The sequence below is a fragment of the Streptomyces sp. NPDC059679 genome, from assembly GCF_042734105.1.
Taxonomy (GTDB): Bacteria; Actinomycetota; Actinomycetes; order Streptomycetales; family Streptomycetaceae; genus Streptomyces.
Window position 1 is genome coordinate 202,269 of sequence record NZ_JBHWES010000002.1, and the last position, 98,818, is coordinate 301,086.

Here is a 98,818-nt window from a genome sequence, read left to right on the forward strand (position 1 = left end):
TCGCACGCGCGGCCGCCGGGCCGCACACGACCGCGATGGCCGCACCTCTGCGCCGCGCGGGCGGAGAAGTGAACGGAGAAACGCCGTGAGCGTCGCAGGTATGGGCAGGTGTCAGCGGCGTGGGTGCGGCGGGGCGTACGAGGATGTGGGCGGCGGCCAGCTGTACTGCGATACGTGCGGTATGGCCCCGGTCGTCTCGCGGGACGGAATGGTCAGCTCGTCGCCCACTGGTATCACCGGCGTGGGGGGTGGCGATCGGGGTAGCGGCTCGTCGGGCACCGGCTCCCGTTCCTCCTCGCGCCCGTCGTCGCGGTCCGCCTCGTCCCGGCGTTCGGTGTCCGGGCGGCTGTCCCGTTCGCTGGGGTCGGGGCGGTCGTCCTCGCGTTCGGTGTCGGTGCGCAGCTCCCGTTCCTCCGCCGTGGCCCGCTCCGGGCGCAGCCGCCTGGGCGCGGGCCTGGTCAGCGTGGACGAGGTACCGCGCACCGACCCGCGGATGGCGGTGCTGGCCGATCCGGAGGTACCGGAGCGCAAGCGGTTCTGCAGCCGGAGCGACTGCGGGGCGCCGGTGGGGCGTGCCCGCGGCGATCGGCCGGGCCGCACCGAGGGGTTCTGCACCAAGTGCGGCCATCCGTATTCCTTCGTGCCCAAGCTGAGTCCTGGCGATATCGTGCACGGCCAGTACGAGGTGGCGGGGTGTCTGGCTCACGGCGGTCTCGGCTGGATCTATCTGGCCATCGACCGCGCGGTGTCCGACCGCTGGGTGGTCCTCAAGGGCCTGCTGGACACGGGAGACGAGGAGGCGCTGTCGGTCGCGGTGTCGGAGCGCCGGTTCCTCGCCGAGATCGAGCATTCCAACATCGTCCGCATCTACAACTTCGTCGAGCATCTCGATCAGCGCACCGGCAGCCTCGACGGCTACATCGTGATGGAGTACGTCGGCGGCAAGTCGCTGAAGGACATCGCCAACTCCCGCCGCGCGCCGGACGGCAGGCGCGATCCGCTGCCGGTCGAGCAGGCGTGTGCGTACGGTATCGAGGCACTGGAGGCCCTGGGCCATCTGCACAGCCGCAATCTGCTCTACTGCGACTTCAAGGTCGACAACGCCATCCAGCAGCAGGACCAGCTGAAGCTCATCGACATGGGCGCGGTGCGGCGGATGGACGACGACGACAGCCCGATCTACGGCACGGTCGGCTATCAGGCCCCCGAGGTCTCGGAGCTGGGCCCGACGGTCGCCTCGGATCTGTATACGGTGGCGCGCACGCTGGCCGTGCTGACCTTCGACTTCCAGGGTTATACGAACGTCTTCGCGGACAGCCTGCCCGACCCGGGGAACATCGAGGTCTTCCAGCGTTACGAGTCGTTCTACCGGCTGCTGGTGCGGGCCACCGACCCCGATCCGAACCGCCGGTTCGGCTCGGCGCAGGAGATGGCCGATCAGCTGACGGGTGTGTTGCGGGAGGTCGTGGCGCTGCAGACGGGGCGGCCCCGGCCGGCGCTGTCGACGCTGTTCGGGCCCGAGCCGCGGGTGGTGGACACGCAGTTGTTCGCCGAGCAGGGGCAGGACGCGTCGGCGCTCGGGGCCCGCGCCGGCCGGGGCCGGGCGGCGGCCACCCCGCCCCGGCCCCAGGGCGTGCTCGCCCTGCCGCTGCCCGCGATCGCGCCGCTGGACGCCCGCGCCACGGCCCTGGCGCTGCCGGTGCCGCTGGTGGATCCGGACGACGCCAACGCCGGCTTTCTCGCCGGGCTGCTGGCCTCCGCCCCGACCGAGCTGCACGCGGCGCTGCGGGCGGCCCCCGCCGACTCGCTGGAGCTGCGGCTGCGCCGTATCCGCGCGCAGTTGGAGCTGGGCCACGCACGGGAGGCGGGGATCGCGCTGGACGGTCTGGAGGCCGGCCATCCCGACGACTGGCGGATCGTCTGGTACCGGGGCCTGCACGCGCTGGCGACCGGGGACAACGAGACCGCGGCCCTGTCCTTCGACGCCGTCTACGACGCGTTCCCGGGCGAGCCCGCGCCGAAGCTGGCGCTGGGTGTGTGCGCCGAAGTGCTCGGCCAGTTGGACAATGCGGCGGAGTACTACCGGCTGGTGTGGACGACCGACCCGAACCATGTGAGCGCCGCCTTCGGGCTCGCCCGGGTGCTGTTGTACGCCGGGGACCGCGCGGGGGCGGTGGCCGCTCTCGAGTCCGTACCGGAGTCGTCCATTCACTACACGGCGGCCCGGGTCGCGGCGGTGCGGGCCCGGCTGCGGCAGCGCGCCGCACATGAGCCGCTGCTGGCCGAGCTGACGGCCTCGGCCCAACAGGTCGAGCGGCTGGCCCACTTGGGTCTGGACGCGGTGCGGTACGAGCGGCTGTGCACGGAAGTACTGGGCAGCGCCCTGGATTGGGTACTGTCCGGCAGCAGCGGCGCGCCGCCGGGCGGTGCCCGGCCGTCCCTGCTCAGCAGCAGTCTGGACGAGCGGGGACTGCGCTTCGGCTTGGAACGCTCGTACCGGGTGCTCGCCAGGCTCGCGCAGCGCGGCGAGGAAAGGATCGAACTGGTGGAGCGGGCCAACCGTTTCCGCCCCAGGACGTGGGTGTGATCGATGTCGCAGATGCCGCGGCTGCCTGGAGTGGCAGCCTGCCCGACCTGTGAAGAGCCGCTGGAGTCGGGTGACAACTTCTGCGGCGTGTGCGGGGCCGACCTGGCGTCGGCCGCGCCGGATGCCGCCGTGGCCGCGGACCGCCCGGCGCCTCCGGTGAACGGAGCGGCGCGGGCCAGGCGGCAGGAGCCGGAGGACTATCCGCTCCAGGCCCCCGCCCCGGCGCCTCCGGCGGGCCCGGCAGGCCCGGCAGGCCCGGATGTCCCGGTCGCCTGGGACGTACCGGCCGCGCCGGACGGGCCGGACGTACCGGACGGGCCGACGGCCGACCCCAGGGCCGCGGCTCCTGGGGAGCAACCAACCCCCGATACGCCTGCTGCACCGGGTACGCCCGGTACGCCGGGCATCGGGCCGAACACTGACGCGAGCAGCGGCCGCCGCCTGTGCGCCGCATGCCGGGAGGGCACCATCGACCAGGACGGATACTGCGACTCCTGTGGCCACGCCCAGCCACGGGACCGCGACCACATGGAGCGGGAGTTGGCGGGCGTCGCGGCGGCCAGCGACCGCGGTCTGCGCCACCATCGCAACGAGGACGCGTTCGCCGTGTCCTCCGCCGCGCTGCCCGACGGTTCACCGGCCGTGCTCGCGGTCGTCTGCGACGGGGTGTCCTCGGCGACCCGCCCCGACGACGCGTCCGCGGCCGCCGCCCGCGCCGCGGGCCAGTCGCTGCTCGCCGCGCTCCCCCGTGGCGCCCATCCCCAGACGGCCATGAACGAGGCGATCGTCGCCGCCTCCGAGGCTGTGAACTCCCTCGCGGCGGAGGCGGGCGGGGCGGGTGCGCACGACGAACCCCACCAGCGCCAGCAGAACGCGCCGGCCTGCACCATCGTCAGCGCGGTGGTCACCTCCGGCATCCTGACCGTCGGCTGGATCGGTGACAGCCGTGCCTACTGGGTGCCCGACGACCGTTCGGCGTCGCCCGCCCGGCTCACCGAGGACGACTCGTGGGCGGCCCAGATGGTGGCGGCCGGTCTGATGTCCGAGGCGGAGGCGTACGCGGACGAGCGGGCCCATGCCATCACCGGCTGGCTCGGCGCGGACGCCTATGAACTGGAGCCGCACACCGCGTCCTACAAGCCGGACCAGCCGGGTGTGGTGGTGGTGTGCACCGACGGCCTGTGGAACTACGCGGAATCGGCGCAGGACATGGCCCGCGCGCTGCCGCAGGACGCCCGCGCCCGGCCGATGCACAGCGCGCGCGTCCTGGTCGGCCACGCCCTGGAGGGCGGGGGCCACGACAACGTAACAGTGGCCGTACTGCCGTTCCCCGCGGAGCCGGGCGGGGCAGGCTCCGGCTGATCTCCGGACGGCCTGAGGAGCGGTCTGAGCCCAGGAGCGATTGAAGCCCAAGGAGCGGATCTGATGGCCAACTTCGCCAAGTCCACCGTGCCGCGGTTCTCGGTCGAGGTCTACCAGAACGAGTACCTTCCCGAGGGCGGCCGCGAGGTGAACGCGATCGTCACGGTCACGTCCACCGGCGGCGGCACCACCGGGGGAATGCCCATCCCGGCGATCCCTGCGACCCCGGCGCCCGCCGACCCCCGGGACCTGGGCGGCGCCCAGCCCCGGGACCAGAGCGGCGCGCCGCCCGGGGACCAGAGCGGCGGCGCGGCCGTGGTCATCATGGTCGACTGCTCCGGCTCCATGGACTATCCGCCGGAGAAGATGCGCAACGCGCGGGACGCGACCGCCGCCGCGATCGACGCCATCCGCGACGGCGTCGCCTTCGCGGTGGTCGCCGGCACCCACAAGGCGGAGGAGATCTTCCCGGGCGGGGGCCGGCTGGCGACCGCCGACCCGGCCGCCCGGGCCCGGGCGAAGGACGCGCTGCGCAGGCTGAGCGCCGACGGCGGCACGGCGATCGGCACCTGGCTGCGCCTCGCCGACCGGCTGCTGGCGTCGGCCGATGCGCCGATCCGGCACGGCATCCTGCTGACCGACGGCCGCAACGAGCACGAGGAGCCGGGCGAGCTGCGGGCCGCGCTGGATGCGTGTGCGGGCCGCTTCACCTGCGATGCGCGCGGGGTGGGCACGGACTGGGAGGTCAAGGAGGTCACGGGCATCGCCTCCGCGCTGCTCGGCACGGCCGATATCGTGGCGGACCCCGCCCATCTGACCGCGGACTTCACGCGCATGATGGACGCCGCGATGGGCAAGGAGATCGCGGATGTCGGGCTGCGGGTGTGGACCCCGGTGGGGGCCGAGGTGACGTTCGTCAAGCAGGTGGCGCCCGCGGTCGAGGACCTGACCGACCGGCGTGCCGAGGCCGGAGCGCGGGCCGGCGACTACCCGACGGGCTCCTGGGGCGACGAGTCCCGCGACTACCACCTGTGTGTGCGGGTGCCCGCGGCCGACGTCGGGCAGGAGATGCTGGCCGCCCGCGTCTCCCTCGTACTGCCGCAGCACGATCCGCGGCACGATCCGCAGCACGCCGGGCTCCCGGCCACGCTCGCCCAGGGGTTGGTGCGGGCCGTGTGGACGGAGGACATGGCCGCCTCCACCGCGATGAATCCGCAGGTCGCGCACTATACGGGCCAGGCGGAACTGGCACAGGCCATCCAACAGGGCCTGGATGCCCGCAAAGCGGGCGATATCGACGGAGCAACGGCCAAGCTGGGGCGTGCCGTCCAGCTGGCGAACGCCTCGGGGAACGAGGACACGGCGAAACTGCTTGCGAAGGTGGTGGACGTCGTCGATGTGGCGACAGGTACTGTGCGACTGAAGGCGAAGGTCGCGGAAGCGGATGAGATGACTCTCGAAACGCGCTCCACCAAGACAGTTCGCGTCAAAAGGTAACAAGAAGTAACGCGACAAGCACGCAAAACGGCAGTAAGCGCCAAGAACGGCACAAGAGGGGGAACACCGACATGCCGACCTGCCCTAACGGCCACCAATCAGCGGCCGACGACTGGTGCGAGGTGTGTGGCCACCGGATGTCGGGGACACCCGTGCCCACGGGCGCCGTCCCCCCGCCTCCGCCACCGCCGATGCCCGGCCCGCCCGGGTTCCCGGGAAGCGCTCCGGGCCCCGCAGGCCCGGGAGGTCCCGGCGCCCCGGACGGCATGGGCTTCCCCGGCGGGTCGCCACCGCCGGGCGCCCCGGGGCCCCAGGGCCCGCCCGGGGGCTACGGCTATCCGGCGCCCGCCCCGCAGCCGCCGGACGCCCAGGGATTCCAGGGTCCGCCCGGGGGATACGGCTACCCGGCGCCCGCCCAGCAGCCGCCGGACCCCACCTTCCAGGCGGAGCTGTGCCCTCAGTGCCGTACGCCCCGTGAGGCGCAGGCACCGTTCTGCGAGGAGTGCCGCTACAACTTCCTGACCCAGTCGCCCACCTCGTACGCCCCGCCGCCCCCGCCCGGGTCCGGCGGCTTCCAGCCGCCGCAGCCCCCGCAGCCGCAGACGTTCCCGCCGCAGGGGCCCCACGGAGGTCCGGGCCCGGGCGGCTACCCGGCGGGCCCGCCGCAGCCGGGTCACCCGAGCCCGGGCGAGCCGCTGCTGCCCTCGCCGCCGATGCAGCAGCCCCCGGGCCCGTCCTTCAGCGACGACGACTGGACGCTGCAGCCGCCGAACGCCGCGGGGCCCGCCGCGCCGCCGAACGCTCCCGCGCCCCCGTCGCCGTACGGGCAGCCGCAGCCGCCCCAGGCCCCGGCCCCGCCCGGGCCCGGCTTCGGTGGCGGCGACTACCCGGGCGCCCCGGCGCCCGGACCGCACCAGGGGCCGCCCGCACACTTCACCCAGGGCAGCCCTCCAGGTCCTCCCGGGCCCGCGGCCCCCGCGGGGTGGGTCGCGTTCGTCGGCCCGGACCGTGAGTACTTCATGGCGATGATGCACCGCAGCGGCCCGGAGGCGGCCGGTCTGAACCTGCCGGCCTACTCCCCCGAGCAGCAGCTCCCGCTCACCGGGCCGCAGATCACCATCGGCCGCCGCCGCCACAGCACCGGCGAGTCGCCCGATATCGACCTGGCGCGCCCGCCGGAGGATCCCGGGGTCTCCCACCAGCACGCGGTTCTCGTCCAGCAGCCGGACGGCGGCTGGGCGGTCGTCGACCAGGACTCGACGAACGGCACCACGATCAACGGTGGAGAGGACCCGATCCAGCCGTACGTCCCGATCCCCCTCCAGGACGGCGACCGCGTCCACGTCGGGGCCTGGACGACGATCACCGTACGCCGGGGATAGGGCCCGGCTGACGCGACACAGCCCGGTGGCGGGCGACCGGCCGACTTCTTCGGCCGATAGCCCGCCACCGGAGGCGCACCCTGCATAGATTCGGGGCGGAACATCCGCTCACCGAGATGCGTGGAGGGTGTAATGCCAGTGCTGAAAGGCAAGACCGCGGTCGTCACCGGAGGCTCGCGGGGCATCGGCCGGGCCATCGTGGAGCGGCTGGCCCGCGACGGCGCCGAGGTGGTGTTCAACTACGCGCGCAGCGCCGAGGCCGCCGAGGAGATCGTCCGCGCCGTCGAGGAAGCGGGCGGCAGCGCCCGCGCGGTGCGGCTGGACCTGGCCGAGCCCGGGGCGGCGGAGCAGTTGATGGAGACCGCGTCGCAGGGGCCGTCCGGCGGCGTGGAGATCCTGGTCAACAACGCGGCCGTGAACCTTCCGAGGGCCCCTCTCGCCGAGATCGAGGAGGAGGACTTCGATCATCTGCTGTCGGTCAATCTGAAGGCCGCCTTCCTGACCGTGAGGTACGCGGCCCGGCATATGCCCGACGGCGGGCGGATCATCAACATCTCCACGCTCAACACCGTCCGGGCCGTGCCGGGCGTCGCCCCGTACATGATCAGCAAGGGCGCGCTGGAGCAGCTCACCGCGGCGGCCGCGCAGGAGCTGGGGGAGCGCGGCATCACCGTCAACACGGTCTCCCCGGGGGCGACCGACACCGACATGCTGCACGCCGCGAACCCCGGCGACGTGCTGGACCTGATCGTCAGCATCACTCCGCTGCGCCGGCTCGGGCAGCCGTCCGACGTGGCCGACATCGTGGCGTTTCTGGCGGGCCCGGACGGCCGCTGGCTCACCGGCCAGAACCTCCGGGCCTCGGGCGGCCTCAGCTAGGAGCCCTCGTCAGCCCGCCCGCGTCATTCAACAGCGCTGTCCCGCGGGCCCGTTCAGGGGGCTCGTCCAGTGAGCCCGTTCAGTGAGCCCGTTCGGCGTGGGCGGGCCCCAGCGGCCAGGCGTACGCGCCCTCCGGGTCGTCCAGCCACGCCCACTGCCGCTGCTCGCGCACCGTCACACCGTAGCGCTCCCGCCCCGGCCGGCCCTCGTGCTCCCACAGTGCGAGGGCCTCCAGCGGGTCGAGCCACGCCGTGACCACGTTCAGCAGAAAGCGGAAGGAGTCCTCCAGCAGCGGCTCGGTCGGCAGTCCTTTCGTACGGACCGGAGGCCGGGGCTCGCTGCCGCGCAGCGGGACGAAGTACGCGGGGGTGGTCAGGAAGCGCCCCTCGCCGTGCTCGGCGTCGGCGACCCACAGCGCGATCAGCCCGGTGGCGAGCGGCGCCAGGATCAGCGCGCCGCACCGGCACTGGTCCAGCCAGGCGGGCGGCAGGGCGGTCACGGCGCAGGTGGCGATGATCCGGTCGAAGGGGGCACGCGAGGGGCAGCCGAGCGCCCCGTCCCCGGTGACGACCGCCGGCTGGTATCCGGCCGCGGCCAGGTGGTCGCGGGCGGTGTCGGTGATGTCCGGGTCGATGTCGACGGTCGTGATCCGGTCCTCGCCGAGCCGGTGCGCGAGCAGCGCCGCGTTGTAGCCGGTGCCGGTGCCGATCTCCAGCACGCTGTCCCCGTCCCGCACCGCCAGGGCCTCCAGCATCCGCGCCATCAGCGACGGCTGGCTGCTGGAGGAGACGAGCTCGCCGTCGCGCACCCGTGTCGCCAGGGGCGCGTCGGAGTACACCCCGGCCAGCCAGCGCGCCCGCCGCGCGGGGTCGGGGTCGTGCCGCCCCAGCCGTTCGTAGAGCACCATCCCGCCGGATGTGCTCGGCTCGCCCGCCTCGTAGTAGCGGGGGACGAACACATGGCGCGGCACCTCCTCGAAAGCCTCCCGCCACGCCGGGTCGGTCAGCCCACCGCCCTCGGCGATCTCCCGGACCAGGGCGGCACGCAGCGTCGCAGCCGTCACGGCGTACGGATCGGACTTCCGGTCCGCGCCATCCGCGCCGCGCCTGCCCGTGCGCGTGCTGCCCATGACTCCACTGTCCTGCGCCCGCGCCTCCATCGCGACCTACGTCCGGAGTCCTCCGTCCGGCGGTCTGAGAGCATGGGGGAGTGACAGAGATTCCGCGCGGCACGCTTCAGGAACAGACGTTCTACGAACAGGTCGGCGGCGAGGAGACCTTCCGGCGCCTGGTGCACCGCTTCTACCAGGGCGTAGCCGAGGATCCGCTGCTGCGGCCCATGTATCCCGAGGAGGACCTGGGCCCGGCCGAGGAGCGGCTGCGGCTCTTCCTCATGCAGTACTGGGGCGGTCCGCGCACCTACAGCGAGAACCGCGGCCACCCGCGGCTGCGCATGCGCCACGCGCCCTTCACCGTGAACCGCGACGCTCACGACGCCTGGCTGCGTCATATGCGCGACGCCGTGGACGAGCTGGAGCTGGCGCCCGAGCTCGAGCGGCAGCTGTGGGACTACCTCACCTACGCGGCCGCGTCCATGGTCAACACCGCGGGCTGACCCCGCCGCCCTCCCCCAGCCGCTCACTCGGGCGGCTCAGACGGGACCGGGCGGCGGTCAGGCAGGACTCACCGACAGGCCCGAGAGCCCCGGCAGCCCCGTCTTGCGCACCGCTATCGAGCCGTACGGCGTGCGCAGCCGCAGCCAGCCGCCCGCGGCGAGCAGCGCAAGCTGCTCGGGCTCGGGGGCGAGCGCCGTCGCGCCGCCGCCCGGCGGGCCGGGCGCCACGGCCGCGGCGACCGGCTCCGGGGTGCGGGCCGGGCGCAGAAAGCCCAGTGACTGCGCGGCGTGTACGGCGCGCAGTGGGAGGCCGGTCTCGCCGAGCGTCCGGGACCAGATCTCGCGGCCGATGCGGTCCCGCTCGGCGCGGGTGCGCCGCTCCTCGGGCAGCGCCGCGTCCCGGGCGCGGAACTCGGCGACGGCCGAGGCGACCGCCCCGCGCACCTCGGCCACATCCGGCAGACCGGGCACCCGGCGCCAGCCGCCGCGCGGCGGCAGCAGCCCGGCCCATGGCGGGCCGGTGACCGGGTCGGGTACGGCCACGTCCAGGCCGGCCGGGGCAGCGGCCGGGCCCGGGGGTTCCGCACCGGCGCCGTCCGCCCTACGCCGCGCCGCCGCGTCCAGCGCGTCCGCGAACTGCCCGGCCGAGACCGTCGTGTCCAGCACCGTGTCGGCCGCGAGCCGGGCGGTACGGATGGCGAGCACTTCGAAGGACGGCGGGCGGCCGAAGACGGCGAGCACTCCGCCGCCCGCCTGAAGCCGCACCGCCGCGGCCCGGTCGTAGTGGATCAGCCGGGCCAGGAAGGCGGCGAGGTCCGCCGCCTCCCCCGGGTCGGCGAAGCGCAGCTCCTCCCCCTGCACCGTCATACGGTCACGGCCCCCTCGGGCTGCTCGTCCCGCCCGGTAGCCGCAGCGGCCTCGGGAGCTGCCTCGGCGGCGTCGTCCGCGGCGTCTGCGCCCTCTGCGCCGTCTTCCAGGTATTTCACCAGGAAGCCCTCCTCCTCGGAGGTGAGACGGCGCGGACGGCCGCGCTCCAGGTCATAGGGGACGATCATGGTCGAGGCCCGCGCGTACACGGTCTCCTCGTCCTTGACCTCGTAACCGAGCGTGATGAACGCGGCGCCGATCTCCTTCACCCACAGCTCGACGGTCACCGGGGCGTGCCGGTGGAAGAGCGGCCGGAGGTAACTGATCTCGTGCCGGGCGACCACCACGCCGCCGGTGAACGCGCCGCTGCCGTCCCCCGGCGCCAGCCGCCAGATGAAGTCGACGCGCGCCTCCTCCAGATAGCGGAGGTAGACCACGTTGTTGACGTGGCCGAACGCGTCCATGTCGGACCAGCGCAGGGGGCAGGAGTAGATATGGCGGGCCACACTCAGCCCCGGGTCAGCTTCTTGTAGGTGGCGCGGTGCGGACGGGCCGCGTCCGCACCGAGGCGGTCGACCTTGTTCTTCTCGTACGCCTCGAAGTTGCCCTCGAACCAGAACCACTTGGAGTCGCCCTCGTACGCGAGGATGTGCGTCGCGACGCGGTCGAGGAACCAGCGGTCGTGGGAGACGACCACGGCGCAGCCGGGGAACTCCAGCAGCGCGTTCTCCAGCGAGGAGAGGGTCTCCACGTCGAGGTCGTTGGTCGGCTCGTCGAGGAGCAGCAGGTTGCCGCCCTGCTTGAGGGTCAGCGCGAGGTTCAGGCGGTTGCGCTCACCGCCGGAGAGCACCCCGGCCGGCTTCTGCTGGTCCGGTCCCTTGAAGCCGAACGCGGACACGTACGCGCGGGAGGGCATCTCGACCTGGCCGACGTTGATGTAGTCCAGCTCGTCCGAGACGACGGCCCACAGCGTCTTCTTGGGGTCGATGTTGGCGCGGGTCTGGTCGACGTAGGAGATCTTGACCGTCTCGCCGACCTTGATGGTGCCCGCGTCCGGGATCTCGATGCCCTGGAGCATCTTGAACAGCGTGGTCTTGCCCGCGCCGTTGGGGCCGATGACGCCGACGATGCCGTTGCGCGGCAGGGTGAAGGACAGGTCGTCGATCAGGACCTTCTCGCCGAACGCCTTGGACAGGTTCTCCACCTCGACCACGACATTGCCCAGGCGCGGGCCCGGCGGGATCTGGATCTCCTCGAAGTCCAGCTTCCGGGTCTTCTCGGCCTCGGCTGCCATCTCCTCGTAACGGGCCAGTCGCGCCTTGGACTTGGCCTGGCGGCCCTTGGCGTTGGAGCGGACCCACTCCAGCTCTTCCTTCAGGCGCTTCTGCCGCTTGGCGTCCTTCTGGCCCTCGACCTTCAGCCGGGTCTGCTTGGTCTCCAGGTAGGTGGAGTAGTTGCCCTGGTAGCCGATGGCGCGGCCGCGGTCGAGCTCCAGGATCCACTCGGCGACGTTGTCCAGGAAGTACCGGTCGTGGGTGATGGCGACGACGGTGCCGGCGTACTGGGCGAGGTGCTGCTCCAGCCACTGCACGGACTCGGCGTCCAGGTGGTTGGTGGGCTCGTCGAGCAGCAGCAGGTCGGGCGCCTCGAGCAGCAGCTTGCACAGGGCGACGCGGCGCTTCTCACCACCGGAGAGGTTGGTGACCGGCCAGTCGCCGGGCGGGCAGCCGAGGGCGTCCATCGCCTGCTCCAGCTGGGCGTCCAGGTCCCAGGCGTTGGCGTGGTCCAGCTCCTCCTGGAGCTTGCCCATCTCCTCCAGCAGCGCGTCGGAGTAGTCGGTCGCCATCTGCTCGGCGATCTCGTTGAAGCGGTCGAGCTTGCCCTTGATGACCGCCACGCCGTCCTGGACGTTCTCCAGCACGGTCTTGGTCTCGTCCAGCGGGGGCTCCTGGAGCAGGATGCCGACGCTGTATCCGGGCGAGAGGAAGGCGTCCCCGTTGGACGGCTGCTCCAGGCCGGCCATGATCTTCAGCACCGTCGACTTACCGGCGCCGTTGGGACCCACGACACCGATCTTGGCGCCGGGCAGGAAGCTCAGCGTGACATCGTCGAGGATCACCTTGTCGCCGTGAGCCTTGCGCGTCTTGCGCATGGTGTAGATGTACTCAGCCAAGAGAAACCGTCCGGCAATCGTAGGTATCGAAGTGCGGTCTTACCACGAGGTTCGCCGCCCGTGGATCGGCATGCGGCTGCGCCGCGTCGTCAGATACACCCCATCTTGCCGTACGCCAAGCTCGCGACGGAAACCCATTCCCCACCGCTTACGAGTCGCCCATCACAGTTCCCCATCCCAGTCGCCCATCCCATACGAAAGGGCCGGAGCCTGTTCCGAGGCTCCGGCCCTTTCAGCGATTACTTCGGGTCAGCGATCACTCACCCGCCGGAGCCGCCTTCTTCTTGCGGACGAAGAAGACCGCGCCGCCACCGATCACGACGAGCGCCACGGCGACACCCGCGATGATCGGGGTGTTGCTGCTGCTGCCGGTCTCGGCGAGGTCGCCGCCGCTGCTGTCCGCGCTGCTGCCGCCGGCCGACGCCGGGCTCGGCTGCGAGGACGGGGTCTCGTCACCGCTGCCGCCGCCGGTGCTCGCGGTCTTGCAGTCCAGCACGCCGGAGAAGGTCTTCTCGAAGCCGTTCGGACCGGTGATCGTGAACTTGTAGGCCTGGTCCTCCTTCACCGGAGCGGTGACGGTCTCGGACTTGCCGGCCTCGATGGTGTGCTTCTCGCCGAGGAGCTCGAAGGTGAACGCCTCGTCGCCCTTGTTCGTCGCGGTGATGTCCACGCCGCCCTTGGCACAGTTCTTCTCGGCGGACAGCGCCGGGATCGGGCCCTTCTTCGCCCAGTCCGCGGTGGCGGTGGCGGAGACGGTGGACTCACTGGAGCCGGCCAGGATCTGGGTCTGGCTCTTGGTGGCGCTGGCGAACGCGCGGCCGACCGGGACCTTGGTGGCGGCCTGGGCGGTCAGCGTGGCGCTGCCGTCGGCAGCACCGGCCGGCACGTCGAAGTAGAGCTCGCTGCCGTCGGCGGCGCTGGTGACCGTCTTGCCGTCCTTGTCGACGACCTTGACGCCGGAGGCGGCGGTGTCACCCGGGGTGACCGTGACGCTGTCCCCGTTGGTGTGGACCTTGATCGGGCCCAGGCGCTCACCGGACTTGCCGGAGACCGCGGGCGGGTCCAGGGTCAGCGACGCCTTGGGCTCCTCGAGGCTCTGCGCGCTCTTCTCGAGGTAGTCGGCCAGCTTCTCGGCCGCGGGGTCGGCCGCGTCGACGTCAGCGCCGTCCGAGAAGCGCCAGATGGCGACCTGGGTGCCGGCGGCCGCGGTCTTCTCCGTCAGGGGGCCGGAGTCCGCCTTGGCCGCAAGCGCGGAGAGGTCATTGACCTGCGGGTAGGAGTTCTGCAGGATCCAGTTGATCTTGCCCGCGTTGGTGTTGTGCGCCAGCGATGTGGCGCTCCAGGACTTCTCCTCGTACTTCGCCTTGCTCTGCGTCGGGTTGTGGAGGTCGATGCAGTAGGTCTGGATGGTGCCGCCGTTGTCGACCGCCATCTCGAACAGGCCGGCGCCGACCTTCTGGTCCTTGCCCTTGTCGTGGATGACGGCCTGGTCAAAGGTCTTGAGACCGCTGAGCGTGGCGGTGGCGCCGCCCTGACTCGGAGGCGCGTCGTCCGCTGCGGCGGTGCCGGCCGTGACTATCGCACCCGCCGCGACCAGGCCCGAGGCCAGGACAGCGGCGGCAAGGCGAGCAACGCCCCGCCTCTTTACAGAAATCATGGTTTCCCCTTCGGGCGAGCGCCAGTCTGTGGGTGCGCCTCGCCAGCGAACTCAAAACTCAGAAGCCCCCGTTGGCACCAGGGATCCTAGGGAGAACCCTCGTCCCGTTCCCCGGGAATACCAAGGCCCAACCGATCCGAATCGAAATCGTTATCTCATCACACCATCGCCTCTGACCTGGCTTTATCGATAAATCCCCGTGAATCACGGGGTTGTTGTCCCAGTCGGTACGTTTAAAAGAGGTTTAGCCCGCGAGACCCGGCGAAACGCGGATGTACCCCGCACCAGATCGTGTCCGACCGCCACCGCGTCGATATCCGCGGTGATCCACCGCCTGGCCCCGCCGCCGTCCTCCCGCTGCCACTCCCCCGGTTGGCCCGCCCCCTGCCGATCAGCCCCCGGTTGCCCCGTCCCCGGTCGCTCCGTCGGCCGCTCGCCCGGCCACCCGCCGCGCGGCTCTCCCCGCCGGTCCCCCGGCCGCTCTTCCGTCCGCTCCCGCACCCGTAACGTGCCGTGCACGACCAGCGGTTCGCCGAGCGAGACCGACGCCGCCACATTGACCGCGAGCCCCCGCCAGGCCCAGACCGTGTAGAAGCTCGTGTACGCGTCCATCCACGCTTCCCGCGCCCGGTCCCAGCGCCGCGCCGTCACCGCCAGCCGGAACCGGGCCACCGCGACACCGGCCGCCGTCTCCCAATAGTCCGGCCGCGTCGCGGTATTGCCCATCACCGTCAGCCATGTCTCGTTCAACCGAGCCGCCTCCCCCGTCACTTCTCCGCGCTCGCGTCCCCTTCCGCCCTCATGCTGCACCCGATCGCGCAAGCCCGCCGGGGCCTGTGGGCTACTCCCCGGTTGTGGACAACTCGGCCCCCCGGCCGGGTGAACCGAGCCCGCCCGCCACGGCCCCGCCCGCCGCGATCACATACTGCTTCCGCACCTCCCGGTAGCGCGCCAGCTCCGCCGTCACCGGCTCCAGCACCCTCGTCCGCCCGCACTCGGCGGCCACCTCCCGAAGCCGCTGCTCCGCCGCCAGCCCGTACCGCCGCGCGGGCCCCCGGGCCGCCAGCCCGCACCCCCAGGCCAGCGCCGGACCGCCGACTGCAGCCGCCGTGGCCGGCAGCGTGGGCAGCCACCACGCCACACCGCCGAACACCCCGGCCACCACCGCCAGCAGACCCGCCACCCCCACCAACAACACCGCCGCCAGCGCGACTTGTGCCGCCGCCACCACCGACCACCACAAGGGCCGGGACAGCCGACGCTCCGCCGTCGCGGCCACCGCCTCGTCCACCGCGTCCGGCAGCCCCTTGCCGCCCCACGCCGCCGCCTCCCGTACGGCCTGCGCCCAGGGCGCGGGCAGCCCCGCCGTCGCCTCGTCCGCCAAGGCCCGTACCGCCTCCTCCACCGCGGGCCGGGCGGTGATCGCGGCCACCGCCGCCGCCTTCGCCCTCGCCCCCGGGATCTCCAGCGCCATTCCGGCCCGTCCCCCGCCCGCGCCACCGCTCCCCCCGCCCACACCTCTGCTCCCCCCGCCCACGCCACTGCTCCCCCCGCCCGCACCTCTGCTCCCCCCGCCCGCACCTCTGCTCCCCCCGCCCACCCCGTCTTGCTCCCACGACCACACAACCCCCGCCCGCCTCCGCTGCCCCAGCCGCCCCCAGGGCGTCCCGCACGCCCACCGCGCGTCGCGCAGCCAGGCGCGCTCCGCCGCCTGCCCGGCCGCCACCGCGCCCGCCGCGTCCGCCAGCCGCTCCTCGAACTCCGCCCGGGCCCGCGCGGAGAAGCCGACCGGCGCCCCGTCCGCCACGTACTGCGGGCGCAGCCGCTCCATCGCGCCGTCCACGTCCGCCGCCAGCCGCCGCTCCGCCGCCCCGCATTCGGCGGTGAGCCGGCCCAGGGCCTCCCGCAGCTCCCCGATGCCCGCGCCGGTCACCGCGGACAGCGCGAGGACGGTCGCCCCCGGCTCCCCGTGCTCGCCCAGCGCGAGCCCGTCCTCGTCCAGCAGTCGCCGCAGATCGTCCAGCACCTGGTCGGCGGCCTCGCCGGGCAGCCGGTCCACCTGGTTGAGCACGACGAAGGTCACCTCGGCGTATCCGGCCAGCGGGCGCAGATAGCGCTCGTGCAGCACCGCGTCCGCGTACTTCTCCGGATCCACCACCCACACCACCGCGTCGACCAGCCCGAGCAGCCGCTCCACCCGTTCGCGGTGCCCCGGGGCCGCCGAGTCGTGGTCGGGCAGATCGATCAGGACGAGCCCGCGCAGCGTCGGGTCGTACGGATAGGCGGGGCGGCGGCGGTCCCGGTGCGGGATGTCCAGCCGGTCGAGCAGGCCGTCGGCGTGGTCGGTCCAGGCGCAGGCGAGGGGCGTGGCGGTGGTGGGGCGGCGGATGCCGGCCTCGGACACATACGCCCCGGCCAGGGCGTTGAAGAGGGTGGACTTGCCGCTTCCGGTGGCCCCGGCGAGGGCCACGACGGTGTGTCCGAGCGGATGCCGCCCCCGCGCGACGGCCTCGTCGAGCACCCGTCCCGCCTCGCCGAGAGTGCGCCCGTCCAGCCGGGTGCGGGACAGCCCGACCAGCTCGCGCAGCGCGTCGAGGCGCGGCCGCAGGGCGCCGGTGACAAAGCCGCGGCCGCCGTGCTCGTACGCCGGCGTGTACGGCTCGCGCGCCACGCCGCCGCGCGCCCCGGCGTACCCGCCGTCCCGCGCGCCGTCCCCCTCGCCACACCTCTCGCCGTACGCGGCGCCGTACGCCTGGCCGCCCCGTTCGCCGTACGCCCCGCCATGCCCTCCGCCGTACGTCCCTTCGCGCCCCTGGCCGTACCCTTCGCCGCGGTTCGCCTCCCCCGCCGACCCACTCCCCCGCCCCTCCGCCGCGACGGGCGGTCCGGGCGGCCGGCCCACCACCCGCCGTGCGATCAGGCCGTCGTCCCATGTCTGCCGGGGCGGTGCGGGCTTACGGGCGACGCTCTCCTGAGGGGGCGCGCTTTCCGGCTCGGACGTCGCAGTGGCCGTCACGACCGTCACCTCTCCTTCTGCAGTACGGACAGCGCGGCGATGAGCCGGACCTGGTGGTCCGGGGTGATGTCGAGGGCGTCGAGCGGGGCCAGCCGCCGGTCGCGCTCCGCCGCCAGGACCCGTCCGACGCAGTCGTCGAGCAGCCGCCGACCGCGGTCGCCCAGGCGCAGCGCGCCGTGCGCGCCCAGCGTCTCGGCCAGCCGCTCACCCGCCGTACGGGTGCGGCGCCCGCCGATGAGGGATGCCACCAGCAGCGCGGCGGCCTCGTCGGGGGCGCAGCCGGCGCCGCCCTCGGTGGCCCGGGCGGCCACCTCCTCCTCGGCCAGCTCTTCGACACAGCGCCGCCAGCGCCGTACGGCCACGCCGATCCGCTCCCCGGCGCCGCGCGCGTCGCACGGCGCGAGCCCGGCACGCGCGGCGGGGTCGCGCCGCCCCGCCTCCGCGACCCGTTCGTCGGCGGCGGCGGTGACGCTGCGCAGCAGGGTGGCGAGGGAGTCGGCGAGGGCGGTGAGGAGTTCTTCGGGCGTGCTGTCGTACGGCCTGCCGTGCCAGTGGGTGAGCGCGCCCCCCGCGAGCGCCGCCCCCCCGGCCAGCTCGCGCCGCACCCGCTCGGCCGCCTCCTCGTACGCGCCCCCCACGTGCTGCACCAGCCGCACCGCCGCCGCGTGCTGGGCAGCCGCCGCCCCGGCAAGGGCGGGCATCCGGGCGCGCAGCGAGGCGATCACCCCGGCGGCGGTCCGCTCGGCGGCGGCGTGGCGGGCGACCGGGTCCTGGGCGTGCCGGGTGAGCCAGTCGCGCAGCGCCGCGACGGCCGTGCCGGGCAGCAGCCCGCTGCCGCCGCCCGCGGACTCGGGGAGCTCGGGGATGGTGAACCGGGGCACGTCCCCAAGACCGGCGGCCGTGAGCAGCGCCGCGTACTGGTGGGAGACCTCGGCGGCGACCTGGTGGGGCACCCGGTCCAGGACGGTGACGAGGGTGACGTCGTACTCCTTGGCGGTGCGCAGCAGATGCCAGGGCACGGCGTCGGCGTAGCGGGTGGCGGTGGTCACCAGCACCCAGACGTCGGCGGCGCAGATCAGCTCGGCGGCGAGGTCGCGATTGCGGGCGACGAGGGAGTCGATGTCGGGCGCGTCGAGGAGCGCGAGCCCGCGCGCGAGCCCGGGGTCGGTCTCGACGCGCAGCGCCCCGGCCGCCGTGCACGCCCCCTTGTCCAGCTCGTCGCGCGCCGCGCCCGCGTACGCCGCACCGTCGTACGCCCCCTGTTCGTATGCCGCCCCTTCGTACGCCTCCTCCTCGTACCCGCCCTCGGCCCGCTCGCCCTGCGCGGGCACCCACACCCGGGTCAGCTGCGGCAGCACCCGCTGTCCGGTGAACCACTGGCGGTCCTCCGGATGGCAGACGAGCACCGGCGTGCGCGTGGTCGGGCGCAGCACCCCGGCCTCGGTGACGCGGCGGCCGACGAGCGAGTTGACGAGCGTGGATTTCCCGGCGCCGGTGGATCCGCCGATGACCGCCAGCAAGGGCGCTTGGGGGGCACGCAGCCGGGGCACGAGGTAGTCATCCAGTTGGGCGAGCAGTTCGGCGCGGCCACGGCGAGCGCGGTCGGCGCCGGGAAGGGGGAGCGGAAACCGTGCGGCATCGACGCGATCGCGCAGTGCGGTCAGAGCGTCGAGCAGTCGGGGCCGTACGTCCAAGATCGCCACGGGTGAAGAATGCCCGCTTTTGAGGTCTTTTTGAAGCGTATGCCCACTCACGCGCGTCAAACAGACCCACCCGGATTACCCCAGATTGACCAAGGGGCGGGCGTGGCGACTGGGGCGCGGGCATAACGAGTAGACAACACCCGCCCTCTGAGGCGTGAAAAACGATGCGGGATTCGCACCTGCCTGCGATTATCTAACCGCTTCACCGAACCTCCACAACGTGCCACGGAGGTGAAGCAACCGGGGCGAGGCGCACGGAGCCCTATCCTTGTCCCCGGCAAGGTCACGGATCCGCCGAGCCCGGCCACCGGCACCACGGCCCCGCACCGTCGGAACCGCAGGCACCCGGGGGCTCAGCAGTTGCGTGATCCACCGTCCGGCCCCCGTAGCTCAGTGGATAGAGCAGGTGCCTTCTAAGCACTTGGCCGCAGGTTCGAGTCCTGCCGGGGGCGCTCTCCACCTCTCCCTCTACGCACGTAGAGGCTCGGACGCCGGTGAAGCCGGCGGCCGCGGCGCCCGGCGCGCTCAGTCCGCCGAGCCGGAGACCTCATGCTCGTAGGTCTCGATCGTCCGGACGAACACGGCGCGCTGCTCGGGAGTGAGCGGGTCGAAGGCCGCGCGCCAGGCGTTCGCGCCGTGGGCCAGCCAGGTGTCGATGGCCGAGCGGGTCTCCTCGTCCTCCGTGATGGCGACGATGGTGCGCCTGCGGTCGGCCGGGTCGGTGTGGCGCTCCAGGACGCCCTGGCGGCTGAGGTCGCTGACCATCAGGCTGACCGTCGTGGGGGCGATCTCCAGGCGGGCGGCGAGCTCGTTGACCGGCATCGGGCCGTCGAAGAGCAGATAGGACAGCAGCGACAGATGCCTGGGGGCCAGGTTGAAGGAGCTCAGCCGCTCCGGGATCTTGGTGCGCTTGAGCCGGGCGGCGACGCGCGGCATCAGCAGCAGCATGGCCCGGATCGCCTGGTCCGAGCTCAGGGCGGACTCCGGACCGGACCGCGGCTCATGCTCCGCCGACATGTCTCGTACCCCCTCATAGCTTGCGCCGTCACCTTCCCGGCAAAGCTATCCCGGCGCGCGCCGCCGCTCACGGCAGGGTCGTTACGACGGGAGGGGCACCTCCAGGGCGGGCAGCAGATGCTGCTCCTCATAGGCGAAGTGCTCCTCCAGGCCGGAGACCAACCGGTCCAGCTCGGCGCGGATCTTCTTCACATCGGCGGGGTCGGCGGGCAGTCCCCCGTTCAGCAGGGCGGCGAACTCCTCCAGGGCCCGCTCCACCACTTCGTGCTCCTGGCGCAGCCGTGTGAGGGCCGGGAGCAGGTGCGGGAACTGCTGCTCGAAGGCGGTGAACGTGCCGTTCTCCCGGATGTGGTGCGTCTGCAGGGCGTAGCAGAACGTCAGGCAGTGGCGACGCAGTTGGCCCACGAGGTCGGCCCCTGAGCCGGCGTCGGCCGCTGAACCGGCGTCGGCCTCCGCGGACTCCCCCGCCGGCGCCCGGTCGAACGCGGCGCGGACGCGGTGGAGCTCGGAGCGCAGATCGTTGTGGTGCTGGATCAGTTGTCGGCCGATCATCTGATTGCGCTCTTGATTGTTCGCGCCGAGGTCCAGGAGGTGGAGGGCGATGACCGGAATGGTCCGCTCGGTCTGCTCCGGGTACGTACGGAAGGCCGGTGAGCATGAGCACCGCAGCTCCCAGCAGCGATCGCGCTCCTCGCCCTCCAGCACCACCGCGCGCGCCGCGAACGGCTTGACGGCCCCCTCCTCGGTGCCGAGTTCCACCGTGAGATGCGGGTTGGCCAGCAGATTGTGGTACCAGTGCGGGTCCTTGGGGCCGCCGGGCCTCCCCGGCCGCCGGCCGACCGGGGCGTTGGAGCCGAAGACCAGATAGCGGTGCCCGTCGCGCAGATACACGGCGGGGGTCGTATGCGGTTTGCCGGTCCTGGCGCCGACCGTGGTCAGCAGGATCAGCTGGGCGCCTTCGAACATGCCGCCCACTTGTCCGTTGTTCGCCCGGAATTCGTCGATGACGTTCTTATTGAGGTCCATAGGAGCCCTCCATCCTCAGCACCGCGACCCCCCGCACCCGGTCGGCCGCCAGGTCGTCCAGCGCGGCGTCCGCCCGCTCGAACGGATACGGCGTCACGGTGACCCGGAGCCGGTGGGCGGCCGCCGCGTTCAGGAACTCCCGGCCGTCCTCCCGGGTGTTGGCCGTGACGCTGCGCAGGGTGCGTTCGTGGAAGAGATGCCGCTCATAGTCGAGGGGCGGGATGTCCGAGAGATGGATCCCGGCGACGCTCAGGGTGCCGCCGCCGTCCAGCGCCTCCAGGGCCACCGGCGCCAGATCCCCCACCGGCGCGAAGAGGATCGCCGCGTCCAGCGGCTCCGGCGGCTGGTCGTACGCCTCGCGCGCGGACGCCGCGCCGAGCTCCAGCGCGAGCGCGCGCGCCGCCGCCGAGCGGGTCAGGACGTGGACCACCGCGCCCCGGCCGATCGCGACCTGGGCGGTGAGATGCGCCGATCCGCCGAAGCCGTAGATGCCGAGCCGGCCGCCCGGCGGCAGCTCGGCGCGGCGCAGCGCGCGATAGCCGATGATTCCGGCGCACAGCAGCGGGGCGAGTTCCTCGTCGGCGTAGCCGCCGGGCAGTTCGTACGCATAGGCGGCGGGGACCGTGGCGTACTCGGCGTAGCCGCCGTCCGCGTCCCAGCCGGTGTACTCCGACGACGGGCACAGGTTCTCCTGGCCCCTCCGGCAGTAGCGGCAGCGGCCGCAGGTCCGGCGCAGCCAGGGGATCCCCACCCGGGTGCCGACCGGTGGCCCCTCCGCCCCCGGGCCCGCCGCGACCACCTCCCCCACCGCCTCGTGGCCGGGGACGACGGGGGTCTTGTGCGGCGGCAGGTCGCCGTCGCGTACGTGCAGATCGGTACGGCACACCCCGCAGGCCCGGACCCGCACCAGCAGCTCGTCCGCCGCAGGCCGCGGAACCGGCAGCTCCACCTGTTCGATCCGGCCCGGGCGACCTGGGCTGCCCGGGGTTCGCACCACCCATGCCCGCATTTTCCCTGGAATATCCGAGGTGTCTGCATTCGCCTGCGCCACCGGGGCAACGTACTGCCGCGGCGGTACGAGGATGCGGAGGTGCGCGTTCCGGGCGCGTCAGCGGGCCCCCGGGCAGCGCCCGTAGGCTGAGACCCATGGGCAGCTCACGGTCTCCGCTGGCGGAGCAGGCCACCGACCCCGGCGCCACCGCGCCCGCGCACCGCGGCGCTTGGCGCGGACAGGGTCCGGTGGTCTGCGCGGTGGCGGCCGGCGGCGGGGCGGGGGCGGTCGCGCGGTACGGGGCGGCGCTGCTGTGGCCGACCGCGGCGGGCACCTTCCCCTGGACGACGTTCGCGGTCAACGCCGTCGGCTGTGCGCTCATCGGCGTTCTCCTGGTGCTGATCACCGAGGTGTGGGCCGCGCACCGGCTGGTGCGGCCGTTCTTCGGGACGGGGGTGCTGGGCGGGTTCACCACCTTCTCGACGTACGCCGTGGACATCCAGCGCCTGGTCGACGGGGGCAGCCCGGCCACCGGGCTGATCTGTCTGGCGGCCACCCCGCTGGCGGCGCTGACGGCGGTATGGGCGGCGGTGGCGGTGACGCGGCGCGCCATGGGGGTGTCCGGGGCGGGCCGCGCGAGCGGTGCGAGCAGTAGGGGCAGCGCGGACGGCACGACCGGCGGGGGTGCGCGATGAGCAGTCTGCGGCTGACCGTCTTCGTCAGCGAGAACGACACCTGGCACCGCCGGCCCCTGTTCGCGGAGATCGTCCACCGCGCCCACCGTGCGGGGCTCGCGGGCGCGAGCGTCTTCCGCGGGGTCGAGGGGTTCGGCTCGACGTCGGTCGTCCACACCTCGCGGCTGCTGTCGCTGAGCGAGGATTTGCCCGTCGCGATTGTGATCGTGGATGCGGAGGAGCGGGTACGGGCGTTCCTGCCCGAGCTTGAGGAGATCGTCGGCGAGGGCCTGGCCGTCCTCGATCCGGTCGAGGTGATCCGCTTCCCCCGCCGCGACGACAAGGACTCGGGCAAGGGCGAGGAGGCCCGGTGAGCTGGCTGCTGGTGGTGGTCGGCGCCATGGTGGGCGCGCCGCTGCGCTATCTGACCGACCGGGCCGTGCAGACCAGGCACGATTCGGTGTTTCCCTGGGGCACCTTCACCGTCAATGTCGTGGGCTGTCTGGTGCTGGGCCTGCTGACCGGCGCGGCCACCGCCGGGGCCGCCTCCTCGCAGCTCCAGCTACTGCTGGGCACCGGTCTTTGCGGGGCGCTGACGACGTACTCGACGTTCTCGTACGAGACGCTGCGGCTGGCCGAGGACGGCGCGCGGATATTCGCGGTCGCGAATGTGGTGGTGAGTGTGGCGGCCGGCCTCGGCGCCGCCTTCGCCGGTGCGGCGCTGGCCCGGGCCATCTGGGGCTGAGCGCTACCGGAGATCCACCGCTCGCCCAGAACCAGGCCGGAGACCCACCGCTCAGCCAGAACCAGGCCGCAGACCCACCGCTCACCCAGAATCAGCGTCGGGAACCGGCGGCAGCAGCCTCGTGCCCGGCGTCAGCTCCTCCCCCGCCCTCCCCGACCGCAGATGTTCCCGCAGCACCCGGCTGAGCTCCCGCGCCGCCCGGGGCGGCGCGACGTCCTTGCGGTGCGCGAGGGAGATGGTGCGCTGCATGCCGTGGCCCGCGAAGGGCGTGGCCCGCAGCCCGGACCTGGCGGCCACCATCCCCGGGATCACGGCGATCCCGAGCCCCGCCCGTACGAAGCCCAGCACCGCGTCCATCTCCCCGCCCTCGACGGAGTACGAGGGCTCGAAGCCGGCCGCCCGGCAGGCCGAGGTGGTGAACTCCCGCAGGTCATAGCCGCGCCGGAACATGACAAGCGGCTGGTCCCGCAGATCTTCGACGCGGATGTGGCGGCGCCTGACGGGCGGCGGTGACGCGGGCGAGGAGGCCACGACCAGCTCCTCGCGCAGCAGCTCGGTGGTGGCCAGCGCCGGGGCCTGCCCGGCCAGCGGGGTGATGACCAGCGCGAGGTCCAGCTCGCCCGCGGCCAGGGTGCGCACCAGGTCCTGCGAGCCGCCCTCGTCCACGATCAGCTCGATACCGGGGAACTCGTCGTGGAAGCGGCGCAGCACATCCGGGACGAGGCTGGCGCACAGGCTCGGCGGGGCGCCGAGCCGCACCCGGCCGCGCCGCAGCTGGGCGACCTCCTGCACCTCGCGGCGCGCGGTCTCGGTGTCGGCGAGGATCTGCCGGGCCAGCGGGAGCAGGGCCTCCCCCGCATCCGTGAGGGCGATGTTGCCGTGGGCGCGGTGAAAGAGCTCGGCGCCCAGCTCCCGTTCCAGGGTGCGGATCTGCTGGGACAGCGACGGCTGGGCGACATGCAGGATCTCCGCCGCGCGCGTGAAATGGCGAGTATCGGCCACAGTGGCGAAATAACGCAGCTGCTGCAGTCTCACGCAGGCATGATAGCCATCGCCTATGGAATCGAGCCATTCCATGTCTTGGACGAATCGCAAGGCGGTCCTTAGCGTCTTGTCACATGGCACTGGCGACGCGGACGGACCCTGAGGGGCCCGCCCAGAAGGGGCCGCGACAGCGGCCGGAACCGCCGCGGGAGCCCGCGCGGAGCCCGTCCCTCATCGGCTCCGTGTGGCGCTCGACCGTCGGCAAGAAAGCGGTGATGGCCGTCACCGGGCTGGTCATGCTGGCCTATCTGGCGGTCCATATGCTCGGCAACCTCAAGATCTTCTTCGGGCCCGGGGACTTCAACGGCTATGCGCACTGGCTGCGCACCCTCGGCGAGCCCGCGCTGCACTACGAGTGGTTCCTGTGGCTGGTCCGGGTGGCGCTGGTGGCCTCGGTGGTGCTGCACGCCGTGGCCGCGTACCAGCTCAGCCGCCGCGATCTGGCCGCGCGGCCGCAGAAGTACGCGCACGGCAACGCGCGCCGCAGGCGGAAGGCGAGCTACGCCACGCGGACCATGCGCTGGGGCGGGGTGATCCTCGGCCTGTTCATCGTCTGGCACATCCTGGACCTGACCACGCTCACCGTGAACGAGCACGCCGAGCCCGGCCATCCGTACCAGAACGTGGTGGCGACCTTCTCCACCTGGTACGGCAACACCATCTACATCGTGGCGATGCTGGCCCTCGGTCTGCACATCCGGCACGGCCTGTGGAGCGCCGCCCAGACCCTCGGCACGGGCCGCCCGCACCGCGACCGCGCCCTCAAGATCGTCTCGACGGCCGTGGCGGCCGTTCTGGCCGGCGGATTCATCGCCGTGCCCATCGGGGTCATGACCGGAGTAGTGAGCTGATATGAGCACCTATGCGGAGTACACGACCGGCGAGCCGATCACCGACGCCAAGGCCCCGGACGGCCCCATCGAGGAGCGCTGGAACCGCCGCCGCTTCGAGGCGAAGCTGGTCAACCCCGCCAACCGCCGCAAGCACACCGTGATCGTGGTCGGCACCGGCCTGGCAGGTGGCGCGGCCGGGGCGACGCTGGCCGAACAGGGCTACCAGGTGGTGCAGTTCTGCTACCAGGACTCGCCCCGCCGGGCCCATTCGATCGCGGCCCAGGGCGGTATCAACGCGGCCAAGAACTACCGCAACGACGGCGACTCCATCCGCCGGCTGTTCTACGACACCGTCAAGGGCGGCGACTTCCGCGCCCGCGAGTCCAATGTGCACCGCCTCGCCGAGGTCTCGGTGGAGATCATCGACCAGTGCGTGGCCCAGGGCGTGCCGTTCGCCCGCGAGTACGGCGGTCTGCTGGACACCCGCTCCTTCGGCGGCGTCCAGGTCTCCCGCACCTTCTACGCCCGCGGCCAGACCGGCCAGCAGCTGCTGCTCGGCGCGTACCAGGCGCTGACCCGGCAGATCGCCGCGGGCAACGTCGAGATGCACCCCCGTACCGAAATGCTCGACCTGATCGTCATCGACGGCCGGGCCCGCGGCATCGTGGCCCGTGATCTGATCAGCGGCGAGGTCTCCACGTACTTCGCGGACGCCGTCGTCCTGGCCTCCGGCGGCTACGGCAACGTCTTCTATCTGTCGACGAACGCCAAGAACAGCAACGCCACGGCCATCTGGCGGGCGCACCGGCGCGGCGCGTACTTCGCCAACCCCTGCTTCACCCAGATCCACCCCACCTGCATCCCGCGCTCGGGCGACCACCAGTCCAAGCTGACCCTGATGAGCGAGTCGCTGCGCAACGACGGCCGCATCTGGGTGCCCAAGGCGAAGGGCGACACCCGCCCGCCCGCCGAGATACCCGAGGACGAGCGCGACTACTACCTGGAGCGGATCTACCCGTCGTTCGGCAATCTGGTGCCCCGCGACATCGCCTCCCGCGCCGCGAAGAACGTATGCGACGAGGGGCGCGGGGTGGGCCCCGGCGGCCAGGGCGTCTATCTGGACTTCGCCGACGCGATCGCCCGGATGGGCCGCAAGGCGGTGTCCGAGAAGTACGGCAACCTCTTCGAGATGTACGAGCGGATCACCGCCGAGGACCCGTACCAGGTGCCGATGCGCATCTACCCCGCCATCCACTACACGATGGGCGGCCTGTGGGTCGACTACGACCTGCAGACCACCGTGCCCGGTCTGTTCGCGATCGGCGAGGCCAACTTCTCCGACCACGGCGCCAACCGGCTCGGCGCCTCCGCGCTGATGCAGGGCCTGGCCGACGGCTACTTCGTCCTCCCCTCCACCATCAACGACTACCTGGCCCGGCATCCGCACGGCGAGGTCGACCCCGGCCACCCGGCGGTCACCGAGGCGGTCTCCGAGGTGACGGACCGGCTGGCGCGGCTGCTGGCGAACGACGGCGACCGCACCCCCGACTCCTTCCACCGCGAGCTCGGCGAACTGCTGTGGGACGAATGCGGGATGGCCCGCACCGAAACCGGGCTGCGCAAGGCGCTCGACCGGATCCCGGCGCTCCGCGAGGAGTTCTGGCGGCGGATCAAGGTGCCGGGCACCGGCGAAGAGCTCAACCAGTCGCTGGAGAAGGCCAACCGCATCGTCGACTACCTGGAGCTCGCCGAGCTGATGTGCCTGGACGCGCTGCACCGCGCCGAGTCGTGCGGCGGCCACTTCCGCGAGGAGAGCCAGACGCCCGACGGCGAGGCGGCCCGCGACGACGAGTCCTTCTCGTACGCGGCGGCCTGGGAGTTCACAGGGAGCGGCAGCGCGCCCGTCCTGCACCGCGAAGACCTGGTCTTCGAGTACGTCCACCCCACGCAGCGGAGTTACGCATGAGGCTCACCCTGCGGATCTGGCGCCAGCACGGCCCGAACGAGCCGGGCGCCATGACCGTGTACGAAGTCGACGGCATCTCGCCCGAGATGTCCTTCCTGGAGATGCTGGACACCCTCAACGAGGAGCTGATCCTGCGCGGCGAGGAGCCGGTGGCCTTCGACCACGACTGCCGCGAGGGCATCTGCGGGGCGTGCGGCATGGTCATCAACGGCCAGGCGCACGGCCCCGAGCGCACCACCACCTGCCAGCTGCATATGCGGCACTTCTCCGACGGTGACACGATCGACGTCGAGCCGTGGCGCGCCGCCGCCTTCCCCGTGGTCAAGGACCTGGTCGTGGACCGCTCGGCCTTCGACCGGATCATCGGCTCCGGCGGCTATATCTCCGCACCGACCGGCAGCGCCCCGGACGCGCACGCCACGCCCGTGCCCAAGCCGGTCGCCGACACGGCCTTCGAGCACGCGGAATGCATCGGCTGCGGGGCCTGCGTGGCGGCCTGCCCCAACGGCTCGGCGATGCTCTTCACCTCGGCCAAGGTCGTCCACCTGAACGTGCTGCCGCAGGGGCAGCCCGAGCGTGAGTCGCGGGTGCTGGACATGGTGGGCGCGATGGACGAGGAGGGCTTCGGCGGCTGCACCAACACCGGGGAGTGCGCGGTGGCCTGCCCCAAGGGGATCCCGCTGCAGAGCATTTCCATGATGAACCGGGAATTTCTGCGGGCGAGCATAAAGGGCGGCCGCAGCTGACGGTACGAGAGTTCTCGTACCGTCAGCAGGGCGAGGTGGCGGCGGTGCTCAGACCGCCGCCGCCACCGGGGGCTCGCGTCGCGCCTCGCGCCGGCGCAGGGTGGTCGCCAGGCCGAGCGCGGCCAGCGCGACGAGCATCATCAGCGCGCTGGTCCACACCGGCGAGCGGAAACCGAGGCCCGCGTCGATGGCGAGCCCGCCGAACCACGGACCCGCCGTGTTGCCGACGTTGAACGCCGCCGTGGTGAACCCGCCCGCGAGGGTGGGCGCGCCATCGGCCAGATAGAAGGTGCGCGAGGTCAGGACCGGCGCGATGCCGAACGCGAGCAGGCCCTGGACGAAGACCAGCACGAACACGGCCACCGCGACCCCGGCGCTCAGGGCCAGCACGGCCCAGCCGAGCGTCAGCGCGCTCATGCCGGTCAGCAGGATCAGATACGGCCGGGCGTCGGCGATCCGGCCGCCGACGGTGATGCCGACGAACGCGCCCACACCGAACAGCACCAGCATCGCGGGCACCCACCCGGCGCCGTAGCCGCTGACCTCGGTGAGCAGCGGGGCGAGATAGGTGAAGGTGCAGAAGGTCGCGCCCTGGACCAGGGCGTTCATGGCGTAGGCGGTCAGCAGCTGAGCACCGACCAGCGAGCGCAGCTCGGCGCGCAGCCCGGCCGAGGGCGCATCGGGGCGACCGGCCGGGATCGAGGCCAGGACGGCGGCGACACCGGCGACGGACAGCACGGCCACCGCCCAGAACGCCGACCGCCAGCCCCACAGCTGACCCAGCACAGCCCCGCCGGGCACACCCGCCACACAGGCCACCGTGACCCCGCCCACGACCACGGACATCGCACGAGCCTTTTTGTCCGGCTCGACCATGCTGACCGCGGCCCCGGCGGCCACCGCCCAGAAACCGGCGTTGGCGAGCGCGCCGACGATCCGGGTCGCCAGCAGTACCCCGTAGTCGTCCGTGACCGCCCCGACGACATGGGCGGCGGCGAACGCCACCAGGAACGCCACCAGCGCGGTCCGCCGCGGCCAGCGCCGGGTGAACATCGCGAGCAGCGGCCCGCCGACGACCATTCCGATGGCGAACGCCGAGGTCAGAAAGCCGGCCTGGGGGATGGAGACCCCGAGGTCGGCGGCGATGTCCGGCACCAGACCGGACAGCATGAACTCGGAAGTGGCCTGGGCGAATACGGCCAGGCCAAGCATGTAGACGGCAAAGGGCATACGGGAACTCCCCGAGTGGAAGTGACGGAATCTGCGAACGGGCAGCGTTCGCCAACGGGAGAGTTCGCCGAGGTGCGCTCGCCAGGACGCGTCACCGCACGCGAGAAAGGCATGGGTGACTGGCGGGAACGCGAGGGAGATGAGTGGGAATCGACGTCCGGTCGGAGTCGTCCGCTGCCCGTGATGCGGAGATCCGGCCGCCGGGGCGGCGCCATGGCTGCCGCACGGCCTCAAGAGGGCCGGTGTGCGCGGCTCATCGGCGGTACTGCCACCGGACGCGGCCGGTGGCTAGGGTCTGTCGGACTCCGGGCTGCTCATGATTCCGCACCGTAGCAGCCCCGTCGATACCCGTGCCACGGGTTTGCCGGTGTACGGGGGTGCTGGTGGGGGTGCTGATGGGGCCGCCGCCGGGGAGGCCCCACCGGTCACTTCACAAGGAACTCGTCGAGGATCCCCGGAGCCGCCGCGTCCGCGAATCCCGCCGCATCCACGGCCGCCATGTCGGGGATGCGGTAGCCGTCCTCGCCCGCAGCGACGGCCGCCGTCACGGTCGTGACCCCGGCCCGGCGCGACATCGGGCTGTCGGTGAACGTCCAGGCCAGCACGGCCCGGCGGTCCAGAGCGACCGTGTCGCGGCTGAAGGTGCCGGAGCGGATGAGCAGATAGCCGTCGTGGCCACCCGCCAGGCCGTGGCCGAGCGCGCGATACGCGTCGCGCGCCAGGGCGTACACGACGGGGGTCGCGACGAGGAGGAAGCCCCCGGCGCAGTACAGCAGTACGGGCGTCAACAGCGCCCCGAGCACGGCGAGGGCGACCGTCGCCGGAGCCACGACCCACACCATGCCGCGCATGACCCGACGGCGGAGCGCGGCGCGCGGATGCCGGGTCAGCTCGGGCCGGTCGAAGAGCGCTTCACCGATGGGCGCGTGGGCAGGCCGGGTGGGCGAGACGGACCGGGCGTGCCGGCCGCGTGGCGCGCCGGGGCGCGCGAGTACACCGGTCAGCACCCGCAGGGCCTCCGCGCGCGGGGCGGGCGGGAGCACCGCGCTGCGCGTACGGTTCTCCTCACGGTTGCCCAGGCCGCTCGCCACCGCCCGTACGGCCGCGCCCCCGGCCGCGCGCAGCAGCATCGGTTCGCGCAGCACCGCGCCGCGCAGCCGGGCGCGTTCGATGGAGACCGAGCGGGTGGTGAGCAGTCCGCGCCGCACCTGGAGGGTGCCCGCGTCGGCCCACTCCAGGCGGTACCGCCACCAGTTCTCGGTGTAGACGGCGACCGCGCCGACGCCGCCCACGGCGGCCACGGCCAGCAGGGCGAGCGGGATGGTCACCCACAGCACGCTGTTGCCGAAGTCCTCGAAGGCGTGGCGGACGGGGCCGATGCGCCACGGCTCCACGCCAACGCCGTCCAGTACCCGCCACACCGCGCCCACGGCCGCGAACACCCCTCCGAAGACCCAGAACGTGAACGGGGCGTAGCGCAGCCAGCGCGGGTCCCCGGTGGACAGGACCGGCTCGGCGGCGGTGTCGCCGGTGCCCGCGCGGGCCAGCAGTTCGGCGCGCAGCCGCTCGGCGGCGGGGCGGGTGAGGGCTTCGAGGGTGAGCCCGTCGCGGCTGCCGTTCGCGCCGGTGGTGCCCGCGCGCAGCACGACGAGGCCGAAGAGCCGCTGTACGGGGTTGGCGGTCAGGTCGACGTTGCGCACGCGGTGCAGCGGGATGGCGCGCTGCCGGCGGGTGAACAGGCCGCTGCGCAGCTCGAAGGAGTCGGCGGTGACGCGGTAGCGGGTGCGGGACCAGCCGATCAGTCCGGCGATGGTGACGACGGCGAAGGAGGCCGCGACGATGGCGAGGGTGATCCAGGCCCGGTTGCCCAGGCGGCCGCCGGTGGCCAGCGCGGTGAGCGCGAGCGAGCCGAGCGGGGCAGCCATCCAGCTGCAGTGGACGGCGATGGTGCGGGGGTCGAGCGAACGCCACCCGGCCCCCGGCGAGTCGGCGGCCGGGTGGCCGGCGCCCATGAGGTGAGCGGTCACGCGGCATCACCCGGCACCAGCTGTGCCGCGTCGCCGATGCGCCGCGCCAGCTCCTCCGCGTCGGCGTCGGAGAGCCCGGCGATACGGATGTCGCCCGCAGTGGAGGCGGTGGTGACGGTGACGGTGGCCAGCCCGAAGGCCTGCTGGAGCGGGCCGCGCGCGGTGTCGACGGTCTGCACCCGCGACAGCGGGGCGATCCGCCGCTTGCGCCAGAGCCAGCCGCTCGCCGCGTAGACCGCGCGCTCCCCCAGCTCCCAGGCGTGTGTGCGGTACCGCCACCGCGGCATGGCCCAGACGTATCCGAGGGCCGGCAGCACCAGCGTGACCAGCAGCAGCGGGCCGAGCCAGGGCAGCGCGCCGGAGAAGAAGAGCAGCGAGAGGACGAGCAGGGTGACGGCGGTCAGCAGCATGGGCCCGCTGACGACGAGCAGCGCCTGCACGGTCCACCAGCGGTGGGCGCGCGGGTCGACGCCGTGGAGCGGTGCCCTGAGCTGGGGCCTGAGTTGGGGCCTGGGGACGGGCATGGACATGGGAGATTCCCCCCGAGGGTTTTTCAAGTCAACTGTATTGGCACGCGTCCGCCACGGTATAGCAATACGATTGACTTGCAAAAGCGGGAAGGGAGAACGGCATGCCCAAACGGGTGGACCACGAGGAACGGCGCAGACAGATCGCCCAGGCGCTGTGGCGAATCGCCGCCGCGCGCGGCCTCGAAGGCGCGAGCCTGCGCGATGTCGCCGCGGAGGCGGGCATCTCGCTCGGGCAGCTCCAGCACTACTTCACCAGCAAGGACGACATGATCGTCTTCGCGCTCGGCCATATCGAGCAGCTGGCCCAGCGGCGCATCCGGGCCCGCATCGAGGCGCTGCCGGGCGCCCCCACGCCCCGGGTCGTCCTCCGCGAGACGCTCGCCGAGATGCTGCCGCTGGACGAGGCGAGCCGCACCGGCTATCTGGTGCAGGTCTCCTACTTCATACGCGCCGTCAACGACGAGCGGCTGCGCACCCACGCCCAGGAGGGCATCGCGGCCCTACGGGCCTTCTTCGCCGACCAGTTGAAGGCGGCCATCGCCCAGGGGGAGGTGTCCGCGGACCGGGATCCCGACCGCGAGGCGGCGCTGCTGATCGCGCTGACGGACGGGCTCTCCGCCGCCGTCCTGATGGAGTACGACAGCGCGCAGGGGGCCCTGGCCCTGGTCGATCAGCATCTGGCGCGCCTCTTCAGCGGCCCCGAAAGCGCCTGAGGCCGCGTCCGCCCTCCCCCTGCGCCGTCCTACGTGTGGCCGCCCCGTCCGGGCTTGACCGCGAGCGCCTGCGGCAGGTCGTCCAGCGCCTCCACCAGCAGTTCGGCGCCGCGCACCGCCACCCCCGGCCGCTCCGCCTCCTCGTCCTGCCACCGCTCCAGTGCCTCCTGCACCGGGCCCCAGTCGGGCGCCCGGCGCTCCCGTACGGCCGCCACCGCCCCCGGCAGCGCCCCCTGGAGCGCCGCCGCGAACTCCTCGGCCCCCTTGGACGGGGGCGCGTCCTGGGCGGGCAGATGCGCCTCGAGCAGCATGGTGACCCGCCCCGTGGTGGACAGCGCCGTCTGCGCTGCGCGGGCCGCGCCGCGGGACAGCCCGCGGTGGCGGACCGGCTCATGGTGGGCCCGCGCCTCGCTCTGTTCCCAGGCCGACCGCGCGGCCCGCGCGTCCAGCAGCGCCTCCCGCACCTGGCGGGGGCGGCGGTCGGCCGGGCGGGCGTGCACATCGAAGACGGCGACGGCGTAACGGCCGTTGGTCTCCAGCCAGTCGGCCAGCCGGTCCCGTAGCAGCGGCGTCTCCCAGGCGGGGAAGACGACATAGGCGGCCATCGCCAGCACCCCGCCCAGCAGGGTCAGCGCCACCCGCGCCGCCACCGTCTGCGACCAGCCCTCGCCGACGATGCCCAGCAGGAAGACGACATACCCGGTCACACAGGCGGAGGCGACGATGAAGCCGGTGCGCATCAGGAGGTAGAGCGCGGCGGCGCAGACCACGGCTAGCGCCGCGCTCACATACGGACCGGGGTGGGCCAGTGCCATCACCGCGCCGCCGAGCACCACGCCGCCCAGGGTGCCCATGAAGCGCGCGACACCGCGTGAGAAGGTCTGGCCGAAGTCAGGACGCATCACCATCACCGAGGTGAGCGGCGCCCAGTAGCCATGGCCCCACGGCAGCATGCTCCCCAGCAGATAACCGCAGGAGGCGACCGCGGACACCCGGACCGCGTGCCGCAGCACGGGCGAGGACCAGCGCGCCTCGCGCCGCAGGGCGCGCAGCGCCACCGGCACCATGCCGGGGACGGTGGGCCGGGGCAGATACCGGCGGTCCTTGGCCCCCTCGGCCGTCACGGCCTCCACCGGCTCGTCCGAGGACTCCACCACATCGGCCACCAGCGCCATCAGCCGCAGCGCGGCCCGGCGGGCCGCGCCGCTGAGCATCGGCCCGGTCGGGGGCACCTCCAGCACCGCCATGGCGTCCGGCGGCAGCCGCACCGGTTTGCCCCAGCGGATCGCATGCGCCACGGCGTCCAGCACGGTGGCCGTCGCGCCCAGCAGATCGCGCACCCGGTCGCGCTCGGGCCCCTCGGGCGCGGCACCGACCACCGGGTCGGCGAGCGAGGCCAGCACCGGCCGGATCCGCTCGGCGAGCAGCCGGTAGCCGCGCAGCTGGCGCGGGCGCCGCCGGGCCTGGCGGGGGGTCAGGGCGGCGGCGCTCCTGGCCTCCATCAGCGGCTGCGGGTCGAACGGCGCCACCGGGTCGTGGCGCAGCCGGCGCGCGTAGTCGGCCACCGCGGCGAGCGCGTCCGCGAGGGCGTCGCGCTGCACCCCCCACGGCCGGACCGGGAATAGCACGATGAGCGCGGCCTGCACCACCCCGCCGAGCCCGATCAGGGCGGTGTGCTGGAGCGCGCCCAGCACCGAGGTCGGGAGGGTGACGGTGACCAGCATGACCGCGACCATCTGGGTGGAGACCAGCCCGGACACCGGGCCGACCGCCCACGCCATCCCGGTCAGCAGCGTCCAGACGGCGACCATGACCACGAAGGTCGCGGTGTGGGCGGCGGCCAGATAGCCGAGGAACGTGGACACCGCGAGCCCGCCCGCCGCGGCCAGCGCCAGCGCGGGGCGCGGCCGCCAGCTGCGCTGGAAGGTCGCGATCCCCGAGGAGAAGGCACCGAACGCGGAGGAGACGGCGAGCGCCGGCGAGCCGAGCCACATGGTCACGCCGATGACCAGCGCGACCCCGCACGCGCCGCGCAGCGCGACCAGCGGCTCCATCCTGGTGCGCTCGATCGCAAGCCCGGCGCGTGCGGTCGCCTTCAAGGCGTGTGACCAGGTCATACGGTGAGACTACGGCGCTGATCCAGGGAAACTGAACCGGCCGTTCCGCACTGGTTCATCACACCCGCTTCATCACACCCGGTGTTTCAACCGTCGGTGCCGCAGTAGACGTCGAGCAGCTTCATCGGCTTGCTGCCGTCGAGGTCCACGTACGCGGTGAAGGACGCGGTCTGCGGCGAGCCGTCCCATGTGGTGGTGATCGTCGCCCAGCCCACCCCCGCCGACTGGGCCGTGGTGACCTCGCCGACCTCGATGTCGCGCGGCGTGTTCTGCGCGCACAGCAGCACATCGAAGTCGGGGTTCTCGGCGGCCTTCTCCTTGAGCTGGTCCGAGACCAGGTGCTTCCGCTCCCAGTCGGTCGGGCCGTGGTTACCGTAGAAGCCCTCCAGGAAGTGGTGGATCTCCTCCGCGGTGTAGCGGCCGTTTGGGTCGGTCTGTACTGAGGTCCGTACGGAGGTCTGCGCGGCAGCGGTCGCGGGCGAGCCGGCGGCGAGGACGAGGCCGAGGCCGAGCGCGGCCACGCAGCCACCGGCGAGGGCCGTCGAGCGGCGAAGAGAACGAAGCATCGAAAATCCCCCTGTGCAGTGCTGTATAGGTTTGTGTGCGGTCTTGTGACCATTGATCGGTCGAGCACCAAGAGAGACCCGCGCGCGGATCGGATGGTTGCCCCCTCGCTCGGCAACGGGCGTGTAACGGCGATTAGCCTGTAGCGGTCATCGACCTGGAACCACCACAGGGGACTCGTAAACATGCGCCACCACATATCCGGATCCGGGCGAGCGGTTGTATCCGCAGTCGCACTCGCCGTCGTCCTCACCGCCTGCTCCGGATCCGACGGTGGAGCGGACTCTTCCGACAAGAGCGGCAAAGACAGCAAGACCGCCTCGGACACATCGTCTTCGCCGACCGGTGTCATCTCCCTCAAGGCGGCGCAGGACGTCCTGCTCAACTACACGAAGATCAACAACGAGGCCAACGCCGCACAAAATCCGAAGAAGATAGCCGAGGTCGAAGACGGCGCGCTGCGGCAGCAGAGTCAGGCGACGTTCACCCAGTTCAAGACTCTGCCGAAGAAGGAACAGGATTCCTACCGGGTCCCCTTCTACTATCCGGTCAAGGGCGCCCACTTCTACATTCCCCCCAAGGGCTCCGAGAACGTCTTCTTCGTCGACACCCGGATCACCGGCAAGAACATCGACGAGGGCCGCCGCCGGCTGATCGCCTTCAAACAGACGAAGGGCAACGAGGGTGCCGTCTGGAAGGCGGTGGGCGTCGGCAACCTCGACAGCAAGACCAAAATGCCGAAGATCCGGCTGGACGGCGATGGATTCGCCTCGGTGCTCAAGGATTCGGACCAGGTGGGCGGTACAAAGCTCGCCGAGCTGCACGGGCTGTCCCAGGACTTCTATCTGACCGGCGGCAAGAGCGCGGACCGCACGTTCGCTCAGAACGCGTTCGTGAAGAGCTGGAAGAAGGACTACGCGGACCGCGCCGACTTCCCCGACGGCTGCGTCAACGGCAAATACAAGGCCGCCCCCACCGCGGACGACACGGTGTACGGGCTCAAGACCAACGACGGTGGCGCAGTGACCCTGTACGGCTTCGGCATCGACTACCTGAACTGGCCGAAGTCCGACGGCATGAACTGCACCTCCGTCATGCAGATCGGCAACATGCCCACGGTCACGGACGTCTACCTTGACGGCAGGGACACCTCCACCTTCCTGACCCGCACCGATTCCTCGCTCACCATGGCCGTCGTACCGCCCTCCGGCAAGCGGGTCCAGATCACCGGATACAGCTTCCAACTCATCGACGCCAAGGGCTGATCAATCGCTGCCCCACGGCCGCCGCGCACGCCGCGCCCGTCGAGAACCGCGTCCGTGGTTCAGCCGTCCTTCGGGCAGGCGAACTCGCCGTTCGGCCCCCAGCGTTCGACCCGGCCCGTGTTCTGCGCGAACGCGCCGCAGAACAGGACCGGTTCGGAGCCCTTGGCCGTATGGTGCAGGATCACCAGCGGCTTGTCGCGTGAGACCCTGGCGCCCCGCCCGAAGTCCAGATAGCCGCTGGCGCCTTCCTTGCTGATGCCGTTGTCGAGGCTGATCTGCACATTGGACCGCTCCACGTCACCGGTGCTCGCAAACGCCTCGTTGGCCGCGGCGGCCATCAACTGCATCGCGTCATGGGCCAGCGCCGCCCGGCCGTCGTTGCGCCACAGGTCCTTGGCGCCGAACGCCGCGGCGTATTCGGCGTTGAACTCCTTGGTGATGTCGCTGCCGCGCGGATGCCCGGCCGGCAGCACATGGGCCGTGTGGTAGAGCCGCAGCCAGGGACGGTCCTCGTATTCGCCGGAGAGGGCGGCGGTGGTCAGTTCATTGCCGCCCAGGACCGTCAGCTTCCGCCCCTCGCAGGAGGTGTCGTCCCCGAAGACATCGAGGAACGCGGTGAACTCACGCGCCCGGGACGCCCAGTACAGGACCGTACGAGGCTGCTCCTTGATCCGCTCGCAGACCGCGTCCGCCACGTCCTCGATACTGTCCTGCCGCGTGACGCGGCCCCCGCCCGGCTCCGGGGCGCCGCCGGACCGGCCGCCGGGTGAGTACTCCAGCTTGGACCAGTCCCCGCCGAACTGCTCGGCGAAGAGATCTCCAATCTCGTTGCTGTACAGATCCTGGGGGTCCTGGACCACCACCGCGGCCTCGGCCGGGGAACACCCGCCCGAGCCGCTGTCCGTGATGTTTCCCCGGTGGGCGAAGTCGGCCTCGATCCGCGCCTCGCGGCTGTTGGTCGGCGCCACCCGGCGGTAGTAGCGGCTCCCGTCCATCGCATCGGCCGTGGCCGTGGTGCCGACCACGGGAATCTTCGCCCGGCCCAGCTCGCGGATGGCTCCCTGGGTCTGCTTCAGGCTCTTCGAGAAGCCCACCACGCCGATGATGTCGGAGCCCTTCCGCCCCGCCTCGTCGACCACCTGCCGCGCACGGCTCTCGGCGTCCTTGAACTCCTCGCCCGCGTTGAGCATCCGCACGCGCAGCCATACTTTCCGCTCGTCGTTGCGCGCTTCGTCGTTGAGGGCCCGCTGGGCCAGTGCGATACCGCGCAGCTCCGGTACGGCGCCGTTGTACCGCTGGCCCTCCTGGTCCCTGGCGACCTCCGCCCCGATGTGCACGACCGTACGGGCCTCGACTCCGCGCCGCCGCACCGCCTCGTCGACCCGCCCGTTCTCCTCCTCGATCATGCGCGCCGCGGCCTCGTACTGCTGACGGGGCGGGGCCGCACTCAGCTCCGCCCGGCCCGAGAGCGGGCCGCCGGCCGGGCCGCCGAGACAGGTGTCGTCCGCACCGCCCGACAGCTTGGGAACCAGCCACACCGCCAACACGCCCAACACGGCCACCAACGCCACCCCCTCCAGCACCACCTCGGCGACCGGGCCCATCCGGAAGTCCGGCGGCGAGACCGGGCCGGAACGGGGCCCGGAGCGCGGCCGGGCACCCGGCGGCAGCGGCACCAACGGCGCGAGCAGGGGCTCGAGGTCACCCTCGGGCGCCCCGGTGGCGTGGTCCAGCGCCGCGGCGGCGTCCGACAGCCTGGCGCAGCGCTCCCCCGGGACCATCGCCCCGGCCGGGCCCGCGGCCACCACGACCACGGCCGCGCACGACAGCTCCTCGGCCGCGGGCCCGTACTCCCGCAGAAAGCGTGCCGCCGGATCGCCGCTTCCGCCGTCCGCCAGCTCCAGCAGCACGGTGAAGCGGGTGGCCCTCCGGCGCCGCCATGGCGAGATCCGCCCGGGACCGGCCGCGGCCTTCAGATCCGCCAGCAGGGCGCGCAGCAGCAGCTGCTCCAGCCCGTCCGGCGCCTCGTCCCCCGTCCCATTCCCTGCCCCGTCCCCCGTCCTGTCCCCTGCCCCATCCGCTGTCCCGTCCTGCGGCGCGGCCGAGGCCGAGTCGACCAGCCGCGCGACGCTGTCGAAGAACTCCTCGGCGCGCCGCCCATGGCCGATGTCCCGCCAGTCGGCGAACCAGCCGGTCGAGCGCGACCACAGCAGCCGACGGGTGCAGCGGCGCGCCCACCACCAGCGCGGAAGGCCCTGCAGCACGGGGCGGGCGACGGCGCCCAGCACCAGCCCGATCCAGCCAGGGCTCTGCGCCGCGCTCTGCGCGGTCGGCGGATCACCCCCGCCCAGTCGCCATAACGTCCGCAGCACCGGGCCCCGTCCGCGACGCCCCTCGTAACAGCGGTCACGCAGCTGCTCGCCGGTGAGCGGCGGAGCCTCGGGCCCCTGCTCCAGTGCGTATTCGACGACGTCACGCATCAGCTCGAAGTCCCGCAGGCGCAGCCGCCCGGTCCTGGGCGGAACGTCCTCGCACAGCCGCTGCCCGACGGCCAGCGTCAATGGGCGGCGACCCCGCGCGGCACGGGCCGCCTCGGCCGCCCCCAGCGCGGCGTACGGCACCAGCTTGCCGCCCCGCTCGCGGCGCAGACACCGCTCCAGACCGCGCACAGCCCCGTGCGCCCGCGCCTCCGGGCCCTCGACCCCGTCCTCACCCCCACCGTCGCCTTCGCCGCCCTCCGCGAGCAGCACCACAGGCGGCAGCACATCGCGCGCCGCGGCCCGCCGGTCGTCCGGCACCACGGCCCGCTTGAACGCCGCCATGAACTCGTCGGCGCCGTCCCCCTCCAAAAGCCTCGCGCCCTCCTGACGCCCTCTCCTCGCCACCGCCATCGCCCCCAAATCCCTCCACGCGCCCGTCCCCCGTGCGCGATGTCCGTTTGCGATCCCCACCTCTCATACACACGAAACCTCCCGCAGGATCCATACCGGCGGGAGGCTTCACTCGAACGAACGAACTAACCAACGAGCGATCGATCAGAAACTGACGTCACCTCAGTGGTTCTTCGGGAACCCGAGGTTGATGCCGACCTCCTCCGACGGCGCCGGCCAGCGGGTGGTGATGACCTTGCCGCGGGTGTAGAACTGCACGCCGTCGTTGCCGTAGATGTGCTGGTCGCCGAAGAGCGAGTCCTTCCAGCCGCCGAAGGAGTGGTAGCCGACGGGGACCGGGATCGGCACGTTGATGCCGACCATGCCCGCCTCCACCTCCAGCTGGAAGCGGCGGGCGGCGCCGCCGTCGCGGGTGAAGATGGCCGTGCCGTTGCCCCACTTCGAGCTGTTGATCAGCTCGATGGCCTCGTCGTACGTCTCGGCGCGGACCACGCACAGCACCGGGCCGAAGATCTCGTCGCGGTAGGCGTCGGCGGTGGTGGGGACCTTGTCCAGCAGCGAGACGCCGATGAAGAAGCCGTCTTCATGGCCCTCGACCGAGTATCCCGTCCCGTCGACCACGACCTCGGCGCCCTGAGCCGCGGCGCCGTGCACATACGAGGCGACCTTGTCGCGGTGCTCCTTGGTGATGAGCGGGCCCATCTCGGAGGCCGGGTCGTCGCCGGGGCCGATGCGGAGCCTGGCGGCGCGGTCGGCGATCTTCTTGACCAGTTCGTCGCCGACGTCGCCCACCGCGACCACGACGGACACGGCCATGCAGCGCTCGCCGGCCGAACCGTACGCCGCGTTGATGGCGTTGTCCGCGGCGAAGTCCAGGTCGGCGTCGGGCAGTACCAGCATGTGGTTCTTGGCGCCGCCGAGCGCCTGCACCCGCTTGCCGTGCTCGATGGCCTTCGCCTGGATGTACCGGGCGATGGGCGTGGAGCCGACGAAGCTGACCGCGGCGATGTCCGGGTGTTCCAGGAGCCGGTCGACGGCCACCTTGTTGCCGTTGACGACGTTGAGCACGCCGTCCGGCAGGCCCGCCTCGGCGGCCAGTTCGGCCAGCCGCCGGGAGGCCGAGGGGTCCTTCTCACTGGGCTTGAGCACGAAGGTGTTGCCGCAGGCGATGGCCACCGGGAACATCCACATCGGCACCATGGCCGGGAAGTTGAACGGCGTGATGCCGGCGACGACGCCGAGCGGCTGGCGGATCGAGGCGACGTCGACCCCGGTGGAGACCTGGGTGGACAGCTCGCCCTTCAGCTTCTCCGCGATGGAGCACGCGAGCTCGACGATCTCCAGGCCGCGGGCCACCTCGCCGAGGGCGTCGGAGTGCACCTTGCCGTGCTCGGCGGTGATCAACTGGGCGATCTCGTCGCGGTGGGCGTCCAGCAGCTCGCGGTACTTGTAGAGGATCGCGGTGCGCTTGGCCAGCGAGACGGTGCCCCAGGTGGCGAATGCCTCCTTGGCGGCGGCGACGGCCGCGTCCACCTCGGCCACGGAGGCGAACGCCACCCGGGTGTCCTGAGCGCCGGTCGCCGGGTTGTAGACCGGGCCGTACTCGCCCGACGCGCCCTCGACGGGCTTGCCACCGATCCAGTGGTTGACGGTCTTCATGGGTGCGGAGCCTTTCTCTTCGTAAACCGGACGATGACCGATCAGGGAGGCGATCAGAGGTGGCGGCGGCGGGTCGCGGCCTGCCGGTCGTAGGTTTCGCGGGCCTTGACGGCCGCGGGGCGGGTCGCGGTCTGGGCGACGGGCACATCCCACCACGCCTGGGCGGCGGGCGCGCCGGGCACCGGGGCGGCCGTTTCGGTCTCCACATAGACACAGGTGGGCCGGTCCGAGGCGCGCGCGGCGGCCAGCGCCGCGCGCAGCCCGGCCACGCTCCCGGCGCGGATCACCTCCATACCGAGCGAGGCGGCGTTGGTCGCCAGGTCGACCGGGAGCGGGTCGCCGGTGTACGTGCCGTCGGCGGCGCGGAAGCGGTAGGCGGTGCCGAAGCGCTCACCACCAGTCTCCTCCGACAGCCCGCCGATGGAGGCGTAGCCGTGGTTCTGGATCAGCACGATGTTGATGTTGATGCCTTCCTGGACCGCGGTGACGATCTCGGTCGGCATCATCAGATACGTACCGTCCCCGACCAGCGCCCACACCGGGCGGTCGGGCGCCGCGAGCCGGACGCCGATGGCGGCCGGGATCTCGTAGCCCATGCAGGAGTAGCCGTATTCGAGGTGGTACTGGCGCGGCGAGCGGGCCCGCCACAGCTTGTGCAGATCGCCGGGGAGCGAACCGGCGGCGTTGATGACGACGTCGTCGTCGCCGACGGTCTGGTCCAGGGCGCCCAGGACCTGGGTCTGGGAGGGCCGGGCGGACTCGTCGTCCGCGGCGTACGCGGCGTCGACCCGCTGCTCCCAGCGCGCCTTCCCGGCGGCGTACTCGGCCTCGTACCCCTCCTCGACGCGGTGCCCGGCCAGCGCCTGGGTCAGCGCCTCAAGACCGGCGCGGGCGTCGGCGACCAGGGTCGTCGCGCTCAGCTTGTGGGCGTCGAACGGCGCGATGTTGAGGTTCAGGAAGCGGACCCCGGGGTCGGCGAAGAGGGTCGCGGAGGCGGTGGTGAAGTCGCTGTAGCGGGTGCCCACGCCGATGACCAGGTCGGCGGTGCGGGCGAGGTCGTCCGCGACGGAGGTGCCGGTGTGCCCGATGCCGCCGATGTCGGCGGGGTGGTCATGGCGCAGCGAGCCCTTGCCCGCCTGGGTGGAGGCGACGGGGATGCCGGTGGCGTCGACGAGCGCGCGCAAGGCGTCCTCGGCCTCGCTGTGATGGATGCCGCCGCCCGCGACGATCAGCGGCCGCCGGGCCGCGCGCACGGCCTGCGCGGCCGCGGCGAGCTCGGCCGGCTCGGGCGCGGGGCGGCGTACATGCCAGACGCGGTCGGCGAAGAACTCCTCGGGCCAGTCGTACGCCTCGGCCTGGACGTCCTGCGGGAAGGCGAGGGTGACGGCGCCGGTGTCGGCCGGGTCGGCGAGCACCCGCATGGCCTGGAGCGCGGCCGGGATCAGCGACTCGGGGCGGACGATCCGGTCGAAGTAGCGGGAGACCGGCCGCAGACAGTCGTTGACCGACACATCCCCCGCGAAGGGAACCTCCAGCTGCTGGAGCACCGGGTCGGCGGGGCGGGTCGCGAAGGTGTCGCCGGGCAGCAGCAGCACGGGCAGCCGGTTGACGGTGGCCAGGGCGGCGCCGGTGACCAGGTTGGTGGCCCCGGGGCCGATGGAGGTGGTGACGGCCTGGGCGGCGAGCCGGTTGGACTGGCGGGCGTAGCCGACGGCCGCGTGCACCATGGCCTGTTCATTGCGGCCCTGGAGGTACGGCATGGCGTCCTGGCCGGTCTCCAGCAGCGCCTGGCCGAGGCCCGCCACATTGCCGTGGCCGAAGATGCCCCAGCAGGCGTTGATGAGGCGCCGGCGCGTCCCGTCGCGCTCGGTGTACTGGTGGGCCAGGAACTCCACCAGGGCTTGGGCCGTGGTGAGCCTGCGGGTGGCTCCACTCATCGTGTTTCTCCCGTGGGGGCGTCGGGGGCGGCAGGTGCGTCGGGGGCGTCATAGAGGGGCAGGCGGGCATCGACGGGCTGGTCCGGCCAGGTGGCGCGGATCCAGGCGTGGTCGGGGTGGTCGCAGATCAGCCAGTCGCGCTCCTGGCCGGGGCCCGCCATGACGTTGAGGTAGTACATGTCGTGGCCGGGGGCGGCGATGGACGGGCCGTGCCAGCCGTCGGGGATCAGGACCACGTCGCCGGAGCGGACCTCGGCGAGCACATCCGTGCCGCGGCCGCGGCCGGAGGGCGAGACCCGCTGGTAGCCGACGCCCTCGCTGCCGTGTGCCTCGGCGATCTCGAAGTAGTAGATCTCCTCCAGCTCGGACTCCTCGCCCGGACGGCACTCGTCGTGCTTGTGCGGCGGGTAGGAGGACCAGTTGCCACCGGGGGTCAGCACCTCGACCGCGATCAGCTTGTCACACTCGAAGACCCCAGCCGCCCCGAAGTTGTTGACCTGGCGGGAGCAGTTGCCGGTGCCGCGCAGCTCGACAGGGACGGCGGAGGCCGGTCCGTAGCGGGCGGGCAGTCGGCGCTCGCAGCGGGCGCCGGTCAGCGCGAACCGCCCGCCGGCCGCGCCGGCGATCCGCGCGTGCGCGTCGCGCGGCAGATACGCGAAGTCGGTGACGCCGCTGAACACGCTGTCCCGGCCGTGCAGTTCGAAGGTCCGGCCCTCGGTCTCCACGGTGCAGCCGCCGCTCAGCGGCAGCACGATCCACTCGCTGTCGCCGGTGGCCAGCTGATGCGAGCCGCCGGCCGGCAGATCGAGGACGCGCAGCGAGGAGTGGCCCCATCCGGCCCGCGCGGGGTCGATGTCCACGGCGTACGGTCCGCCGGCCGCCTTGCCGGCCTGCAGATGGAAGCCGGTGGAACCGGTGTAAGGGTCGCTAGTGGTCATGTCGTCAGTCTCCGCCTCGTTCCCTGGTCCTGGCGCCGCCACAGCCGTCGCAGCCATCACAGCCGCCACAGCCATCACAGCAGTCCGACGGCCGTGTCGACGGCCTGCTCGACGCTGCCCTCCGCCGGGTAGAGCAGCGCCCGGCCCACCACCAGGCCCTGGACGGTGGGCAGGCTCAGCGCCTTGCGCCACTTCTCGTACGCGCCCTCCTGGTCCCGCGGGCTCTTGCCGACGTCCCCGCCGAGCAGCACCGCGGGCAGCATGGAGGTCTCCATGACGGCGGCCATGTCGTCGGCGTCCTCGGTGACCGGCACCTTCAGCCAGGTGTAGGCGGAGGTCCCGGCGAGCCCGGAGGTGATGGCGATGGACTTGGTGACGGCCTCGGCGCTCAGATCGTTGGTGACCTTGCCGTCGATCCGGCGGGAGATGAAGGGCTCGACGAAGACGGGCAGCCGGCGCTCGGCCATCTCGTCGATGGCTCTGGCCGTCGACACCATGGTGGCCAGCGAGCCCTCGTCGGAGTAGTCGATGCGCAGCAGCAGCTTGCCGGCGTCGAAGCCGAGCCGGGCGATGTCCTGGGGGCGGTGGCCGGTGAAGCGGTCGTCGAGCTCGAAGGAGGCGCCGGCCAGGCCGCCGCGGTTCATCGAGCCCATGACGACCTTGTTGTCGAGGGCGCCGAGCAGCAGCAGGTCCTCGAGGATGTCGGCGGTGGCGAGCACGCCGTCGACGCCGGGGCGGGACAGCGCCACGCACAGCCGCTCCAGCAGTTCGGTGCGGTTGGCCATGGCCAGCTTGTGGCCTCCGACGGCGAGGGCGCCGCGCGCGGGGTGGTCGGCGGCCACGATCATCAGACGGCCGCTGTCGCCGACGAGGGGGCGCCGGACGCGGCGGGCGGCCGCCTCGGCGATCGCCTCCGGGTGCCGGGTCCGCACCTTGACCAGGTCGGAAATGCTGATGTCGCTCAACGGGGGCTCCTCGCAGTCGCGTTCATGAGATCACGCCGTCCGCTGGTCGCACGGCCTGGTGGCGGCCGGAGGGCGCGGGGCAGGTGATCAAGAGAAGGGGTGGCTGGTCACCTGTGGTCAGTCCCCGGCGAGCAGGGCCTCGACCTCGGCTTCGGTGGGCATCGCGGAGGAGCAGGCGAGGCGGGACGCCACAATGGCGCCCGCGGCGTTGGCGTACCGCATGATGCGCTCCAAGTCCCAGCCGGACAGCAGGCCGTGGCACAGGGATCCGCCGAACGAGTCGCCCGCGCCCAGGCCGTTGACGACCTCGACGGGGACCGGCGGCACCTCGGCCGTGGTGCCGTCGCGGTGTACGGCGAGTACGCCCTTGGGGCCCTGTTTGACGACGGCCAGCTCCACCCCCGCCTCCAGCAGGCGCTCGGCGCAGGCCGCGGGCTCCCGCACCCCCGTGGCGACCTCGCATTCGTCGAGGTTGCCGACGGCGACGGTGGCGTGGCGCAGCGCCTGGGCGTAGTACGGGCGGGCCTCGGCCGGGTCCGGCCAGAACATCGGCCGCCAGTCCAGGTCGAAGACCGTCGGGCCGGCCTTGGCGCGGGCCTCCAGGGCGGCCAGGGTGGCGGCGCGGCTGGGCTCTTCGCTGAGGCCGGTGCCGGTCATCCAGAAGATCCGGGCGGCGCGTACGGCGTCGAGGTCCAGCTCACCGGGGTGGATCTCCAGGTCGGGAGCTTTGGGCCGACGGTAGAAGTACAGCGGGAAGTCGTCAGGCGGGAAGATCTCGCAGAAGGTGACGGGGGTGGGGTAGGCGTCTACGGGGGTGACCCAGCGGTCGTCCACGCCGAACTCGCGCAGCGCCTGGTGGATGTACTCGCCGAAGGGGTCGGCCCCGGTGCGGCTGATCACCGCCGTGCGGCGGCCGAGCCGGGCGGCGGCCACCGCGACATTGGTCGCGGAGCCGCCGAGGAATTTGCCGAACGTCTCGACCTGCGGCAGGGGGATACCGATCTGCAGGGGATAGATGTCCACCCCGATCCGGCCCATCGTGATCAGGTCGTACGGCTCACTCATGCGTACCCCTTCAGGAAAGACGCAGCTCAGGCGGCAGCTCAGGCTCACGGTCCGCGCAATGTGCGGGCGGCTGTGGCCCTTCAGGTCTAAGGGTGTCTCCCATCCCGTGTCAAGAATTTGTCCTTACATTCGGACCTATCAAGGGCGTCGACGGGCGACGTTATCCCCTCGTTACGTCCAGATGAAATGTTGTCATGACAAACCCTTGACAGTCGACGGCCCCGGGGAGTTGGCTCCCCTTCGCAACGGCCGTGTCAACAACGGTCCCGGCTTGAGAGGTGCTGGAACAGATGGACCTCAGAATCAACCGAACCCGCAGAGCTTCGGCCCTGGCTGCTCTCGTCACGGCAGGCGTCCTCATCGCCACCGGCTGCAGCAGCAGCGGCGGCAAGAAGGCCCAGGAAGCCTCGGACGACATCTCCGCCGGCAAGGCGAACACCCCCCGGCTGAAGATCGCGATGATCACCCACGCGGCACCGGGCGACACCTTCTGGGACACCATCCGCAAGGGCGCCAAGGCGGCGGCGGCCAAGGACAACGTGGACCTGGTCTACTCCAGCAACCCCAACGCGGCCGACCAGGCGAACCTCATCCAGAACGCCATCGACCAGCACGTCGACGGCATCGCGGTCACCCTCGCCAAGCCCGACGCCATGAAGGGCGTCATAGCCAAGGCCGAGAAGGCCGGCATCCCTGTCGTCGGGTTCAACGCCGGACTCGACAACTGGAAGGACATGGGCCTGCTCGAGTACTTCGGCCAGGACGAGAACATCGCCGGCCAGGCCTTCGGCAAGCGGCTGAACGAGATCGGCGCCAAGCACAACATCTGTGTGATCCAGGAGCAGGGCCATGTCGCCCTCGAGGCCCGCTGCGCCGGTGTGAAGAAGACCTTCAAGGGCAAGACGGAGAACCTTTACGTCAACGGCACCGATATGCCGTCGGTCAAGTCGACGATCACCGCAAAGCTCAGGCAGGACTCCAGCATCGACTACGTCGTCACCCTCGGCGCCCCCTTCGCCCTCACCGCCGTCCAGTCCGCCGACGAGGCCGGGGGCAAGGCCAAGGTCGCCACCTTCGACCTCAACAAGGACCTTGTCAACGCGGTCAAGAGCGGCGACGTGCAGTTCGCCGTCGACCAGCAGCCGTATCTCCAGGGCTATCTGTCGATCGACTCGCTGTGGCTCTACAAGGTCAACGGCAACTTCAGCGGCGGTGGCGAGAAGCCCGTCCTGACCGGGCCCGCCTTCGTCTCCAAGGACAACGTCGAGACCATCGCCAAGTTCGCCGCGAAGGGCACCCGGTGATCGTCCGATGACCCAGACCACGACGCCGGCGGCGGCGACGCCGCCGGCCTCCCCCACCGCCCACAAGGCCCGCACCACCGAGCGCTCGCTGCTCCGCCGGACGCTGGCCCGCCCCGAGATCGGCGCGCTGGTCGCGGCCATCGGCGTCTACGTCTTCTTCTTCGCCGCCGCCCCGACCTTCCGCCAGGCCGACTCCTTCGCCACGGTCCTCTACCAGGGGTCCACCATCGGCATCATGGCCCTGGCCGTCTCCCTGCTGATGATCGGCGGCGAGTTCGACCTGTCGGCCGGTGTCGCCGTCACCTCCTCCGCGCTGACCGCGAGCATGCTCAGCTTCCAGCTCACCACCAATGTGTGGGTGGGAGTCCTGGTCGCCCTGGCCGTCTCGCTCACCGTGGGCCTGATCAACGGCATCCTGCTGATCAAGACCGGACTGCCCAGCTTCCTGGTCACCCTCGCCAGCTTCCTGATGCTCCAGGGCGCCAACCTGGCCGTCACCAAGCTGCTGACCGACAATGTCGCCACCGACACGATCAATGACATGGACGGCTTCGACCAGGCCAAGTCGGTCTTCGCCTCCGAGATCTCGATCGGCGGCATGGATGTGAAGATCACCGTGCTGTGGTGGCTGTTCTTCGCGGCCATCGCCACCTGGGTGCTGCTGCGCACCAAGTTCGGCAACTGGATCTTCGCGGTGGGCGGCTCCAAGGAGAGCGCCCGGGCCGTGGGTGTCCCGGTGACCTTCACCAAGATCGCGCTGTTTATGACCGTGGGCTTCGCGGCCTGGTTCGTCGGGATGCACCTGCTGTTCGAGTACAACACCGTGCAGGCCGGCGAGGGCGTGGGCAACGAGTTCTACTACATCATCGCGGCGGTGATCGGCGGCTGTCTGCTCACCGGCGGCTATGGCTCGGCGATCGGCGCGGTCCTGGGCGCCTTCATCTTCGGCATGGTCAACCAGGGCATCGTCTACGCCAACTGGAACCCCGACTGGTTCAAGTTCTTCGTCGGCGTGATGCTGCTGCTCGCGACGCTGGTCAATCTGTGGGTGCGCCGCCAGGCGACCAGGAGGTGATGGCAATGGCCACGAACGTGACCAAGGAAGCCGCCGCGGGCCGGAGCCCGGAGCCGGTGGTCCGGCTGGGCGGCGTCGGCAAGCTCTACGGCAACGTCCGCGCGCTGCACGGAATCGACCTGGCCGTACGGCCGGGCCAGGTGACCTGCGTACTGGGCGACAATGGCGCCGGCAAGTCCACCCTCATCAAGATCGTGTCCGGGCTGCATCAGCACGACGAGGGGGAATTCCTCGTCGACGGCAATCCGGTGCGCCTGTCCAATCCGCGCGACGCCCTCAACCTCGGCATCGCCACCGTGTACCAGGACCTGGCCACCGTGCCGCTGATGCCGGTGTGGCGGAACTTCTTCCTCGGCTCCGAGCTGACCCGCGGCCCCTGGCCCGTGCGACGCCTGGACATCGAGCGGATGAAGCGGATCACCGACGAGGAGCTGTCCGCCATGGGCATCCACCTCGACGACCTGGACCAGCCCATCGGCACCCTCTCCGGCGGCCAGCGCCAGTCGGTGGCCATCGCCCGGGCCGTGTACTTCGGCGCCCGGGTGCTGATCCTGGACGAGCCGACGGCGGCGCTCGGCGTCAAGCAGTCCGGAGTGGTGCTCAAGTACATCGCCGCCGCGCGCGAGCGCGGGCTCGGCGTCATCTTCATCACCCACAACCCCCACCACGCCTATATGGTGGGCGACCATTTCTCGGTGCTCCGGCTCGGTGCGCTGGAGCTGAACGCCGCCCGTGCGGACGTCACCCTGGAAGAGCTCACCAACCACATGGCGGGCGGGGCCGAACTGGCCGCGCTCAAGCATGAGCTCGCGCAGGTCCGCGGGGTCGATGTGGAGGAGCTGCCGGAAACTGTGCAGACCCCCTCCGCCTGACCCCCCTCCGCCTGACCCCCGCCCCGCCGGCTCGCCCCGCCTCCGTGCGACCCCGCCTCCGTACGGCCGCGTGCCGACGGTACGTTCACCCTGGCATCCTGACCTTACGTCCGAATGTCCTGACGAAACCTTGACGGATGGCCACCCGGCCCATGAAGCTGCCCAAAACAGCATCACCCGGGCACGACAGTCCCACCCGCACCACAGCCCCACCCGCACCGCACGCCCCCTTCCCCGGTCGCCGACGACCGGTGAGAGGAGTTCCCCTTCATGACTGCCGCCTCCCCCGTACCCGCCCTGGACCGCATCCGGGTCGGTTCGGCCCCCGACTCCTGGGGCGTGTGGTTCCCCGACGACCCGCAGCAGGTCCCCTGGCAGCGCTTTCTCGACGAGGTCGCCGAGGCGGGCTACGAGTGGATCGAGCTGGGCCCGTACGGCTATCTGCCGAGCGACCCGGCGCGGCTCGCCGAGGAGGTCGGCCGGCGGAATCTGAAGGTCTCGGCCGGCACGGTCTTCACCGCCCTGCACCGCGGCCCCGGCGTCTGGGACGCCACCTGGGAGCATGTCTCCCAGGTGGCCGGGCTCACCCAGGCCATGGGCGCCCGCCATCTGGTCGTCATCCCGTCCTTCTGGCGGGACGACAAGACCGCCGAGCTGATCGAGCCCCCGCAGCTGACCGCCGAGCAGTGGCGCCATCTGTCCACCGGTATGGAGCGGCTGGGCCGCCAGGTGCGCGAGCGCTTCGGACTCGACATCGTGGTCCACCCGCACGCCGACACCCACATCGACGGCGAGGAGAACGTCGCCCGCTTCCTCGACTCCACCGACTCCGACGTGGTCAACCTCTGTCTGGACACCGGGCACTACGCCTACTGCGGCGGCGACAGCGTCAAACTCATCGAGACCTACGGCGAGCGCATCGGCTATCTCCACCTCAAGCAGGTCGATCCGGAGATCCTGGCCGACGTCGTCAAGAACGAGGTGCCCTTCGGGCCCGCCGTCCAGCGCGGGGTCATGTGCGAACCGCCGAATGGCGTCCCCGCCCTCGGACCCGTGCTGACCGCGGCCCAGCAGCTGAACGTGGATCTGTTCGCCATCGTCGAGCAGGACATGTACCCCTGCCCGCCCGACAAGCCGTTCCCGATCGCCCAGCGCACCCGCCGCTTCCTGCGCTCCTGCGGCGCCTGACGCTTTCACCCGCCACACCGGAACAGGGAGAGAAGACACACCATGACGCAGCAGGGGACGCTCGGGGTCGCCGTCATCGGGACCGGCATGATGGGCGCCGATCATGTCCGTCGGATCAACGACGTGATCAGCGGGGCGCGGGTGGCCGCCGTCGTCGATATCGACGAGACGCGCGCCAAGCATGTCGCCGACGGTGTCGAGGGCGCCGCGGCCTACACCGACCCGGCCGCAGCCATGGCCGCGCCGGACGTGGACGCCGTACTGATCGCCTCGCCGGGACCGGCCCACGAGGCCGCGCTGCTGACCGCCTTCGAGCACGATCTGCCGGTGCTGTGCGAGAAGCCGCTCACCCCGGACCCGGAGTCCGCGCTGCGGGTGCTGGAGGCCGAGCAGCGGCTGGGCCACCGCCGGGTGCAGGTCGGCTTCATGCGGCGCTACGACAGCGAGTTCATGAAGCTCAAGGCGCTGCTCGCGGGCGGCGAGCTCGGGCGCCCCCTGCTGCTGCACTGCCGCCACCGCAACGCCTCCGTGCACTCCTACTTCACCAGCGACATGCTCATCACCGACTCGGTGGTGCACGAGATGGACCAGTCCCGCTGGCTGCTGGAGCAGGAGATCACCGCGGTGACCGTGCTGCGCCCGGCCCCCAGCGCACACGCCCCCGAAGGGCTCAGCGACCCGCAGTTGGTGATTTTCGAGACCGACGGCGGCTCGCTCGTCAATGTCGAGATCTTCGCGACCTGCGGCTTCGGCTACCAGGTGCAGGCCGAGGCGGTCTGCGAGCGCGGCACCGCGCGCGTCGGCGACGCCCACGGCATGCTGATCAACCGCACGGGCGGCTGGGGCGGCGAGATCGCCCCGGACTTCGTGGCCCGCTTCGAGGAGGCGTACGACCGCGAGGTGCAGGCGTGGGTGAACGCCACCCGGCGCGGCGAGGTGGAGGGCCCCAGCACCTGGGACGGCTATGCCGCGGCCGCCGTCAGCGCGGCGGGGGTCCGGGCGCAGACCACGGGCGAGCGCACGGCGGTCGAGATGATCGAGCGCCCCGCGTTCTACGCCTGAGCCAACCTCCCGTACTGCCGCCGGGTGGCCCAGTGTTCCCACACTGGGTCACCCGGCTGTCACGGCCGTCACATCTCCGCGATCCTTCCGTCACAGACGTTCAACAACGCCTATCCGGGCGTCACTCACCGTCGTTGACCGGGCACAGGCTGAGTGATCACAAGCGGTCGCCCCGCAGCTCCCCCCAACGGCCCTTGGCGGACCGTTGACTGCGGCGCCCGCAGGAAGGCGCGAGAGATGACCGACCGGAGGCTTTGGTCGTACAAGGAGATCGCCGCGCACATCGGTGTGCGGACGGACACCGTACGGTCATATCGCAAGCACGGCCTGCTGCCGCCCCCCGATCATGTGGAGGGCGGCAAGCCGTATTGGTACGCGGACACCATCCGGACCTGGGTGACCCTCAGACCCGGCAACCGCTCCCGGCGTGAGCCCAGGGACTAGGCCCCCGGGTGGACGCCGTCAGGCGGAGCGGTGGAACACCGCCGCGACCTCGGGGATGCGGTCGATGTAGCCGTCCAGCAGCTTCCGGCCGACCGCGACCGAGTCGACCAGCGGGTGCAGCGAGAACGCCTTGACCGCGTCCGCCCGGGACCCCGTCAGCGCGGCGCTGATGGTCAGCCGCTCCACCGCCTTGACCTGCTGCATCAGCCCTGCCTGAGACAGGTCGGGCGGTGTCGTGGCCAGCGGGTGCACGCCGTTGGCGTCGACCGTCACGGGCACCTCGACCACCGCGTCGGCGGGCAGCGCGGCGATCGTGGTGCCGTTGCGCACGTTGAGGATCATCGTGGCGCGCTCATTGCGGCTGACCGCCGCCATGACGGAGAGCGCCACCCCCGCGTACCCCTGGTGGGCGGGGTCGGGGCTGAACGCCTCATCGGGCGGTGTCTCGCCCTGCACCGTGCCCTTGGCCTCGGCCATGTAGTTGGCGCTGCGGTTGGCGACCGTCTCGCGCCACAGCTCCACCGGCGACGCGCCCGCCGCCTGCGTCACCCGCTGGTAGAACTCGCCCTGCTGGCGGGACAGGAACTCACCGCGGGTGCGCGGGGCGTCGAGGATGGACCGCACCGCGTCCCGGTTGAAGTAGTAGTAGTACAGGTACTCGTTGGGGATCAGCCCCAGGTCGCGCAGCCATTCGCGGCCGAAGACCACGCCCTCCTCGAAGTCGCCGAGCAGGTCGTCGTCGGCGAGCAGCCGGGGCAGTACGTCCTCGCCGTCCACCAGCACCCGGCGCATCCAGCCCAGGTGGTTGAGGCCGACGTAGTCGAACTGGGCCCGGGAGGCGTCGAGTCCGAGCGCGGTGGAGACCCGGCGGCCCAGGCCGGACGGCGTATCGCAGATGCCGAGCACCCGGTCGCCGAGCACGCTCTGCATCGCCTCGGTGATCATCCCCGCGGGGTTGGTGAAGTTGATGACGTACGCCTTGGGCGCCAACTCCCGCACCCGCCGGGCGATGTCCATCATCACCGGGATGGTCCGCAGCCCGTAGGCGAGACCGCCGGGCCCGGTGGTCTCCTGGCCGAGTACGTTCAGGTCGAGCGCCACCCGCTCATCGCACACCCGGCCCGCGAGACCGCCCACCCGGATGGCGGCGAAGACGAAGTCGCTGCCCTCCAGGGCGGAGTCGAGTGAGGTGGTGGCGGTGACCTTGGGGGCGTCGGGGAACTCGTCGGCGAACCGGGCGAGCACGTCGGTCATCGCCTTCAGCCGTTCGGCGTCGGTGTCGTACAGCCAGACGTCGTCGATACGCGGCGAGCCCTGGTCACGCAGCAGGGCCTGGTAGACGTACGGCACCCGGAAGCCGCCACCGCCGAGGATGGACAGTTTCATGCGGAGATCACCTTTCCGCCCGCCTCGCGGCAGAGCTGGACGGTCTGAGGATCGGCGCCCTGCGTGGTGATCAGGACGTCGACGTCGGAGAGGGAGCACAGGCGCAGCGAGCCCGAACCGGGGAACTTCGCCTCGGAGGCGAGCAGCACCACCTGGTCGGCGGCCTCGATCAGGGCCTGCTTGATCGGCGCCTCCACCGCCATGTTGTCCACCACATGGCCGTTTGCGCGCACCCCTGTGCAGCTGAGGAACACCAGGTCGGCGCTGACCTGGCGCATCGCGGTCTCGGTGAGCGAGCCGACGAACGAACGGAAGTTGCGCCGCAGCACACCGCCCAGCAGGACCAGCCGCACGGTGTCGTCGTCGCGCAGTTCGTCCAGCACCGCCAGGCTGCTGGTGATGACGGTGACCGGACGGCCACGCAGCCGGCGGGCGATCAGCGGGGTGGTGGTGCCGATGTCGAGCACCACCACGCTGTCGTCCTGGACGAGTGCGGCGGCGTGCTCCGCGATGCGTTGCTTCATCGCCTGGTCGTGCGACGCCGAGACGTCGAACGGCGGCTCCTCCTGGGACTGACGCGCGGTCAAGGCCGCGCCGCCATAGGTGCGTACCAGCTCTCCGTCCTGATCCAGTTGCTTGAGATCACGCCGGATGGTGGACTCGCTCACCTGGAGGCTCTCGGCCAGGTCGCGCACCGACGCGACGCCGGTCGCCCGCAGCGACTCCACGATTCTCGCATGCCGATTTCTCGAAGTCACGCATTGACCGTAGCACCGATGACTGACTTCGGTCATCGCGGCAAGAAACAATCACTTTACTGACTGAATCTTGTCATCAGCGGATCTCATTGCTCATAGTTGAGCACCCACCGGACACAGCCGCCGTGTCATCGGCACATGGATGGCGTATGGACGGCGCATGGAAAGGTGCTCCCTTGCTTGACGCTCTCTTCGCGGGCGGGGTCTTCTGCGACCTCGTCTTCGGCGGTATCCCGCACCTCCCCTCGCCCGGCAGCGAGGTCTACGCCGACCGGTTCGCGGTGGCCGCCGGCGGGACCGCCACCCGCTGCGTCGCCGCCGCCCGGCAGGGCCTTGAGACCGGGCTGTTCGCCGTCATCGGCACCGACCTGTTCGGCGACCACCTCGCCGCCGTTCTCGGCACCCAGCCGGGCCTGGACCTGCGCTGGCTGCGCCGCGACCCCTCCGTGCACACCCCGATCACGGTGGCCGTCGCCAACGAACACGACCGCGCCTTCATCACCTACGAGGAGGACGGCGCCCGCCGCCCGGACACCTGGGACGGCGAACTGCCTCGCGTACGCGTCCTGCACCTGGGCATCGCCGACCCGCTGCCCGGCTGGGCCACGGAGCTGCGCGCCCGCGGCACGCTGGTGGTCGGCGGAGTCGGCTGGGACCCGACCGGAACGTGGTCACCCGATCTGCTCACCCGGCTCGGCGACGTCGACGTGTTCGTCCCCAACGCCACCGAGGCGATGAACTACACCCGCACCGACTCCGTCGACGAGGCCGTCAAGGTGCTGGCCGACCACGTCCCGCTGGTCGTCGTCACCGACGGCCCCCGCGGCGCCGTCAGCCTCGACCCGGCCACCGGCGGCCTGGTCCGCGTCCCCTCCCCACGGGTCACCGTCGCCGACCCCACCGGAGCCGGCGACGTTTTCACCGCCTCCTTGATGACCGCCCTGCTCCAGGACGGCTGGCCGCTGACCAGCCGGCTCAGATACGCCGCGATCTGCGCCTCGATGTCCGTACGGACGCTCGGCGGAGCCGCCGGAGCCCCCACCCCCGCCGCCATCCGCGCCTTCCTCGGCCGGATGCCCGGCAGTGACCTTCCCGACCAGGACCGCGCCCTCTTCCAGGCCGCCCTTCAGAACGCCGCCCCCAGGGCTACCCCGACATGAGCACGTTCGTGAAGGCCCGGCTGCTCCATCCGGGCCACCGCTACACCCAAGGCGTACCGCTGGGACACCGCCTACCGTTCCGTGCTGTTCACCGCGGGCATCGGCCAGATACCCCGCGAGCTGTACGAGGCCGCGAAGGTCGACGGCGCCGGGGCTGTCCGGGAGTTCTTCGCCGTCACCCTTCCCGGTCTGCGCGGCCAGATCACGGGGCCCTCACCCTCCCGCACTGCGCACCTTCGACCTGGTGCACCACCCCGGCAACTCCACCAGCGTCTCTAATCGGCTTGGGTTTCCTGGGTGATCCCGGGTGTTCGGGACCGCTCGGGAGGATGGTGACTCGGCTGTCCCCGGGTGGGGGTGGTGTGGGCGTGGCGGTGGAAGCCTGCCCCGAGTCTGGCCCCGTCCGGCCGGTGTGGCCGGGCGGGGGCACTGCCGATCGTGTTCGGTCCCTGCTGCCGTGGACACCGCTGGCTGCGGTGGGTCGGGTGCGTGGGGGTCCGCCCCGCCGGACGCTTGCCACCCGGCCGCGCCCTGGCTGGGGCACGAGTGTCGGGTGGGGCGGGGACCCTGCGCCGCTTCCCGGGCACAGGGCGTTTGTTCGTGGGGCCGCTCTTGGTGCGGTCCCTGGTCTGCTGCTGGACCGTGCTCGCCCGGTCCAGGGCCTCGACCACGCTGCGGATGACGAAGGTTTTGCTGGTGCGGTCGAAGTTGGTCTTGTGCTGGTGGGTCAGGCCACGGGCGCCGATCCTCTGCCAGGCGGCGTTGTCCCGGCCAGTGCTGTAGCCGCAGGCGGCGTTCGGGCACGACGCCCACGCCCAGCCCGCTGCTCGGTCATTGGGGGCCTTGTGGTGGCGGAAGGCGGTCAGACACCGGGGGCAGTACTTCGACGTGCCCCGGGGCGGGACGATGACCACCGCGATGCCGTGAGCGGCGGCCCGGTGGCGCAGGTGGGTGACGATCGCGCCGCGCACGGTCTGGGACAGGCGGGTGTTGAGTGTGCGGCCCTTGCCGCGCGCCTGCATATCGCGGAGGTCTTCGAGGTAGATGACCCGCGCTCCGGCGGCGGTCGCGTAGTCGGTCATGAAGCGGGCGGCGGCCTTGGCGAGCGCCGCGTTCAGCCGGGCACGCCGCCTTGCGACGCGCTCCCGCTCGGTTTCCAGGACAGTGAGCTTGGTCACCAGCAGCGGGCCCGGGCGCATCCCGCGCTCCTGTCGTGAGGTGATCAGGCGGCTCAGGTGGTCGATGCGGACGCTGATGTACTCGCCCAGGATCCGCAGCCGGTCGGCCTTGGCCAGCACCCCGGCCGCACGGAAGTACACCGGCCTTCCGTCGGTCAGCACACGGGGCTGCGCCTCGTCGGTGAGGTGCAGAGTGCCGCCGGTAAGCAGGGTGTTCAGCCCCCAGTCGAAAGCCACCGCCGTGCGGTGTCCGGCCCGCTCCGGTTTCGGGACGGCGAGCGCGTAGGGCACATCGAGAAGCAGTCGACCCCGGCGGATGCGCAGGGTCGGCGGGCACAGCACCGCTGTCGCGGGCACATGCGGCGGCAGCCGGAACCGGATACGCACCGGACGCCAGTCCGCCCGGCAGCCGGGCGCGGGCCGGGTCGGCAGCCGCACCGTCAGCACGCCGTAGCGGAACGGGTCTTCCGGGCAGCGTTCGATGGTGGCGAGCTGCTTGTCGACCGCCGCGAGCACCACCTGCCCACCCGCGCCCGGCGCCTGTTCGCACTCTGTCATATCCACTGGCAGCCGCCGGTGGCGGGCCTGGAAGGCGGCGATCTGTCGGGTCCGGGCCAGCAGCACACCCGTCGCCACCACCGGGCCGTCGGGCAGCGCGGCGCGCAGCGCCTCCCACTCCGCCACGGTGCGCCGGGCGGGGATGGCGGGCCAGGTCGCCAGGAGCGCGGTAGTGATCTCGGCGCGCCACCAGGCCGAACGCAGCACCCGCCCCGCCTGCTCCTGCGCGATCCGCACCACCCGGTCCGGCACGTACACGCTCTCCGGCACGTACACGCTCTCCGGGACGGTCACCGACCAGCCGAGCCGCCGCAGTGCCATCCACCCCTGGGACGGCAGCGACGCGCCCGACCGGTCGACACCGGAGGCAAGCCGGCCCAGATCGGGTTCGTTCCAGTGTTCCTGGACCACGCCTGCCGCCAGCGACCCGACGAGAGCGGTCAGCCACCCGGCCCGTTCCACCAAAGCCGCCTCGCCGAGTTGCTGGCCGGTCACCGCATCCGCACCACGCAGCGCGCGGGCGCAGGCCGCTGCGACCTGCTGCACCTCCCCCTCACCCACCACAATCCTGCGCCGCACCCCACCCACCCCCTCACGCGCCTCGCCCCATTCCCGGGCCCGACGATCACATCAACGACCAAACTCCTGTACGGGTTACGCACTCCCATCCACCCCACCCGCGACGCCCAGGAAACCCAGGCCAATCCCTCAACTGTTAAACGCCCTGGACTGGGGGAACTTCTCCGCCGCCTGGTCCCAGGGCCACTTCGGCACATATCTGGGCTCCAGCGTGCTGGTCGCGGTCAGCGTGGTGCTGCTGACGAGCCTGCTGGCGATCCTCGCGGGCTACTCCTTCGCCCATTTCCAGTACCGGGGCCGGTCCACGCTGTTCTACCTCACCCTGGTCGGGCTGATGGTCCCGCCCGAGGCGTTCGTCATCCCGCTCTACTTCGATCTGCGTGATGCGGGGCTGAGCGACACCTACTGGTCGCTGATCCTGCCGCAGACCGCCCAGTCGCTCGCCTTTGGCGTCTTCTGGATGCGGAACTTCTTCCGCTCGGTGCCGCGCAGCGTGATCGAGGCGGCCCGGCTCGACGGCGCCTCGGACTTCTGGGGAATCCTGGTGCCCGCCGGCCGACCGGCCCTGCTGACCATGGCGATGCTGGTGTTCATGTGGACCTGGAACGAGTTTCTGCTTCCGCTGGTCATGATCACCGACGAGGCCAAGCGGACCGTGCCGCTGGGGCTGGCCTTCTTCCAGGGCCAGCACACCACCCAGTTCTCGCTGCTGGCCGCCGCCTCGGTGATCGTCGCCCTGCCCGTGGTGCTCCTGTACGTCTTTCTGCAGCGTCACTTCATCTCCGGCATGCTCTCGGGCGCGGTCAAGGGATAGCGGGTCAAGGGATGGTCACCCGCTCGGCGCGGAGCTCGGCGCCGCCGACCTCCTCCACGGGGGCGGCGCCGGTCGCCGGGCCGGCCGATTCCCCCTCGCTGAGGCCGATACGGGAGTGCAGCCGGCGCAGCGGGCCCGGGGCCCACCAGGTCGCCCGCCCGGTCAGCCGCATCACCGCGGGCACCAGCAGGCTGCGCACCACCATGGCGTCCATCAGGACGGCCAGGGCGATACCGAGGCCGAGCATCTTGGTGTTGGTCACCCGCGAGGTGCCGATGGCGACCATGACGACGGCGAGGATCACCGCGGCGGCGGTGATCAGCCCGCCCGTGCGCCGCACGCCGAACTCGACGGCCGCGCGGTGGTCGCCCGTACGGTCGTACTCCTCCTTGATCCGGGAGAGCAGAAAGACGCCGTAGTCCATGGAAAGACCGAAGGCCACACAGAACATCAGCACCGGCAGCGTGGTCTCGATGTCCCCGGTGCTGGTGAAGGACAGCGGGCCGGAGAGGTGCCCCTCCTGGAAGACCCAGACCACCGCCCCGAACATCGCGGTGAGGCTGAGGGCGTTGAGCAGCACCGCCTGGAGGGGGATCAGCACGCTTCCGGTGAGCAGGAAGACCAGCAGCAGGGTGACGACGACGATGATGGCCAGGGCCCAGGGCAGCCGGTCGGCTATGGAGTCCTTGCTGTCCACCAGCACCGCGGCGACGCCGGTGACCGAGGCGGTGAACGGCGGGTGCTGGGCGCGGATGTCGCGCACCAGCTGCTGGCTCGTCTGGTCCACGATCTCGCCCTTGGACAGCACGGTGACATACGCCGCCCCGTCGGCTGCGCGCGCCGCCTCCACCGGGCCGGGCTCCGCCACCAGCCGACCGCCCGCGAACTGGCCTGCCGGGCTGTCCACGCGCGCCACTCCGGGCAGGGCCGAGATCTTGCCGCTGTAGTCGGCGAGGTCTGCCTGTTCGGGCCGGGAGCCGGGCCGGGAGTCGATCAGGATGTCGATCGCCCCGCCGGGGCTGCCGGGGAAGTTCTCCCTGATGTGCTGCTGGACGACATGGGACTCGGCGCTCGCGGGCAGCTGACGGTCGTCGGCGGTGCCGAACTCCACCCGCAGGAAGGGCAGTCCGAGGACCACCAGACCGGCGACGGTGGCCAGCGCGAACAGCGGCGCCCGGCGCATCACCAGCCGGGCCACCCGGCCCCAGCCCGCTCCCGGCTCGCCCCGCTCCGAGCGGCGGCGGAACACCCGGGTCAGGTCCAGCGCGTTCACCCGCTCGCCGAGCAGGGCGAGCGTGGCGGGCAGCACCACCAGCGCGGCCGCCGCGGCGATCACCACCACCGCGATGCCCGCATAGGCGAACGAGCGCAGGAAGTACTGCGGGAAGACCAGCATGGCGGCGAGCGAGACGGCGACGGTCATCGCGGAGAACAGCACCGTGCGCCCCGCGGTGCGCAGCGTGGTGGCGATGGCGGGCAGCGTTTCCGCGCCCTGGCCCAGCTCCTCCCGGAAGCGCCGCACGATGAACAGGGCGTAGTCGATGGCGAGCCCGAGGCCGAGGGCGGTGGTCAGGTTCTGCGCGAACACCGAGACATCGGTGAACTCGGTGAGGCCGCGCAGCACGGCGTCGGTCCCCAGGATCGCGATGATGCCGACGCCCAGCGGGAGCAGGGCCGCGACGGCGCTGCCGAAGACCATGACGAGCAGCAGCAGGGTGATGGGCAGGGCGATCATCTCGGCCCGCAGCAGATCCTCCTGGATGGTGGTCTGCAGCTCATGGCGCACCGCGACCGGGCCGCCGATCGTGACCTTCACCGGCCCGTGGTCGCCCCGGTAGGCGGGGGCTATGCGGTCCAGCACCTTCGCGGCGGCGCTTTCGTCGCCCACGATCCGCGCGGCGATCAGCGCCTCGCGCCCGTCCCGGTCCCGCAGGGCGGCGGCCCCGTCCCAGTAGGAGGTGACGCCGGTGACCGACTCCTCGCCCGCGAGCTTCTTGGCGAGAGCCCGGCCCTCGGCGGCGACCGCCGGGGCGTCGACCGTCGCCTTGCCGCTGTCGACCATCAGCAGCAGATTCGGCTGGGAGGCCGGGAAGTGCTTCTCGAGCGCCTTGGTGGCGTACGCCGACTCGGCGGCAGGGTCCTGCCAACCGCCGCTGCCCAGCCGGTCGGCCACCCCGCTTCCGGCCACGACGGCCAGCGCCGTGAACAGCAGGACGACCAGCAGGGTCAGCCGCGGGCGGGCGGTCACCACTCCCGTCCAGCCTCGCGTCCGGCCCCTGTGCGGCCGGTTGACAACGGTCATAACGGGGTGTCCCCTTCACCTGTGTCCATGCGGGCCTCACCGGTGCGGCGGCAGGCAGGCAGCATGGGTCGACGATTGCCCAAGGAGCGGCAAACACGAGCGACCGCTCGCATTTCTCAAGAATGCGAGCGGGTACTCGCGTTTGTCAATGAACCACCGAGAGCTGGGGATAACCGCGTGACCGAGACCAAGGCAGGACAGCCCGCCGGCGAGGCGAAGCCGCGCCGCAGGCAGGCGCGCGGCGAGCGCCGTATCCAGCAGCTGCTCGAAGCCGCGGCCAACGTGTTCTGCAGGACGGGCTACGCCTCGGCGAGCACCAACGCCATCGCCCGCGAGGCCGGCGTATCCCCCGGCACGCTGTACCAGTTCTTCCCGAACAAGGAGGCCATCGCCGTCGAACTCGGCGAGCGCCTGACCCACCAGATGCGCGAGGCCCACGGCGCGCTCTTCACCCCCGAGTACGCCTCGCTCCCGCTCGGCGACATGCTGGACGCGGTCGTCGACCCGCTGGTCGAGTTCAACTGCCAGAACCCCGTCTTCCTGACGCTCATCCATTCGGGCGACATCCCCGGCGTCATGACCGAGGACCATGACGCGCTGCATGTGGCCCTGCAGGCCCGCCTGGAGGAGCTGATCGGGTTCATCCAGCCCGAGCTGCCCGCCGAGCGCAGGACCCGCACCGCCACGATGGTGTTCTCCCTGTTCAAGGCCGGTCTCGAGCTCGTACTCAGCCATGAGGGCGAGGAGCAGGCCGCCTACATCGAGGAGCTGAAGGCATCCCTCCACGGCTACCTGGCCCCGATCATCGGCACCGAGACCCCGTCCCGCACTCCCTGACCACTGCCCGGTGACCGGAGCCCGTTGAATCACACCCGGTGGGCGACACCCCCTCCCGTCATACCCCCTAGGGGTATTATGCTGTCATTGTCAGGGGACACAGGAGGATCCCGCGCCCCCTGGACACCGATGAACACAGCCGCAGTCCACTCGCTCACCGCACAGGAGAAGACATGAGCTCCGAGGCCACCACCGCGTCCGGCACCACCACCGTCTACCAGGTGACCGGCATGACCTGCGGCCACTGCGAGGGCGCCGTCTCCGAGGAGATCTCCGCCATCGCCGGCGTCAGCTCCGTCAAGGCCGTCGCCGCCACCGGCCAGGTCACCGTCGTCTCCGCCGCCCCGCTCGACGACGAGGCCGTGCGCGCCGCCGTCGACGAGGCCGGTTACGAACTCACCGGCCGGGCCTGACCACCCGAGGACACACCCCCTATCGGGCCGCGCGGCGGCGCCCCGCACGGCCCGGCCCTCCTCCCAGGAGACCCAGCATGACCAGCACGGCCCCCGAAGCCGCGAGGGAGATGACGCGGGCGCTGTCGGCGGAGCAGGCCCCGCCGGCAGCGGCCGCGAACTCCCAGGTGGAGCTCGCCATCGGCGGCATGACCTGCGCCTCCTGCGCGGCGCGGGTCGAGAAGAAGCTCAACCGCATGGACGGCGTCACCGCCACGGTCAACTACGCCACCGAAAAGGCCAAGGTGACCTACGGCGGCGAGATCGAGATCGCCGATCTGATCGCCACCGTCGTCAAAACCGGCTACACCGCCGAGCCGCCGAAACCCGCAGACCCCGAGCCCGAGCGCGAACCTGAGCCGGGGCCCGAGCCCGAACCCGCGCCCGACCGTGCCACGGCGGAAGCCGGAGCGGCCGCACAGGGCGAAGCAGCCGCCCCCGCCGTCGCGGAGACCAGCGCGCGCACCAAGGCAAAGACCGAAGCGAAGACCGACGCGCCGCGCCACCGCCTCCTGGTCTCGTTCATCCTCTCCATGCCCGTCGTCCTCCTCGCGATGGTGCCGTCGCTGCAGTTCACGTACTGGCAGTGGCTGTCCCTCGCCCTCGCCACGCCCGTCGTGGTCTGGGGCGGTCTGCCCTTCCACAAGGCCGCCTGGACGAACGCCCGGCACGGCGCGGCCACCATGGACACCCTGGTCTCCCTCGGCACCCTCGCCGCCTTCGGCTGGTCGCTGTGGGCCCTGTTCTTCGGCGACGCGGGCATGCCGGGCATGCGCCACGGCTTCGACCTCACCGTCGCGCGTACGGACGGGTCGTCCTCGATCTACCTGGAAGCCGCCGCGGGGGTGACCGTCTTCATCCTCCTCGGCCGCTACCTGGAGGCGAAGGCCAAGCGCCGGGCGGGCGCCGCGCTGCGGGCACTGATGGAGCTGGGCGCCAAGGACGTGGCCGTCCTGCGCGAGGGCAGGGAGGTCCGTATCCCGGTCTCCCGGCTGGCCGTCGGCGACCGCTTCGTGGTGCGCCCCGGCGAGAAGATCGCCACGGACGGCACGGTGGTCGAGGGCGCCTCGGCCGTGGACGCCTCCATGCTGACCGGCGAGTCGGTGCCGGTGGACGTCGCGGTGGGCGACAGCGTGGCGGGCGCGACCGTGAACGCCGCGGGCCGCCTGGTCGTCGAGGCCACCCGCGTCGGCGCCGACACCCAGCTGTCCCGGATGGCCGCGCTGGTGGAGGACGCCCAGAACGGCAAGGCGGAGGTGCAGCGCCTCGCGGACCGCGTTTCCGGGGTCTTTGTGCCGGTCGTCGTCCTCATCGCCGTCGGCACCCTGCTGGTCTGGCTGCTGCTGACCGGCGACGCGACCGCCGCGTTCACCGCCGCCGTGGCCGTACTGATCATCGCCTGCCCCTGCGCCCTGGGCCTGGCCACCCCGACCGCCCTCATGGTCGGCACCGGGCGCGGCGCCCAGCTCGGCATCCTGATCAAGGGCCCCGAGGTCCTGGAGTCGACCCGTCGCGTGGACACCGTCGTCCTCGACAAGACCGGCACGGTGACGACGGGCCGGATGCGGCTCTACGGCGTGCACACCGCCCCCGGCGTGACCGAGGACGAGCTCCTGCGGCTCGCCGGGGCCCTGGAGCACGCCTCCGAGCACCCCGTGGCCCGCGCCATCGCCGAGGGGGCCACCGCCCGCACCGGCGCCCTGCCGGCCGCCCACGGCTTCGAGAACATCCCCGGGCTCGGCGTCCAGGGCACCGTGGACGGACACACCGTCCTCGTCGGCCGGGAGAAGCTGCTCGCGGCCCATGGGACCGAACTGACCGAGGAACTGGCGGCCGCGAAGGCCGCGGCCGAGTCGGAGGGGCGTACGGCCGCCGCCGTGGCCTGGGACGGCCGGGCGCGGGGCGTGCTGGTGGTCGCCGACGCCATCAAGGAGACCAGCGCCGAGGCCGTGGCCCGGCTGCGCGGGCTCGGTCTGACCCCGGTGCTCCTGACCGGCGACAACCGGCTGGTGGCCGAGTCGGTGGCCCGGGAGGTGGGCATCGAGCAGGTCATCGCCGAGGTGCTGCCGCAGGACAAGGTGGACGTGGTCCGGCGGCTGCGCGAGGAGGGCCGTACGGTCGCGATGGTCGGCGACGGCGTCAACGACGCGGCCGCCCTGGCCACCGCCGACCTGGGCCTGGCGATGGGCACGGGGACGGACGCGGCCATCGAGGCCGGGGATCTGACGCTGGTACGGGGCGATCTGCGGGTGGCCGCGGACGCGATCCGGCTGGCGCGCCGGACCCTGGCCGTCATCAAGGGCAATCTCTTCTGGGCCTTCGGCTACAACGTCGCCGCGCTGCCGCTCGCCGCGGCGGGGATGCTCAACCCGATGATCGCGGGCGCCGCGATGGCGTTCTCCTCGGTTTTCGTGGTCACCAACAGCCTGCGGCTGCGGACCTTCACCGAATCTCCATAGATTCACCAAGTCCCCATAAGCCGCACAACACCCATACACCGGAGCCGTGATCTTCAGAACGAGGCTCTTGCCCTTTTACGCCCCCATATGGCAAGAGACGCAGATCACAGGCGACCGAACGTAACCATCGCGGGGGGTGGGGAGTCTAATGGGGCGGTGAGGGTTCGTCTTGGGGGACGGATCCCACTACGCGTGGCCGGGGCGACGTACCCGGGGAGCTTTGAGCGGCCCTCCCGTAACGTACGCGTCCCGGCAGCTCGCGTTGTGCGTGACGAGACTGTGGGCTTCTGTGGGCTTGCGCGGCCAACAGACCCCCGGCCGGATCCCGTGGGGGGAATCCGTAACCGGGAATGGAAAGCGCCCCGCTCCGACCCGTGGGGGGATCGGCAGCGGGGCGCTTTCTGCACCTCTTCAGGGCTCGGCTCTCCGGGCCCGGGTGGCACCCGGTGTCAGCGCTGCTCCACCGGGACGAAGTCGCGCTCGACGACGCCCGTGTAGATCTGGCGCGGACGGCCGATACGGGAGCCCGGCTCCTTGATCATCTCGTGCCACTGGGCGATCCAGCCCGGCAGCCGGCCGAGCGCGAACAGGACCGTGAACATCTCGGTCGGGAAGCCCATCGCCCGGTAGATCAGACCGGTGTAGAAGTCCACGTTCGGGTAGAGCTTGCGCGAGACGAAGTAGTCGTCGGCGAGCGCGTGCTCTTCGAGCTTGAGCGCGATGTCGAGCAGCTCGTCGGACTTGCCGAGGGCCGAGAGGACGTCGTGCGCCGCCGACTTGATGATCTTCGCCCGGGGGTCGAAGTTCTTGTAGACGCGGTGCCCGAAGCCCATGAGCTTCACGCCGTCTTCCTTGTTCTTCACCTTGCGGATGAAGGTGTCGACGTCGCCGCCGGACGCCTGGATGCCCTCCAGCATCTCCAGCACGGACTGGTTGGCGCCGCCGTGCAGCGGACCCCACAGCGCGTTGATGCCCGCCGAGATGGAGGCGAACATATTGGCCTGCGAGGAGCCGACGAGGCGGACCGTGGAGGTCGAACAGTTCTGCTCGTGGTCGGCGTGCAGAATCAGCAGCTTGTCCAGGGCGCTGACCACGATCGGGTCGAGCTCGTACTCCTGCGCCGGGACCGAGAAGGTCATCCGCAGGAAGTTCTCGACGTAGCCCAGGTCGTTACGCGGGTAGACGAACGGGTGGCCGACGGACTTCTTGTACGCGTACGCCGCGATCGTGGGCAGCTTGGCCAGCAGCCGGATCGTGGAGAGGTAGCGCTGCTTCTCGTCGTGCGGGTTGTGGCTGTCCTGATAGAACGTCGACAGCGCGCTGACCACGGAGGACAGCATCGCCATCGGGTGGGCGTCACGCGGGAAGCCGTCGTAGAACCGCTTGACGTCCTCGTGCAGCAGCGTGTGCGTGGTGATCTGGTCGCGGAATTCGGCCAGCTCGTCGACGGTCGGCAGCTCCCCGTTGATCAGCAGGAAGGCCGTCTCGAGGAACGTGGCGCGCTCCGCCAGCTGCTCAATGGGGTAGCCGCGGTAGCGCAGGATCCCCTGCTCACCGTCGAGATAGGTGATCGCGGATTTGTACGCGGCGGTATTGCCGTAACCGGAGTCCAGGGTCACCAGACCGGTCTGGGCGCGAAGCTTGCCGATGTCGAAGCCCTCGTCGCCGACAGTGCTGTCGACCACCGGGTAGGTGTATTCGCCGTCCCCGTACCGCAGTACTACAGAGTTGTCACTCACGTCATCCCTCACCGACGTCTGGTTCTCTTCTTCGAGGTGCCCTGACTCCCCCCACCTTCCCCCATTCGGACGATGAACGTGCACTCGGGGTCGGCCGAAGGGCCTTTTGGCGGCACTGAGTGCCGCGCCCACGGCCATCCTGCCCCGTTCGTGACGGTCCGGAAACCCTCCCGACACGTTCGCTCCGAACCTCACGCATGAACTTCATGACCGAATCCACCGAATCCACCGCAGCTCACCGAAGCTCACCGAACCTCAGGTGCCGAACGAGCCGAGCCGGTGGTCCAGTGCGGTGCACCTCCTGCCCGCCGACACCGTGCGCACCGCCTGTCCCAGGGCGCGGCGCGAGCCGACGAGCACCACCAGGCGCTTGGCGCGGGTCACCGCCGTATACAGCAGATTGCGCTGCAGCATCATCCAGGCGCCGGTGGTCACCGGGATGACCACGGCCGGGTACTCGCTGCCCTGTGAGCGGTGGATGGTCACCGCATAGGCGTGTGCCAGCTCGTCCAGCTCGTCGAAGTCGTACGCCACCTCCTCGTCCTCGTCGGTCAGCACGGTCAGGCGCTGCTCATCGCTGTCGAGGGAGGTGACGACGCCCACCGTGCCGTTGAAGACCCCATTGGCCCCTTTCTCATAATTGTTGCGGATCTGGGTCACCTTGTCGCCGACGCGGAAGGTCCGGCCGCCGAAGCGCCGCTCGGGCAGATCCGGCCGGGCCGGGGTGATGGACTGCTGGAGGAGGCCATTGAGCGTCCCGGCGCCCGCCGGACCGCGGTGCATCGGGGCCAGGACCTGCACATCTCGGCGCGGGTCGAGGCCGAACTTGGCGGGGATCCGACGGGCCGCCACATCCACCGTGAGCTTCCCGGCGGCCTCGGTGTCCTCCTCGGCGAACAGGAAGAAGTCGGGCATGCCGTGGGTGATCGGCGGCACGCCGGAGTTGATCCGGTGGGCGTTGGTGACCACGCCGGACTGCTGGGCCTGGCGGAAGATCCTGGTCAGCCGCACCGCCGGGACGGGGCTGCCGTCGGCCAGCAGATCGCGCAGCACCTCGCCCGCGCCGACGCTCGGCAGCTGGTCCACATCCCCGACGAAGAGCAGATGGGCGCCCGGCGGGACCGCCTTGACCAGCTTGTTGGCCAGCAGCAGATCGAGCATGGACGCCTCGTCCACCACCACCAGATCGGCGTCCAGCGGCCGGTCCCGGTCGTATGCCGCGTCCCCGCCGGGCTTGAGCTCCAGCAGCCGATGGACCGTGGACGCCTCGGCGCCGGTCAGCTCGGCCAGCCGCTTGGCGGCCCGGCCGGTGGGGGCCGCGAGCACCACCTTGGCCTTCTTGGCGCGCGCCAGCTCCACCACGGACCGCACGGTGAAGGACTTGCCGCAGCCCGGCCCGCCGGTCAGCACCGCGACCTTCTCGGTCAGCGCGAGCCGGACCGCCTGGCTCTGCTCAGGGGCCAGATCGGCCCCGGTGCGCTGAGCGAGCCAGGCGAGCGCCTTGTCCCAGTCCACGTCCTGGAAGCCGGGCATACGGTCCTCCCCGCCGCGCAGCAGCCGCAGCACCTGGCCGGCGAGGGAGATCTCGGCGCGGTGGAACGGCACCAGATACACGGCCGTGACCGGCTCGCCGCCGTCCGGGCCCGGCACGCTCTCGCGCACCACGCCCTCCTCGTCGGCCAGCTCGGCCAGGCACTCGATGACCAGGCCGGTGTCGACCTGGAGCAACTTGACCGAGTCCGCGATCAGTTGCTCCTCGGGGAGGAAGCAGTGGCCGTTGTCCGTCGACTGGGACAGCGCGTACTGCAATCCGGCCTTGACCCGCTCGGGGCTGTCGTGCGGGATGCCGACGGACTGGGCGATCTTGTCGGCGGTCAGAAAGCCGATGCCCCAGACATCGGCGGCCAGCCGGTACGGCTCGTTCTTCACGACCGAGATCGAGGCGTCGCCGTACTTCTTGTAGATCCGCACGGCGATGGACGTGGACACCTCCACCGTCTGGAGGAAGAGCATGACCTCCTTGATCGCCTTCTGCTCCTCCCAGGCATCGGCGATCTTCTTCGTGCGCTTCGGGCCGAGGCCGGGGACCTCGATCAGCCGCTTCGGCTCCTCCTCGATGATCTGCAGGGTGTCCAGGCCGAAGTGCTCGGTGATGCGGTCGGCGAAGACGGGCCCGATGCCCTTGATCAGGCCGGAGCCCAGATAGCGCCGGATGCCCTGGACGGTGGCGGGCAGCACGGTGGTGTAGTTCTCGACGGTGAACTGCTTGCCGTACTGCGGGTGGGAGCCCCAGCGGCCCTCCATCCGCAGCGACTCGCCGGGCTGCGCGCCCAGCAGCGAGCCGACGACGGTCAGCAGATCGCCGGAGCCGCGGCCGGTGTCGACCCGGGCGACCGTATAGCCGTTCTCCTCATTGGCGTAGGTGATCCGCTCCAGGACCCCTTCGACCACCGCGAGTTTGAGCATGTCCCGACGGTACCGCCGGACGCCGACACGCCCCCCGGCCCTGTGCATAACCCTGTGCATAACCCCCATAGGCCCCCAGTGACCGGAATATTACGATCCGGTTTCAGCCACCCCCGGACCCTTGCCCGGTCTCGTGTAATCGATTCCAATCCTCCTTGTAATCGATTCCACGAGGAGGTGGAATGGCGAGCATCAAGGACGTGGCGCACCACGCCGGAGTGTCCGTGGCAACGGTCTCCCGCGTGCTCAACGACCATCCGTCCGTCCGCGCGGACACCCGTGACCGGGTGCTCACCGCCGTCGCCGAGCTCGGCTACCGCCCCAACGCCGTGGCCCGCTCGCTGCGCACCGACCAGACCCGGACCCTCGGGCTGGTGATCAGCGACGTACTCAACCCGTTCTTCACCGAGCTCGCCCGCTCGGTCGAGGACGAGGCCCGCGCGCTGGGCTACAGCGTGGTGATCGGGAATGCCGATGAGCGCCCCGACCTTCAGGACCACCATGTACGCACCCTCATGGACCGCCGCATCGACGGCCTGCTGGTCAGCCCCACCGACGGCGGCTCCCCGCTGATGCTGGACGCCGCCCGTTCGGGCATCCCTATGGTCTTCGTCGACCGCTGGATCAAGGGCGTGGACGTCCCCGTGGTCCGTACGGACGGCACGGGCGCGGTACGCGACCTGGTGGCCCATCTGCACGCGCTCGGCCACCGTCGGCTCGCCATCGTCGCCGGACCGGCCGCCACCACCACCGGACGCGAGCGCGTGGAGGCCTTCCGGTCCGCGCTGCACGAGTTCGGTCTTGCCCTGCCGGCCGACTTCGTAGGCCAGGGCGACTTCCAGGCGGACAGCGGACGGCGGGTGACCGCCCGCTTCCTCGATCTGCCCGAACCCCCGGACGTCATCTTCGCCGCGGACAACCTCATGGCGCTCGGCGCGATGGACGAGATCCGCGCGCGCGGCCTGCGGGTGCCCGGCGACGTGGCGCTCGCCGCGTTCGACGACGTCCCGTGGTTCGTCCACACCGATCCCCCGATCACCGCCATCGCCCAGCCGACGGGCGAACTGGGCCGCGCCGCCGTGCGCGCGCTGATCGACCGCGTCGAGGGGCGGCCCACCGACTCGGTGATCCTGTCCGCCCGCCTTATCACTCGCCGCTCGTGCGGCGAGCCCGAAGGGAGCAAGCCATGAGCACGCCGAGCGCCATACAGCCGCCGCAGGGCGTGCCGCCGAGTGCGGGGGGCGCGGCCGAGCTGCTGCGCATGGAGGGCGTCCGCAAGACCTTCCCCGGAGTGGTCGCGCTCGACGGTGTCGACTTCGATCTGCGCCGCGGCGAGGTGCACGTCCTGCTGGGCGAGAACGGCGCGGGCAAGAGCACGCTGATCAAGATGCTCTCCGGCGCCTACCGTCCCGACGGCGGCCGCATCCTCGTTGACGGCTCCCCGGCGCGCATCCACGGCGCCCAGGACGCCGAGCGGCTCGGGATCGCCACCATTTACCAGGAGTTCAACCTCGTCCCCGACCTCAGCGTCGCCGAGAACATCTTCCTGGGCCGCCAGCCGCGCCGACTGGGGCTGATCGACCGCAGGACCATGCACGAGCGGGCCGCCGAGCTGCTGGCCCGCGTCGGGGTCGATGTCTCCCCCAGCGACCGGGTGCGCGACCTGGGCATCGCCCGGCTCCAGATGGTCGAGATCGCCAAGGCGCTGTCCCTGGACGCCCGCGTCCTGATCATGGACGAGCCGACCGCGGTGCTCACCACCGAGGAGGTCGACAAGCTCTTCCGGATCGTCCGCGCCCTGCGCGCGGACGGCGTCGGCGTCGTCTTCATCACCCACCACCTGGAGGAGATAGCGGCCCTCGGCGACCGCGTCACCGTCCTGCGCGACGGTCGCAGCGTCACCCAGGTCCCGGCCACCACCGAAGAGGACGAACTGGTCCGGCTGATGGTGGGCCGCTCCATCGAACAGCAGTACCCGCGGCGGCCGGCCGAAGCCGGGGCGCCCCTGCTCAAGGTCCAGGGCCTGACCCGGAACGGCGTCTTCCACGACGTCGCCTTCGAGGTGCGGGCCGGGGAGGTGGTGGGGCTCGCCGGACTCGTCGGCGCGGGCCGCACCGAGGTCGTACGGGCCGTCTTCGGCGCCGATCCGTACGACGACGGCACCGTCGAAGTCCTCGGCGAGCGGCTGCCCCGGCACGACGTGGGCGCCGCCATGGCCGCCGGCGTCGGGCTCGTGCCCGAGGACCGCAAGGGCCAGGGCCTGGTCCTGGACGCCTCCGTCCAGGAGAACCTGGGCCTGGTCACGCTGCGCTCCGCCACCCGCGCCGGGCTCGTCGACCGGGCCGGGCAGCGCCGCGCGGCGGCCCGGATCTCCGAGCAGCTGGCGGTCCGCATGGCCGGTCTCGAGCAGCGCGTGCGCACCCTGTCCGGCGGCAACCAGCAGAAGGTCGTCATCGGCAAGTGGCTGCTGGCCGACAGCAAGGTGCTCATCCTCGACGAGCCCACCCGCGGTATCGACGTGGGCGCCAAGGTCGAGATCTACCAGCTCATCAACGAACTCACCGCCTCCGGGCACGCGGTGCTGATGATCTCCAGCGACCTCCCCGAGGTGCTGGGCATGAGCGACCGGGTCCTGGTCATGGCACAGGGCCGGATCACCGGCGAACTCAACCGCGAAGAAGCGACCCAGGACGCCGTGATGGCCCTGGCCGTGAAGGACGTCAAGGTCGTCGAGGCGCTCGACGACACCGAGGAAAAGGAGGGCTCCCGTGGCCACTGACACGATGAAGCCCGGTCAGGCACAGCAGGGCTCCGGCGGCCCGGCGGTGTTGCGCCGGGTGCTGCTCGACAACGGCGCGCTGAGCGCCCTGGTGCTGCTTCTCGCGGCCATGTCGCTGCTGTCCGGCGACTTCCTCACCACCGACAACCTGCTCAACGTCGGCGTCCAGGCAGCGGTCACCGCGATCCTCGCCTTCGGCGTCACCTTCGTCATCGTCTCGGCCGGGATCGACCTGTCGGTCGGCTCGGTGGCCGCGCTGTCCGCCACCGTGCTGGCCTGGTCGGCGACCTCGCAGGGCCTTCCGGTGTGGCTCGCGGTGATCCTCGCGCTCGCCACCGGTCTGGCCTGCGGCCTCGTCAGCGGCGCGCTGATCTCCTTCGGCAAGCTGCCGCCGTTCATCGCCACCCTCGCCATGCTGTCGGTCGGCCGCGGTCTGTCCCTGGTCATCTCCCAGGGCAGCCCGATCCCCTTCCCCGACTCGGTCTCGCACCTCGGCGACACCATCGGCGGCTGGCTGCCGGTCCCGGTGATCATCATGGTCGTGATGGGCCTGATCACCGCGGGCATCCTGGCCCGTACGTACGTCGGCCGCACCATGTACGCGATCGGCGGCAACGAGGAGGCCGCCCGGCTCTCCGGTATCCGCGTCAACCGCCAGAAGCTGGCCATCTACGCCCTGTCCGGCGCCTTCGCGGCCGTCGCGGGCATCGTGCTCGCCTCCCGCCTGTCCTCCGCGCAGCCCCAGGCCGCGGTCGGCTACGAACTCGACGCCATCGCCGCGGTCGTCATCGGCGGCGCCAGCCTCTCCGGCGGCGTCGGCAAGGCGTCCGGCACGCTCATCGGCGCGCTGATCCTCGCCGTCCTGCGCAACGGGCTCAACCTGCTGGAAGTCTCCGCCTTCTGGCAGCAGGTCGTCATCGGCGTCGTCATCGCGCTGGCCGTGCTGCTCGACACCGTGCGCCGCCGCGCCGGTTCCCGCCCGGGCGCGCCCGGCGGAGCCGCGGGCGGAGCCGGCGGCCCCGGGGGCAGGCTGACGCCCGCCCAGATCGGGAAGTACGCGGTCGCGGCCGTCGCCGTGGTGGCGGTCGTGGTCGGCGCCTCGGTGTGGCGTTCCGACTCCTCCGGGAGCGGGGGCAAGATCAAGGTGGCCCTGTCGGTCTCCACCCTCAACAACCCCTTCTTCGTCCAGCTGAAGCAGGGCGCGCAGGCCGAGGCCAAGGCCCAGGGCATCAGCCTCTCCGTCACCGACGCCCAGAACGACGCCTCCCAGCAGGCCAACCAGATACAGAACTTCACCAGCCAGAACGTGAAGACGATCATCATCAACCCGGTGGACTCCGACGCCTCAGGACCGTCCGTCCGGGCGGCCAACAAGGCCGGCATCCCCGTACTCGCCGCCGACCGCACCGTCAACAAGGCGGACATCGCCACCCTCGTCGCCTCCGACAACATCGCGGGCGGCAAGCTCGCCGCCAAGACGCTGGCCGAACAGCTCGGCGGCAAGGGCCGGATCCTGGTCCTCCAGGGCACCGCCGGCACCTCGGCCTCGCGCGAGCGCGGCCAGGGCTTCGCGGAGGGCCTGAAGTCCTACCCGGGCATCCAGGTCGTCGCCAAGCAGCCCGCGGACTTCGACCGCACCAAGGGCCTGGACGTGACCACCAACCTGCTGCAGGCCCACTCGGGCATCGACGGGATCTTCGCCGAGAACGACGAGATGGCGCTCGGCGCGGTCAAGGCGCTCGGCTCCAAGGCGGGCAAGTCCGTCAAGGTCGTCGGCTTCGACGGCACCCCGGACGGCCTCAAGGCGGTCCAGAACGGCACGCTCGCGGCGACCGTCGCCCAGCAGCCCAAGGAGCTGGGCAAGATGGCCGTGCAGAACGCGATCAGGGTCGCGAAGGGGCAGAAGGTCGACCAGATGGTGAAGGTGCCGGTGAAGGTCGTCGCCGCGAAGTGAAGCGGGACCGGCCGGCCCCGCCCCGGGGCCGGCCGGAGCACCTGAACCCCTCAGGCACACACAGCGAAACGAAAGGACGTACAGGATGCCCGACTACGACCTGCTGGTCGTAGGGTCGGCCAACGCCGACCTGGTGATCGGAGTCGAACGCCGCCCGGCCGCCGGGGAGACCGTCCTCGGTTCCGACCTCGCCGTCCACCCGGGCGGCAAGGGCGCCAACCAGGCCGTCGCCGCCGCCCGACTGGGCGCCCGTACGGCCCTGCTGGCGCGCGTCGGCGACGACGGACACGGCCGTCTGCTGCTGGAGTCGCAGCGGGACGCGGGCGTGGACACCGCGGGCGTCCTGGTCGGCGGCGCGCCCACCGGCGTGGCGCTGATCACCGTGGACCCGTCCGGCGACAACAGCATCGTGGTCTCCCCCGGCGCCAACGCCCGGCTGAGCCCAGAGGACGTACGGGCCGCGGCCGGTCTGCTGGCCTCGGCCGGTGTGGTCTCGCTGCAGCTGGAGATACCGCTGGAGACGGTCGCGACGGTCGTGGAGGTGGTCCGTACGGCGGGCGAGGGACCTCAGGGCGTCGGCCCGCGTATCGTCCTGAACCCCTCGCCCCCCGCCCCGCTCCCCGCCGAGGTGCTGGCCGCCTGCGATCCGCTCGTGGTCAACGAGCACGAGGCGCGCTTCCTGCTGGGCGACGACCCGGCGGGCCGGGAGGAGGCCCCCGAAGCCTGGGCGGCCGCCCTGCTGGCGCGCGGCCCGCGCTCGGTGGTGATCACCCTGGGCGCCGCGGGCGCGCTCGTCGCCGACCGCGACCGTACGGTCCTGGTCCCCAGCCTCCCGGTCAAGGCGGTGGACACCACCGGCGCCGGGGACGCCTTCACCGGCGCGCTGTCCTGGCGCCTGGGCGTCGGCGACGACCTCGAGACGGCGGTCCGGTTCGCCGTACGGGTCGGCGCTGCCGCCGTGACCCGCGCCGGCGCGCAGGAGTCCTTCCCCACGGCCGAGGAGGTCGCGGCGCGATGAAACGATCCGGGATCTTCAACCGCCGGCTGAGCGGGGCGATAGCCGAGTTGGGCCACACCGACATGGTGATGGTCTGCGACGCCGGACTCCCCATCCCCGCCGGACCGGGCGGCCCGGCCGTGGTCGACCTCGCCCTCGTGGCGGGGGTGCCGTCCTTCGAGCAGGTGCTGACGGTGCTGCTCGACGAGCTGGTGATCGAGGGGGCCACGGCGGCCCTGGAGGTACGGGAGCACAACCCGTCCGCGACCACGCTGCTGGACGGCCTCTTCCCCGGGCCGGCGCTGGAGCTGGTGCCGCACGAGGACCTGAAGGCACGGACGGCTACGGCGCGGCTGGTGGTACGGACGGGGGAGGCGCGGCCGTACGCGAATGTGCTGCTGAGGTGCGGCGTTCCGTTCTGATCAGCGGCCCTTCCTCCTGCTCGACGTACGGGCGGGCGCGCAGCGGGAACGGGCTCCCGGGGGAAGGGACAGACATGTTTCGAGGGGCCCGGTCCATGGACCGGGCCCCTCGCTTCCCCCTCCGCAAGGCTTCCTCTTCTTCCCTGGATTCCCCCCCGGAATCCTCCCCCAGGAAGCCTGACGCCACATACGACCCGCGTGAAGCCGGAAGGGTTGCACGATTTTCTGGAGTTATCAATCCGTGACGTCTCGTCAATCACGCGATCCACGGCCGGGGTCCGCACACTGACCGGAACGACCCCCTCCAGTGACCGGAAACCGTCCATGACCTGGCCCGCAGGACAACGCGCTGCGAATATTTCACCAGATGGGGATTTATTGCCCCGGGCCGCGAACCGGACCGGGCGCGGCCCCGCCCTTCGTCCCGCTGTCAGGCAACGGGCCCACCCCGCGCGTCCCCCTTGTTGGCGGCCGGAACGGGAGGGTGTCCGATGACGACGATCGACACGCGCACGACCCATGTTGTCCCCCTGGTTCATCCCCTCGCGCGGCAGCCCGCCGCCGCGGGCTCCAAGGCCGCGCATCTGGCCCGCGCGGCCGGTGCGGGACTCCCCGCCCTGCCCGGTTTTGTGATCCTTCACGGCTCCGAGTCCGAGACACCGGACGAGGACGGGTTGACCACACACCAGGCGTGGCGCGAGCTGTCCGCCGACGGGGCCCGCCCTCTGGTCGTACGGTCCTCCTCGCCGCAGGAGGACACCCATGATTCCTCCATGGCCGGGCAGTTCGCATCGGTCCTCGACGTACGCGGCCGGGACGCCTTCCGCGCGGCCGTACGGACCGTCCTGGACTCGGCGCGCCGCACCCGGTCCGGCACCGACTGCCACCTCACGCGGCGCGGCAGGCTGCTGCGTACGGAACCGCCGGGCGGCCCGGCCGACCCCGCGGTGGCGCGGCCGCCGACCAGAGCCGCCCCATCACCGGGCTAGCCGCCCGCCCGGCGCGCGGCGCCGGCCTGCTCGGGCCCGCCCCGCCCCCTGCTGCTGTGGGCCACCGGCGCCCTCGGCATCCTGCTCCTGTCCCATCTCGTAGGCGAGCGCACCCCCGAGCCCCCGCACACCGTCGCCGTCCGTGGCATCCACCACTTCCAGCCGGTGGACCGGGCCGGGCGATTGTGGCGGGGCTCGGCCCCCTCCCCCGAGGGCTACCGGCGGCTGGCGCGGCTGCGCTTCACCACCGTCGTCGACCTGCGCGCCGAGGACCTGACGGCCCGGCAGCTCGCGTTGCCGGAGCGGGCCGGGCTGCGGGTGGTCCGGCTTCCGATCCGGGACGGTCAGACGCCCGAGCCCGGCAAGGTCGACCGCTTCCTGGACGTCGTCCGCACCGCGCCCGGCCGGGTGTTCGTCCACTGTGGCGCGGGGGTGGGCCGTACGGGCACGATGTCCGCCGCGTATCTGGTCCGTACGGGCGAGCAGACCGGCCCCGCGGCCGCGCGCCGCAATCTGGCCGTCGGCCCGCCCTCCCTGGAGCAGATCTACTACGCGCTCACCCTGACCCCCGACCGGGCCGCCCAGCCGCCGCTGCCGGTCGTGGCGCTCAGCCGTTTGATCGACGCCCCGCGCCGCATCTGGTCGAGATTGTGATGATCGCACCCGGAAGGTGATCACCACACGCGGCGAATGGGAAGGTGGGAGCGGCGGTATGCGCGTGATGACGTGGAATGTGTGGTGGCGGTTCGGCCCGTGGGAGCGGCGCCGCGAAGCCATCCTCGCCGTCCTGCGCTCGGTGCGGCCGGACGTGCTCGGGCTGCAGGAGGTGTGGGCGGACGGCGACGAGAACCTCGCGGGCTGGCTCGCACAGGAGCTCGGCATGCACTGGACCTGGGCCGCCTCCGACTCCCCCCAGAAGTGGCAGCGCCGTATCGGGGACCCGACCATCAACTTCGGCAACGCGGTGCTCAGCCGCTGGCCCATCGCCGAGCGGGACGTGGCGCGGCTGCCGGCCGCGGGCGGCCCGGACGACGGGCGGCTGGCCCTGTACGCCCTGGTGGACGCGCCCGGCCACCCCGCGCCGTTCTTCACCACCCACCTCAACGCCGACCCGCACGAGTCCGCGGTCCGCTGCGCCCAGGTCACCGCCCTGGCCCGCTTCATCGCCGAGCACCGCGGCGCAGGTCCCTTCCCGCCGGTGGTCACCGGGGACTACAACGCCTGGCCGGACTCCGACGAGATGCGGCTGCTCGGCGGATACCGTACGGCCCCGGCCGTCCCCGGGCAGGTCCTCCTGGACGTCTGGGAGTACGCCGACCCGGCGGCGCCGTGGGCCACCTGGGACCCCGCCAACCCGTACGTCGCCCGGACCTTCGAGCCGAGCGCGCGCATCGACTACATCCACGTCGGCCCGCCGGGACCCGACGGGCTCGGCCACGTCCGCTCCGTACGCCGCGCGGGCGACGGACCCGTCGACGAGGTCGGCGTCTGGCCCTCCGACCACGCGGCGGTCGTGGCGGAGCTGGCGACGGGCAACTGGTAGCCCACCCGCCGCCTCCGGCCACACGGCCTACTGCTCCGCCACCGGCTTGCCGCCCTCGAGGAGCGTCTTCAGGGACGAGAGGATCATCACCCAGCCGCCGCTCACACCCTCCAGCATCTTGCTGTCCGGGCTGTCGAACCCGTCGTGCGTGATGGTGAGCTTCACACCCATCCCCGGCTCCTCCGCCGGTTCGATGTCGAAGGCGACCCTGGACTTCTCCTTGCGGGCCTCCTCGTATTCCTCGTCCGAGCCGAACAGCTCCCGGTGCATCGGGAAGATCCGGTGCCAGCTGTACGCGAGCCGCTTGCCCGGCTCAGCCTCCAGCACCTGCTGGTCCAGGTCCTCGTAATCCCCGTCGGGGCCCATTTTCCACAGCACCGGCGACCCGACCTTCCAGTCGGACTTGGGCCCCCAGCCGCCGAAGTACCGCTGGGCGAACTCGGCGTCGGTCAGCGCCTCGTACAGCCGCTCCGGTGTGGTCTGGATGTACATCACGTAGACGAATTCGGGCTTGCTCACAGTCGTTCCTTCCAGGGTCCGCTTGAGATGGCCGAGGGCGCTCAGCCGCCCGCGCTCGTATTTGCCGATCCATCGATCCGATATCTCCTGGATGGGCACCGGATTCAGATAGTGCAGCTTCTCCCGCCCCCGCCGGACGGCCGTGACCAGACCGGCCGCCTCCAGCACCGCCAGGTGCTTGCTCACGGCCTGCCGACTCATTTCCAGGCCCTCGCACAGCTCCCGCAGGGTCTGCCCGTTCCGCGTATGAAGCCGGTCAAGCAGACGCCTGCGACTGGCGTCGGCGAGCGCCCGGAACACGTCGTCCATGTGGTCATCCCTCCGCCGACCCAGAATGGCAACCATCCGGTTGCCTGTCAACCCGCGGCGGATCCGTCCGGGACGTGCATGACGACCGCCGCGCACCTCTGTGACCAGGCAGGACGGGGCCGGACAGGGGTCGGACGGCAGCGGACTGTCCGGGACGCCGTCCATCCGTTGTTCCGCCCGGGCCGCGTTGGTAGGCATTGATTGCCGGCATTCACGCGGCATCACGGTCTGCTCGATCTCGACGAGCTGGAAAACGGGGAGAAGAGAGTTGACGGCCATCAAGACAGCCATGAAAAGCGAGGGGGAAACGGCGGCCCTCTCGACCATCGACCGGGACCCACGGGCGGCGGAATCGCTCATGCTCTTCAGAGTTCTCGGCCCCATGAAAGTCATCAACGGAGACGAACCGTCCTCGCCACTCCGGCGAGCCATTCTCACCGCCCTTCTGCTCCGCGCCGGACAGGCCATCACCATCGCCGAGTTCACCGAATTGCTGTGGGATGAGCCGCCCGCCTCCGCCGCGGCCAACATCCGCAGTCACCTCACGGCGCTGCGCCGCGACCTCGACGACGTCGAACCGGGCCTGAGCCGACGGGTGCGGACCTGCCGCGGCAGCCTCAGCGGCTACGCCCTGGACGTCGCCCCCGAGGAATTCGACGTACCGATGTTCATGGTGTCCGCCCGGCACGGCCGCAACCTGCTGCTGCGCGGCGACGCGGAGCGTTCGGTGGCCGCGCTGGAGAAGACGGTGGCGCTGTGGCGCGGCCCGTTCGGCCCGAGCCTGCCCCCGACCCGCTGGTTCGGCGCGCATGTCGCCGGGCTCAACAGCGCGCGCTTCGACGCGTACCAGGACCTGTTCACCGCCGCCATCCTGGCCGACCGCACCGAAACGCTCTCCTATCGGATCGAGAGCGCCATCGCCGAGGCGCCCTATCGGCAGCGCTTCTGGGAGCTGCTGTCCGCGGTGCACTGCATCAACGGCGACGCCGTCGGCGCCCTGGACGTCATCGGGCGGTGTCAGCGCCTGTTCGCCGACGACCTGGGGCTCGGCCTGCCGCCGAACGTCGCGGCGATGCGGACCGCGGCGCTGAACTGGGACCGCGCGGAGGCCCAGCGTCTCGTGGCGACTCTGGCGCCGGCTGCCTGACGCTCAACGCCGATCGCCGACCGCCGACCGCCCGGCGCATGTGCGGGCCGTATGCACGGCCTGTGCGCGAACCTCGCTCTTCGCCATGCGGCCATTCAACAACGGCCTCGCAGAATGAATTCACGGGCCGCCGGAAGAGCGGGGCGCTCGGCGCCCGTAATCAGTCCGACGAAGGAGACAGAAAATGCATCAGGAATTCGAGGGAGACATCTCCCTCGTGGAAGAGCTCGCGGAACAGGACTTGCACGACGCCGCACAGCACGGCGGCACCATCACCCCGGGGCAACTGATCCCCATCTACCTTCGCGTCAGCGCGCACTACGGGGGGAACGGCGGGTTCGGATTGTTCTGCACCCTGTCCAAGGAATGCCAGCCCAACTGCAACTGACGAACAAACAGAGGAGGGAATTGCCATGCAGAAAGACACAGATGTCCTCGGCGCATGGGACGAGGCCGAGCTCGTCGAATTGAGCGAGGCAGACGTCCACGGGGGCACCGATCCCGCCGTCACCGGCTTGATCATCGGCATCATTGGAATCCAGGCCGCTGTCGCCACCGCGGTCTCCAACGCCGTCTGCCCCACCACCAAGTGCACCAGCAGGTGCTGAGCGCTGGGCGTCCGGTTCGGTGAGTACGTAGCGCATCGCGGCGGAACGGGGGCCTTCGGACGGGCCCCCGGTTCCGCCCCGTCCGCCGAATTCCGACGCGTCCACCTGGATATGGAGTATTACGAGTCGTGGAAACCACAGCCCCGTACTATCCGGAACTGAGCGAAGCTCAGATCTCGGATTCCATTGCGCCGCTGGCGCAATTCGACGCACAGACCCTCGAAGTATTCCGAGACATCGAAAGCCGCCGGGCCGCCGTATCCCCGAGCGCCGCCACTCGCGACGCTGTGGCACGGTGGTGCGCGGCCCCCGAGCGTTACCCGTTCCAGAAAATCATCAGGGACGCCACCGCCTCACTCGCGGACCCCGACCCCGTCACCCCGTTCGCGCCGCTGTTCGCCGATCCCCCAGCTGTGCTGCAGGACCTGCTGGAACGTGCCGAGGCCCGGCTGCGCTTGGTGTACACCAGGCCGTTGGTCGCCGCCATCAACCACGCACGCCGCCACGGTCGGCTCGTGGGCGCGGACCCGGCCCTGCGGTACCGGTATTTCGTCGACCAGTCGACCCGCGGTTCCTTCGAGGAACTGAGCGGCCTGTCGTTCCCCGTGCTGCGGGATGTCACGCGCGTCGTGCTGGCCTACGAGGCGCACAACTTCCGGGAGCTCTGCCTGCGGCTCACGGCCGACCAGGACACGATCGCCGCCACCTTCGGCATCGGCCCGGCGGACCGGATCGTCTCCTGCGGGTTCGCCGACGGCGACGCCCACCACCATGGCCGCAGCGTGTCCGTCCTGGAGTTCCGGTCCGGCAGGAAGCTGGCCTACAAACCGCGCGACGTGTCCTGCGAGGCCGCGTACGCCGTCATCGCCCGCGAGGCCAACGCCTGGCTGGGCACCTCCCTGGTCGCCGCCGAGGTCCTGGAGCGGGCCGGCTATGGATATGTGGAGTACGTGGCGGCGGAGGACGTCTCCGACATCTCCGCACGGTTCATGGCGGCCAGCGGCGAGCTCGCCGCCGTGATGTATCTGCTCAACGCGCAGGACATGCATCTCGAGAATGTCGTCGCCACCCGCCGCGGCCCAGTGCCGATCGACCTGGAGACGATCCTCCAGCCCGTCCGGCTCCACCTCGGTACGCCCGAGGAGACACCGGACAACGCCCATCACAGGATCGCGCAGTCGGTCTACGGCATCGGGATCCTGCCCCTGCTCATGGCCGGCCGGGACGAGGACTCCGGCTATGTCGACCTCGGCTTCCTCGGCGAACAGGGCAGCGGCGAGTCGCCGTTCAAGGCCCTCCAGTTCGAGGCCCCGTTCACCGACCAGGTGCGACTGACGCTGAGCAGGCAGGCGGCGGAGGAACGGCAGACGGTCGTGGGAACGCTGAGCCAGGACGAGGTCCACGCGCTGGGCGAGCGGATGGCGGCCGGATTCTTCCGGGTGTGCCGCGCGGTGCTGTCGGACAAGGAACGCTGGACGGCGCTGGTGCGCAAGGCCGCTGCCGACGTGCGCGTGCGCTACCTCCACAATCCGACGATGTTGTACGCGCAGACGCTGCGCACGGCGTCGAGCGCCCGGACCATGAGTGACCCCGCGTCCTATCTGGCGGTGCTGAAACGGGTGGCCATCGTCAGCGAGCCCTCCGCGCGCGCGATCGTCCGCTCCGAGTTGCGGCAGCTCGCGGGGCGCGACATCCCCTACTTCACTGTTGCCGCGACGGACGTGGCCCTCACGGACGGCGAGGGCACCGAGGTCGGGGCGGCGCTGACCGCATCGCCGCTGGATCTGGCCGCGGCCAAGGTCGCCGCCCTGACCGAGTTCGAGGTGAGCGAGCAGCTGAGGCTCATTCACTCCGCCTTCTCCTGCCGCTTTCCCGACAACCATCTGACCTCGGCCGACGACTTCGGCCCCCCGCTGCCCGGCGTTACGGCGGGCGAGCGGCCGAAGGGGGCTCCGGGCGACGGGCTCGCCGGGGTCGTAACCCGGCTGTGCGACACCATGGTCGCCTCGGCCCTGCCCGACCGGTTCGCCGATCTTCCCCACACCTGGATCGGCCCGCTCGCCTCCGCGCAGTCCAATCGGCCATGGCCGCCCGCGGTGCTCGGATACGACCTGTACACGGGGAGGGTCGGCCCCGCGCTGGCCCTGGCGGCGGCCGGCCGCGTCCTGGACCACCCCGCCTACCGCGGCCTCGCCACACAGATCTTCTCGGCCATCGCGGAGGGCCTGTCCGATCCCCTGCCCGATCTACCGCCCGAGACATCGGGCACCAGGCAGACGGCGCCCTACTCGGCCTACACCGGATCGGCCGGCATGCTGTTCGCGCTGGTGGCGGCGGGCAGGCTGCTCGAACAGCCCGATTGGGTCCGCGCCGCGCAGCGGGCGGTGCCGGACGTGCTCGACCTCGTGGCCGCCGCACCCGCGGCTGACCGGCCGCTGGACATGATCAGCGGGCTGGCGGGCGTCCTGTCCAGCGTGACGGCCATCGGCGGACCGAACGCCGGCGAGTCGGCCGCCACACTGACGGCCATGCTCACGGACGCCCTGGCGCCGGACGCCCTGCGGCCGGACGCACATCTCCCCGTACTCGACCAGTCCGGCTTCGGACACGGGGTCAGCGGTGTCATCCACGCGCTGAGCCGGGCCTACCCGCGTCTGCCCGAGCAGCAGCGAAAGGGCGTCGAGGCGACGCTGTCGCGCCTGATCGACCGGCTATGGAACTTCTACGACCCCGCCGAGGACGACTGGCACTCCAACATGGCCGCCCCCGGGTCCTTCTCGACCGGCTGGTGCCATGGCTCGGCCGGCATCGCGCTCGCCCTCACGACGTACACCGCGATGACCGGCGACGAGTCGGTGGAGCGCATGCGGAAGGTGGCCGTGGGCAACATGGTCCGCAGCGGCTTCGGGCGCAACCTGACCTGGTGCCACGGAGATCTCGGCAACCACGACATCCTCTCCGCCGTGGCGCACGACCGGGACCCTTCGCTGCGCACCGCGGTCGCGGACGTCGAGCGGACATGGCTGCGCCCCGAGGTGTTCACCCGCAAGGCCGGTGACACCCGGAGCCGGTACGCGCACACCAACAGCCTCCTCGTAGGGACCGCCGGGATGGTGATCCATCTCGTCAACCGCCTCGATCCGTCCGTGCGTCTGTCCCCCGTCGAGCTGAGCGTCGATCTGAGCACGGAGGGCCGATGACATGACGTGGAACACCATCGTCCGCCGGTCCGGCCCGGCCCGACGCGTACCGACGATCACGCAGGTGGCCCAGACCGAATGCGGCCTGTGCTGCTGCGTCGCGGTGCTGCGCTACCACGGGCGCGCGGAGGAGATATCCAGCGCGCGGCAGGTCATGGAGGCCGGCCGGGACGGACTCAGCGCCACCCAGCTGGCCCGCTTCCTCCGGGAGCGCGGCATGGACGCGAAGCTCTTCCGCGTCAAGGATGTGTCGGCGCTCGCGAAGTTCACTTCGCCGGTGATCCTCTACTGGGAGGACCACCACTTCGTGGTCCTCGAGCGGTTCGACGGCCGCAGAGCGGTCATCATGGACCCGGCGCTCGGGCGGCGGCGCCTCAGCAGGAAGGAGCTGGAGGCAGCCTTCAGCGGTATCGCGGTGTCCGCCGAGCCGGGCCCTGACTTCGAACCGACGCCGCGGAAGTTCATGGCGGAGTGGCGCGGGGTCTCGCTCTTCGCGAAGGGTTCGCGCAGGCGGATCGCGCTGGTGGGGTTTCTCTCGCTCGGTGGATACGCGGGAACCCTCGGCATACCGATGCTGACGGAATGGGCGGTCGACCGGTACGCCCGCTGGGGAGGACTGGACGACCTGGCCACGGTCCTTTCGGTCATCATCGCCGTAGCCGTCGGGTATTTCGCGCTGTATCTGCTCAGAGTCGCCGTTCTCTCGTCCGTGGTGGCGATGATGGGCGAGCATCTGATGATCCAGACGTTCTCCAAGCTGCTCTCCCTTCCGTACAAGTTCTTCACGACGCGACAACCCGGTGAACTTCTGTTCCGGCTCAACAGCGTGAATGTGATCAGGGATCTGCTCTCCTCACGCGTGGCCCAGGGCGTGCTGGATGTCGGGACCCTGGTGTGCGTCAGCGGCTATCTGCTGATCGCCGAATGGCGGCTCGGCCTGGTGGCGGCGGGACTGTCCCTGGTCAATGCCCTGTATCTGATGAAGACTCGGGTCCGGGTGCTGGAGTCCGTGGACACGGAGATGACCCAGCTGAGCAAGAGCCAGTCGGCCCAGCTGGACGCGATCGTCTCGGTGCCCACCATCAAAATGGGCGGCTATGCCGCCGAGTTCCTGGCCGGCTGGAGCAAGGTCTATTCCTCGTCCCTCCAGGCGATGAAGGACCGCATGCGCCTGCAACAGGGCCGGATCTCGGGCCTGACCTCCACCACCCAGATGTTCGGCCCGCTGATCCTGCTGCTGTCGAGCCTGTACCTCGTCGGCCATGGGCAGATCTCCCTGGGCCAGGCCATGGCGGTGCAGACGGTGTCCGGCACCTACTTCGCACTGTCGACTTCGGTGTTCCAGACCTGCACCGAGTTCGCCGAGGCGTCCCGCTACATGGCGCGGCTCAACGACATCGCCGAGACGCCCTCGGAGGATCGTGGCGGCGACCTCAAGCGGCTGCCCTCGACCTCCATCCGCCTGACCGACATCGGCTTTCAGTACACGCCCCACAGCGACCCGGTCCTGACCGATGTCTCGATCGACATTCCGGCCGGGGCCAAGGTCGCCCTCGTCGGCCCCTCGGGATCCGGTAAGAGCACCCTGGGGCGGATCATCTGCGGGCTCTACGAACCGACGTGCGGCACCATCGAGTTCGGCGGGCGGGACATGAGCGAATACGACAAGGATTCGCTGCGCCGCTCCATCGGATACATCCCCCAGGAAGTGCATCTGCACAATCGCTCGATCCTGGAGAACCTGACGATGGGGCAGGACATCCCCGAGGAACACGTCCGAGAATTCTGCGAGAGCGTCGGAATCCTCGACTTCCTCCAGGACCTTCCCATGGGGCTCAACACGCTGATCTCGGAAATGGGCGCGAACTTCTCCGGCGGTCAGCGGCAGCGGCTCGCCATCGTACGGACCCTGCTCCAGCGGCCCGCGATCCTGGTCCTCGACGAGGCGACGGCCTCGCTGGACACCATCAACGAGCGACGCGTCACGGACATCATCCAGGACCTGGGCGCGACGCAGATCATCATCGCCCACCGGCTGGCGACCATCAAAGCGGCCGACCGCATTTACGTGCTCGACCGCGGACGCGTCATCGAACAGGGCACACACGAGGAATTGCTGAACGGAGGACCGGTCTACATGAATCTCTACGCGGAAAGTGACCCCGATGTCCAGGTATCGGGGCGGGAAGTATCGGGACCGGAAAGCATGACCGGCCCGGAAGGACCGATCCCCGACCCGGACGTCTCGATCCCCGCCTTCCTGCCGTTCTATCAGCACCTCGTGCCCAGGAGCTCCGTGGTCGCGGCGCTGCGCGAGGTCATGACCCCGGTCACCCGCCCCGAACGGCGAGACGCGGTGGTGGACACCATCTGGGGGGAGCTGCTGACGGCCGTCGAGGGCCACTCCTTCCGTACGCTGATCGGCGAGTTCCACACCTTCCGCGAGGGCCTTGGGCTGCCCATGACGGCCGACGTCGACGAGGCACTGCAGCGGTTCCGCAGGCATCTCGGCGCGCCCGGCACCTGCCGGCGCATCGCCGACACCTACCCGGTGCTGCGGCAGCGGCTGGCGACCCTGGCGGACAACTCGCTCGACGCGTACACCGATATGTTCGCCGCGTACACGGCGGACCAGGAGGCGCTGCGGGCCGAGGGCCTGACGCCCCGTACGACGGCGGCCGGGGAACTGATCGAGGACATCTTCCTCACCGGGTCCGATCCGCACAACGACAACCGCCAGGTGATCGGGGTGCGGCTGACCAGCGGCACACGGCTGATCTTCAAACCGCGCGCCCTGGCGACGGACAGTTTCGTACGGGACCTGTACGCCGCCGCCGACCCCTACCTCACCTTCTCGCTGCGCGACTGCCTGCCCATGTCGCTGACGTCCGGCTCCCACGGCTGGCAGCAGTTCATCCCTTCGGAGCCGATGACCTCGCCCGATCAACCGGCCCGGTACTTCTACCGGTTCGGCGCGCTGTGCGCGATCCTCTCCGCCATCGGGGCGTCCGATCTGCACGACGAGAATCTGCTGGCCCACGGCGAGAACCCCTGCGTGATCGACACCGAGACCATCCTGCGGCCGGACGCGGGCGTCGAGAACGACACGCTTCCGCACCTGCTGATCAATCACATGAAGCTGTCGGTCGCCTCCACGATGCTCGTCCCCTCGATGAGCCCCGCCTCCCCCGTCGACTTCCTCATGGCGGGGGTGGGTGTGGCCGGCGATCAGCCCTCCAAGATGACCAGGACGGTGATCCGCGACATCGGCACCGACGGCATGTCCGTCGGGCGTGACCCCATCACCTACCGCCAGGACGCCAACGTGCCACGGCTGGGGGACGCACCGCTGTCCGCGACCGACCACTTCTCCGATGTGCTGGCCGGCTACTCCGACGCCCTCGAATTCGTGCGCGGCGGTGCGATCCCGGCGCTTCTCGACGCCCACCGGGACATGCCCGTCCGGTATGTGCTGCGGGCGACGCTGGTCTACGCCCGGTTCATGGACGCCTCGACGCACCCCTCCTACCTCGCCCGGCCCGAGGAGGCCGAGCGGCTGTTCGGACTGCTCGGGAACTCCGGCCAGTTCACGGCCGAGTTGGCCAGTCGCGTCGGCGACGAAGAGCGCGCCGGTATGCACACGGGGAACGTGCCCTATTTCAGCTCGCGGGCGGACTCCACCGACCTGGCGACGTCGCGGGTGCGCTTCCCCGAGGTGTTCAAGACCTCGTCGGTGGACCACGCCCGGCGTGGCGTCACCCTCAACGCAGCCCGGCCGGACGGCTATCACCACTATCTGCTCGAGGAGTGCTTCGGCGAGGTGTTCGGCGAGGACAGCCCGGCCGGGCTGTCCCGGCACAGCGTGTTCGCTGCGCCCCTGCGGCACGCCCGCCCGGGCACCTGGTGGCCGGAGATCGCGCGTCGGATCGCCGACCTCGGCGTAACCCTCCACACCCCGGACGGCCCGCGGACCGGCTGGCTGGGCGGCATCGGCCCCGGGCGGGCCGCGGCCACCATCACCCCGGGCAACTTCATCTCGTTCCACGACATGGGCGGCATCATCGCCTTCCTCAACCGGGCGACCAGCCTGGACGACGGCTTCCGGACCATTCACCACCGCGCCGACCAGGGACTCGACGAACTGCTCACGGCGTACGGCGAGACGCTGAACCAGACGCCGGAATCCGTGTTCAGCGGCGCCTCCTCCCTGCTGCTCACCCGGCCGCAGACGGCGCCGTCCGACTGGCTCGGATCCCTTCTCGACAAGATCGACGCGCGGTCCGCGTCGAATGACCTGGAGACCGACCTCAGCAACGGCCCGGCCGGTCTGCTGATGGTCCTGCTGTCCCGCCTGGAGGCCGGCGACGACCCGGCCGCCCTGTGCGGCGAAGACCGGCTCGCGCGCCTGCGCGATCTGGTCCTCGGCCACCTCCAGGCCCCCAGGACCGCGCCCTGGTTCGACCTGGCGCACGGCGAGCTGGGGCTCCAGTGGGCCCGCGCCCGTATCGGAAGGGTCCTCGGCGACGAGGCGCCGGCCCGGGAGTCCGCGGACTGGCTGACCGCACGGACCGGGTCCGGTACGGGAACGTCGCTCGCGGGGTGGTGCAACGGCGCGGCCGGTCTGCTGCTGGCCTCCGCCGAGATCCTGTTCTCCGCCGGCCGGGCGGACGAACTGTCCGGCCGTCGGCTGACGACCCTGGTCGACGCGGCGACACGGCTGCCCGCCCGCCGCCCGGTCGACCTGTCCGTCTGCCACGGCAGCAGCGGCGTCGTCCAGTCGCTGATCGCCACGGGGCGCGTGCTCGGCGACGACTCGCTGCTGACCCGAGCGCGCGAATACCAGGAGCTCGTCCTGACCAGGGCCCGCGAGAACGGGTTCTACACGGGGTCGCCCGGCCGGACCTCGCTGCTCGGCTACATGCTCGGCTGGGCCGGCATCGGCGACACCGACGCCCTGCTGCATGCCGCGGAGCAGAACCACGACGACGGCTTCTTCCGCGTCCCGGTGGCGATGACCTCGGAATTCGCGCGGCCGGGCCAGCCGGTGGGGTGAGTACGGGGCAGGTGAGTACGGGACAGCGACACGCCGTCGTCACGGCGTGTCGCCGTCCCACATCGACCGCAGAATTACTTGGCCTTGCGCATCAGCAGACGCCCGTGGCCGAACCGCTCCCCCTCGCACGGCTCACGCTGCATCCGGGCGGCCTCGACGAACCCGGCCTTGCCGGCCAGCCCCGCGAGCTCGTCGATCGGCCACCGGTAGGCCGTCGTCACCCTGTGGTCGAACTCCGTGACCGGGTCACCCTCCGACTCGAAGAACGCGAGCAGGAGATGGCCTTCAGGCGCGAGCACCCGGTGGAACTCCGCGAAGAACGAGGGCACGTTCTCCGGCGGGGTGTGAATGAGCGAATACCAGGACACGACGCCGTTCAGCTCGCCGTCGGCCAGGTCCAGGGCGTCCATGGAGCCGACCTCGAACCGCAGGTCCGGGTATGCCTCGCGGGCGATATCGATCATCACCGGCGACAGATCGACACCGAACACCTCCAGCCCCAGGTCCCGCAGGTGCGCGGTCAGATAACCGGGGCCGCAGCCAAGCTCGGCGACGGGCCCGGCAGCGGCGGTGGTCCGCACGAGTTCGGCGAACGCGGCGAGCATCGCGCGATCCAGCGGACGAGCGTCAAGCGAATTGCGGGCGAGTTCGGTGTAGAGGACGGCCACGGCGTCGTAGGCATCCGCTGTCGTACTGAGGTGGGAGGAGAGGTCGGTCACAAGCGAGGACCCTAGGGCCTCCCCTGGCGCGCTGACGAGTGGCAGAAATCCGCCTTGATCACGTTCCTGGCGGGTTCGTCGTCGTTCCAGTTGTCGTTCGTGTTCAGCGACAGCACATGGCTGCCGTCCTCGGTCGAAACGGCGTAGGTGACCGATCCCAGGATGTCTCCGTCGTGCCCCCACACCGTCACGCCGCACGTCAGGGGGTAGCTCCGCACACCGAGCCCGTACGCGTATCCGCGCCCGGTGTCGACGCCGGTCAGCAACTCGTCCTGCTGACGCGCGGGAAGGACGCGCCCGCCGAGGAGCGCCCCGAAGAAGCGGTTCAGATCGTGGGTGGTGGAGATGATCTCCCCGGCCGCCCCGGCCATGGAGGGGTTGAACTCGGTGACGTCGTAGACCTTCGCCTCCGGCGAGTCGACGAACAGACGGGAGTACGCCCGCGCATGGGGCTCCGGCAGGGTCGGGGAGAGCCCCGGTACGACGGTCTCGTCGAGACGCAGCGGGCGGAGCAGCCGGCTCTCCACCACGTCGGCGTAGCTCTGCCCGGTGGCGGCCTCGATGACCATCCCCGCGAGGAGATAGTCGGTGTTGGAGTAACGCCACTCGTCCCCCGGCTCGAACACGGGCGGGTGGGAGGTGGCGATCTTGACGAGTTGGTCCGGTGTCCAGCTGTCGTAGCGGTGCTCCAGAAACGCCGCTCCGGTGTAGCGGGAGACGAAGTCCTGGTCCTTGAGGATGTCGAAGACACCGCTGGTGTGGTTGAGGAGTTGGCGAAGGGTGATGCTCCGACCGTCGTAGTCGCTGTGGACGAACACTCCGGGAAGCCACTTCTCGACGCTGTCGTCCAGACTCAGGCTCCCCTCCGCCTCGAGCTTCAATAACGTGACCGCGGTGAAGGTCTTGGTGATGCTGCCGATACGGAAGTGATCCGCCCGCGTCCGTGGCCGGGGCCGCTCCAGATCCGCGACCCCGGCCGTGCCGTACCAGGACCGCCCCCGGCCTGAGTCGACTCCGGCAATGGCGCCGGGAGTACCGCTTGCGACCAGGTCCTCCAGCGCGGCCTGGGTGGCCGGGCGCCCCGGGCCGGTGGGCTGCGGCGGCCGGTGCTGCTGGGCGCTTGCGGTGGACATCGGCGCGAGGGCCAACGCGACGACGGCTGCTGCGACAAGACCGGTGAGCGTGCGGGGTCGGCGCAGATGATGTCGATTCATGTTCGCGAAATTACGGGCGATTCGCGGCGCCGCCATCAGGGATCACCCTTGCTCTGCCCTTGACCTACCCCGAGACCGGTGGGGCTCAGCGGTTGACCTTGACACTGATGTGAGACTTTAGCCTTCCTTCGCCGGGATCTCAGACGACGAGATCTCCGACGACGAAGGAGCAATGATGCCGGGAGCAGTGATCATCGGAGCGGGACCGGGGCTCGGCCAGTCGGTCGCCCGCCGCTTCGCACGCGAGGGTCTGCCGATCACCCTCGTGGCACGGTCCGAGAAAACACTGACGGCGGCGGCGGAAGCCCTGTCCGCCACCGGGGTGCCGATACGCCCCCTGGTCGCCGACAGCACCGACGAACGCGCCCTGCGCACCGCCCTGGACACCGCGATCGAGGAATTCGGCCTGCCCGACGTCGTGGTGTACAACGCGGCGATCATCCAGGCAGACTCGCTCGGCGAGCTGTCCGTATCCGCGCACCTGGACGCCTGGGCCGTCAACGTGGTCGGGGCGATCAACGCCGCCGCGCGCGTCGTCCCGGCGATGGCGGAGCGTGGCAGCGGTTCGTTTCTCATCACCGGCGGAATGCCCGAACCGAAGCCGCAGTACCTCAGCCTCTCCCTCGGCAAGGCCGGTGTGCGGTCGTTGGTGGCGCTTCTCGACCAGCAGTACGGCGCCTCCGGTGTGCATGTGGCCACGGTGACCGTTGGCGGCCCGGTCGCCCCCGGCACGGATTTCGACCCGGATGTCATCGCCGAACACTACTGGCGGCTGCACACCCAACCGCGGCACGAGTGGGAGCGGGAGGTCCTGCACAGCGGGCGCAGCGGCGCCTGACCGAAGCCGTCGGCGGTGGGGCCGCGAGACGGTTGAACACGGGACGAACACTTGATGAGACTTCAGTCGCATCGGCCCCGCATCCACATCAGAGTCGTACATTCACCCTCTCAGGGCTCATGACCTGACGGGGGGAAAGATCATGGGATGGCTGACGGAGCTGGTGGCTCCGGAGAATCTGCTGGCTCTGCTCGGTGTGGTCGTCACGGTCGGGGGGCTGTCGTACGAGCGGCTGATCCCGGGCCGGAAGCGCATCGGATACCGCGTCCAGATGGACACGCTCATAGACGACAGCCCGGACGACGGCCACATCCACCATCGGCTGCGCATGTTGGAGAACACGCCCGATCTCGCCGGGGCCTCGCTGGTGCTGCTGCGGATCGAGAACGACGGCTTCCGCAGCGTCGACATCGACGACTACATCACCGCGCCCTCGACGGAACACCGCGGGCTCACCGCCATCTTCCCCAATCGCACGGTCATGGACGTGGCCGTCACCGAGCCCAGCCACCCGGATCTGCTGCGGTACCTGCCGCAGCGCGGGACGGAGACAAGTCCTGGGCTCATCTGCCATGACAATGAGATCTCCCTGCCGAGAGTGCCGCTGAACAAGGGCGACCACTTCAAACTGCTGGTGTTGCTGACCGGCGCCGGGACCGACAAGGAGCCGCACGTCGTCGGCCGCATCAGGGAGGGCAGGATCCGCAACAACGAGAATTTCCGGCGCCCGAGCAATCGCGTCCTGGGGCTCATCGGCAGCCTGGTGATCCTCATGCTCCTCCAGCCCATCGGCTTCCAACTCCTGGAACCGGACCCGCTGCGTCAAGGCTGCGCCAAGGGGACGCTCAGCGTCGTCGGCTCCACCGCGTTCGAACCGGTGATGAACGACCTGGGCAAGGCGTACGAGGAGGACTGCGACGGCGCCGCCCACATCACCGTCGACGCCCAGGGCAGCGGTCGCGGCACGGACACGCTGCGGGACGTCGGGGAGGGCGCGAAGGGCTTTCCGGCGTATCTGTCGTTCTCCGACGGGCGGGAGGGGAGCGGGGATCCAGGACTCAAGGAGCATCTGACCGCGCTGTCCGTGTTCACGATGGTGGTGAACACGGAGGTCCGGATATCGAATCTGACCCTCGATGATGTGCGGAAGGTCTACTCGGGCGAGATCACCAACTGGAAGCAGCTCGTCGGCGGGCCCGATCTGCCGATCAGGCTGGTGAGCCGCGACGGGAAGTCGGGCACGCGCGGGGTGTTCGAGAACCGGGTGCTGGGCAGCACGACCGAGCCCGCGCGTACGTCGGACAACTGCCGAACGCCGAAGTTCGGCAACACGCACATCGTGCGCTGCGAGCTCGACGGCACGGAAGAGGTGCTGAAGACCGTGGCGCGGACGCCGGGCGCGATCGGCTACACCGAGCTGAAGGCGGCCAACGACCGCGCCGAGGAGCGGAAGGATGTGCGGCTGCTGGGCCTGGGCGGGCACCGGCCCTCGATCGACACCGTCAGGGACGAGACATATCCGTTCTGGGAGCCCGAGTACGCGTACACCTACCGGACCCCGCCGCCCAACTCCCTCACTTCAAAGTTCCTGGACTTCCTGGCCGGCGACACCGGACGGAATCTCATCGAGCGCCACGGCCATCTGCCCTGCTCGGCCCCGGAGAACGTCCAGGCGTGCCAGCGGGCGCATCGCGCGTGAGGCGCACCGCGCCGGGTCAGCCTCCGGACGGGGCAACGGACATCAGCGGATAGTCGGTGTAGCCCTCGGGGCCGTGCGAGTAAAGGTGCCGCTCGTCGATGGTGTTCAACGGCGCCCCGGCCGCGAACCGCAGGGGCAGGTCGGGGTTGGCGATGAACGCACGGCCGTAGGAGACGAGGTCCGCGCGGCCGTCCGCCAGCACCTTCTCTCCGGCCTCCCAGGTCGTCGCCTCCCCGTTCTCGCCGACGTTGGCGATGAGTCGGCCGGACCAGCGGGGACGGAGGTCGTCCAGCGCCGGATAGCGGGCGTTGTCCGTGAGGTGGAGGTACACCAGTCCCGCACTGTCGATCGCGTCGACCAGGGCCCGGTAGACCGGGGCGGGATCGGCCTCGGCCATCCCGAACTGCGGATTCCCCGGCGAGATGCGCAGCGCCGTACGCTCCGCCCCGATAGCCCCGGCGACCGCCTCGACCGCCTCGACGGCGAACCTGATCCGACCCGCCACCGAGTCTCCGTAGGCGTCCCGGCGCAGGTTGGTGTTGTCCGCGAGGAACTGGTGAATGAGGTAGCTGTTGGCGCCGTGCAGTTCCACGCCGTCGAAGCCCCCCTCGATCGCGTGACGAGCGGCCTCGGCGTAGTCGTCGAGGGCGGTGCGGATGTCGGTGAGACTCATGGTGCGGGGCACGACAGCATCGGCTTTGCGCCCGCCCGGTAGGTGCACGGGGCCCGGTTCGGGAACGGCGGAGGGTCCGGCGGGGACGGAGCCGTCGATGCGGGCCAGCGGATGCCCCTTGCGGCCGCCGTGCATCAGCTGCGCGAAGATCCGGCCGCCCGCGGTGTGCACCGCTTCGGTGACCTTCCGCCAGCCGGCCACATGCGCTTGCGTCTCCAGACCGGGGACGCGCCAGTCGCTCTGGCCGCGCCGGCTCGGCCAGATCCCCTCGGTGATGAGAAGACCGGCGCTCGCGCGCTGCGCGTAGTAGTCGGCGACGAGCGGGAGCGGAGTGCCGTCCTCGTGGGCGCGGAAGCGGGTCATCGGCGCCATGACGATGCGGTTGGGCAGGTGGAGCGGCCCCAGGGAATGAGGGGTGAGAAGGTCTGCGTTGCTCATGCCGAGACATTAGAGGCTCACATCGGTGTCAGATTCAAGTGGAGGCGGCGAGTGCGCATCGGTGAACTGGCACGCCGTACGGCAGTCAGCGTGCGTTCGCTGCGCTACTACGAGCAGCAGGGGCTGCTCGCCTCACACCGCACGCCCGGCGGCCACCGCGCCTACGACGAGGGCGCGGTGGACCGGGTGATCCGTATCCAGGAGCTCTACGCCGCCGGGCTGTGCAGCTCGAAGATCGCCGCGTTGCTGCCCTGCATGCGGGACGCGGACGGCGGTCCTTCGCCGGCGGCCACCCCGCTGCTGGTCACCGAGTTGTGCGAGCAGCGGGAGCGGCTGGACCGGATGATCGCGGAACTGGCCCGCGCGCGCGAGGTCCTCGACGGCGTGATCGAGGCGGCTTCGGGTGAGCCGGTGGACGGCCCGCTCGCCCGGGCAGGTGAGGATCAGAACCCGTGAACGCCCGTCCGGCGGGCTCAGACCCGAGGCCCCACCGGAGAGCAGGCAGCCGATCCCGGCGATTCAGCCCTCCGCCGCCCCGGCCCCCGAGGCCGTGTCGATGACCTCGTTCAGGACGGCGCGCGAGCGCTGGAGGTCCTGGATCATGCGGTCGATCCGGTCCCGCTCCGCCGTGAGGTCCATGACCAGGTGTGCGTCGGCGATCTCGGACGGTCCGCCGTCGGCGTCCCGCATACAGGGCAGCAACTGCCCGATCTTCGTGCTGGACAGCCCCGCGGCATACAGCTCCTGGATGCGCAGCACACGGTCGACGGCGGCGTCCACGTAGTCGCGATGGCCACCGGGGGTGCGCTGCGCCGTCAGCAGCCCCTGCTGCTCGTAGTAGCGCAGGGACCGCTCGCTCACCCCCGTACGCCGGGCCAGCTCACCGATCCGCATGACGCACCTCACACCGTACGAGCTTGAATCTGACATCAATGGCAAGTTCTACGGTACCCGCATGACGAACACCGCGACCACATCCCGCCTCCTCACTGCCACCCGACTCGGCCCCCTGGACCTGGCGAACCGCCTGGTCATGGCACCCATGACACGTAACCGCGCCGACGCCGACGGCAGCCCGACGCCGCTCATGGCCGACTACTACGCCCAGCGCGCCTCCGCGGGGCTGATCATCGCCGAAGCGGCCACCCCCAACGCGGTCGGCCAGACCTACCCCAACATCACCGCCATCCACACCGACGCCCATGTGTCCGGCTGGCGGCAGGTCACCGAGGCCGTGGCCGCCGCGGGCGGCGGGCCGATGTTTCTGCAGCTCCAGCACGGCGGCCGGGTCGGACACCCCGACAACAGCGGGCTGATCCCCGTCGCCCCCTCCCCGATCCCGCTCCCGGAGCCCATCCACACCCCCACCGGCCGCCAGGACGCGGTCACCCCCCGCGAGATGACGCGCGACGACATCCGGGCCACCGTGAACGACTTCGCCGCCGCGGCCCGCCGCGCGCTCGACGCCGGGTTCGCCGGTGTCGAGGTGCACGCCGCCAACGGCTATCTCCTCCACCAATTCCTCGCCCCCAACACCAACCGGCGCGACGACGCCTACGGCGGCACCGTGGAGAACCGCATCCGGTTCGTGGCCGAGGTCGCGGGCGCGGTCGCCGAGGCGATCGGCCCCGACCGGGTGGGCCTGCGCATCTCACCCGGCAACCCCGTCAACGGCATCGCCGACACCGACGCCGACATCCTGTACCCGGCGCTCCTCGCCCGCGTGGCCGACAAGAACCTGGCCTACCTCCACATCGTCCTCGCCGACCCCGATCAGCCCCTCTTCCAGCGCATCCGCGAGGACTGGCCCGGCACGCTGATCGCCAACCCGGTCCTCCGCCGGGGCCCCCTCCCCGCCGACGGCGGACGGCAGGCGGCCGAACGGCTCCTGGCCGCGGGAGCCGACCTGATCTCCCTCGGCCGCCCCTTCCTGGCCAACCCCGATCTCGTCGAACGGCTGCGCACCGGGGCGCCCATGAACCAGATCCGCGACAAGTACCTGATGTACGTGGGCGGCCCGACCGGCTACACCGACTACCCCACCCTCGACGCCGTACGCTGATGGCCCGGATACGTCCCGTACGCTCGCGGCCCGAAGGGATGCCAACACGATGCCGGCCACGTACGAAAACGGGACCGCCGAGAACGGGACCGCCGAAGACCCGGGCGCCGCGGCGACCCGCCTCACCGGCCGCCCGGTGACCGGCCTCCGCCCCCTGTCGGGGACGCTGGCCGAAGTCGTGCTCGGCGGCGGGCAGGTGGTGATGGTCAAGCGCGGCTCCGCCCCCGGAGCCGCCCTCGCCGAGGCCGCGGGGCTGCGCTGGCTGGCCGAGGCCGGGACGGTCCGCGTCCCGGCGGTGCACGGCCACGACCCGCACTGGCTGGTGACCGAGCGGGTACCGACCGGCCGCCCGAGCCCCGAGGCGGCGACCCGGTTCGGCCACGACCTGGCCGCCCTGCACGCCGCTGGCGCCCCCGCGTTCGGCGCCCCGCCGCCCGGCGGGTCCGAGGACGCGTACATCGGGCTCGCCCCGATGCGCAACGTCCCCGGCGCCGACTGGCCGACCTGGTACGCCGACCACCGGGTACTGCCCTATCTGCGCCGCGCCGTGGACGAGGGCACCATGCGCCCCGCCGAGGCAGCCGTGGTCGAGCGAGTCTGCGAGCGGCTGCCCGACCTGGCGGGCCCGGCCGAGCCGCCCGCCCGGCTGCACGGCGACCTGTGGAACGGCAATGTGCTGTGGGGCGCCGACGGCCACGCCTGGCTGATCGACCCGGCCGCGCACGGCGGCCACCGCGAGACCGACCTGGCGATGCTCCACCTCTTCGGCTGCCCGCACCTGGACCACCTACTCGACGGCTACCAGCAGACCGCCCCACTCGCCGAAGGCTGGCGAGACCGCATCGCCCTGCACCAGCTCTTCCCCCTGCTGGTCCACGCGGTGCTCTTCGGCCGCGGCTACGCCGAACAGGCCCTCACGGCGGCCCGGTCGGCCCTCACGGCCTGACCCGCCCACCAACTCCCTTACGTCCAGCCCCTAGAGGGGCCATCGAGACCCCGCGACCGGATCCCGGCACCACACATACTGCTGGTCCGGCTCGACGGTCATGCCGAAGTCATACAGTTCCGGTCCGCCCTCGCTCACCCACCAGCCCCAGGCCCGCTCCAACTCCTCGACGAGGCGGCGCGGCCCACCCTGATGCGCAATGGCAGCGCCTTCGTTGCCGGACGCGGACAGCACGGCCCACGACGAGACACCGTCGTGCGCCCAGACCGCCGTGCCGTCGCCTGCGTTCATGATGACCACCACGTCGGGCAGGATGACGCGCACCGCGAACAACAGGTGCGCGTCATCCCGGAGCGACAGCAGCTCCCGTGCGACCGGCCGCTCATCTTGCGGCGGCCCATCCCCGCGTACCTCGCTCCAGCCCAGTCCCGCCTCACTCCCCCGACTGGGCATGAACATCGCCAGCCCCTGCACCCAGCCCGTTGCCGAGCCACCGCCCTCGGCCACCGTGAGAGCCACATGCCCCAGCCGCCCCCACGGGGTGACGATCCGCCCGCCCCCGCGCGTCTGGGCCACCCACTCCCAGGGCACCCGGTCCACGGCGTAAGTCGAGATCACCCGGTCGTACGGCGCGCCGGCCAGCCATCCGAGGCTGCCGTCGCCGACCTGCACGTCGACATCCGCCCCCACCGCCGCCAGGCGCCCCCGCGCCCCTGCCGCGAGCCCGGGATCCACCTCGACACTCACCACCCGCCCCGGCCCGGCCCGCCACCCCAACAGCGAGGCATTCCATCCCGCGCCGGTGCCGAGCTCCAGCACGCGATGCCCCTCTTGCAGCATCAGAGCATCCAGCATGTCCGCCACGACGGCCTGGCAGGAGAGACTGGACGACGCCCGGCCGCCGATGACCTGAGTGACGGCCGGGTCGCTCGGCCCCGCGTACACCTCGGCGGCCCACCGCTCAGGATCCTCGGCGCGATCCACCGGCTCGTAGCGGAAGCCGTCCCAGCGCCAGAGCCGGTCCGGGGCGAAAAGATGCCGGGGCAGGGCGGCGACGGCGTCCCGGATCCACGGGGAGCGGTCGGGCCAGTCGCCACCGGCCTCCATGGCCTCCGCCAACCGCATCCGCCGCTCTTCGAACTGGGTCAATGGAGACTACTTCCTGTGCGTGCCCGACGGCGGTGGCGGTTTGGGCACTTGTCCGTCCGTGTTCCCTGGCGGCGGCGTGCCCTGTCCGGGATCGGGATCCGGCTTGTTGTGCTTTCCCATAACGCGCTCCTCGGCAACTGACCCTTGATCAACCCTCCGTGGGTGCAGGGTGGTTGACCTATTCACCATGAAGAAGAATAATTCAGAAGGAGACTGAATAGTCAAGGGGGCCTGAGTGAAGCTCATCCGCGTACGCGGCAACTGCAACGACGAGAAGACCCGTCCGACGCTGTACAGGACCGACCGCCACACGGCAGTGATCCAGGGCTGGACCGTGGCCTCCCGGCAAACGTCGAGTGGGACTCTCTCGCGTCCGACGAAACGGCCGTGGAGATCCCCGCCGAACTGGTGGCCGAAGCCCTGGCGACCAACGGGGCGAGCGACCTTCTCCGACCAACGGATCAGGGCACCGTGGTGATTCACGGTCCGGCCGTCACCGACCCGGAGGCCCTGGAGCAACTGGAACTCCCCGCCGAAGAGTCGGCCATCGAAGTCCCCGTCCATCTCCTGTCCGAGGTGTTCGCACATGTTGAGTAGCGACGAGATGAACGCGTACTTCGACCAAGCACGCTTCGAATGGTTCCGCCTCGAAGCGCTCCGCTCCTACCGCACAGCGGTGGAGCAGCCACGTTTCCGCGCCTACATGGCCGGAGAGCCCTACGACCCGAACGCCGAGCCGAAAGGGTGGTACGAGGAGATCGAGCGCCGGACCGGGGAGGGCATCGCCTACCGCAAGGTCCGTATCGCGAACGGCCCGCTGAGCGACTATGAGCGGTGGGAGTTCGAGTGGTCGTACGCGCCCACCGAGCGCCGAGGGCAGCGCACTTTCGTTCTCGATCGGGCGGAAACCCCCAACACGCCAGACCTGCCCCACTACGACTACTGGATGATCGACGAGCATGTGGTGCTGCGTATGCACTACGACGACCACGGGCAGTTCACCGGGGCTCAGCGGATCGACGCACCAGACGAAATCGCCGCGCATGTGCGCTACAGAGACGCCGCTCTGGCGGCCTCGGTCCCGTTTCCCGACTACTGGAACGCCCACCCCCAATACTGGCGGCAGAATTGGCAGGACACGGCCATGTCCTGATCCACGACCCGAAAGTGCCGCTTCGCATGAACCCCGAGCGTTATGCCACTGACCGCCAGCGGCTGGCTGCCGCCTTGCGCCAGCTGCGCAAGGC

79 protein-coding genes, 1 tRNA gene and 2 pseudogenes are annotated in these 98,818 nt (G+C 71.2%); 47 read left to right on the forward strand and 35 right to left on the reverse strand.

Annotated elements, in window-relative coordinates; all coding sequences use genetic code 11:
- The first annotated feature begins 100 nt into the window (after window positions 1-100).
- The 5 genes from ACFV2X_RS03455 (at window position 101) to ACFV2X_RS03475 (ending at window position 7,707) form a co-directional block, all read left to right on the forward strand.
- Window positions 101-2,587 carry a tetratricopeptide repeat protein gene (locus ACFV2X_RS03455; RefSeq protein ID WP_385611469.1) on the forward strand — a complete coding sequence of 829 codons (2,487 nt, stop codon included), beginning with the start codon at window positions 101-103 and terminating at the stop codon, window positions 2,585-2,587.
- A 3-nt stretch (window positions 2,588-2,590) separates the two neighbouring features.
- Window positions 2,591-3,949 carry a PP2C family serine/threonine-protein phosphatase gene (locus ACFV2X_RS03460; protein WP_385610838.1) on the forward strand — a complete coding sequence of 453 codons (1,359 nt, stop codon included), beginning with the start codon at window positions 2,591-2,593 and terminating at the stop codon, window positions 3,947-3,949.
- A gap of 63 nt (window positions 3,950-4,012) precedes the next feature.
- Window positions 4,013-5,446 carry a VWA domain-containing protein gene (locus ACFV2X_RS03465; RefSeq protein WP_385610840.1) on the forward strand — a complete coding sequence of 478 codons (1,434 nt, stop codon included), beginning with the start codon at window positions 4,013-4,015 and terminating at the stop codon, window positions 5,444-5,446.
- 71 nt (window positions 5,447-5,517) lie between these two features.
- On the forward strand, window positions 5,518-6,828 hold the full coding sequence (locus ACFV2X_RS03470; protein WP_385610843.1) for an FHA domain-containing protein: 1,311 nt from the start codon (window positions 5,518-5,520) through the stop codon (window positions 6,826-6,828).
- Between the two features lie 132 nt (window positions 6,829-6,960).
- Window positions 6,961-7,707, forward strand: coding sequence for an SDR family oxidoreductase (locus tag ACFV2X_RS03475; protein WP_385610846.1), 747 nt, complete (start codon window positions 6,961-6,963; stop codon window positions 7,705-7,707).
- 79 nt (window positions 7,708-7,786) lie between these two features.
- On the opposite strand, the gene ACFV2X_RS03480 is transcribed toward ACFV2X_RS03475, so the two are convergent.
- On the reverse strand, window positions 7,787-8,836 hold the full coding sequence (locus ACFV2X_RS03480; protein WP_385610849.1) for a methyltransferase domain-containing protein: 1,050 nt from the start codon (window positions 8,834-8,836) through the stop codon (window positions 7,787-7,789).
- An 80-nt stretch (window positions 8,837-8,916) separates the two neighbouring features.
- Between ACFV2X_RS03480 and ACFV2X_RS03485 the strand changes: the two genes are divergently transcribed.
- Window positions 8,917-9,321, forward strand: a complete 405-nt coding sequence (locus ACFV2X_RS03485; RefSeq protein WP_385610852.1) for a globin — start codon at window positions 8,917-8,919, stop codon at window positions 9,319-9,321.
- A 57-nt stretch (window positions 9,322-9,378) separates the two neighbouring features.
- Here the strand turns inward: ACFV2X_RS03485 and ACFV2X_RS03490 are convergent, their stop codons facing one another.
- From ACFV2X_RS03490 to ACFV2X_RS03520, 7 genes are all read right to left on the reverse strand, one after another.
- Entirely contained in the window at window positions 9,379-10,188 is an 810-nt protein-coding gene (locus tag ACFV2X_RS03490) for a hypothetical protein (RefSeq protein WP_385610854.1), read from the reverse strand.
- Window positions 10,185-10,694: an acyl-CoA thioesterase gene (locus ACFV2X_RS03495; RefSeq protein ID WP_385610856.1), complete on the reverse strand. Its 510-nt coding sequence runs from the start codon at window positions 10,692-10,694 to the stop codon at window positions 10,185-10,187. Before ACFV2X_RS03495 ends, ACFV2X_RS03490 begins: the two co-directional genes overlap by 4 nt.
- Before the next feature lie 2 nt (window positions 10,695-10,696).
- A complete protein-coding gene (ettA, locus tag ACFV2X_RS03500) occupies window positions 10,697-12,361 on the reverse strand; it encodes an energy-dependent translational throttle protein EttA (RefSeq protein ID WP_385610859.1) in 1,665 nt (554 codons plus the stop codon).
- A 256-nt stretch (window positions 12,362-12,617) separates the two neighbouring features.
- Window positions 12,618-14,018 (reverse strand): Cys-Gln thioester bond-forming surface protein, encoded by a 1,401-nt coding sequence (locus tag ACFV2X_RS03505; protein WP_385610861.1) that lies wholly within the window; start codon window positions 14,016-14,018, stop codon window positions 12,618-12,620.
- A 204-nt stretch (window positions 14,019-14,222) separates the two neighbouring features.
- Window positions 14,223-14,768 carry a single-stranded DNA-binding protein gene (locus ACFV2X_RS03510; RefSeq protein ID WP_385610863.1) on the reverse strand — a complete coding sequence of 182 codons (546 nt, stop codon included), beginning with the start codon at window positions 14,766-14,768 and terminating at the stop codon, window positions 14,223-14,225.
- Window positions 14,769-14,859: 91 nt separating this feature from the next.
- The gene (locus tag ACFV2X_RS03515; protein WP_385610865.1) at window positions 14,860-17,043 is read right to left on the reverse strand and encodes a GTPase; all 2,184 of its coding nucleotides are present in this window, start codon (window positions 17,041-17,043) and stop codon (window positions 14,860-14,862) included.
- Complete coding sequence (locus ACFV2X_RS03520; RefSeq protein ID WP_385611472.1) at window positions 17,040-18,728, reverse strand: dynamin family protein; 1,689 nt, start codon at window positions 18,726-18,728, stop codon at window positions 17,040-17,042. The genes ACFV2X_RS03515 and ACFV2X_RS03520 overlap by 4 nt, the downstream gene beginning before the upstream one ends.
- 388 nt (window positions 18,729-19,116) lie before the next feature.
- Here ACFV2X_RS03520 and ACFV2X_RS03525 point away from each other — a divergent pair.
- Window positions 19,117-19,189 (forward strand) — tRNA-Arg (locus ACFV2X_RS03525).
- 73 nt (window positions 19,190-19,262) lie between these two features.
- Here the strand turns inward: ACFV2X_RS03525 and ACFV2X_RS03530 are convergent.
- The 3 genes from ACFV2X_RS03530 to ACFV2X_RS03540 all read right to left on the reverse strand — a co-directional run bounded on the left by ACFV2X_RS03530 (window position 19,263) and on the right by ACFV2X_RS03540 (window position 21,789).
- Window positions 19,263-19,754 carry a MarR family winged helix-turn-helix transcriptional regulator gene (locus ACFV2X_RS03530; protein ID WP_385610868.1) on the reverse strand — a complete coding sequence of 164 codons (492 nt, stop codon included), beginning with the start codon at window positions 19,752-19,754 and terminating at the stop codon, window positions 19,263-19,265.
- 81 nt (window positions 19,755-19,835) lie between these two features.
- On the reverse strand, window positions 19,836-20,780 hold the full coding sequence (locus ACFV2X_RS03535; RefSeq protein ID WP_385610871.1) for a nitroreductase/quinone reductase family protein: 945 nt from the start codon (window positions 20,778-20,780) through the stop codon (window positions 19,836-19,838).
- The gene (locus ACFV2X_RS03540; RefSeq protein ID WP_385610874.1) at window positions 20,767-21,789 is read right to left on the reverse strand and encodes a zinc-binding alcohol dehydrogenase family protein; all 1,023 of its coding nucleotides are present in this window, start codon (window positions 21,787-21,789) and stop codon (window positions 20,767-20,769) included. Before ACFV2X_RS03540 ends, ACFV2X_RS03535 begins: the two co-directional genes overlap by 14 nt.
- A gap of 137 nt (window positions 21,790-21,926) precedes the next feature.
- Between ACFV2X_RS03540 and ACFV2X_RS03545 the strand changes: the two genes are divergently transcribed.
- Genes ACFV2X_RS03545 through crcB form a run of 3 tightly spaced genes read left to right on the forward strand, consistent with a single transcriptional unit; the run spans window position 21,927 to window position 23,190 of the window.
- The gene (locus tag ACFV2X_RS03545) at window positions 21,927-22,466 is read left to right on the forward strand and encodes a fluoride efflux transporter FluC (RefSeq protein WP_385610877.1); all 540 of its coding nucleotides are present in this window, start codon (window positions 21,927-21,929) and stop codon (window positions 22,464-22,466) included.
- Entirely contained in the window at window positions 22,463-22,819 is a 357-nt protein-coding gene (locus tag ACFV2X_RS03550; RefSeq protein WP_385610879.1) for a DUF190 domain-containing protein, read from the forward strand. Before ACFV2X_RS03545 ends, ACFV2X_RS03550 begins: the two co-directional genes overlap by 4 nt.
- A complete protein-coding gene (crcB, locus tag ACFV2X_RS03555; protein WP_385610882.1) occupies window positions 22,816-23,190 on the forward strand; it encodes a fluoride efflux transporter CrcB in 375 nt (124 codons plus the stop codon). The genes ACFV2X_RS03550 and crcB overlap by 4 nt, the downstream gene beginning before the upstream one ends.
- A gap of 81 nt (window positions 23,191-23,271) precedes the next feature.
- Here the strand turns inward: crcB and ACFV2X_RS03560 are convergent, their stop codons facing one another.
- Entirely contained in the window at window positions 23,272-24,225 is a 954-nt protein-coding gene (locus ACFV2X_RS03560; protein ID WP_385610885.1) for a LysR family transcriptional regulator, read from the reverse strand.
- 83 nt (window positions 24,226-24,308) lie between these two features.
- Between ACFV2X_RS03560 and ACFV2X_RS03565 the strand changes: the two genes are divergently transcribed.
- Genes ACFV2X_RS03565 through ACFV2X_RS03575 form a run of 3 tightly spaced genes read left to right on the forward strand, consistent with a single transcriptional unit; the run spans window position 24,309 to window position 27,779 of the window.
- Window positions 24,309-25,085 (forward strand): succinate dehydrogenase cytochrome b subunit, encoded by a 777-nt coding sequence (locus tag ACFV2X_RS03565; protein ID WP_385610887.1) that lies wholly within the window; start codon window positions 24,309-24,311, stop codon window positions 25,083-25,085.
- 1 nt (window position 25,086) lies between these two features.
- A complete protein-coding gene (locus ACFV2X_RS03570) occupies window positions 25,087-27,033 on the forward strand; it encodes a fumarate reductase/succinate dehydrogenase flavoprotein subunit (RefSeq protein ID WP_385610889.1) in 1,947 nt (648 codons plus the stop codon).
- Entirely contained in the window at window positions 27,030-27,779 is a 750-nt protein-coding gene (locus tag ACFV2X_RS03575) for a succinate dehydrogenase/fumarate reductase iron-sulfur subunit (protein WP_385610891.1), read from the forward strand. The genes ACFV2X_RS03570 and ACFV2X_RS03575 overlap by 4 nt, the downstream gene beginning before the upstream one ends.
- 48 nt (window positions 27,780-27,827) lie before the next feature.
- Here the strand turns inward: ACFV2X_RS03575 and ACFV2X_RS03580 are convergent, their stop codons facing one another.
- The 3 genes from ACFV2X_RS03580 to ACFV2X_RS03590 form a co-directional block, all read right to left on the reverse strand.
- The gene (locus ACFV2X_RS03580) at window positions 27,828-29,009 is read right to left on the reverse strand and encodes a Cmx/CmrA family chloramphenicol efflux MFS transporter (RefSeq protein WP_385610893.1); all 1,182 of its coding nucleotides are present in this window, start codon (window positions 29,007-29,009) and stop codon (window positions 27,828-27,830) included.
- A 425-nt stretch (window positions 29,010-29,434) separates the two neighbouring features.
- On the reverse strand, window positions 29,435-31,021 hold the full coding sequence (locus tag ACFV2X_RS03585; RefSeq protein WP_385611474.1) for a PH domain-containing protein: 1,587 nt from the start codon (window positions 31,019-31,021) through the stop codon (window positions 29,435-29,437).
- Window positions 31,022-31,032: 11 nt separating this feature from the next.
- Complete coding sequence (locus ACFV2X_RS03590; RefSeq protein WP_385610895.1) at window positions 31,033-31,566, reverse strand: PH domain-containing protein; 534 nt, start codon at window positions 31,564-31,566, stop codon at window positions 31,033-31,035.
- 101 nt (window positions 31,567-31,667) lie between these two features.
- Between ACFV2X_RS03590 and ACFV2X_RS03595 the strand changes: the two genes are divergently transcribed.
- Window positions 31,668-32,279 carry a TetR/AcrR family transcriptional regulator gene (locus ACFV2X_RS03595; protein WP_385610898.1) on the forward strand — a complete coding sequence of 204 codons (612 nt, stop codon included), beginning with the start codon at window positions 31,668-31,670 and terminating at the stop codon, window positions 32,277-32,279.
- A gap of 29 nt (window positions 32,280-32,308) precedes the next feature.
- On the opposite strand, the gene ACFV2X_RS03600 is transcribed toward ACFV2X_RS03595, so the two are convergent.
- Both ACFV2X_RS03600 and ACFV2X_RS03605 read right to left on the reverse strand, forming a co-directional pair.
- Complete coding sequence (locus ACFV2X_RS03600) at window positions 32,309-34,396, reverse strand: FUSC family protein (RefSeq protein ID WP_385610900.1); 2,088 nt, start codon at window positions 34,394-34,396, stop codon at window positions 32,309-32,311.
- Between the two features lie 86 nt (window positions 34,397-34,482).
- Window positions 34,483-34,962, reverse strand: a complete 480-nt coding sequence (locus ACFV2X_RS03605; protein WP_385610903.1) for a hypothetical protein — start codon at window positions 34,960-34,962, stop codon at window positions 34,483-34,485.
- Between the two features lie 183 nt (window positions 34,963-35,145).
- On the opposite strand from ACFV2X_RS03605, the gene ACFV2X_RS03610 reads away from it, so the two are divergent.
- Window positions 35,146-36,225, forward strand: a complete 1,080-nt coding sequence (locus ACFV2X_RS03610; protein WP_385610906.1) for a hypothetical protein — start codon at window positions 35,146-35,148, stop codon at window positions 36,223-36,225.
- A gap of 59 nt (window positions 36,226-36,284) precedes the next feature.
- Here the strand turns inward: ACFV2X_RS03610 and ACFV2X_RS03615 are convergent, their stop codons facing one another.
- The 6 genes from ACFV2X_RS03615 to iolC all read right to left on the reverse strand — a co-directional run bounded on the left by ACFV2X_RS03615 (window position 36,285) and on the right by iolC (window position 45,680).
- Window positions 36,285-39,074, reverse strand: coding sequence for a hypothetical protein (locus ACFV2X_RS03615; RefSeq protein WP_385610909.1), 2,790 nt, complete (start codon window positions 39,072-39,074; stop codon window positions 36,285-36,287).
- Window positions 39,075-39,278: 204 nt separating this feature from the next.
- A complete protein-coding gene (locus ACFV2X_RS03620) occupies window positions 39,279-40,775 on the reverse strand; it encodes a CoA-acylating methylmalonate-semialdehyde dehydrogenase (protein WP_385610910.1) in 1,497 nt (498 codons plus the stop codon).
- A 53-nt stretch (window positions 40,776-40,828) separates the two neighbouring features.
- Window positions 40,829-42,712: a 3D-(3,5/4)-trihydroxycyclohexane-1,2-dione acylhydrolase (decyclizing) gene (iolD, locus tag ACFV2X_RS03625; RefSeq protein WP_385610913.1), complete on the reverse strand. Its 1,884-nt coding sequence runs from the start codon at window positions 42,710-42,712 to the stop codon at window positions 40,829-40,831.
- Entirely contained in the window at window positions 42,709-43,650 is a 942-nt protein-coding gene (gene iolB / locus ACFV2X_RS03630) for a 5-deoxy-glucuronate isomerase (RefSeq protein ID WP_385610915.1), read from the reverse strand. The genes iolD and iolB overlap by 4 nt, the downstream gene beginning before the upstream one ends.
- A 74-nt stretch (window positions 43,651-43,724) precedes the next feature.
- Complete coding sequence (locus ACFV2X_RS03635) at window positions 43,725-44,615, reverse strand: deoxyribose-phosphate aldolase (RefSeq protein WP_385610916.1); 891 nt, start codon at window positions 44,613-44,615, stop codon at window positions 43,725-43,727.
- 117 nt (window positions 44,616-44,732) lie between these two features.
- Window positions 44,733-45,680 (reverse strand): 5-dehydro-2-deoxygluconokinase, encoded by a 948-nt coding sequence (gene iolC / locus ACFV2X_RS03640; RefSeq protein WP_385610918.1) that lies wholly within the window; start codon window positions 45,678-45,680, stop codon window positions 44,733-44,735.
- A gap of 290 nt (window positions 45,681-45,970) precedes the next feature.
- Between iolC and ACFV2X_RS03645 the strand changes: the two genes are divergently transcribed.
- The 6 genes from ACFV2X_RS03645 to ACFV2X_RS03670 all read left to right on the forward strand — a co-directional run bounded on the left by ACFV2X_RS03645 (window position 45,971) and on the right by ACFV2X_RS03670 (window position 51,625).
- Window positions 45,971-46,984 carry a sugar ABC transporter substrate-binding protein gene (locus tag ACFV2X_RS03645; protein ID WP_385610920.1) on the forward strand — a complete coding sequence of 338 codons (1,014 nt, stop codon included), beginning with the start codon at window positions 45,971-45,973 and terminating at the stop codon, window positions 46,982-46,984.
- Window positions 46,985-46,991: 7 nt separating this feature from the next.
- Complete coding sequence (locus tag ACFV2X_RS03650; protein ID WP_385610922.1) at window positions 46,992-48,059, forward strand: ABC transporter permease; 1,068 nt, start codon at window positions 46,992-46,994, stop codon at window positions 48,057-48,059.
- Between the two features lie 5 nt (window positions 48,060-48,064).
- Window positions 48,065-48,931: an ATP-binding cassette domain-containing protein gene (locus ACFV2X_RS03655; RefSeq protein WP_385610924.1), complete on the forward strand. Its 867-nt coding sequence runs from the start codon at window positions 48,065-48,067 to the stop codon at window positions 48,929-48,931.
- A 270-nt stretch (window positions 48,932-49,201) separates the two neighbouring features.
- A complete protein-coding gene (locus ACFV2X_RS03660; protein ID WP_385610926.1) occupies window positions 49,202-50,119 on the forward strand; it encodes a sugar phosphate isomerase/epimerase family protein in 918 nt (305 codons plus the stop codon).
- A gap of 42 nt (window positions 50,120-50,161) precedes the next feature.
- A complete protein-coding gene (locus tag ACFV2X_RS03665) occupies window positions 50,162-51,181 on the forward strand; it encodes a Gfo/Idh/MocA family protein (RefSeq protein ID WP_385610929.1) in 1,020 nt (339 codons plus the stop codon).
- A gap of 237 nt (window positions 51,182-51,418) precedes the next feature.
- Window positions 51,419-51,625: an AlpA family transcriptional regulator gene (locus ACFV2X_RS03670; protein WP_089506867.1), complete on the forward strand. Its 207-nt coding sequence runs from the start codon at window positions 51,419-51,421 to the stop codon at window positions 51,623-51,625.
- An 18-nt stretch (window positions 51,626-51,643) separates the two neighbouring features.
- Here ACFV2X_RS03670 and ACFV2X_RS03675 read toward each other — a convergent pair whose 3' ends face one another.
- Window positions 51,644-53,011: a 6-phospho-beta-glucosidase gene (locus ACFV2X_RS03675; protein WP_385610932.1), complete on the reverse strand. Its 1,368-nt coding sequence runs from the start codon at window positions 53,009-53,011 to the stop codon at window positions 51,644-51,646.
- Window positions 53,008-53,769: a DeoR/GlpR family DNA-binding transcription regulator gene (locus tag ACFV2X_RS03680; protein WP_385610934.1), complete on the reverse strand. Its 762-nt coding sequence runs from the start codon at window positions 53,767-53,769 to the stop codon at window positions 53,008-53,010. The genes ACFV2X_RS03675 and ACFV2X_RS03680 overlap by 4 nt, the downstream gene beginning before the upstream one ends.
- Window positions 53,770-53,945: 176 nt before the next feature.
- Between ACFV2X_RS03680 and ACFV2X_RS03685 the strand changes: the two genes are divergently transcribed.
- Together ACFV2X_RS03685 and ACFV2X_RS03690 are read left to right on the forward strand one after the other, a co-directional pair.
- A complete protein-coding gene (locus tag ACFV2X_RS03685) occupies window positions 53,946-54,929 on the forward strand; it encodes a carbohydrate kinase family protein (RefSeq protein ID WP_385610937.1) in 984 nt (327 codons plus the stop codon).
- Between the two features lie 81 nt (window positions 54,930-55,010).
- A pseudogene (locus ACFV2X_RS03690) lies at window positions 55,011-55,203 on the forward strand (sugar ABC transporter permease); the annotation flags it as partial.
- A gap of 1 nt (window position 55,204) precedes the next feature.
- Here ACFV2X_RS03690 and ACFV2X_RS03695 read toward each other — a convergent pair.
- Complete coding sequence (locus ACFV2X_RS03695) at window positions 55,205-57,211, reverse strand: zinc ribbon domain-containing protein (protein ID WP_385610939.1); 2,007 nt, start codon at window positions 57,209-57,211, stop codon at window positions 55,205-55,207.
- Between the two features lie 178 nt (window positions 57,212-57,389).
- Between ACFV2X_RS03695 and ACFV2X_RS03700 the strand changes: the two are divergent.
- Window positions 57,390-58,058 (forward strand): annotated as a pseudogene (locus tag ACFV2X_RS03700) (carbohydrate ABC transporter permease); the annotation flags it as partial.
- Between the two features lie 4 nt (window positions 58,059-58,062).
- Here the strand turns inward: ACFV2X_RS03700 and ACFV2X_RS03705 are convergent.
- Window positions 58,063-60,360 (reverse strand): MMPL family transporter, encoded by a 2,298-nt coding sequence (locus ACFV2X_RS03705; RefSeq protein WP_385610941.1) that lies wholly within the window; start codon window positions 60,358-60,360, stop codon window positions 58,063-58,065.
- 177 nt (window positions 60,361-60,537) lie between these two features.
- Between ACFV2X_RS03705 and ACFV2X_RS03710 the strand changes: the two genes are divergently transcribed.
- From ACFV2X_RS03710 to ACFV2X_RS03720, 3 genes are all read left to right on the forward strand, one after another.
- Entirely contained in the window at window positions 60,538-61,197 is a 660-nt protein-coding gene (locus tag ACFV2X_RS03710) for a TetR/AcrR family transcriptional regulator (protein WP_385610943.1), read from the forward strand.
- A gap of 173 nt (window positions 61,198-61,370) precedes the next feature.
- Window positions 61,371-61,610: a heavy-metal-associated domain-containing protein gene (locus ACFV2X_RS03715; RefSeq protein ID WP_358635833.1), complete on the forward strand. Its 240-nt coding sequence runs from the start codon at window positions 61,371-61,373 to the stop codon at window positions 61,608-61,610.
- A gap of 77 nt (window positions 61,611-61,687) precedes the next feature.
- Window positions 61,688-64,108, forward strand: a complete 2,421-nt coding sequence (locus ACFV2X_RS03720; protein WP_385610945.1) for a heavy metal translocating P-type ATPase — start codon at window positions 61,688-61,690, stop codon at window positions 64,106-64,108.
- Window positions 64,109-64,557: 449 nt separating this feature from the next.
- Here the strand turns inward: ACFV2X_RS03720 and ACFV2X_RS03725 are convergent, their stop codons facing one another.
- Together ACFV2X_RS03725 and ACFV2X_RS03730 are read right to left on the reverse strand one after the other, a co-directional pair.
- On the reverse strand, window positions 64,558-65,847 hold the full coding sequence (locus ACFV2X_RS03725) for a citrate synthase (protein WP_385610948.1): 1,290 nt from the start codon (window positions 65,845-65,847) through the stop codon (window positions 64,558-64,560).
- 255 nt (window positions 65,848-66,102) lie between these two features.
- On the reverse strand, window positions 66,103-68,313 hold the full coding sequence (locus tag ACFV2X_RS03730) for an ATP-dependent RecD-like DNA helicase (protein ID WP_385610951.1): 2,211 nt from the start codon (window positions 68,311-68,313) through the stop codon (window positions 66,103-66,105).
- 182 nt (window positions 68,314-68,495) lie between these two features.
- On the opposite strand from ACFV2X_RS03730, the gene ACFV2X_RS03735 reads away from it, so the two are divergent.
- From ACFV2X_RS03735 to ACFV2X_RS03770, 8 genes are all read left to right on the forward strand, one after another.
- On the forward strand, window positions 68,496-69,503 hold the full coding sequence (locus ACFV2X_RS03735; RefSeq protein ID WP_385610954.1) for a LacI family DNA-binding transcriptional regulator: 1,008 nt from the start codon (window positions 68,496-68,498) through the stop codon (window positions 69,501-69,503).
- Entirely contained in the window at window positions 69,500-71,092 is a 1,593-nt protein-coding gene (locus ACFV2X_RS03740; protein WP_385610957.1) for a sugar ABC transporter ATP-binding protein, read from the forward strand. The genes ACFV2X_RS03735 and ACFV2X_RS03740 overlap by 4 nt, the downstream gene beginning before the upstream one ends.
- Window positions 71,082-73,046 carry a substrate-binding domain-containing protein gene (locus ACFV2X_RS03745; protein ID WP_385610959.1) on the forward strand — a complete coding sequence of 655 codons (1,965 nt, stop codon included), beginning with the start codon at window positions 71,082-71,084 and terminating at the stop codon, window positions 73,044-73,046. Before ACFV2X_RS03740 ends, ACFV2X_RS03745 begins: the two co-directional genes overlap by 11 nt.
- 85 nt (window positions 73,047-73,131) lie before the next feature.
- Window positions 73,132-74,064, forward strand: a complete 933-nt coding sequence (rbsK, locus tag ACFV2X_RS03750) for a ribokinase (RefSeq protein ID WP_385610962.1) — start codon at window positions 73,132-73,134, stop codon at window positions 74,062-74,064.
- The gene (rbsD, locus tag ACFV2X_RS03755) at window positions 74,061-74,465 is read left to right on the forward strand and encodes a D-ribose pyranase (RefSeq protein ID WP_385610965.1); all 405 of its coding nucleotides are present in this window, start codon (window positions 74,061-74,063) and stop codon (window positions 74,463-74,465) included. Before rbsK ends, rbsD begins: the two co-directional genes overlap by 4 nt.
- Before the next feature lie 491 nt (window positions 74,466-74,956).
- Window positions 74,957-75,454 carry a PEP/pyruvate-binding domain-containing protein gene (locus tag ACFV2X_RS03760; RefSeq protein ID WP_385610968.1) on the forward strand — a complete coding sequence of 166 codons (498 nt, stop codon included), beginning with the start codon at window positions 74,957-74,959 and terminating at the stop codon, window positions 75,452-75,454.
- 165 nt (window positions 75,455-75,619) lie between these two features.
- Window positions 75,620-76,108: a dual specificity protein phosphatase family protein gene (locus ACFV2X_RS03765; protein ID WP_385610971.1), complete on the forward strand. Its 489-nt coding sequence runs from the start codon at window positions 75,620-75,622 to the stop codon at window positions 76,106-76,108.
- Window positions 76,109-76,166: 58 nt separating this feature from the next.
- Complete coding sequence (locus tag ACFV2X_RS03770) at window positions 76,167-76,997, forward strand: endonuclease/exonuclease/phosphatase family protein (protein WP_385610973.1); 831 nt, start codon at window positions 76,167-76,169, stop codon at window positions 76,995-76,997.
- A gap of 27 nt (window positions 76,998-77,024) precedes the next feature.
- On the opposite strand, the gene ACFV2X_RS03775 is transcribed toward ACFV2X_RS03770, so the two are convergent.
- Window positions 77,025-77,825, reverse strand: a complete 801-nt coding sequence (locus ACFV2X_RS03775; RefSeq protein WP_385610976.1) for an ArsR/SmtB family transcription factor — start codon at window positions 77,823-77,825, stop codon at window positions 77,025-77,027.
- A 289-nt stretch (window positions 77,826-78,114) separates the two neighbouring features.
- Here ACFV2X_RS03775 and ACFV2X_RS03780 point away from each other — a divergent pair, with 289 nt between their 5' ends.
- From ACFV2X_RS03780 to lanM, 5 genes are all read left to right on the forward strand, one after another.
- Window positions 78,115-78,972, forward strand: coding sequence for a BTAD domain-containing putative transcriptional regulator (locus tag ACFV2X_RS03780; protein WP_385610979.1), 858 nt, complete (start codon window positions 78,115-78,117; stop codon window positions 78,970-78,972).
- Between the two features lie 184 nt (window positions 78,973-79,156).
- Window positions 79,157-79,360 (forward strand): plantaricin C family lantibiotic, encoded by a 204-nt coding sequence (locus tag ACFV2X_RS03785; RefSeq protein ID WP_385610981.1) that lies wholly within the window; start codon window positions 79,157-79,159, stop codon window positions 79,358-79,360.
- A 25-nt stretch (window positions 79,361-79,385) separates the two neighbouring features.
- Window positions 79,386-79,580 carry a class II lanthipeptide, LchA2/BrtA2 family gene (locus ACFV2X_RS03790; protein ID WP_385610983.1) on the forward strand — a complete coding sequence of 65 codons (195 nt, stop codon included), beginning with the start codon at window positions 79,386-79,388 and terminating at the stop codon, window positions 79,578-79,580.
- Window positions 79,581-79,708: 128 nt separating this feature from the next.
- Window positions 79,709-82,780: a type 2 lanthipeptide synthetase LanM family protein gene (locus tag ACFV2X_RS03795; RefSeq protein ID WP_385610986.1), complete on the forward strand. Its 3,072-nt coding sequence runs from the start codon at window positions 79,709-79,711 to the stop codon at window positions 82,778-82,780.
- 1 nt (window position 82,781) lies between these two features.
- Window positions 82,782-87,833 carry a type 2 lanthipeptide synthetase LanM gene (lanM, locus tag ACFV2X_RS03800; RefSeq protein WP_385610989.1) on the forward strand — a complete coding sequence of 1,684 codons (5,052 nt, stop codon included), beginning with the start codon at window positions 82,782-82,784 and terminating at the stop codon, window positions 87,831-87,833.
- A gap of 74 nt (window positions 87,834-87,907) precedes the next feature.
- On the opposite strand, the gene ACFV2X_RS03805 is transcribed toward lanM, so the two are convergent.
- Together ACFV2X_RS03805 and ACFV2X_RS03810 are read right to left on the reverse strand one after the other, a co-directional pair.
- Complete coding sequence (locus ACFV2X_RS03805) at window positions 87,908-88,552, reverse strand: class I SAM-dependent methyltransferase (RefSeq protein ID WP_385610991.1); 645 nt, start codon at window positions 88,550-88,552, stop codon at window positions 87,908-87,910.
- Between the two features lie 11 nt (window positions 88,553-88,563).
- The gene (locus tag ACFV2X_RS03810) at window positions 88,564-89,766 is read right to left on the reverse strand and encodes a serine hydrolase domain-containing protein (RefSeq protein WP_385610994.1); all 1,203 of its coding nucleotides are present in this window, start codon (window positions 89,764-89,766) and stop codon (window positions 88,564-88,566) included.
- A gap of 175 nt (window positions 89,767-89,941) precedes the next feature.
- Between ACFV2X_RS03810 and ACFV2X_RS03815 the strand changes: the two genes are divergently transcribed.
- A complete protein-coding gene (locus ACFV2X_RS03815) occupies window positions 89,942-90,604 on the forward strand; it encodes an SDR family NAD(P)-dependent oxidoreductase (RefSeq protein ID WP_385611477.1) in 663 nt (220 codons plus the stop codon).
- 142 nt (window positions 90,605-90,746) lie between these two features.
- Window positions 90,747-92,303 (forward strand): substrate-binding domain-containing protein, encoded by a 1,557-nt coding sequence (locus tag ACFV2X_RS03820; protein WP_385610996.1) that lies wholly within the window; start codon window positions 90,747-90,749, stop codon window positions 92,301-92,303.
- Between the two features lie 16 nt (window positions 92,304-92,319).
- Here ACFV2X_RS03820 and ACFV2X_RS03825 read toward each other — a convergent pair whose 3' ends face one another.
- Window positions 92,320-93,414 carry an alkene reductase gene (locus tag ACFV2X_RS03825; RefSeq protein WP_385610998.1) on the reverse strand — a complete coding sequence of 365 codons (1,095 nt, stop codon included), beginning with the start codon at window positions 93,412-93,414 and terminating at the stop codon, window positions 92,320-92,322.
- A gap of 51 nt (window positions 93,415-93,465) precedes the next feature.
- Here ACFV2X_RS03825 and ACFV2X_RS03830 point away from each other — a divergent pair, with 51 nt between their 5' ends.
- A complete protein-coding gene (locus ACFV2X_RS03830; RefSeq protein WP_385611001.1) occupies window positions 93,466-93,870 on the forward strand; it encodes a MerR family transcriptional regulator in 405 nt (134 codons plus the stop codon).
- Between the two features lie 63 nt (window positions 93,871-93,933).
- Here ACFV2X_RS03830 and ACFV2X_RS03835 read toward each other — a convergent pair whose 3' ends face one another.
- Window positions 93,934-94,308 carry a MerR family transcriptional regulator gene (locus tag ACFV2X_RS03835; protein WP_385611003.1) on the reverse strand — a complete coding sequence of 125 codons (375 nt, stop codon included), beginning with the start codon at window positions 94,306-94,308 and terminating at the stop codon, window positions 93,934-93,936.
- A gap of 61 nt (window positions 94,309-94,369) precedes the next feature.
- Here ACFV2X_RS03835 and ACFV2X_RS03840 point away from each other — a divergent pair, with 61 nt between their 5' ends.
- Both ACFV2X_RS03840 and ACFV2X_RS03845 read left to right on the forward strand, forming a co-directional pair.
- Entirely contained in the window at window positions 94,370-95,476 is a 1,107-nt protein-coding gene (locus tag ACFV2X_RS03840) for an alkene reductase (protein WP_385611005.1), read from the forward strand.
- Window positions 95,477-95,525: 49 nt separating this feature from the next.
- Entirely contained in the window at window positions 95,526-96,422 is an 897-nt protein-coding gene (locus tag ACFV2X_RS03845) for a fructosamine kinase family protein (protein ID WP_385611007.1), read from the forward strand.
- 30 nt (window positions 96,423-96,452) lie between these two features.
- On the opposite strand, the gene ACFV2X_RS03850 is transcribed toward ACFV2X_RS03845, so the two are convergent.
- A complete protein-coding gene (locus ACFV2X_RS03850) occupies window positions 96,453-97,571 on the reverse strand; it encodes a methyltransferase domain-containing protein (protein WP_385611009.1) in 1,119 nt (372 codons plus the stop codon).
- Between the two features lie 387 nt (window positions 97,572-97,958).
- Between ACFV2X_RS03850 and ACFV2X_RS03855 the strand changes: the two genes are divergently transcribed.
- Together ACFV2X_RS03855 and ACFV2X_RS03860 are read left to right on the forward strand one after the other, a co-directional pair.
- On the forward strand, window positions 97,959-98,168 hold the full coding sequence (locus ACFV2X_RS03855) for a hypothetical protein (RefSeq protein WP_385611011.1): 210 nt from the start codon (window positions 97,959-97,961) through the stop codon (window positions 98,166-98,168).
- Window positions 98,158-98,724, forward strand: coding sequence for a DUF6879 family protein (locus ACFV2X_RS03860; protein WP_385611013.1), 567 nt, complete (start codon window positions 98,158-98,160; stop codon window positions 98,722-98,724). The genes ACFV2X_RS03855 and ACFV2X_RS03860 overlap by 11 nt, the downstream gene beginning before the upstream one ends.
- Window positions 98,725-98,818: the final 94 nt, after the last annotated feature.

Excerpts from the sequence above, each read along its gene's own strand:
- ACFV2X_RS03455 (WP_385611469.1), top strand. The coding sequence starts at position 101 with ATGGGCAGGTGTCAGCGGCGTGGGTGCGGCGGGGCGTACGAGGATGTG.
- ACFV2X_RS03460 (WP_385610838.1), top strand. The coding sequence starts at position 2,591 with ATGTCGCAGATGCCGCGGCTGCCTGGAGTGGCAGCCTGCCCGACCTGT.
- ACFV2X_RS03465 (WP_385610840.1), top strand. The coding sequence starts at position 4,013 with ATGGCCAACTTCGCCAAGTCCACCGTGCCGCGGTTCTCGGTCGAGGTC.
- ACFV2X_RS03470 (WP_385610843.1), top strand. The coding sequence starts at position 5,518 with ATGCCGACCTGCCCTAACGGCCACCAATCAGCGGCCGACGACTGGTGC.
- ACFV2X_RS03475 (WP_385610846.1), top strand. The coding sequence starts at position 6,961 with ATGCCAGTGCTGAAAGGCAAGACCGCGGTCGTCACCGGAGGCTCGCGG.
- ACFV2X_RS03480 (WP_385610849.1), bottom strand. The coding sequence starts at position 8,836 with ATGGGCAGCACGCGCACGGGCAGGCGCGGCGCGGATGGCGCGGACCGG.
- ACFV2X_RS03490 (WP_385610854.1), bottom strand. The coding sequence starts at position 10,188 with ATGACGGTGCAGGGGGAGGAGCTGCGCTTCGCCGACCCGGGGGAGGCG.
- ACFV2X_RS03505 (WP_385610861.1), bottom strand. The coding sequence starts at position 14,018 with ATGATTTCTGTAAAGAGGCGGGGCGTTGCTCGCCTTGCCGCCGCTGTC.
- ACFV2X_RS03530 (WP_385610868.1), bottom strand. The coding sequence starts at position 19,754 with ATGTCGGCGGAGCATGAGCCGCGGTCCGGTCCGGAGTCCGCCCTGAGC.
- ACFV2X_RS03535 (WP_385610871.1), bottom strand. The coding sequence starts at position 20,780 with ATGGACCTCAATAAGAACGTCATCGACGAATTCCGGGCGAACAACGGA.
- ACFV2X_RS03540 (WP_385610874.1), bottom strand. The coding sequence starts at position 21,789 with ATGCGGGCATGGGTGGTGCGAACCCCGGGCAGCCCAGGTCGCCCGGGC.
- ACFV2X_RS03545 (WP_385610877.1), top strand. The coding sequence starts at position 21,927 with ATGGGCAGCTCACGGTCTCCGCTGGCGGAGCAGGCCACCGACCCCGGC.
- ACFV2X_RS03550 (WP_385610879.1), top strand. The coding sequence starts at position 22,463 with ATGAGCAGTCTGCGGCTGACCGTCTTCGTCAGCGAGAACGACACCTGG.
- ACFV2X_RS03565 (WP_385610887.1), top strand. The coding sequence starts at position 24,309 with ATGGCACTGGCGACGCGGACGGACCCTGAGGGGCCCGCCCAGAAGGGG.
- ACFV2X_RS03570 (WP_385610889.1), top strand. The coding sequence starts at position 25,087 with ATGAGCACCTATGCGGAGTACACGACCGGCGAGCCGATCACCGACGCC.
- ACFV2X_RS03575 (WP_385610891.1), top strand. The coding sequence starts at position 27,030 with ATGAGGCTCACCCTGCGGATCTGGCGCCAGCACGGCCCGAACGAGCCG.
- ACFV2X_RS03580 (WP_385610893.1), bottom strand. The coding sequence starts at position 29,009 with ATGCCCTTTGCCGTCTACATGCTTGGCCTGGCCGTATTCGCCCAGGCC.
- ACFV2X_RS03585 (WP_385611474.1), bottom strand. The coding sequence starts at position 31,021 with ATGGGCGCCGGCCACCCGGCCGCCGACTCGCCGGGGGCCGGGTGGCGT.
- ACFV2X_RS03590 (WP_385610895.1), bottom strand. The coding sequence starts at position 31,566 with ATGTCCATGCCCGTCCCCAGGCCCCAACTCAGGCCCCAGCTCAGGGCA.
- ACFV2X_RS03595 (WP_385610898.1), top strand. The coding sequence starts at position 31,668 with ATGCCCAAACGGGTGGACCACGAGGAACGGCGCAGACAGATCGCCCAG.
- ACFV2X_RS03600 (WP_385610900.1), bottom strand. The coding sequence starts at position 34,396 with ATGACCTGGTCACACGCCTTGAAGGCGACCGCACGCGCCGGGCTTGCG.
- ACFV2X_RS03605 (WP_385610903.1), bottom strand. The coding sequence starts at position 34,962 with ATGCTTCGTTCTCTTCGCCGCTCGACGGCCCTCGCCGGTGGCTGCGTG.
- ACFV2X_RS03610 (WP_385610906.1), top strand. The coding sequence starts at position 35,146 with ATGCGCCACCACATATCCGGATCCGGGCGAGCGGTTGTATCCGCAGTC.
- ACFV2X_RS03620 (WP_385610910.1), bottom strand. The coding sequence starts at position 40,775 with ATGAAGACCGTCAACCACTGGATCGGTGGCAAGCCCGTCGAGGGCGCG.
- iolD (WP_385610913.1), bottom strand. The coding sequence starts at position 42,712 with ATGAGTGGAGCCACCCGCAGGCTCACCACGGCCCAAGCCCTGGTGGAG.
- iolB (WP_385610915.1), bottom strand. The coding sequence starts at position 43,650 with ATGACCACTAGCGACCCTTACACCGGTTCCACCGGCTTCCATCTGCAG.
- iolC (WP_385610918.1), bottom strand. The coding sequence starts at position 45,680 with ATGAGTGAGCCGTACGACCTGATCACGATGGGCCGGATCGGGGTGGAC.
- ACFV2X_RS03645 (WP_385610920.1), top strand. The coding sequence starts at position 45,971 with ATGGACCTCAGAATCAACCGAACCCGCAGAGCTTCGGCCCTGGCTGCT.
- ACFV2X_RS03650 (WP_385610922.1), top strand. The coding sequence starts at position 46,992 with ATGACCCAGACCACGACGCCGGCGGCGGCGACGCCGCCGGCCTCCCCC.
- ACFV2X_RS03655 (WP_385610924.1), top strand. The coding sequence starts at position 48,065 with ATGGCCACGAACGTGACCAAGGAAGCCGCCGCGGGCCGGAGCCCGGAG.
- ACFV2X_RS03660 (WP_385610926.1), top strand. The coding sequence starts at position 49,202 with ATGACTGCCGCCTCCCCCGTACCCGCCCTGGACCGCATCCGGGTCGGT.
- ACFV2X_RS03665 (WP_385610929.1), top strand. The coding sequence starts at position 50,162 with ATGACGCAGCAGGGGACGCTCGGGGTCGCCGTCATCGGGACCGGCATG.
- ACFV2X_RS03670 (WP_089506867.1), top strand. The coding sequence starts at position 51,419 with ATGACCGACCGGAGGCTTTGGTCGTACAAGGAGATCGCCGCGCACATC.
- ACFV2X_RS03675 (WP_385610932.1), bottom strand. The coding sequence starts at position 53,011 with ATGAAACTGTCCATCCTCGGCGGTGGCGGCTTCCGGGTGCCGTACGTC.
- ACFV2X_RS03705 (WP_385610941.1), bottom strand. The coding sequence starts at position 60,360 with ATGACCGTTGTCAACCGGCCGCACAGGGGCCGGACGCGAGGCTGGACG.
- ACFV2X_RS03715 (WP_358635833.1), top strand. The coding sequence starts at position 61,371 with ATGAGCTCCGAGGCCACCACCGCGTCCGGCACCACCACCGTCTACCAG.
- ACFV2X_RS03720 (WP_385610945.1), top strand. The coding sequence starts at position 61,688 with ATGACCAGCACGGCCCCCGAAGCCGCGAGGGAGATGACGCGGGCGCTG.
- ACFV2X_RS03730 (WP_385610951.1), bottom strand. The coding sequence starts at position 68,313 with ATGCTCAAACTCGCGGTGGTCGAAGGGGTCCTGGAGCGGATCACCTAC.
- ACFV2X_RS03735 (WP_385610954.1), top strand. The coding sequence starts at position 68,496 with ATGGCGAGCATCAAGGACGTGGCGCACCACGCCGGAGTGTCCGTGGCA.
- ACFV2X_RS03740 (WP_385610957.1), top strand. The coding sequence starts at position 69,500 with ATGAGCACGCCGAGCGCCATACAGCCGCCGCAGGGCGTGCCGCCGAGT.
- rbsK (WP_385610962.1), top strand. The coding sequence starts at position 73,132 with ATGCCCGACTACGACCTGCTGGTCGTAGGGTCGGCCAACGCCGACCTG.
- rbsD (WP_385610965.1), top strand. The coding sequence starts at position 74,061 with ATGAAACGATCCGGGATCTTCAACCGCCGGCTGAGCGGGGCGATAGCC.
- ACFV2X_RS03760 (WP_385610968.1), top strand. The coding sequence starts at position 74,957 with ATGACGACGATCGACACGCGCACGACCCATGTTGTCCCCCTGGTTCAT.
- ACFV2X_RS03770 (WP_385610973.1), top strand. The coding sequence starts at position 76,167 with ATGCGCGTGATGACGTGGAATGTGTGGTGGCGGTTCGGCCCGTGGGAG.
- ACFV2X_RS03775 (WP_385610976.1), bottom strand. The coding sequence starts at position 77,825 with ATGGACGACGTGTTCCGGGCGCTCGCCGACGCCAGTCGCAGGCGTCTG.
- ACFV2X_RS03780 (WP_385610979.1), top strand. The coding sequence starts at position 78,115 with ATGAAAAGCGAGGGGGAAACGGCGGCCCTCTCGACCATCGACCGGGAC.
- ACFV2X_RS03785 (WP_385610981.1), top strand. The coding sequence starts at position 79,157 with ATGCATCAGGAATTCGAGGGAGACATCTCCCTCGTGGAAGAGCTCGCG.
- ACFV2X_RS03790 (WP_385610983.1), top strand. The coding sequence starts at position 79,386 with ATGCAGAAAGACACAGATGTCCTCGGCGCATGGGACGAGGCCGAGCTC.
- lanM (WP_385610989.1), top strand. The coding sequence starts at position 82,782 with ATGACGTGGAACACCATCGTCCGCCGGTCCGGCCCGGCCCGACGCGTA.
- ACFV2X_RS03810 (WP_385610994.1), bottom strand. The coding sequence starts at position 89,766 with ATGAATCGACATCATCTGCGCCGACCCCGCACGCTCACCGGTCTTGTC.
- ACFV2X_RS03815 (WP_385611477.1), top strand. The coding sequence starts at position 89,942 with ATGCCGGGAGCAGTGATCATCGGAGCGGGACCGGGGCTCGGCCAGTCG.
- ACFV2X_RS03820 (WP_385610996.1), top strand. The coding sequence starts at position 90,747 with ATGGGATGGCTGACGGAGCTGGTGGCTCCGGAGAATCTGCTGGCTCTG.
- ACFV2X_RS03825 (WP_385610998.1), bottom strand. The coding sequence starts at position 93,414 with ATGAGCAACGCAGACCTTCTCACCCCTCATTCCCTGGGGCCGCTCCAC.
- ACFV2X_RS03835 (WP_385611003.1), bottom strand. The coding sequence starts at position 94,308 with ATGCGGATCGGTGAGCTGGCCCGGCGTACGGGGGTGAGCGAGCGGTCC.
- ACFV2X_RS03840 (WP_385611005.1), top strand. The coding sequence starts at position 94,370 with ATGACGAACACCGCGACCACATCCCGCCTCCTCACTGCCACCCGACTC.
- ACFV2X_RS03845 (WP_385611007.1), top strand. The coding sequence starts at position 95,526 with ATGCCGGCCACGTACGAAAACGGGACCGCCGAGAACGGGACCGCCGAA.
- ACFV2X_RS03860 (WP_385611013.1), top strand. The coding sequence starts at position 98,158 with ATGTTGAGTAGCGACGAGATGAACGCGTACTTCGACCAAGCACGCTTC.